General features: G+C 62.9%; 97 protein-coding genes and 1 tRNA gene (2 of these 98 running past the window's edge). 52 read left to right on the forward strand and 46 right to left on the reverse strand.

Annotated features, from left to right (window positions below; translation table 11 throughout):
- On the reverse strand, positions 1–987 hold the 5' portion of the coding sequence (locus M1P90_RS26385) for an adenylosuccinate synthase (RefSeq protein WP_483698584.1). The gene continues 306 nt to the left of window position 1, outside the view; only the first 987 of its 1,293 coding nucleotides appear in the window; it begins with the start codon at positions 985–987; its stop codon lies off the left edge, out of view.
- Between the two features lie 243 nt (positions 988–1,230).
- Between M1P90_RS26385 and M1P90_RS26390 the strand changes: the two genes are divergently transcribed.
- The 3 genes from M1P90_RS26390 to M1P90_RS26400 all read left to right on the forward strand — a co-directional run bounded on the left by M1P90_RS26390 (position 1,231) and on the right by M1P90_RS26400 (position 5,455).
- Entirely contained in the window at positions 1,231–3,366 is a 2,136-nt protein-coding gene (locus tag M1P90_RS26390) for an ATP-binding protein (RefSeq protein WP_483698585.1), read from the forward strand.
- Positions 3,367–3,383: 17 nt separating this feature from the next.
- Positions 3,384–4,013 (forward strand): YigZ family protein, encoded by a 630-nt coding sequence (locus M1P90_RS26395; RefSeq protein WP_483698586.1) that lies wholly within the window; start codon positions 3,384–3,386, stop codon positions 4,011–4,013.
- 188 nt (positions 4,014–4,201) lie between these two features.
- A complete protein-coding gene (locus tag M1P90_RS26400; RefSeq protein ID WP_483698587.1) occupies positions 4,202–5,455 on the forward strand; it encodes a peptidase MA family metallohydrolase in 1,254 nt (417 codons plus the stop codon).
- A 155-nt stretch (positions 5,456–5,610) separates the two neighbouring features.
- Here M1P90_RS26400 and nifS read toward each other — a convergent pair whose 3' ends face one another.
- From nifS to M1P90_RS26440, 8 genes are all read right to left on the reverse strand, one after another.
- The gene (gene nifS, locus M1P90_RS26405) at positions 5,611–6,789 is read right to left on the reverse strand and encodes a cysteine desulfurase NifS (protein ID WP_483698589.1); all 1,179 of its coding nucleotides are present in this window, start codon (positions 6,787–6,789) and stop codon (positions 5,611–5,613) included.
- Between the two features lie 134 nt (positions 6,790–6,923).
- A complete protein-coding gene (locus M1P90_RS26410; protein ID WP_483698590.1) occupies positions 6,924–8,012 on the reverse strand; it encodes an ABC transporter ATP-binding protein in 1,089 nt (362 codons plus the stop codon).
- Between the two features lie 52 nt (positions 8,013–8,064).
- Positions 8,065–9,096 carry an ABC transporter ATP-binding protein gene (locus tag M1P90_RS26415; protein ID WP_483698591.1) on the reverse strand — a complete coding sequence of 344 codons (1,032 nt, stop codon included), beginning with the start codon at positions 9,094–9,096 and terminating at the stop codon, positions 8,065–8,067.
- Positions 9,097–9,174: 78 nt separating this feature from the next.
- Positions 9,175–10,170, reverse strand: a complete 996-nt coding sequence (locus tag M1P90_RS26420; protein WP_483698592.1) for an ABC transporter permease — start codon at positions 10,168–10,170, stop codon at positions 9,175–9,177.
- A 78-nt stretch (positions 10,171–10,248) separates the two neighbouring features.
- Entirely contained in the window at positions 10,249–11,262 is a 1,014-nt protein-coding gene (locus M1P90_RS26425) for an ABC transporter permease (RefSeq protein WP_483698594.1), read from the reverse strand.
- 99 nt (positions 11,263–11,361) lie between these two features.
- Positions 11,362–13,173, reverse strand: a complete 1,812-nt coding sequence (locus M1P90_RS26430) for a peptide ABC transporter substrate-binding protein (RefSeq protein ID WP_483698595.1) — start codon at positions 13,171–13,173, stop codon at positions 11,362–11,364.
- A gap of 594 nt (positions 13,174–13,767) precedes the next feature.
- Entirely contained in the window at positions 13,768–15,006 is a 1,239-nt protein-coding gene (locus M1P90_RS26435; protein WP_483698597.1) for a hypothetical protein, read from the reverse strand.
- Positions 15,007–15,345: 339 nt separating this feature from the next.
- On the reverse strand, positions 15,346–16,758 hold the full coding sequence (locus M1P90_RS26440) for a UTP--glucose-1-phosphate uridylyltransferase (protein WP_483698598.1): 1,413 nt from the start codon (positions 16,756–16,758) through the stop codon (positions 15,346–15,348).
- Positions 16,759–16,972: 214 nt separating this feature from the next.
- Here M1P90_RS26440 and pdxR point away from each other — a divergent pair, with 214 nt between their 5' ends.
- The 10 genes from pdxR (at position 16,973) to M1P90_RS26490 (ending at position 25,459) form a co-directional block, all read left to right on the forward strand.
- Positions 16,973–18,448: a MocR-like pyridoxine biosynthesis transcription factor PdxR gene (pdxR, locus tag M1P90_RS26445; protein ID WP_483698600.1), complete on the forward strand. Its 1,476-nt coding sequence runs from the start codon at positions 16,973–16,975 to the stop codon at positions 18,446–18,448.
- Positions 18,449–18,534: 86 nt separating this feature from the next.
- Positions 18,535–19,320 (forward strand): PhzF family phenazine biosynthesis protein, encoded by a 786-nt coding sequence (locus M1P90_RS26450; protein WP_483698601.1) that lies wholly within the window; start codon positions 18,535–18,537, stop codon positions 19,318–19,320.
- 81 nt (positions 19,321–19,401) lie between these two features.
- Entirely contained in the window at positions 19,402–19,890 is a 489-nt protein-coding gene (locus M1P90_RS26455; protein WP_483704695.1) for an Lrp/AsnC family transcriptional regulator, read from the forward strand.
- Between the two features lie 23 nt (positions 19,891–19,913).
- Positions 19,914–20,177 (forward strand): hypothetical protein, encoded by a 264-nt coding sequence (locus M1P90_RS26460; RefSeq protein WP_483698602.1) that lies wholly within the window; start codon positions 19,914–19,916, stop codon positions 20,175–20,177.
- Positions 20,178–20,359: 182 nt separating this feature from the next.
- Positions 20,360–21,334, forward strand: a complete 975-nt coding sequence (locus tag M1P90_RS26465; protein WP_483698604.1) for a DMT family transporter — start codon at positions 20,360–20,362, stop codon at positions 21,332–21,334.
- Between the two features lie 175 nt (positions 21,335–21,509).
- Positions 21,510–22,211: an HAD family hydrolase gene (locus tag M1P90_RS26470; RefSeq protein ID WP_483698605.1), complete on the forward strand. Its 702-nt coding sequence runs from the start codon at positions 21,510–21,512 to the stop codon at positions 22,209–22,211.
- A gap of 156 nt (positions 22,212–22,367) precedes the next feature.
- Positions 22,368–23,432, forward strand: a complete 1,065-nt coding sequence (locus M1P90_RS26475) for a homoserine dehydrogenase (RefSeq protein WP_483698607.1) — start codon at positions 22,368–22,370, stop codon at positions 23,430–23,432.
- A gap of 1 nt (position 23,433) precedes the next feature.
- The gene (locus M1P90_RS26480; RefSeq protein WP_483698608.1) at positions 23,434–24,258 is read left to right on the forward strand and encodes an AraC family ligand binding domain-containing protein; all 825 of its coding nucleotides are present in this window, start codon (positions 23,434–23,436) and stop codon (positions 24,256–24,258) included.
- 272 nt (positions 24,259–24,530) lie between these two features.
- Positions 24,531–24,941, forward strand: a complete 411-nt coding sequence (locus M1P90_RS26485) for a DUF2000 family protein (RefSeq protein WP_483698609.1) — start codon at positions 24,531–24,533, stop codon at positions 24,939–24,941.
- A 152-nt stretch (positions 24,942–25,093) separates the two neighbouring features.
- Positions 25,094–25,459: a cupin domain-containing protein gene (locus tag M1P90_RS26490; protein ID WP_483698611.1), complete on the forward strand. Its 366-nt coding sequence runs from the start codon at positions 25,094–25,096 to the stop codon at positions 25,457–25,459.
- A 62-nt stretch (positions 25,460–25,521) separates the two neighbouring features.
- Here M1P90_RS26490 and M1P90_RS26495 read toward each other — a convergent pair whose 3' ends face one another.
- From M1P90_RS26495 to M1P90_RS26510, 4 genes are all read right to left on the reverse strand, one after another.
- The gene (locus tag M1P90_RS26495) at positions 25,522–25,983 is read right to left on the reverse strand and encodes a GNAT family N-acetyltransferase (RefSeq protein ID WP_483698612.1); all 462 of its coding nucleotides are present in this window, start codon (positions 25,981–25,983) and stop codon (positions 25,522–25,524) included.
- Positions 25,984–26,274: 291 nt separating this feature from the next.
- On the reverse strand, positions 26,275–26,673 hold the full coding sequence (locus M1P90_RS26500) for a VOC family protein (protein ID WP_483698613.1): 399 nt from the start codon (positions 26,671–26,673) through the stop codon (positions 26,275–26,277).
- A gap of 181 nt (positions 26,674–26,854) precedes the next feature.
- Entirely contained in the window at positions 26,855–27,247 is a 393-nt protein-coding gene (locus tag M1P90_RS26505; RefSeq protein ID WP_483698614.1) for a RidA family protein, read from the reverse strand.
- Positions 27,248–27,259: 12 nt separating this feature from the next.
- Positions 27,260–27,748 (reverse strand): DinB family protein, encoded by a 489-nt coding sequence (locus tag M1P90_RS26510; protein WP_483698615.1) that lies wholly within the window; start codon positions 27,746–27,748, stop codon positions 27,260–27,262.
- Between the two features lie 580 nt (positions 27,749–28,328).
- Here M1P90_RS26510 and M1P90_RS26515 point away from each other — a divergent pair.
- Positions 28,329–29,288: a threonine ammonia-lyase gene (locus M1P90_RS26515; protein WP_483698616.1), complete on the forward strand. Its 960-nt coding sequence runs from the start codon at positions 28,329–28,331 to the stop codon at positions 29,286–29,288.
- A gap of 153 nt (positions 29,289–29,441) precedes the next feature.
- On the opposite strand, the gene M1P90_RS26520 is transcribed toward M1P90_RS26515, so the two are convergent.
- The 5 genes from M1P90_RS26520 to M1P90_RS26540 all read right to left on the reverse strand — a co-directional run bounded on the left by M1P90_RS26520 (position 29,442) and on the right by M1P90_RS26540 (position 33,998).
- Positions 29,442–29,840, reverse strand: a complete 399-nt coding sequence (locus M1P90_RS26520; protein ID WP_483698617.1) for a VOC family protein — start codon at positions 29,838–29,840, stop codon at positions 29,442–29,444.
- Positions 29,841–30,027: 187 nt separating this feature from the next.
- Positions 30,028–31,278 carry an RNA polymerase sigma factor gene (locus M1P90_RS26525; protein WP_483698618.1) on the reverse strand — a complete coding sequence of 417 codons (1,251 nt, stop codon included), beginning with the start codon at positions 31,276–31,278 and terminating at the stop codon, positions 30,028–30,030.
- An 81-nt stretch (positions 31,279–31,359) separates the two neighbouring features.
- Positions 31,360–32,193 carry a hypothetical protein gene (locus M1P90_RS26530; RefSeq protein ID WP_483698619.1) on the reverse strand — a complete coding sequence of 278 codons (834 nt, stop codon included), beginning with the start codon at positions 32,191–32,193 and terminating at the stop codon, positions 31,360–31,362.
- Between the two features lie 117 nt (positions 32,194–32,310).
- On the reverse strand, positions 32,311–33,123 hold the full coding sequence (locus M1P90_RS26535) for an alpha/beta fold hydrolase (protein WP_483698621.1): 813 nt from the start codon (positions 33,121–33,123) through the stop codon (positions 32,311–32,313).
- A 374-nt stretch (positions 33,124–33,497) separates the two neighbouring features.
- The gene (locus M1P90_RS26540; RefSeq protein ID WP_483698622.1) at positions 33,498–33,998 is read right to left on the reverse strand and encodes a DinB family protein; all 501 of its coding nucleotides are present in this window, start codon (positions 33,996–33,998) and stop codon (positions 33,498–33,500) included.
- A 365-nt stretch (positions 33,999–34,363) separates the two neighbouring features.
- Here M1P90_RS26540 and M1P90_RS26545 point away from each other — a divergent pair, with 365 nt between their 5' ends.
- Together M1P90_RS26545 and M1P90_RS26550 are read left to right on the forward strand one after the other, a co-directional pair.
- The gene (locus M1P90_RS26545) at positions 34,364–34,732 is read left to right on the forward strand and encodes a hypothetical protein (protein WP_483698623.1); all 369 of its coding nucleotides are present in this window, start codon (positions 34,364–34,366) and stop codon (positions 34,730–34,732) included.
- Between the two features lie 120 nt (positions 34,733–34,852).
- Entirely contained in the window at positions 34,853–36,403 is a 1,551-nt protein-coding gene (locus tag M1P90_RS26550) for a type I restriction-modification system subunit M (protein WP_483698624.1), read from the forward strand.
- Positions 36,404–36,738: 335 nt separating this feature from the next.
- Here M1P90_RS26550 and M1P90_RS26555 read toward each other — a convergent pair whose 3' ends face one another.
- Positions 36,739–37,359, reverse strand: coding sequence for a hypothetical protein (locus M1P90_RS26555; RefSeq protein ID WP_483698625.1), 621 nt, complete (start codon positions 37,357–37,359; stop codon positions 36,739–36,741).
- Positions 37,360–37,529: 170 nt separating this feature from the next.
- On the opposite strand from M1P90_RS26555, the gene M1P90_RS26560 reads away from it, so the two are divergent.
- Positions 37,530–37,742: a hypothetical protein gene (locus M1P90_RS26560; RefSeq protein WP_483698626.1), complete on the forward strand. Its 213-nt coding sequence runs from the start codon at positions 37,530–37,532 to the stop codon at positions 37,740–37,742.
- On the forward strand, positions 37,739–39,052 hold the full coding sequence (locus M1P90_RS26565) for a restriction endonuclease subunit S (RefSeq protein WP_483698629.1): 1,314 nt from the start codon (positions 37,739–37,741) through the stop codon (positions 39,050–39,052). Before M1P90_RS26560 ends, M1P90_RS26565 begins: the two co-directional genes overlap by 4 nt.
- Before the next feature lie 246 nt (positions 39,053–39,298).
- Here M1P90_RS26565 and M1P90_RS26570 read toward each other — a convergent pair whose 3' ends face one another.
- Entirely contained in the window at positions 39,299–39,904 is a 606-nt protein-coding gene (locus M1P90_RS26570) for a hypothetical protein (protein WP_483698630.1), read from the reverse strand.
- 226 nt (positions 39,905–40,130) lie between these two features.
- Here M1P90_RS26570 and M1P90_RS26575 point away from each other — a divergent pair, with 226 nt between their 5' ends.
- Entirely contained in the window at positions 40,131–40,763 is a 633-nt protein-coding gene (locus tag M1P90_RS26575) for an REP-associated tyrosine transposase (RefSeq protein WP_483698631.1), read from the forward strand.
- A gap of 47 nt (positions 40,764–40,810) precedes the next feature.
- On the forward strand, positions 40,811–42,313 hold the full coding sequence (locus M1P90_RS26580; protein WP_483698632.1) for a hypothetical protein: 1,503 nt from the start codon (positions 40,811–40,813) through the stop codon (positions 42,311–42,313).
- On the opposite strand, the gene M1P90_RS26585 is transcribed toward M1P90_RS26580, so the two are convergent.
- Positions 42,310–42,537: a hypothetical protein gene (locus M1P90_RS26585; RefSeq protein ID WP_483698633.1), complete on the reverse strand. Its 228-nt coding sequence runs from the start codon at positions 42,535–42,537 to the stop codon at positions 42,310–42,312. The genes M1P90_RS26580 and M1P90_RS26585 overlap by 4 nt on opposite strands.
- 594 nt (positions 42,538–43,131) lie before the next feature.
- On the opposite strand from M1P90_RS26585, the gene M1P90_RS26590 reads away from it, so the two are divergent.
- From M1P90_RS26590 to M1P90_RS26605, 4 genes are read left to right on the forward strand one after another with little or no spacing between them, the layout of a single operon-like run.
- Positions 43,132–43,452 carry a nucleotidyltransferase family protein gene (locus M1P90_RS26590; protein ID WP_483698634.1) on the forward strand — a complete coding sequence of 107 codons (321 nt, stop codon included), beginning with the start codon at positions 43,132–43,134 and terminating at the stop codon, positions 43,450–43,452.
- On the forward strand, positions 43,449–43,811 hold the full coding sequence (locus M1P90_RS26595; RefSeq protein ID WP_483698635.1) for a HepT-like ribonuclease domain-containing protein: 363 nt from the start codon (positions 43,449–43,451) through the stop codon (positions 43,809–43,811). The genes M1P90_RS26590 and M1P90_RS26595 overlap by 4 nt, the downstream gene beginning before the upstream one ends.
- 10 nt (positions 43,812–43,821) lie before the next feature.
- Positions 43,822–47,022, forward strand: a complete 3,201-nt coding sequence (locus M1P90_RS26600) for a type I restriction endonuclease subunit R (protein ID WP_483698636.1) — start codon at positions 43,822–43,824, stop codon at positions 47,020–47,022.
- Positions 47,019–47,735 carry a M48 family metallopeptidase gene (locus M1P90_RS26605; protein WP_483698637.1) on the forward strand — a complete coding sequence of 239 codons (717 nt, stop codon included), beginning with the start codon at positions 47,019–47,021 and terminating at the stop codon, positions 47,733–47,735. The genes M1P90_RS26600 and M1P90_RS26605 overlap by 4 nt, the downstream gene beginning before the upstream one ends.
- A gap of 521 nt (positions 47,736–48,256) precedes the next feature.
- Here the strand turns inward: M1P90_RS26605 and gyrB are convergent.
- Both gyrB and M1P90_RS26615 read right to left on the reverse strand, forming a co-directional pair.
- Entirely contained in the window at positions 48,257–50,191 is a 1,935-nt protein-coding gene (gene gyrB, locus M1P90_RS26610; RefSeq protein WP_483698638.1) for a DNA topoisomerase (ATP-hydrolyzing) subunit B, read from the reverse strand.
- 147 nt (positions 50,192–50,338) lie between these two features.
- Complete coding sequence (locus M1P90_RS26615; RefSeq protein WP_483698639.1) at positions 50,339–51,355, reverse strand: hypothetical protein; 1,017 nt, start codon at positions 51,353–51,355, stop codon at positions 50,339–50,341.
- A gap of 392 nt (positions 51,356–51,747) precedes the next feature.
- Between M1P90_RS26615 and M1P90_RS26620 the strand changes: the two genes are divergently transcribed.
- The 3 genes from M1P90_RS26620 (at position 51,748) to M1P90_RS26630 (ending at position 57,057) form a co-directional block, all read left to right on the forward strand.
- Positions 51,748–52,443, forward strand: a complete 696-nt coding sequence (locus M1P90_RS26620; RefSeq protein ID WP_483698640.1) for a hypothetical protein — start codon at positions 51,748–51,750, stop codon at positions 52,441–52,443.
- Between the two features lie 100 nt (positions 52,444–52,543).
- On the forward strand, positions 52,544–55,312 hold the full coding sequence (locus M1P90_RS26625) for a CHASE3 domain-containing protein (RefSeq protein ID WP_483698641.1): 2,769 nt from the start codon (positions 52,544–52,546) through the stop codon (positions 55,310–55,312).
- A gap of 2 nt (positions 55,313–55,314) precedes the next feature.
- A complete protein-coding gene (locus M1P90_RS26630; protein WP_483698642.1) occupies positions 55,315–57,057 on the forward strand; it encodes an McrB family protein in 1,743 nt (580 codons plus the stop codon).
- 59 nt (positions 57,058–57,116) lie between these two features.
- Here the strand turns inward: M1P90_RS26630 and M1P90_RS26635 are convergent, their stop codons facing one another.
- Entirely contained in the window at positions 57,117–57,944 is an 828-nt protein-coding gene (locus M1P90_RS26635; RefSeq protein WP_483698643.1) for an STAS domain-containing protein, read from the reverse strand.
- 164 nt (positions 57,945–58,108) lie between these two features.
- Between M1P90_RS26635 and purB the strand changes: the two genes are divergently transcribed.
- Together purB and M1P90_RS26645 are read left to right on the forward strand one after the other, a co-directional pair.
- Complete coding sequence (purB, locus tag M1P90_RS26640; protein ID WP_483698644.1) at positions 58,109–59,482, forward strand: adenylosuccinate lyase; 1,374 nt, start codon at positions 58,109–58,111, stop codon at positions 59,480–59,482.
- 366 nt (positions 59,483–59,848) lie between these two features.
- A complete protein-coding gene (locus M1P90_RS26645) occupies positions 59,849–61,249 on the forward strand; it encodes a malic enzyme-like NAD(P)-binding protein (protein WP_483698645.1) in 1,401 nt (466 codons plus the stop codon).
- Positions 61,250–61,455: 206 nt separating this feature from the next.
- Here M1P90_RS26645 and M1P90_RS26650 read toward each other — a convergent pair whose 3' ends face one another.
- From M1P90_RS26650 to M1P90_RS26675, 6 genes are all read right to left on the reverse strand, one after another.
- The gene (locus tag M1P90_RS26650) at positions 61,456–63,057 is read right to left on the reverse strand and encodes an amino acid permease (protein WP_483698646.1); all 1,602 of its coding nucleotides are present in this window, start codon (positions 63,055–63,057) and stop codon (positions 61,456–61,458) included.
- A 17-nt stretch (positions 63,058–63,074) separates the two neighbouring features.
- The gene (locus tag M1P90_RS26655; RefSeq protein ID WP_483698647.1) at positions 63,075–64,556 is read right to left on the reverse strand and encodes an FGGY family carbohydrate kinase; all 1,482 of its coding nucleotides are present in this window, start codon (positions 64,554–64,556) and stop codon (positions 63,075–63,077) included.
- Between the two features lie 200 nt (positions 64,557–64,756).
- Positions 64,757–65,545: an FAD-dependent oxidoreductase gene (locus M1P90_RS26660; protein WP_483698648.1), complete on the reverse strand. Its 789-nt coding sequence runs from the start codon at positions 65,543–65,545 to the stop codon at positions 64,757–64,759.
- Between the two features lie 237 nt (positions 65,546–65,782).
- The gene (locus M1P90_RS26665) at positions 65,783–67,255 is read right to left on the reverse strand and encodes an FAD-dependent oxidoreductase (RefSeq protein WP_483698650.1); all 1,473 of its coding nucleotides are present in this window, start codon (positions 67,253–67,255) and stop codon (positions 65,783–65,785) included.
- Between the two features lie 39 nt (positions 67,256–67,294).
- A complete protein-coding gene (locus M1P90_RS26670) occupies positions 67,295–68,068 on the reverse strand; it encodes a glucose 1-dehydrogenase (protein WP_483698651.1) in 774 nt (257 codons plus the stop codon).
- Positions 68,069–68,184: 116 nt separating this feature from the next.
- A complete protein-coding gene (locus M1P90_RS26675; RefSeq protein WP_483698652.1) occupies positions 68,185–69,570 on the reverse strand; it encodes a glutamine synthetase family protein in 1,386 nt (461 codons plus the stop codon).
- A 329-nt stretch (positions 69,571–69,899) separates the two neighbouring features.
- Between M1P90_RS26675 and M1P90_RS26680 the strand changes: the two genes are divergently transcribed.
- Positions 69,900–72,149, forward strand: a complete 2,250-nt coding sequence (locus M1P90_RS26680; RefSeq protein ID WP_483698653.1) for a lamin tail domain-containing protein — start codon at positions 69,900–69,902, stop codon at positions 72,147–72,149.
- 176 nt (positions 72,150–72,325) lie between these two features.
- Complete coding sequence (locus M1P90_RS26685) at positions 72,326–72,940, forward strand: general stress protein (RefSeq protein ID WP_483698654.1); 615 nt, start codon at positions 72,326–72,328, stop codon at positions 72,938–72,940.
- Between the two features lie 169 nt (positions 72,941–73,109).
- On the opposite strand, the gene M1P90_RS26690 is transcribed toward M1P90_RS26685, so the two are convergent.
- Positions 73,110–75,449: an RNA-binding domain-containing protein gene (locus tag M1P90_RS26690; protein WP_483698655.1), complete on the reverse strand. Its 2,340-nt coding sequence runs from the start codon at positions 75,447–75,449 to the stop codon at positions 73,110–73,112.
- A gap of 366 nt (positions 75,450–75,815) precedes the next feature.
- Here M1P90_RS26690 and M1P90_RS26695 point away from each other — a divergent pair, with 366 nt between their 5' ends.
- Positions 75,816–76,151: a hypothetical protein gene (locus M1P90_RS26695; protein ID WP_483698656.1), complete on the forward strand. Its 336-nt coding sequence runs from the start codon at positions 75,816–75,818 to the stop codon at positions 76,149–76,151.
- Positions 76,152–76,283: 132 nt separating this feature from the next.
- Positions 76,284–76,360 (forward strand) — tRNA-Pro (locus tag M1P90_RS26700).
- 66 nt (positions 76,361–76,426) lie between these two features.
- On the opposite strand, the gene M1P90_RS26705 is transcribed toward M1P90_RS26700, so the two are convergent.
- Positions 76,427–76,561 carry a hypothetical protein gene (locus M1P90_RS26705; RefSeq protein ID WP_483698657.1) on the reverse strand — a complete coding sequence of 45 codons (135 nt, stop codon included), beginning with the start codon at positions 76,559–76,561 and terminating at the stop codon, positions 76,427–76,429.
- 112 nt (positions 76,562–76,673) lie between these two features.
- Positions 76,674–77,006 (reverse strand): hypothetical protein, encoded by a 333-nt coding sequence (locus tag M1P90_RS26710; protein WP_483698658.1) that lies wholly within the window; start codon positions 77,004–77,006, stop codon positions 76,674–76,676.
- On the opposite strand from M1P90_RS26710, the gene M1P90_RS26715 reads away from it, so the two are divergent.
- Entirely contained in the window at positions 77,005–77,391 is a 387-nt protein-coding gene (locus M1P90_RS26715) for a response regulator (protein ID WP_483698659.1), read from the forward strand. The genes M1P90_RS26710 and M1P90_RS26715 overlap by 2 nt on opposite strands.
- A gap of 163 nt (positions 77,392–77,554) precedes the next feature.
- Here M1P90_RS26715 and M1P90_RS26720 read toward each other — a convergent pair whose 3' ends face one another.
- Positions 77,555–79,018 (reverse strand): phosphotransferase family protein, encoded by a 1,464-nt coding sequence (locus M1P90_RS26720; RefSeq protein WP_483698661.1) that lies wholly within the window; start codon positions 79,016–79,018, stop codon positions 77,555–77,557.
- Between the two features lie 316 nt (positions 79,019–79,334).
- Here M1P90_RS26720 and M1P90_RS26725 point away from each other — a divergent pair, with 316 nt between their 5' ends.
- From M1P90_RS26725 to ndk, 6 genes are all read left to right on the forward strand, one after another.
- Entirely contained in the window at positions 79,335–79,688 is a 354-nt protein-coding gene (locus tag M1P90_RS26725; RefSeq protein ID WP_483698662.1) for a hypothetical protein, read from the forward strand.
- A 78-nt stretch (positions 79,689–79,766) separates the two neighbouring features.
- Positions 79,767–80,069: a hypothetical protein gene (locus tag M1P90_RS26730; protein WP_483698664.1), complete on the forward strand. Its 303-nt coding sequence runs from the start codon at positions 79,767–79,769 to the stop codon at positions 80,067–80,069.
- Complete coding sequence (locus M1P90_RS26735) at positions 80,047–80,421, forward strand: response regulator (protein ID WP_483698665.1); 375 nt, start codon at positions 80,047–80,049, stop codon at positions 80,419–80,421. Before M1P90_RS26730 ends, M1P90_RS26735 begins: the two co-directional genes overlap by 23 nt.
- A 432-nt stretch (positions 80,422–80,853) precedes the next feature.
- Positions 80,854–85,314, forward strand: coding sequence for a tetratricopeptide repeat protein (locus M1P90_RS26740; protein WP_483698666.1), 4,461 nt, complete (start codon positions 80,854–80,856; stop codon positions 85,312–85,314).
- Between the two features lie 31 nt (positions 85,315–85,345).
- The gene (locus M1P90_RS26745) at positions 85,346–85,693 is read left to right on the forward strand and encodes a roadblock/LC7 domain-containing protein (RefSeq protein WP_483698667.1); all 348 of its coding nucleotides are present in this window, start codon (positions 85,346–85,348) and stop codon (positions 85,691–85,693) included.
- A gap of 226 nt (positions 85,694–85,919) precedes the next feature.
- On the forward strand, positions 85,920–86,369 hold the full coding sequence (ndk, locus tag M1P90_RS26750) for a nucleoside-diphosphate kinase (protein WP_483698668.1): 450 nt from the start codon (positions 85,920–85,922) through the stop codon (positions 86,367–86,369).
- A gap of 118 nt (positions 86,370–86,487) precedes the next feature.
- Here the strand turns inward: ndk and M1P90_RS26755 are convergent, their stop codons facing one another.
- On the reverse strand, positions 86,488–88,332 hold the full coding sequence (locus tag M1P90_RS26755; RefSeq protein WP_483698669.1) for a DUF5667 domain-containing protein: 1,845 nt from the start codon (positions 88,330–88,332) through the stop codon (positions 86,488–86,490).
- A gap of 17 nt (positions 88,333–88,349) precedes the next feature.
- On the reverse strand, positions 88,350–89,009 hold the full coding sequence (locus M1P90_RS26760) for an RNA polymerase sigma factor (protein WP_483698670.1): 660 nt from the start codon (positions 89,007–89,009) through the stop codon (positions 88,350–88,352).
- Between the two features lie 413 nt (positions 89,010–89,422).
- Here M1P90_RS26760 and ychF point away from each other — a divergent pair, with 413 nt between their 5' ends.
- The 4 genes from ychF to M1P90_RS26780 all read left to right on the forward strand — a co-directional run bounded on the left by ychF (position 89,423) and on the right by M1P90_RS26780 (position 95,467).
- On the forward strand, positions 89,423–90,505 hold the full coding sequence (ychF, locus tag M1P90_RS26765; RefSeq protein WP_483698671.1) for a redox-regulated ATPase YchF: 1,083 nt from the start codon (positions 89,423–89,425) through the stop codon (positions 90,503–90,505).
- A 68-nt stretch (positions 90,506–90,573) separates the two neighbouring features.
- Positions 90,574–91,944 carry an FtsW/RodA/SpoVE family cell cycle protein gene (locus M1P90_RS26770; RefSeq protein ID WP_483698672.1) on the forward strand — a complete coding sequence of 457 codons (1,371 nt, stop codon included), beginning with the start codon at positions 90,574–90,576 and terminating at the stop codon, positions 91,942–91,944.
- A gap of 254 nt (positions 91,945–92,198) precedes the next feature.
- On the forward strand, positions 92,199–94,019 hold the full coding sequence (locus M1P90_RS26775; protein WP_483698673.1) for a DUF1800 domain-containing protein: 1,821 nt from the start codon (positions 92,199–92,201) through the stop codon (positions 94,017–94,019).
- Positions 94,020–94,111: 92 nt separating this feature from the next.
- Positions 94,112–95,467, forward strand: a complete 1,356-nt coding sequence (locus M1P90_RS26780; RefSeq protein ID WP_483698674.1) for a DUF1501 domain-containing protein — start codon at positions 94,112–94,114, stop codon at positions 95,465–95,467.
- 119 nt (positions 95,468–95,586) lie between these two features.
- On the opposite strand, the gene M1P90_RS26785 is transcribed toward M1P90_RS26780, so the two are convergent.
- Complete coding sequence (locus tag M1P90_RS26785) at positions 95,587–96,672, reverse strand: SdrD B-like domain-containing protein (RefSeq protein WP_483698675.1); 1,086 nt, start codon at positions 96,670–96,672, stop codon at positions 95,587–95,589.
- Positions 96,673–96,879: 207 nt separating this feature from the next.
- On the opposite strand from M1P90_RS26785, the gene M1P90_RS26790 reads away from it, so the two are divergent.
- The 3 genes from M1P90_RS26790 (at position 96,880) to M1P90_RS26800 (ending at position 100,154) form a co-directional block, all read left to right on the forward strand.
- Positions 96,880–97,914: a LacI family DNA-binding transcriptional regulator gene (locus M1P90_RS26790; protein ID WP_483698676.1), complete on the forward strand. Its 1,035-nt coding sequence runs from the start codon at positions 96,880–96,882 to the stop codon at positions 97,912–97,914.
- 326 nt (positions 97,915–98,240) lie between these two features.
- Positions 98,241–98,489, forward strand: a complete 249-nt coding sequence (locus M1P90_RS26795) for a hypothetical protein (RefSeq protein WP_483698677.1) — start codon at positions 98,241–98,243, stop codon at positions 98,487–98,489.
- A gap of 186 nt (positions 98,490–98,675) precedes the next feature.
- Positions 98,676–100,154: a serine hydrolase domain-containing protein gene (locus tag M1P90_RS26800; protein WP_483698678.1), complete on the forward strand. Its 1,479-nt coding sequence runs from the start codon at positions 98,676–98,678 to the stop codon at positions 100,152–100,154.
- A gap of 205 nt (positions 100,155–100,359) precedes the next feature.
- Here M1P90_RS26800 and M1P90_RS26805 read toward each other — a convergent pair whose 3' ends face one another.
- The 6 genes from M1P90_RS26805 to tyrS all read right to left on the reverse strand — a co-directional run bounded on the left by M1P90_RS26805 (position 100,360) and on the right by tyrS (position 107,036).
- Positions 100,360–101,493, reverse strand: coding sequence for a glucose-6-phosphate dehydrogenase assembly protein OpcA (locus M1P90_RS26805; protein ID WP_483698680.1), 1,134 nt, complete (start codon positions 101,491–101,493; stop codon positions 100,360–100,362).
- Entirely contained in the window at positions 101,490–102,554 is a 1,065-nt protein-coding gene (locus M1P90_RS26810; protein WP_483698681.1) for an MFS transporter, read from the reverse strand. Before M1P90_RS26810 ends, M1P90_RS26805 begins: the two co-directional genes overlap by 4 nt.
- A gap of 117 nt (positions 102,555–102,671) precedes the next feature.
- Positions 102,672–103,136: a hypothetical protein gene (locus M1P90_RS26815; RefSeq protein ID WP_483698682.1), complete on the reverse strand. Its 465-nt coding sequence runs from the start codon at positions 103,134–103,136 to the stop codon at positions 102,672–102,674.
- Between the two features lie 86 nt (positions 103,137–103,222).
- Positions 103,223–104,761, reverse strand: coding sequence for a glucose-6-phosphate dehydrogenase (zwf, locus tag M1P90_RS26820; RefSeq protein ID WP_483698683.1), 1,539 nt, complete (start codon positions 104,759–104,761; stop codon positions 103,223–103,225).
- Between the two features lie 243 nt (positions 104,762–105,004).
- Complete coding sequence (locus tag M1P90_RS26825; RefSeq protein WP_483698685.1) at positions 105,005–105,619, reverse strand: M48 metallopeptidase family protein; 615 nt, start codon at positions 105,617–105,619, stop codon at positions 105,005–105,007.
- 241 nt (positions 105,620–105,860) lie between these two features.
- Positions 105,861–107,036 (reverse strand): tyrosine--tRNA ligase, encoded by a 1,176-nt coding sequence (tyrS, locus tag M1P90_RS26830; protein WP_483698686.1) that lies wholly within the window; start codon positions 107,034–107,036, stop codon positions 105,861–105,863.
- Positions 107,037–107,458: 422 nt separating this feature from the next.
- On the opposite strand from tyrS, the gene M1P90_RS26835 reads away from it, so the two are divergent.
- Positions 107,459–107,992, forward strand: coding sequence for a class I SAM-dependent methyltransferase (locus tag M1P90_RS26835; protein ID WP_483698687.1), 534 nt, complete (start codon positions 107,459–107,461; stop codon positions 107,990–107,992).
- 315 nt (positions 107,993–108,307) lie between these two features.
- Positions 108,308–109,264: an FAD-dependent oxidoreductase gene (locus M1P90_RS26840; protein ID WP_483698688.1), complete on the forward strand. Its 957-nt coding sequence runs from the start codon at positions 108,308–108,310 to the stop codon at positions 109,262–109,264.
- A gap of 27 nt (positions 109,265–109,291) precedes the next feature.
- Here M1P90_RS26840 and M1P90_RS26845 read toward each other — a convergent pair whose 3' ends face one another.
- Complete coding sequence (locus M1P90_RS26845; RefSeq protein WP_483698689.1) at positions 109,292–109,696, reverse strand: response regulator; 405 nt, start codon at positions 109,694–109,696, stop codon at positions 109,292–109,294.
- Between the two features lie 341 nt (positions 109,697–110,037).
- Between M1P90_RS26845 and M1P90_RS26850 the strand changes: the two genes are divergently transcribed.
- Together M1P90_RS26850 and dcd are read left to right on the forward strand one after the other, a co-directional pair.
- Positions 110,038–110,454, forward strand: coding sequence for a hypothetical protein (locus M1P90_RS26850; protein WP_483698690.1), 417 nt, complete (start codon positions 110,038–110,040; stop codon positions 110,452–110,454).
- 69 nt (positions 110,455–110,523) lie between these two features.
- Complete coding sequence (dcd, locus tag M1P90_RS26855) at positions 110,524–111,078, forward strand: dCTP deaminase (RefSeq protein ID WP_483698691.1); 555 nt, start codon at positions 110,524–110,526, stop codon at positions 111,076–111,078.
- Between the two features lie 334 nt (positions 111,079–111,412).
- On the opposite strand, the gene M1P90_RS26860 is transcribed toward dcd, so the two are convergent.
- Both M1P90_RS26860 and M1P90_RS26865 read right to left on the reverse strand, forming a co-directional pair.
- The gene (locus M1P90_RS26860; protein WP_483698692.1) at positions 111,413–112,183 is read right to left on the reverse strand and encodes a hypothetical protein; all 771 of its coding nucleotides are present in this window, start codon (positions 112,181–112,183) and stop codon (positions 111,413–111,415) included.
- 85 nt (positions 112,184–112,268) lie between these two features.
- Positions 112,269–113,930: an ABC transporter substrate-binding protein gene (locus M1P90_RS26865; protein ID WP_483698693.1), complete on the reverse strand. Its 1,662-nt coding sequence runs from the start codon at positions 113,928–113,930 to the stop codon at positions 112,269–112,271.
- Positions 113,931–114,350: 420 nt separating this feature from the next.
- Here M1P90_RS26865 and M1P90_RS26870 point away from each other — a divergent pair, with 420 nt between their 5' ends.
- Positions 114,351–115,343, forward strand: partial view of a CehA/McbA family metallohydrolase gene (locus tag M1P90_RS26870; protein WP_483698695.1) — the 5' portion only. 45 nt of this gene lie beyond the right edge of the window; the window shows 993 of its 1,038 coding nt (coding positions 1–993); the start codon lies at positions 114,351–114,353; its stop codon lies off the right edge, out of view.

Consider the following 115,343-nt stretch of genomic DNA (forward strand, 5'->3'; position numbering starts at 1 on the left):
CATCGTGTCGATGCCGTTGACGCGCGCGGCATAGCGCGCCAGCACCGCGTCGAACCAGCCGACGCGCCGCAAGCGCCCGGTGGTGGTGCCAACCTCGGCCCAGGGCGTGCCAAGCTGGCGCAGCACATCGGCCTCGCTGCCCGAAACTTCGGTGGGGAACGGCCCTTCGCCCACGCGCGTGGCAAAGGCCTTGTACACGCCCACCACCGAGCTAAGGCGCGTGGGGCCAATGCCCGCGCCCTGGCACGCGCCCGCCGCGCCGGGCGGCGACGAGGTGACATATGGGTAGGTGCCGAAATCGAGATCGAGCAGTGCGCCCTGCGCGCCTTCCAGCAGAATCGGCACGTCTTTGTCGAGCGCGCGCTGCACAATCGGGTGCGTGTCGGTCACATGGTCGGCCAGCTTGCGCCCATAGTCGAGGTAGCGCAGGTAGATTTCGTGCAGCGAGAGCGGCGGCGCCTGGTAGAGCGCGGTGAGCATCTTGTTCTTGAAATCGAGCACCTGGCGCAGCCGGCTGAGCAGCGTTTCTTCGTGCAGCAGATCGCCCAGGCGAATGCCAATGCGCGCCATCTTATCGGCGTAGGCTGGCCCAATGCCACGCCCGGTCGTGCCGATCTTGTTGTCGCCGCGCAGCGTTTCGTCGCCGCGATCCTGGGTGATATGGTAGGGCATCACCACGTGGGCGCGCTCGCTGATAAACAGCTTGCTGATGCTGATGCCCTTGCTCTGGACATCGTTCAGCTCTTCCAGCAGCACCGCCGGGTCAATCACCACGCCATGCCCGATCACATTGACGGTGCCGGGGTCGAAAATGCCCGACGGCACGACGTGCAGCTTGAATGTGCCGTGGTCGTTCAGAACCGTGTGCCCGGCATTATTGCCGCCGCCATAGCGAATCACCAGGCGCGCGCGTTCGGCGAGCAGATCAACAATATGGCCTTTGCCTTCATCGCCCCACTGAGCGCCAATAACTGCAACAACAGGCATAGGTATGTCGCTTTCTTCTTCCGAGGGCTGGTGTGGCCGCGCCTGTGAGAGCCAGGCAGCGAGTATTATAGCGTATGTTCTGGCGCGATATTCACGCCATAGGTCCTGATTTGCGGCGTTGGCAGTTTGTCATCTTTCTGAGTTGACATCGCCCATGAACACGCTACAATAGCACCAGTAAGCGGCCTGGCCGCTCAGCCTCATTGGCAGTACCGAGCGCATTGGTATCGCCTGGAACCCTGGATGCTCACGTCGCCAGCTACAACTCAGGTGCCCTTGCAGCTGCTTGCCGCAGCCGCGCGGCTTCTGTCGAACGACGAGCCGCTTGCGGAGCGTGTTCGCCAGCTGTTTGCGCTGCTGCGTGAGGCGGTGCCGTTTCACGATGCGCGGCTGGTCTTCTGGCCGCAGAGCACCGACGCCAACGAGCCCGGCGAGCATATTCGCACCGAAGACGGCTGGCACGCCTACTGGATCGACGACCTGACCGATCTGGCTGTGCAGCGCGGCTCGCCAGTGCAGACGACCATTCCCTTCAAGCAGCTCCTCGACGACACCGATACCAGTTTGCCCGACGAAATCAGCTATTTTGGCACGCCAATTGTGTGGGGCGGGCAAACCTGGGGTGTGCTGGAACTGCGCGCCGCTGGCGCGAACGGCTTTTCGCCGGCCGAACAGGCATTTATAGCCGCACTCGCGCCCTTGCTCGCCTCGGCCATTGCCGTCGAGCAGCCAGAAAATGCCCTGCCCGTGCTGGCCGCCCGCGCCGACGAGCTGACCGGCGAGCAGGCTCACGAGATCACGGTGCTGCGGCACGAGCTGGAAGCGCCGCTTTCGCTCGGTTCCCTGCTGACGATGCTGCTGCGCCAGGCGCTCGATGCCACCGGGGCAGAGGCCGGCGCGATCAGCCTGGTTGATTCTGAGCGCGGCGAGCTGGTGGTGCAGGCGATTGAGGGCTACCCGCAAAATGTGCCGGCGCTCCATGGCGAGCCGCGCCGCCGCATCAGCTGGGAGCAGGGCGTGGTTGGGCGCGTAGCCCGCACCGGTCGCTCGCTGCTTTCGCGCGATGTCAACCGCGAGCCCGATTACCAGGCGGGCGGGCCGGCCATGCGCGCCGAGCTGGCTGTGCCGATTAGTGCCGGCGACCGGGTGCTGGCCGTGCTGGTGCTCAGCAGCCCGCGCACCGCCGCCTTTGGCGACAGTGAAGTGGCGTTTGTGCAGGCGCTGTGCGGCGTGGCCCCGCAGCCGCTGCGCCGCGCATTACGCTACCAGGAATTGCTCGAAACCAGCACCCAGCTCAACCAGGTTGTCACCAGCATGCCGATTGGCCTGGCGCTGCTGGATGTGCAGGGGCGCGTGCTGCGCCACAACCCGGCCTGGCGGCACCTGTGGGGCATCGAGGAAACGCACGACGACACGCCCTTCCATGTGCCCTGGGATCTGGTGGCGCTGGTGCTGGCGCGCCTGAACGACCCGATGGGCCTGAACGATTTCTGCGCCAGCGGGCAAAGCAACCCCACCGAAGTGCAAACCATTACGCTGCGTCTGCGCGACCCGCACCAGGAGCTGGATGTGCTTTCGGTGCCAACACGCGACAGCATGGGCCAGCTTACCGGGCGGCTCTGGCTGGTCAGCGATGTCACGCGCGAGCGCGAGTCGGATCGGCTGAAAAGCGAGTTTATCTCGGTGGTGTCGCACGAACTGCGCACGCCGCTCACGTCCATCCTCGGCTACACCGAGCTGCTGCTGGCGCGCGAGTTCGCCCCCGCCGAGCAGCGCGAGTTCGTCAAAACGGTGTATAACGAGGCCAACCACCTTTCGCAGATGGTGGAAGACATGCTTGGCATTTCGCGCCTGGAGGCCGGCACCGTCAAGCTCAACCAGTGGGTCGTCTCGGTGCGCCAGCTGATCAACGAAATGACCGCCCAGCTCAGCCACCACCTTTCCACGCGCCACCGCATGGTGATCGACATCCCCGACCAGCTTCCGCCAGCCTATATCGACCGCGACAAGATCAAGCAGGTGCTGTTCAACCTGCTGATCAATGCCGCGAAATACTCGCCGCGCGGTGGCGAAATTGGCCTGACCGTCACTGAAGCCGTCGAGCTGCCCGACGATCACCCAACCGGGCGTTTCCTGCTGGTGCGCGTGCGTGACCAGGGCATTGGCATCCCGGCCGAAGATCTGCCGCGCATCTGGGAGCGTTTCTACCGCGTCGATAACACCAACACGCGGCGCATCGGTGGCACTGGCCTGGGCCTGGCGATCACGAAGGCACTGGTCGAGCTGCACGGCGGGCGCATCTGGGCCGAAAGTGTGGTTGGCAAAGGCAGCACCTTCCTCTTCACGCTGCCAATCGCGACCGAGCTTCTTCGCCCATAATGCGGTAAAATGCCGCCATGAGCGAAGCATTCTATGTTCCAGCCGGCCCCGCCCGCAGCGAAATCCGCGTGCTCAACTCGCGCTTCGTTGCCAGCATCGCCCCCGCTGCCAGCGTCGACGCCGCGCGCGCATTTATCGCTTCCGTGCGCGCCGAAATGCCCGACGCCTCGCACCATGTCTATTCCTATGTGATTGGCCACGGCGCGACCACCACGCTTGGCACCACCGACGATGGCGAGCCGCCCGGCACGGCTGGCCGCCCAACGCTGGCGGTGCTGCGTGGCAGCGGCCTGGGCGACGTTGTGCTGGTGGTGACGCGCTATTTCGGCGGGACGCTGCTGGGCACGGGCGGGCTGGTGCGCGCCTATGGCGACGCGGCCAAAGCCGTGCTGGCAATCGCCCCGCGAGAGGAAAAGATCGAGCGCCGCGCCTTGCGCGTGCTGCTGCCCTACAGCGCCTACGAGCAAGCCCGCCGCCTGCTGGCCGCGCACGATGGTGCCGCCCTGGCCGAAGAATTCGCCGCCGATGTCACGCTGGATGTGCTGCTGCCAGCCGTGCAGTGCGCGCCATTCGTGGCCGCGCTCGAAACGCTCACGGCCGGGCAGGCGCTGGTTGAGGCGCTGGCCGAGCCCGGCGCGGCCGATTGAAATGAGTTGGGCCACAGAGAACATGGAGAGCACAGAGGACGAGGCTAAACTCAGGTTTTGGCTCAATTAATTTGAAATCCACTGTGGAATTACGCGCTACGCACTACGCTCTTTGCATCACCGCGCACTCTTTGTAGTCACTTGCAAATGCTCATTCCTCCTATCGCTCTAGCCAAGGAACCCTCGCTATGCCTCGTCCTTTTCGCTTTCTGATCCTGTTTTTCATACTCACGCTGGCCGCCTGCGCCAGCGGCACGCCCGCCGCCGCGCCCACCCAGCCCGCCGCCACGGTTGTTGCAACGGAACCCGCAGCCACGCCAGCGCAAACGCCCGCGCCACAGCCCACGGCAACGCCCGCGCCAACTGCTGCGCCCAGCGATGCCGAGATCAAGCGCAGCATTCAGGAAACGCTTGATCGCTTTGTCGAGGCATATAACGACAACCAGCCCGACCTGCTCGACCAGACAATCGACCAGACGAACGCGCCGTTTCGCCGCTTTGCGCGCTCGCAGTTCGATGAATTCCAGCAGTCGGCGCTGGCGCGCTATGGCATCGCCGCTCTGCGAGTTGAAAGCATCGCGCCGCGCGAGCATGGCTTTGTGCTGGCGCATCTCGCCACCAGTGGCAATTTCGCCGCCGACTGGCCGTTCCGCGAAGTTGGCGGGCGCTGGGTCATTTCCGAGCCATCGGTTGCGCAGCTTGGCGCGCCGCTGACGCTGGCGAGCGCGCACTTCACTTTCGACACCTACCCGTGGGCGAATGACGTGAACGACGCACTAATGCGCATGATGGAGCGGGCGCGCAGCAATGTGCTGGCCCGCCTGGGGCGCGCGCCTGAGCAGAAGGCGCAAGTGTTCATCAACCCAATCTATGGCCTGCACCCCTTCGAAAGCTCGTTCGCGCTGGCCTACTACCGGCCAATCACCGACACCGACACGATCACGATCTACGCGCCGCACTCCTTCGCGTTTGGCTACTACGACGCAAATGCCGGCTGGGAAGGCGAGCTTGAGAACGTGCTGACGCACGAGTACACGCATCTGGTGCAGCATCGCAGCTTCCCCGACGCATCGAATGTGAGCAGCTGGATGGAAGAAGGGCTGGCCGAGTTTGTGGCGGGCAACACCCACCCGAACGACCTGCGGGCGGCCGTGCGCGGCGGCACCATCATCCCGATCATCGACACGACGTCGCCGGCCTTCAAGCAGGATTTAGAGCATCTCAGCGCGCTGCGGCAGGATCGTGCGCTGGCCTATGGCTTTGCGTATGCCCTGGTGGCGTTTATTGTGGAAAAGCATGGTGGGCTGGATGGCTTCTGGGCGCTGGCCCGCGCCTACCAGAAAAGCCAGTCGCTCGAAAAGGCGGTGCAAGCGGCGTTCGGCACAAGCTACGCGCAGTTCGATCAGGAGTGGCGCGCGTGGCTGGAGCAGAAGTATGGGTAGGGCTTCAGTATGCAGGTATCAGCAGGGGACTCGGCCTGGGTGAGAAAATTAGTACGCACTACGCACTTGGGTTATAGTGCGTAGTGCGTGGCTGTGCTACCAACGTTTGCTAGCGACTGCCAGATGGGTCAGAAAACCATCCCCCATTTCCTTCGCTACGCCGCGTCGCGATAGGCCGGCGACACCGAGCGCAGGCGCTCGATCATGTCGGGCAGCGCCGCGATCACAGCGTCGATATCGGCGTCGGTGGTGTCTTTGCCGAGCGAAAAGCGCACCGAGCCGATTGCCTGCTCGTAGGGCAGGCCCAGCGCCGTCAGCACATGCGAGGCTTCGAGCGAGCCGCTGGTGCATGCCGAGCCGCTGGAGGCCGCGATGCCATGCTGATCGAGCAGCAGCAGCACGCTTTCGCCTTCCACATACTCGAAGGCAATATTGGCGTTATTCGGCAGGCGCTGCGTGGGGTGGCCATTCAGCGAGCTGAGCGGCACACGCTCCAAAATCCCGGCGATCAGCCGGTCGCGCAGGGCGGCAGAGTGGGCGGCATACTCGGCGCGGCGCGCTTCGGCCAGGCGCAGCGCGGTGGCAAGCCCAACGATGCCCGCCACATTCTCGGTGCCGGCGCGGCGGCGGCGTTCCTGCCCGCCACCATTGATCTGCGGCAGCAGCGGCGTGCCACGGCGCGCATACAGCACGCCCACGCCTTTCGGGCCATAGAACTTGTGCGCCGCCAGCGTCAGCAGGTCGACATTCAGGGCATCGACGGTGAGCGGCAGCGAGCCAGCCGCCTGCACCGCATCGGTGTGGAGCGGCACGCCACGCGCGCGGCACAGCGCCCCCAGCTCGGCCAGCGGCTGAATCGTGCCGATCTCGTTGTTCGCATACATCAGCGACACCAGCACGGTGTCGGGGCGCAGCGCGGCCTCAAGGTCGGCTGGGCGGATCAGGCCGTGCGAGTCGACCGGCAGGATCGTGACTTCAAAGCCAAACGCCTCGAGATACTCAAACGCATGCAGCACAGCGTGATGCTCGATCGCGCTGGTGATAATGTGCGTGCCACGGCCGGCCTGGCGTTGCGCCAGGGCCACGCCCTTGATCGCCAGGTTATCGGACTCCGAGCCGCCGCCGGTGAAAATAATCTCTTTGCGGTTCGCGCCCAGCACGCGCGCCACGCTGTCGCGGGCATCGTCGAGCGCCTCAAGCGCGGCGCGGCCAGCGCGATGAATGCTCGATGGATTGCCAAACTGCTCGGTAAAATACGGCAGCATCGCCGCAACAACCTGCGGGTCGGCGGGAGTTGTCGCCGCGTGATCGAGGTAGATCAGCCGCTCAGCCATAACCACTTCCTCTTTGGTGAAACGAACGCGGGCATTGTAACACCTCGCGCACACGAGCGCCAAAGCTCACAGGTGGCAACGAAAAGCGCGACCCCAATCGGCCGCGCTTCACAAGACAGGTTGCAGCGAGTGTCTTAGGCCGAGGCTTCCTGCGGCGCTTCCGGCACCTCGGTCACGGGCGGAGCAATCGCCTCCGCGCCACGGCCAGGCATCAGGCCAATCGATTCGCGCGCGCGCCAGCAGGCCGCGAAGTGTCCCCCGCCGTAATCCATAAACGGCGGCTCTTCGACCTTGCAGCGGTCGATCACGATTGGGCAGCGCGTGTGGAAGTGGCAGCCCGACGGCGGGTTGAGCGGGCTGGGTACATCGCCTTCGAGGATGATGCGCTTGCGGCGCTTCTCGACACGCGGGTCGGGGATGGGCACCGCCGACAGCAGCGCCTGGGTGTAGGGGTGCATTGGCATCGAGTAGAGCTTGCTGCCCTCGGCCAGCTCGACGACCTTGCCCAGGTACATCACCGCCACGCGGTCGCTGATGTGCTTCACCACCGAGAGGCCGTGCGCAATAAACAGGTAGGTCAGCCCCAGGCGATCCTGCAAATCTTCCAGCAGGTTAATCACCTGCGCCTGAATCGACACATCGAGCGCCGACACCGGCTCGTCGCACACCACAAACTCGGGCTCAACCGCGAGCGCGCGAGCGATACCAATGCGCTGGCGCTGGCCACCCGAGAACTCGTGCGGGTAGCGGTTGATGAAGTAGGGATTGAGGCCGACAAGCTGCAGCAGCTCCTGCACGCGCTCGCGCACGGCCTTGCCCTGGCGCAGGTTATGCACCTTGATCGGCTCGCCAATAATGTCGCCCACGGTCATACGCGGGTTGAGCGAGGCATACGGGTCCTGGAAGATCATCTGGACCTTGCGGCGCATGCGGCGCAGTTCCTCGCCCTTGAGCTTGACGAGATCCTGCCCTTGAAACACCACCGAGCCGGCGGTTGGGCGGTAGAGCTGCAGAATTGCGCGGCCCGTCGTCGACTTGCCACAGCCCGATTCGCCCACCAGGCCAAGCGTTTCGCCCTTCTTAATCGAAAAGCTCACGCCATCGACGGCCTTCACCGCGCCCACCTGGCGCTGAAAAACAATGCCCTTGGTCACCGGAAAGTGCATCTGCAGGTCGTTCACCTGAATCAAGTCTGGTGTCGCCCCGTTTGCTTGTGTCGTCATAACCAATCCTCTTAGCGCGTAGGCGCGTGCTCAGGGCCGCGCAATACTGTCCTTAACCGGCGATCTCGGTGACGGCCTCGGCATTCTCGTGTGCCGGGATGGGCGTCTCGAGGGTAATATCGAACAAGCACGCCGCGCGATGATCCGGCCCAACTGGGCGGAGCGGCGGGACGGTTTGGTCGCATTTGCCGGCCACAAAGTAATCGCAGCGCGGGCTGAACGGGCAGATCGCCGGCAGGTTGATAAGATCCGGCGGAAGACCGCGAATAGGCGTAAGTTTTCGGCCGTCCTGCTCATCGAGGCGCGGGATCGAGCGCAGCAGGCCGATTGTGTAGGGCATGCGCGGGTTCGCAAAAATCTCGCCCGTCGGCCCTTCCTCAACGATCCGGCCCGCATACATCACGGCCACGCGGTCGGCCATGCCGGCCACCACGCCCAGGTCGTGGGTGATGATAATCACGGCAGTGCCGGTTTCGTTCTTGAGGCGGTTGATCAGCTCAAGGATCTGCGCCTGGATCGTCACGTCGAGCGCGGTGGTTGGCTCGTCGGCAATCAGCAATTCGGGGTTGCACGAAAGGCCCATCGCGATCATCACGCGCTGGCGCATACCGCCCGAAAACTGGTGCGGGTAATCGTCGAGGCGGCGGGCTGCGCTAGGGATACCGACCATGCTCAGCAGTTCCACGGCGCGTTTGCGCGCTTCGTTGCCGGTGAGCTTCATGTGCAGCTCGAGCGACTCGGTGATCTGGCGGCCAATTGTCAGCACCGGGTTAAGCGAGGTCATTGGGTCCTGGAAGATCATCGCGATGCGATTGCCGCGCACGTGGCGCATTTCCTCTTCCGAGTAATCGAGCAGGTTGTCGCCATCAAAGAGGATTGAGCCACTGGCGATTTTACCGGGCGGAGTTGGGATCAGGCGCATGAGTGAAAGCGAGGTCACACTCTTGCCCGAGCCGCTTTCTCCCACGATCCCAAGCGTTTCGCCACGCTCAAGATGAAAGGAGACGTCGTTGACGGCATTCACAAGGCCATCTTGCGTCTTAAACTGCACCTTCAGGTTACGAACCTCGAGTAATGGCGGCATAGCAGCTTCCTTCGAATTAGCTCTTACAGAAGGTCCCATCGCTGCCGCAAGCGGGGCGGCGGCGAATAGCGGGTCAACTTAGTTCGCTTCGCGCGGGTCGAGCGCGTCGCGCAGACCGTCGCCAATAAACGTGAACGCCAGCGTAATCGACGCAATCGCAATGGCGGGCGCGATCAGCAGCCAGGGCTGCGCCGTGATGGCGGCCTTGCCGTCGAGGATCATATTACCCCAGCTCACCGGGAACAGCGAGTTGGGGTCGGTTGCCGGGCGCAGACCAATACCCAGGTATGAAAGCACGGCTTCAGCGATAATCGCGCCAGGAACGATGAACGCGCCCGAAATAATGATTGGGCCAAGCGAGTTGGGCAGCAGGTGCTTGAAGAGAATATTGTGCTGGCGCACACCAACTGCGCGCGCCGCCTCGATAAACTCTTTTTCTTTCAGCGAAAGCACCTGGCCGCGCACCAGGCGGGCCACGCCGACCCAGCCCACCAGCGAAAGCGCGCCAAACAAGATCAGGAAGCCATTCCAGAACTTGCCGATTGGTGTGTCTTTCAGGGCTGTCATCACGATAATAAAGAACAGAAACGCCGGGAAAGAATAGACGATCTCGGCGAAGCGCATCAGGAAGGCATCGACTGCGCCGCCGAAGAAGCCCGCAACCAGGCCGATCACCGTGCCAAGCAGCAAGGTAAAGGTCATCGGCACAAAGCCCACCACCAGCGACGTGCGCGTGCCATACACCAGGCGGCTCCATACATCGCGGCCTACCGCATCGGTGCCAAGCGGGTAAGTCCAGGTGCCGCTTTTCGCCGGCTGGTTCGGCGTTTCCACCCATGCCGCCTGAATATAGGTCTTGCCGGGGAAAATCTCGATCGGGTTGTGCGGCGCCAGCAGTGGCGCAATAATCGCCACAATGATCAGCAGGCAGATATACGACAGGGCCGCAACTGCTGCTTTGTTGCGCAGCAGGCGCCGCCGCGCATCGCTCCACAGGCTGCGTGGCGCGCGGGTGACAAATGCCTGCTCGACACTGTCGACGCTGGCGGCTGGTTTCGATATAGTCGTCGCCATCAAATCACCTCATCTACCCTTGGTTAACAGCCGGGCGCAGGGCACCGGCCGCGAAACTATTGCGCTGCCGTCGTTTGCCTAGCCCTGGCTGCGGATGCGTGGATCCAGCAGGCCGTAGCTCAGGTCGACAACAATATTGGCCATCACCACCAGCGTCGCGTAAATCAGCGTCGAACCCATAATCATCGAGTAATCGCGCTGGAAGATCGCGTCGACAAAGAAGCGACCGACGCCGGGGATGCTGAAGATCGACTCGGTGATCACCGCGCCGGTGATCAGGTCAACCAGCGCCGGGCCAAGCACCGTCACCACAGGGATGAGGGCATTGCGCAGAATATGGCGGACGATCACCATGCGCTCGTTCAGGCCCTTGGCGCGGGCGGTGCGAATGTAATCCTGGCGCTTGATCTCAAGCACGGTGCTGCGCGTAATGCGCGTAATAAACGACATGGTTGAAAGGCCGAGCACCAGGCCCGGCGCGATATAGGGCCGCCAGGTGTTCCAGTCGTTATTCGTGATCGAGATCCATTTCAGCGTGGTGCCAAACAGAATAATGACGAGCAGGCCAATCACAAACGTTGGTACCGACACGCCAATTGTGGCAAAGAAGAGGCTGATATAGTCGACAATTGAGTTCTGGCGCAGCGCCGCAATGATACCAAGCGGGATGCCAACCAGCACCGCGAAGGTCAGGGCGAACAGGCCCAGGCGCAGGGAATAGGGCCACTGCTTGAGGATAATATCCTGAACGCTCTTGCCGCGCTGGCGATACGAAGGGCCAAGATCGCCGCGAGCGGCATTAAACACATAGTTAAAAAATTGGCTGTCTAAATAGGCGCGGCCGATTGCCAGGGGGTTGCGCACGCCGCTTTCCCACAATTTGCTTGCTGCTGCCGGGTTGAAATACTGTGGTTTATCGAGGCCGAAGCGGGCATTCAAGGCTTTCAGCGTCGCCCCGTCGACCTGTTTCTTATCACCATCGCGGTCGAACGGCCCACCGGGGGCCTGATGCATCAAGAAGAATGACACCAGCGCCACAAAAAATAATACCGGGATGGCCCATAGCAGGCGGCGAATGATGAATGCCAGCATAACACGCTCCTCGGTCGTACGGGCGCATGCACCTACGTACGTTTCTTGTTCTATTGAACACTGGCGGCCCTCGAAAGGGCCGCCAGTGTCTGTCGTATCCTACTGGCCGAGCGTAACGCCCGCCAGGCCGGTGATCAGACCCGGCTCGTCCGAGTCCTGCGGCGTGAAGTCGAGACCCTTCACCCACGGCTTGATCAGGTAGATGTTCTTGGTGTTGCCGTAGATGACGATCGGCAGGGTCGAAATCACCTGCACCTGCGCTTGAGCGTACAGCTCGGTACGCTTGGCTGGGTCGAGCTCAATGTCGGCCTGGTCCATCAGCTCATCGGCCTTAGGATCTTTGTAGCTGATGTTCTTGGCGAACTCCGAGCGCGAGTGCCAGAAGATGCTGAGCCAGTTCTGCTGGTCGGGGTAGTCCGCGCACCAGCCGCCGCGCACCAGCTGCGGGAAGGTCTTAGGATCCTTGCGCAGTGCGGTTAGCGTGGTCGACTCGACCGGGTCGAGCACCAGGTCGACGTTCAGGTTCTTCTTGTACATCTGAACCAGGTATTCGCTGCGGGCCTGGTTGGCCGGGTTGTTGCTGCCGTAGGTCAGCTTAACCTCGGGGAAGCCAGCGCCATCGGGGAAGCCAGCCTCGCTCAGTGCGGCCTTGGCCTTCTCAACGTCGAAGTCGTAGCGGGTTTCCTTGTCGTCGTACCCAGGGTAACCCGGCGGGATCCACGTCAGGGTCTTGACAAAGGTGTCCTTGGTGACGTCGCGGATGAAGCCCTCGCGGTCGTAGGCGTAGGCGAATGCCTCGCGAACCTTGAAGTTATCAAACGGAGCGCGCGTCAGGTTGAATTCCCAGCCGAAGGTGCAGGCGCCGGCGTAGCTCTTGAACTCCGCGCCCATCGTCGCGTCGGCCTGGATCGTCGGAACGTCGTTCGCGTCCGGTATCATGACGTCGACTTCGTTGTTCTTGTAGGCCTGCAGCGCCACCGCCAGGTCTTCGATGTAGGTGTAGCGCACGCCAGCGATCTTGGGCTTGCCGGCCCAGTAGTTTTCGTTGGCCTTGTACTCGATCAGGTTGGCCGATTTGTCGATCTTGGTGATCTGGAAGGGGCCGTTGCCAATTTGCATGGCGGCATCTTCCCACCAGGTTTCGCTGCTCTCGAACGACGACTTCTTGGTTGGCCAGCCCACCCAGATGCCCATAATCGTCGGGAAATACGGCGTCGGCTGGGTCAGGGTGAACTTGATGGTCTTCTCGTCGGGCGTTGCAATGCCCAGCGCCTTCTGCAGGTCGGGCAGCTTGGCCTCGTCGGTCGGGATCTCGGTGCCAATGATATCCTCGGCGCCCTTGATCATGAAGTAGGTGCCCTGGTAGTCGCCAGGTGAGTGCGGGTCGAGCGAGTGGTAGATCGCCTCGGCGAAGTCCGTCGAGGTCAGCGGCGAGCCGTCGCTGTACTTCAGGCCATCGCGGAGCGTGAAGGTCCACTCGGTGCCGTCAGCATTGCTTTCCCACTTTTCGGCCGCGCCGGGAACCGTCTTGAGGTCTTTGTCGAAGCGGGTCAGGCCCTCATAGTTCAGGATCAGCACCGCGATCTCGTTCGAGAACGAGGATTTCTGCGGGTCGAGCTGATCCGGCCACACCGACTCAGCCATGCGCAGGTAGCCATCGGGATCGGGGCCACCGGTCGCGGCAGCAGCGGTCGGCGCCTCAGCCATTGCAGTTGGGGCCTCGGCAGCGGTCGGCGCCTCAGCAGCGGCGGCCGTGGGGGCCTCGGCAGCGGCGGCCGTGGGGGCCTCAGCAGCCGGGGCTGCTGTCGGGGCGGCAGCCGGCGTGCCACCACCACAGGCGGCAAGAATCGGCAAAACGAGGGCGAGCAGCAGCGCAACGACAAAGCTGCTCCGTAGGTTCATTCGCTTCATCTGAAGCAAGCTCCTTTCACAAGCGTCTGTTCAGAAAAACCGATCGGCCAGCTACGATCATATTGCCGGCACGATAGCTAGACCTCGGACGGGTGCCACCTCCTTTCGGAAAGACCTCCTTGGGTATGTGTTGTAACGACTGTAATCCGGTTTAGAACCGCGCTATGTGCTGTGTGAACGCCTAGTGCACCATGCGCGCCAACGGCGCCAGGTACCAGTACGATGCCGTCAGGTATGCGTGATCCCCAAGCGGCGCTGCAACCGAACGCCCGCGCCATGGCGCCTGGCGGCCGGCTGCGATTCGCAGGCAAAGCTGCGCAAACACGCGTTGAGGATTTGGCACTGGGTCGTTGGTGCGTCGCAAGGCATCGCGCAGCATATAGTCTAAGTCGTCGACTTCGCGATCCTGATGTGACATCATGTCAATCAAAGCACCCTGCGCTTCGACACAGCCATATTTGAAGAGGTCTCACTCCAGCGGTTCGCAAATGGTAACACGCTGTTTTCGGCTTGTCAAACCGCCAACACCAGTGTACTTCTCACTATGGCGCGCTGTGCTGATGAGCAAGGGTATGGCGTAGCGCACTGCATCATTTATGCCACGGCTTGCTGTGCAAAGGGCCGCGTGCCCGGCGTTTGCGCCCCAGCCCCACGAACGGGTTCCCGGCGAGCTTCTTCCTCGCGTGGCGCGCCGTCGCGCGCAAGCCGATCGAGGTAGTCGAGCAAATCGCGCCGCAGTTCTTCGTCGCCCGATGCGTTCAGCCGCCACAGCGTGCGCTGGATCACCTGCGCGTCGTAAGCGATTTCGGCATTGCGCTGCGGGTTTTCCGAGTCGAACAGGCCGCGCCCATCTTGGTCGAAGCTATTGGCGACAAAGATCGTCAGCTCGTCGAGCGTTTCTTTCATCAAAGCCTGCCCACTGCGCCAGAACAGCAAGGCAAGATCCGTCGAGTAGTGCAGCCGCGCCATGCGCTCTTCACCAAGCACACTCGCCAGCCGCGCACGCGCTTCTGCCAGGCTGTGAAGCGCTGAGCGCTGCCAGAGCCGCTGATATCCGGTGGGCGGTACGCCTGGCTCCGCAACGAGACGCAGCACTGGCCGGCAATCTTCGGGCGGCAGACGAAATTCGATCAGGCCAGCGTGCCGCAGCACATTGCGCCCAAGCGTTGTTCCGGCATCGTCGGCGTCGAGCACCGCAGTGATATAAACATTTGGGGGGATAACAGGCTGGCAATCGGGCGGGAAGCCCGGCAGCTTGAGCCACTTTGTGCCGTCCGGGGCAACCTGGAGCATATCGAAATAATACTCAAGGTCGGCTGGGTAGACGGCGTCAAAGCAGACCATATAGATTTTCCCGAGGTTGCTTGGGGCAGCAGCTTCCTGCAGCAATTCCAAAAAGCGCCACGAGCTGAACTGCTCCTGCATCGACTGGTAGTATTGATCTTGCCCGGTGCCACCGGCCCACAAGCCCGTTCGCGAGATTTGCAGATACTGCGAGCTATCGCGCCCAACCAGCGCTTCAGCAAACAGGCGGGCAAGTTCTTTCTTGCCTTGCCCGGCCGCGCCAGCCAGGATCACAAACGGGTTCGTTTTCAGCGCGACATAGTAGTTAACAATCAGCGCGCGGGGAAGCGCATAGCCAGCCCCACGAACAACCTCAAGAATATGGTTTAGTAGCTGTTGTTCCCCAAATGTGCTTGCCCGGGCATCGCGGCAGATTGCCCGTGCAAGTGGGCTATGGGCGCGCTCGTCTGCGGGCGGCGCTAACTTCCCGCGGCCAACATTGGCCAACCCACCGGCAGCATCGGCGGCGGTTCCCTGGAAGTTGTACAAGGTTGCTGTTCCTCTCCATTGTTCCGCGCATGTCGCCCGGTCAGCTTCGGCCGGGAGTGTGGCATGCAACGGCAATTGCACCCGGAGGTGCACGACGATTATCCGCTTGGATCTGAGTGAGGTAAGACCGCTTCACTATTATCACACAGGTTTTGCGGTCATGGTTCAATATCTTTACAATTTTAACACGACATCGGCGCATTTGATTCGGTGCGAATCGCAACGCGGGTGGAAAAAACGCAATTCGAGGATGGCAATGCCACCCTCGAATCCGCATTAGAATAAGCTATTCGTGTATTTCTTGCTGAGCAGGCCGGTACGAGCGGGCTGCGTAGCGGGCTAGCCCGCGCCCAGATCGCGCGCGCCGCTGAGGGTGGTGCCGGCGGGAACGTGGCCCTGCGCTGCACTGCGGTTGCGCACATGCACCGTTCCCTGACACACGACCCCTGCGCCAAAGGCCACATCGCCCTCGACCGTCAGGCGCGCGCATGCGCGCAGCGACGGCGGGCCAGCGGCAAAACGCGCCTCGAAGTCGTCGATCAGCTTGTAGAAGCGGCTGTCGAGCACAACAATCGTGGGCGCGATGTCGTTGGCCTGCACCAGCCGGAAGCCTTCGTCGAGCGCGTAGATATCGGAACGCAGGCGCAGCAGGTCGTCGCAGGTTTTCACCGGCATAAAGCGGTCGCGCCCGACGCGCAGCACGCGCGCGCCCGGGAACACGGCAATTGCCGCGCCCATGGCCGTTTCGAGCTGGAATACCCCTGGCGAGCGGCTATCCTTCGGGTCGAGCGTTTTGGCGTTGCGGATCATGGGCAGCTTGATGACGTTGTTGTTGGCGTCGAGCAGCGCCTTGAGCTGCGGCAGGTTCACCCAGATGCTGTTGGTGTTGAAGTAGGCGTGGCGCTTGATGTCCTGAAATGCTGGCAGATCGGCCTCGGGGCACTGCGCGACTTCACGCAGGATGAGCTGCCCATCCAGCCGTTGCGCAATATGCCCGCCCTTCTTGTCGGCCTCGGTGCGGTCGGCCACTTCCATCAGGAAGGGAACATTGTGCTCGGCCACGTAGCCCAGGATGCCCAGGTCGAGCGTCGCGCCCAGGTTGTCGACGTTGGAGATGAACAGGTATTCGTAGCCGTGCGCCAGCAGCGCGTCGAGCATGCCCGAGGTTGCCAGCGCAATATACACTTCGCCGTGGCCGGGCGGGCACCATTCGAGGTTGCGGTTGGCCGGCCAGTCGGCGGGGCCTAGCGTGCTTTGCAGCACTTTGGGCACTTTGTTCTGCATCAGCGAGAGCGGGATGGGGCCCTCAAGCGCGGGGTAGCGCGCCAGCACCGCGCGCGAGTCGGCGTCGGTGTTGAAGCTGTTCATCAGGATCAGCGGCACTGCCGTGCCATAGCGCGTGCCAAAACTTAGCGCCTGCTGCGCAATCACATCCAGAAAGGTCATGCCTTCGCGCGCGACCAGCAGCGACTTGGCGCGATCCAGGCCCATGCTCGTGCCCAGGCCGCCATTCAGCTTCAGCACGGCGGCGCGACCCAGCGCGGCATGCCCAGCCTCGGTGTAGGCGGCCACTTCTTCCACGCCCGCCACCGCCGACACCGGCATGATCGTGTCTTCCGGAATCATGCCGACGCTGCCGGAGGCCAGCACATCATAGTAGTAGTGGAAGTTATCAATCACAATCTGCGGCAGCCCTTCGGCGCGCATTCGTTCTTCAAAAGGAGCAAAATCAGCAGTGTTGTCGAGCGGCATAGTTCAATCCTTTTTTATAATTTTTGTGGCGCAGCGCGCCATGAAAATTATAGCATGGGGTCATGGCGCGCCAGATAACAAATGAATCATCCATATTGTCCTGCCGCATACGTCCCGATTTGTCTCTATGCAGGGCGAACAATCGCCCATACAATGATTTCAGTGAGACAATAGTGGTACAAGCCGGTACAATGCACATCAAGCCGAGGTCGCCATGCAGATCACGCTCAACCGAAACAGCCCGCAGCCGCTCTACACGCAGCTCGCGCAAGACATCCAGCGGCGCATTCGCTCGGGCGCACTGCCGCCGGGCGCGCGCCTGCCCACCGTGCGCGAGCTGGCCGTGCAGCTTGGCGTGACGCGCCTGACGGTGCATACCGCCTATAGCGAGCTGCAGTCGGGTGGTTGGGTTGAAGCGACGGTGGGCCGTGGCACATTTGTTTCTGCGCCGAGCGAGACAATTTCCGTGCAAACCGACTATGGCCGCGACCTGTCGACGCCGAGCATTCTGAACGACATGGTGCGCCTGGCGCGGCTGCCCGGCATGCGCTCGCTGGCAATGGCCGACGCCTCGCCCGACCTGTACCCCATGCGCGAGTTTGGCCGGGCGCTCGACGAGGCGCTGACCACGGGCGGCGCGGCCGTGCTGAGCTATACGCCATCGCAGGGCGACCCGCTGCTGCGCACAACGCTGGCCGACCTGCTGCGCGAGCGCGGGCTGAATGCTGCGCCCGACGAAATTGTGGTCACCTCGGGCGCGACGCAGGCCATGTCGCTGATTGGGCGCGCGCTGGCACGCCCCGGCGATACCGTGCTGGTCGAGCAGCCAACCTACCTGGGCCTGCTGAATGTGCTGAACGCGCAGCGGCTGTGCCCGATTGGCGTGCCGGTGGACGAAGACGGCATGCAGGTCGATGCGCTGGAGGCGCTGATAAAGGAACACCAGCCGCGCTTCATCTACACCATCCCGGCCTTCCAGAACCCCAGCGGCGTGTGCCTGAGCGCCGAGCGCCGCGCGCGCCTGCTTGAGCTGGCCGAGCGCTACCGCGTGCCGGTGGTGGAAGATGACATCTACAGCGCGCTGGTGTATGAAGGAAGTGCGCCGCCTACCATCAAGGCGAGCGACCGCACCGGGCAGGTGCTGATGATCAGCAGCTTCTCGAAGGCGCTGATCCCGGGCGTGCGGATCGGCTACATTGTCGCCGGGCCGCAATTTCTCGACCGGCTGGTGATGGCCAAGCAGGCCGACGATCTGTGCTCGCCGCCCTTGCTGCAGCGCGCACTGGCCCTGTTCATCCAGCATGGCTGGCTGGCCGCGCACCTGCGCCGCGCCATCCCGCGCTACCGCGAGCGCCGCGACGCGCTGCTCACGGCGATGGCGCGCTCATTCCCTTCGGGCATTCACTGGACGACGCCGCGTGGTGGGCTGTGCACCTGGGTGACGCTGCCGGCTGGCACGTCCGTCACCGACCTGTACCTCGCGGCAATTGAGCGCGGCGTGGGCTTCGCGCCGGGCGATGTCTTCTTTATCGACCCGCCAGCGCAGCCATTCATGCGCCTGTCGTTCAGCACCCTGCCGCCCGAGCTGATCACCGAGGCGGCGCAGATCCTCGGGCAGCTGATCAGCGTGCAAACCACGCGCCGCGCCTTTATGGTGCCGCCGCTGGCCGAGTGCGTACCGCTCGTATAAGCCAAACCGCGTCATTCGCATAGCGCCCCGCGCTGGCCCGCGTGCCCCGCGCTGGCGTCGCTGTGCCAAAAAAACAGGAGGAAGACATGCCAACTATCCCCATGTACCAGATCGACGCCTTCGCCGACCGCGTGTTTGCTGGCAACCCGGCAGCGGTATGCCCGCTGGAGGAATGGCTCGACGACGCGACCATGCAGGCGATTGCGGCCGAAAACAACCTGGCCGAAACGGCCTTTTTCGCACGCGAGGGCGACGACTACCGCATTCGCTGGTTCACGCCGGTGCTGGAAGTCGATCTGTGCGGCCACGCCACGCTGGCCTCGGCGTTTGTGCTCTTCACCGAGCTGGAGCCCGACCGCACCAGCGTGACGTTCGCGTCGCGCAGCGGCGGCCTGACGGTCACGCGCGATGGCGCGCGCCTGACGCTGGATTTCCCGGCCATCGCCACCGAGCCGTGCGCCGCCCCGCCGCTGCTGGCCGAAGGCTTGGGTGCCGAGCCGCTGGAAGTGCGCCGGGGCATGGATTACATGGTAGTGCTGGCGAACGAGGCGGCCGTGCGCGCAGTGCAGCCGCGCTTGGAATTGCTGGCCCAGCTCGACGCGCGCGGCGTGATTGTGACGGCACGCGGCGAAAGTGCCGATTTCGTCTCGCGCTTTTTCGGGCCGGCCGCCGGCATCCCCGAAGACCCCGTGACTGGCTCGGCGCACTGCGCGCTGGTGCCCTACTGGGCCGCGCAGCTTGGCAAAACCGAGCTGCATGCCCGCCAGATTTCGGCGCGTGGCGGCGAACTGTGGTGCACCGAGGCCGGCACGCGCGTGCTGATTGCGGGCCATGCCGTAAAATTCTTCCAGGGCGTAATAAAATTGTACTAAAATTACAACTTTTGGAGTATTGCTGAAATAAAAGAAGAATATTACAATCATCACTGTAATAAACGAACTTCTAAGTGAGTGATGATTGCGATGGAAGAACTCGACACGATTGACCTGCAGATCCTCGAACTGCTCCAGCGCGACGGCCGCATGTCGAACGCTGACCTGGCGCAGCAAGTTGGCCTGGCGCCGCCCACGGTGCTGCGGCGCGTCAAGCTGCTGGAAGAGCGCGGCTACATTCTTGGCTACGCGGCGATTGTCGACCCGATCCGCCTGGGCATCACCGTCACATCGTTCATTTTTGTCGAAACCAGCGCCGGCTGCGACCTGCTCGACACTGAAGAATTTCTGACTGGGCTGCCCGGCGTGCAGGAAGTCCACCGGACGATTGGCGAATGGTGCTTTATTGTGAAAGTACGCACCGCCACGCCGCAAACGCTTGAACAGCTGATCTACGTGCATCTGCGCAACCACCCGTCGGTGCGCCGCACGTTTACCCATCTGATTACGTCGTCACCGTTTGAAACAACCGCGCTGCCGCTGCCGGCAGTCGCTGAACGTGCGCTCTAGTTCGCACATTAGGAGGCTCCCCAATGACCACGATTACGCACACCTACGCCGAAGACAGCACGCTTGCCCTTCAGCCGCGCGCCCGCACCGGTGGCCCGCGCCGCCCGCGTGGCGAGCAGCCCAACAAGCAGGACTGGTTCGAGCGCTACACCGCGCAGACGACCTACGGCTCGCACATGCCGCTCGACATTCGCTTTAACTGGGATTGGCGCAACCCGCTGAACGTTATCCCGGCGTTTATGCTGATGCTGTTCATGATCACGATTGTTGGCCTTATGCTGGGCTAATCGCCCGCGCTTCAGCCTTGCCCTTATCGCTCGAAGCTCCAAAGCAACCCTTGCGCTGCTTTGGAGCTTCGGGCGTTTGTGGGCTCTCGCAGTAGTCAGAAGTCAGGCCACGCTGGCCACTGCGTAACTCGTGACAATAAGCCCAAAATAGCTTGCTGCCGCAGGCACCATAAAGGAAGCATATGAACCGCAACCCGCGCACCGGCTACATCCTCACCATCGTGGCCGCGATTGTCTGGGCCTCGACCAGCCCGGGCATCAAGTACCTGCTCGAAACACACCACGTGCCCGCGCTGGCAATCGCCTTCTGGCGCGACGCGATTATTGCAGTTTTCTGCTTTGCCGCAATTGCACTGGTGCGGCCAGCATTGCTGCGCGTGGGCCGGCGCGAGCTGCGCGGCCTGGCGGCGGTTGGCGCGATCTCGATTGGCGTGTACCATGCGCTGTGGGTGCTCTCGATCCTGCTGAACGGCGCGTCGGTGGCGGTGGTGATGATCTACACCTTCCCGACCTTTGTGACGCTGGGCGCGTGGCTGTTTTTTGGCGAACGCATCCGCTGGCCGCAGGTGCTGGCGCTGGCAATTGCCTTATTCGGCGCGGCGCTGCTGGTGCGCGCCTACGACCCGGCTGTGCTGCGGGTGAGCTGGCTCGGCACGCTGGTGGGCCTGTGCACCGGCCTGGCGCACGCCGGCTATGTGCTGTACAGCCAGCGCTCGGTGCAAAGCACCAGCCCGTGGACTTCGCTGGCCTACACGATGCTGTTTGGCGCGATTGTGCTGCTGGGCCTGTGGTTCGCCAGCAGCGCGCTTGGCTTCACCGACCCGGCGCAGACCGCGAATATTGTGCGGGCGGTTGGCAGCAGCGCCGCGCCGTGGCTCGTGCTGCTCATCCTGTCGCTCGGGCCGACGCTGGGCGGCTATGCGCTGTTCACCATCGCGCTGCGCTTTCTGCCGGGCCGCATCGCCAGCATTGTGGTGATGCTCGAAGCGCCAGTGTCGGTGCTGCTGGCGGTGGCGCTGCTGGGCGAGCGGCTGGAATGGCCGCAGATGCTGGGCATTGGCCTGATCCTGGGCGCGTCGGTGCTGCCGCGCCTGCTGGCCGCCGATGGCGCGACCAACGAGCAAGCCGAGGCGCGCGCTGCACTGGCGGATGCGTAGGCGCGTGCCGCGCGGGGATGGGGAATGGGAGACGGGGGATGGGGATGAGAATACCGCACATTTCGATTTAGCTGAGCCACAAAAGACAACGAGATTGGACTCGTACTCGGTGCTCTCTGTGTTCTCTGTGGCTCAAATCACTTGCAATCTGCTATAGAAGAGGAAAGGGATTGCTATGTCGCGCTTTGCGATGATCGCGTTTGACGCCGACGATACGCTCTGGCACAACGAGCGCCTGTACGCCGCCGCCCAAACGACCTTCCGCGACTTGCTGGCGCAGTACCACAGCCCGGAGTGGATCGACGAGCGGCTGTTCCAGACCGAGATGCGCAATTTGCAGCATTTCGGCTATGGCATCAAGGCCTTTGCGCTCTCGATGATCGAGACGGCGGTGGAACTGACCGAGGGGCGCATTGGCGGGAACGACATTCAAACACTGATTGATGCGGCGCGCACCATGCTCACCGCCGACGTTGAGCTGCTCGACGGCGTGCCCGCAACCCTTGACGCGCTGGCCGGCAGCTACGAGCTGATGGTGATCACCAAGGGCGATTTGCGCGACCAGGAAGTGAAGATCGAGCGCTCGGGCCTGGCGCGCTATTTCCGCCACGTCGAGATTGTGAGCGACAAGCACCGCGCCAACTACGAGATGTTGCTGCGCCGTCATGCAATCGCGCCCGAGCAGTTTCTGATGGTTGGCAATTCGCTGCGCTCCGACATTCTGCCAGTGCTGGAGCTGGGCGCGCACGCGGTCTACATCCCCTACCACCTGACCTGGGCGCACGAGGCCGCGAACGCTCCCGAGGCGCACCCCGGCTACTACGAGCTGGCGGGTATGGGCGAGCTTCCGGCCCTGCTGGCGCGGCTGGAAGGGTAGTCGAACGTAGTGAACCGAGCCACAGAGCGCACAGAGAACAGTACTCAGCGTTCTCTGTGCGCTCTGTGGCTCAATTTTCCCGGTTCTGGGTTCTCGGTTCTTTTTCCCCAGCGTGATACAATACGCCCATCTCGCGCACACATGAAGGAGCACCCCGTGACGATTGCACGCCAACGTTTGATCCTGGCCGGGCTGGGCAATGTCGGCCGCAGCCTGCTCGGCATTCTGCAATCGCAGGCCGCGCTGCTGCGTGACGAGTATGGGCTTGAATTTGCCGTGGTCGGCGCGACCGACTCCAGCGGCGCGATCAGCGACCCGAGCGGCCTCGACATTGCCGCGCTGCTGGCTGCCAAACAGGCCGGCCAGAAGGTTGCCAGCCTGCCGGGCGGGCAGCCGGGCGTGGATGCGACTGCGCTGGTGCGCGCGCTCGACGCCGAAATGCTGATGGAAGCAACGCCAGTGAACCTCAAGGACGGCCAGCCCGGCCTGGGCACTGCGCGCGCCGCACTGGAGCGCGGCATTTCGGTAGTGCTGGCGAACAAAGCCCCGCTGGCGCTGGCCTACCCCGAGCTGGCCGCCTGGAGCGATCTGGCTGCCGACGCAAGCGTGCCCGCTCCCGAGCCGCGTGGCGCGCTGCGCTTCAGCGCCTGCGTGGGCGGCGCGATGCCCAGCGTGAATATCGGCTGGCGCGACCTGGCCGGCGCGCGGATCGAGCGGATCGAGGCGGTGCTGAACGGCACCACGCAGGGCATTCTGCGTATGATGGAAGCGGGCACCAGCTACGCCGACGCCCTGGCCGAAATGCAGCGGCGCGGCCTGGCCGAAACCGACCCGACGCTGGATGTCGATGGCTGGGATGCCGCAAACAAGATCGTGATTCTGGCGAACGCCGTGCTGCTGCGCCCGACCACGCTGGCAGATGTGGACGTAACCGGCATCGCCAAGCTCAGCGCGGACGAGCTGCAGGCCGCCAGCGCAGAGGGCAAGCGGATTGTGCTGCTGTGCCTGGCCGAGCGCACCATGGGCGATTTCCGCCTGAGCGTGCGCCCAACCGCGCTGCCCGCCGACCACCCGCTGGCGCGCATGAGCGGCGACGAGATGGGGATTGTCTACCACACCGACATCGCAGGCCGCCTGAGCGTCACCACGCTGGAAACCAGCCCGGTGCCAACGGCCGCTGCCATGCTGCGCGACGCAATTGAAATCGCCCAGCGCCCGTAACATGCCGATGCCCCGCGCCACTGCCGAATGGAGCACCCTGCGCCACGACGCCGATTTGCGGCTGGATGCCTTGCAGGCGAAATTCACCACCTACGCATTTGCGCGCCACTGGCACGATTACTATGTGATTGGGCTGGTGGAAGCGGGCGCGCAGTCGTTCTGGTGCCGCAACACCACCTACACCACGCCGCCGGGCGGGCTCATCCTGCTCAACCCCGGCGACCCGCACACCGGCGAGGCGGCCATTCCCGCAGGCTTCACCTACCGTGCGCTCTACCCCACGCTCGATCACATGGCGCAGGCGATGGCCGAGTTTGGCCGCCCCGGCTGGCTGCCGCGCTTCCCGGCCCTGCGGATCGACGATGCCGGGCTGGCCGGGCAGGTGCGCGCCATGCAGGGCGCCATCGGCGCAGAAGCCGCACCAATCGAGCGCGAAAGCCGCTGGCTGGCGCTGCTCACCACCCTGGTGCAGCGCTACGGCAGCGACCGCCTGACCCTGCCGGCTGCCGGGGCCGAGCCGCGCGCGGTGGCGCGGGCGCGCGCCTATATCGAGGCGCACTACGCCGAGCGCGTGACACTGGCGGCGCTCGCTGCCGACGTGGGCCTGAGCCCTTTCCACCTTGTGCGCGTGTTTCGCCGCGCTGCCGGCGTACCCCCACACGTCTACCTCGACAGCGTGCGCATCCGCCATGCCCAGCACATGCTCGCCGCCGGCACGCCCCTGGCCGAAGTCGCCTACGCGACGGGATTCAGCAGCCAGAGTCACTTTACCAGCCGCTTCCGCCAGATCATTGGTGTGACGCCGGGCGCGTTTCGTGGCGGGTGAGCGCGGAACCGCAGAACCGCAGAACCGCAGAACCAAGCAGGCGGCAGTAGGCAGTAGGCACGGACTTACAACTTTCAAACTTGCACCCTTCCAACCTGCAACCCTTTGCGCCCTTCGCGTTCTTTGCGGTGAAGATTCCAGCCGTCCGTCGTCGTAACCTGCAACAGGCGCATGCAATACGCCCCGGTGGCAACCCACAAGCGCAAGATCGTGATAGACGCCCGGCCCGCGCCGCGCTATGCTTCCCTGTGCAGACAAGCCAGGAGGACCGAATGCGCTTTGACACAAAAATTGCCGTGGTGGTGCGCGCCGACCTGCCAACATGGCAGAAGCTGAATATGACCGCGTTTCTGGTGAGCGGCATCGCCGCCACGCAGGAAGGCATCATTGGCGAGCCATATGTCGACGGCTCGGGCACGCGCTACCTGCCGATGTTTCGCCAGCCGGTGCTGGTGTTCGCGGGCAGCGCCGAGCAGCTGCGCGAGGTCTATCGCCGCGCGCACGGACGCGAGCTGCCACTCGCCATTTTCACCGAGGAGCTATTTGCTACCGGGCACGACGAAGCCAACCGCGCGGCCGTGCGCGCCGTGCCAGCCGACGAGCTGCGGCTGGTTGGGCTGGCGATGCATGGCCCGCGCAACGCCGTCGATAAGGTCGTGAAGGGGCTGGCGCTGCACGAGTGAACAGCGCTCGTAGAGAACGAGATCGATCCACAGATGACGCAGATTACACAGATATGAGGTTTCTCATCTGCGTCATCTGTGTAATCTGTGGATGAATTTCGGGATTTTGAATTGAGGCTGACAGCCCTTTTCCCAAAGACAGGAGCAGACCTATGAGCTATTCAGCGATTAATTTGCAGCAGAAATTCGGCCTGTTCAGCGAGCAGTGGCAGCCGAAAGTCGTTGCTGAAATGAACGACTACCAGTTCAAAGTCGTCAAGCTCCAGGGCGAATTTGTCTGGCACGATCACCCCGACACCGACGAGACCTTTATCGTGGTGGAAGGGACGCTGCGGATCGATTTCCGTGATGGCGCTGTGCAGATTGCGGCGGGGGAGATGTTTGTGGTGCCGAAAGGCGTGGAGCACAAACCCTTTGCCGAGCAGGAAGTGAAGCTGCTGCTGATCGAGCCAACGGGCGTGTTGAACACCGGGCAAGCAGGCGGCGAGCGCACCGCCACCAATGACGTGCGGATTTAAGCACGCTCACAGAATTTCGAAACAAAACTCCGTGAACTCTGTGCGCTCTGTGGCTCGAACATCTACTCGTCGTTTTCGCTCAGCCGCTTGCTGTAGTAATAATCGGTCTCGCCGCGCGGGAAATCGGCCAGCGTGCCGTAGCGCTGGTAGCCCAGCTTTTCGTAGAAGCCGGGCGCCTGGTAGTTCGCGGTGCTCAGGCGGGCGAAATGGCAGCCGCGCGCCCGCGCCATGTCCTCGGCGCGCTGCATAAGCTGGCGCCCAATGCCCTGCCCGCGCGCGGCTTCGTCCACCCAGATCACGCTGATCTCAAGCCACTCGGGCACGGCATTGGTGCGCCCGATCAGCCCGCCCACCACCCCGCCCTGCGCATCGGCAGCATACACATGCAGCGGGGCGCGCGGCTGCGGCGGGTGCTTCCACAGCGGGCTGGCGTGCGGCTGGTTGAAGTCAATAAGCTTGTTTGTCACATAGTCTTCGCGCGCCTCGTCGGGCTCGTCGGAAAAGCTGTACTTCTTGTTTTCCATTCTTGTTCCTATTGGGAATCGCAGATCACCTGCCGGGAACGAGTGATCACCGCCCGTCAGTCGCAGATCACCTGCCGGGAACGGGAGATCACCGCCCGTCAGTGACAGATCACCTGCCGGGAACGGGAGATCACCGCCCGTCAGTCGCAGATCACCTGCCGGGAACGAGTGATCACCTGCCGGGAACGAGTGATCACCTGCCGGGAACGAGTGATCACCTGCCGGGAACGAGTGATCACCTGCCGGGAACGAGTGATCACCTGCCGGCATCTGCGAAATCTGTGGATATACTCATCCTTCCCGGAACTGCACCAGATCCCACAGGTTGCCATACAGGTCTTCGAACACTGCGACTGTGCCATAGTCGGCCTGTTTTGGCTCGCGCACGAAGCACACGCCGCGCGCCTGGTAGGCGCGGAAATCGCGCCAGAAATCGTCGGTTTGCAGGAACAGAAACACGCGCCCGCCGGTCTGGTTGCCAATGCGCGCTTCCTGCCCGGGCCCAACGCCGCGCGCCAGCAGCAAATGCGCGCCGGCGCTGCCGGGCGGGGCTACCACCACCCAGCGTTTGGCCTGCTCGGGCACGGGCCTGTCTTCCACCAGCGTGAAGCCCAGCGTGCCGATGTAAAAATCCAGCGCCTCGTCGTAATCGCGCACGACCAGCGCCACCAGCGCAATCGACTGTTTCATAGCGTGTGTTTCCGTATGCAGAACCAGCGAAGGGCGTATTGCTATACGCCCAGACAGAGAAAGGGCGTATTGCTATACGCCCAGACAGAGAACCAGGGACCCCAGAACCGAAACCTCCGTGCCTCTGTGCCTCCGTGGTGAACTACTCCGTCGTGGGTCGCTCAACCTGCCAACCTGCAACTCAAACTGCCGCGATCGCCTCGATCTCGATCAGCAGGTCGTCGCGCACCAGGCGGCGCACCTCAACGGCCGAGCTGGCGGGTGGCTGCTGCGTGTTGATGTAGCGGTCGCGCACGGTGCGCACGGCGGCGATCTGCGCAATGTCGGTCAGGAAGTAGGTGAGCTTGACGACCTGCGCGAAGCTCGCGCCGGCCGCCGCAAGCGCCGCCGCAATGTTCGCAAACACTTGCTCGGCCTGGGCGGCCATGTCGCCCGCGCCAACTAGCTGGCCGGCGGCGTCGAGGGCGATCTGGCCGGAAATATACAGCGCCCGCCCGGCCTGCACCTCAACCACATGCGAGTAGCCAAAGGGTTGCGGCAGCACAGCTGGGTTGAGAAAGCGCTTTTCAGTCATTCCACATTCCTTTCAAACACCTGGCGGCACCACGCGGCCCCACCAGCCACGCCACAGATCGAGCGCCACTTCGGCATCGAGCGGCAGGCCCGCCTGCGCAAGCGCCAGGCCGGCTTCGCCCCAGTGGTAGGCGTCGTGCGCAACAAGGTAAGCGAGAAACGAGGCCAGCGAGCCGGGGAAGCCCTGCACGCCCGTGCCGGCCTCGGCGCAGCGCGCAATCAGCGCGCCCACCGCCGCGCCCGAGCGCTCCAGCGCGGCGTGCAAGTCATCCGCGTTGGTGGCGCGCTCGGGCTGCTGCTCGAACCAGGGCCGGCCGGCGGCGAGATCGGGCGCGGTGTTCGCCACCCAGCGCAGCCGCAGGTCGTTGCAGTGCATGAACAGCTGGCGCACCTGCCGGCCATCGCGCCCAACCGGCACCGCCATTGCGCCGGCAGGCAGGCCGCCCAGCAGGCGCAGCCCGATCGCGCAGTGTGTCTGCCACAGCTCGGCCAGATCGTTCATGTCTGCCTTCCTTTTCGTGTTTGGGGCGCTGCCTGAACCGCAGAACCAAGAACCAAGAATCAGGCAGCGTAGCACGCCATTCTCTGTTTACAAAACATCCAGAATTGCTATAGTAGCACAGCATGCTTGCGGCCGTGCGGCACGGTTTACGGTCAGGCTGCGCGGGCGAGCCGCGCCTGCCCGGCCGTAAACGACCGGGCTACAGAATACGAAGCCCCCTGAAGCGGGCTTGAATCTGGTATATATCAAGCCCCGTGAACGGGGCGTCGCTCGGTAGCGCGGCGGCTTCAGCCCCGCGCGGTTCGCCCATTCCACCCGGCCGTGAACGACCGGGCTACGAAGCCGCGCCCGCTGAAGCGGGCTGTTGTGATTGTGATGTATCAAACCCTTGCGCAGCTCGCCCGCACAACCATCCCTCGGGCGGTTGGCGATGCTGCGCCGCGCCCGTATACTTATGCAACGTACAGGCGTATGCGATACGCCCCGGCTGCAACCTGCAACGTACAGGCGTATCGCATACGCCTCGGCAACGTACAGGCGTATCGCATACGCCTCGGCTGCAACACAGAAAGAAAACCCAATGCCTCTTTCCCTCGACGCGATCCAGGCCGCCCGCGCGCGCATTGCCGCGTATGTGCGCCACACGCCCCTCTTGCCCGCGCCCACGCTGCGCGGCGACATGCCTGCCAGCTTGCGCCTCAAGCTCGAAAACCTGCAAGTCTCTGGCTCGTTCAAGGCGCGCGGCGTCTTCAACACCCTGCTGCAACTCACCCCCGACGAACGGGCGCGTGGCGTGGTGACGGCGTCGGGCGGCAACCACGGCGCGGCGCTGGCCTATGGCGCGTGGCGGCTCGGCATCCCGGCCACGATCTTCCTCACCCGCCACGCCAGCGCCGACCGCGTCGCGCGCGTGCGGATGTGGGGGGCGGGCGTCGAGCAGCACGGCGACGTGTGGGACGACGCGCACGCGGCGGCGAGCGCGCACGCAGCCGCGAGTGGCGCGACCTACGTGCACCCCTTCGACGCCGAGCGCACCGTGGCGGGGCAGGGCTCGCTCGGCCTGGAGCTGCTGGACGACGTGCCCGAGATGGACTGTGTGCTGGTGGCGATTGGCGGCGGCGGCCTGATTGGCGGCCTGGCGATGGCAATAAAAGAAACGCGTCCCAGCGTGCGCGTGATCGGCGTGGAGCCGGAAGGCTCGGCTGCCATGCGCTTTGCGCTGGATCAGGGGCATGTTGCGCCGCTCGCGGAAGTTCGCACGGTTGCAGACACGCTTGCGCCGCGCGCGGTCAGCGAGCTGACGCTGAGCCTCGCGCAGCGCTACGTCGACGACGTCGTGACCATCAGCGACGCACAGATGCTCGCCGGTATGCGCTGGCTGTGGGCCGAGTGCAACCAGCTTGTCGAGCCAGCCGGCGCAGCGGTGATTGCCGCCCTGCAAAGTGGCGCGGTCGATGCGGGCGCGTTCCGCCACCCGGTCGCGCTGATCTGCGGGGGCAATGCGGCGGTGGAGAGCGTATTCACGGCCTATGGGGCGTAGGCCAGGGATAAAATCATCCACAGATTACACAGATGCCGCAGATTATGGTTGGCATAAGAACGCCATATCTGTGTAATCTGCGTAATCTGTGGATTGAATCTTCCTGCTAGTTACCGAGATACCGCATCTGAGTAATTAGTGGATTGAACCTTCCTACGCGCCCGGGAAGCCGCCCAGTGTCTTGAACAGCTCGACGATGTAGCCATCCGGCGCGGCGAGGTGCGCGCTGCGGCAAAACCACTCGGGGCGATCTTTCGGTTCGGCCAGCGGCGTTGCGCCACGCGCCACCAGCTCGGCGAACTTCGCGTCCACATCGTCGACCTTGAACACGATTGCGCCGCGCAAACGCGCTGGCGCGGGCGCATCCTGCCCCATTGCCTGCGCGAAATAGCTCGCGCTCAGCAGCTCCAGCCGCGCCGCGCCCGCCTCGAAGTAGGCGTATGTTTCGCCGCCTGCGTCGCGGAAAATCAGCGGCAGGCCCATGATTTCGTGCCAGAAGCGAAACGACGCCGCGAAATCGTGAACCAGCAGGCGAACATTATCGAAGTGCATTGTGTGCCCTTTCTGCTCTGTGCGGATGCCCTCAGCATAGCAGCAGAACGGGACACAATCGGTCCGCAATTACGGGGAGTTTAATGCAGTTCCAAGTAAGGTTTTCGGGCAGGGAGAAGCCTCGTTGCGCATTGCAATCCCTAACCCCCAACCCCTAAACCCTGCGCTGAAAGCGCATTAAGGAACGTCAGGCCGGCAGCGCAGCCAGTCGCCGCTGAAGAAAGCGGCGCTCGGGTTCCTGCTGAGCGAGCTTGAGCGCCTGCCCGTAGGCGGCGCGGGCCTCGGCGGTGCGGCCCAGGCGGCGGCACATGTCGGCGCGGGCAGCGTGGGCCAGGTGGTAGTCGCGCAAGTCGCCGCGCGCAAGGATGGCGTCGATCTGCGCCAGCCCGGCTTCCGGCCCGTCGCGCATCGCCAGCGCCACCGCCCGGTTCAGCTCGATGATTGGGGAAGGCGTGGCGCCCAGCAGCAGGTCGTACAGCGCCACGATCTCGTCCCAGTCGGTTGTGGCGACGGTGGGGGCATTTGCGTGCAGGGCGGCAATCGCGGCCTGCACGGTGTACGCGCCAAACTGCGGGGCCGCAAGCGCGCGCTCCACCAGGGCAGCGCCTTCGCTGATCTGCGCGCCATTCCACAGCCCGCGATCCTGTTCTTCCAGCGGGATGAGGTCGCCTTCGGGCGACGTGCGCGCCGCGCGCCGCGACTCGTGCAGCAGCATCAGCGCCAGCAGCCCCAGCACCTCGGCTTCGGGCAGCAGCGCGGCCAGCAGCCGGCCCAGGCGAATCGCCTCGCCTGAGAGATCGGGCCGCGTCAGCGCGTCGCCCGCCGAGGCGGCATAGCCCTCGTTGAACACCAGGTAGATCACGTGGAGGACGCTGGCGAGCCGGGCGGGCAGCTCTTCGCGCGCGGGCACCTGATAGGGAATTTTGGCGTCGCGGATTTTGGCTTTGGCGCGCACAATTCGCTGCGCCAGCGTTGGCGGCGTGGTCAGAAAGGCGCGGGCGATTTCTTCGGTGGTGAGCCCACACACCTCGCGCAGGGTCAGCGCCAGCCGCGCCTCGGGCGCGAGCGCCGGGTGGCAGCAGGTGAAGATCAGCCGCAGCCGATCATCTTCGATGCTGGCATCGTCGCCGCCCGTGTCGTGCGCGCCCTGCTCGATCTGCTCCGCAATCTCACCTAATGCCTTGTCGAAGCGGGCGCGGCGGCGCAGTGTGTCGATCGCCTTGAAGCGCCCAGCCGAAACCAGCCACGCGCGCGGGCTGGCCGGCACGCCCTCGCGCGGCCACTGCTCCAGCGCGGCGCGAAAGGCGTCGTGCAGCGCTTCTTCGGCCATGTCGAAATCGCCAAGCAGGCGAATCAGCGTCGCCAGCACGCGCCGCGACTCGTCGCGATACACCGCTTCCAGCGCCGCGTTGATCCGTTCCGAAGCAGGGTCGGCCATGCTTGCCTCTTGCGCAATGCCACGAGCCGACACTATACGCCAAGCGGTGCGATCTGTCGACTGCTATGCAGGAGTCAGGCATCAGGAGCAGTAGTGGCTGCGGAAATACAGCTTGCTAAAGCCGAGCCGGGCGAAATTGGCGTAGGCCGGGCTGCGCATCGCCGGGTCGGGCGCTTCGATGTCGGCGGCGAAGCTGCGCGCGCCAAGCGCAAGGCCTTCGCGCACCAGGGCCGCGCAAAGCTGCACATCCTGCGGGAACGATGGCGCCATAATCCCGGGCACGGGCGCCTCAACGCCAAGCCACGCGCGGCTGTCGGCGTCGATAAACATGCTGCGCACGGCTGCAATCTGCGCGCCCTGGCGCAAAAGGTAGTGGTGCCAGCCTGCGCGGTTCGCGAATGCCAGCAGCCACGGCGAGGTTGGCAGGCCGTAGCAGCCGTCGATAAAGGCGGCCCACTCTGCCGCCGTGTCGGACGTGACTTTCTCGACATAGTGGCCGGGCAGCGCAATATCATCCAGTAGCCCAAGCGGGCTGGCGTCGCGGTAGATGCGATCCCAGCCGCCCTGCACGCGCAAACCGCGCGCCGCAAACCATTCGGGCAGCTCGGCGGGCTGGCTGATTGGCGTGTGGTAGATTGTGCAGTGCGCAATGCCAGTCTCGCGGTAGCGCGCCAGCGCCGCGTCGAGCGCGGCTTCGGTGGCGGGCTGGGCCACGCCAAGATTTTTCACGCAGTTGAAGTGCACAAAGGGAATGCGCGGCGAGCGCGTCAGCGCCACGTCGCCAATGTGCAGCATTTCGAGCCCAAACTGGCGGGCGAAATCATTCGGCAGCGCAGAATACATGTCAATCCAGGCGTGCACCTCGCCCATTTCCACCTGCGCGGCTTCTTCTGGTGTTATTGTGGCATCATCCACAGCATTCTTCCTCCCAACAATTTCGCGGCTGCGCGTAGTGTGCGCAGAACCGGCTCGATGACCTGCCACAATCTATTGCGCGCCGCGCGGGCTGCATGGATGAGTGCCACAGTGCGTTTATGCCCGCGCGTCAACCTTCCTGAGGAAATCAAGCACGGCGCGGTTGAAGAGCGCGGGGCGCTGAAGCGGCGCGAAGTGGCTCACATCGGGCAGCAGCACGAATTCCGCGCCGGGGATGCTGCGTGCCAGGTACTCGGCGTGCTCGCGCTTGATGAATTCGTCGTGCTCGCTGAGCACAATTGTCACCGGCACATGGATGCGCGCCAGATCGGCGGCGCTGTAGTTTGGCTCCGTCTGCTGCATCTGGCCCACGGCGCTGGAAAAGGCCTCGAAGTCGTCGGGCGTGGGCGAAAGTGCGGCGTAATCCTTCACGTGGCGGCCAAAGCAGCGCTGGAGCGTCGGGCCGAACTCGATCTCCTTGGTGCCGCTCGGGTCCATGTTGCAGGCGAAAAAGAACACGCCGGCCGCACGCTCGGGGTGCTGGTCGGCCAGCACCAGCGCCGTGCATGCGCCATCGCTCCAGCCCACCAGGGCGGCCCGCGCAAGGCCCAGCTCGTCCATCACCGCCAGCACATCGCTCGCCATCAGCTCGTAGGAAAATGGCTGCGCGTCGCGGGTGCTGCGCCCGTGCCCGCGGCTGTCGATCACAATTGCGCGAAAGCCCTGCCCGGTGAGCGCGGGCACCTGGAAGCCCCAGTTGCCGCTGTGGCCAAGCCCGCCATGCAGCAGAACGACGGCCGGGCCATCGCCGTAGGCGGCGTACCAGATCCGCGCGCCGGCATGTTCGACATAGCCCTGCGTGTCGGTGGCGGGCAGCGGCGCGGCACCTTCGGCGGCAAACTGGGCGAGATCGTCGTCGCGAAATTCCATCGAAACATCTCCTTCTGGGTTGAATAGTATCCACAGATTACACAGATGCCACAGATTATGTAGGTGCTAAAGCGACATATGTGTAATCTGCATCAACAGGAATTACGTTTTTCGTAGTATGAAAGATTTTTGGTACAGCACCCATCATTTGTACGCTGTTAGATATTATATCTGTGTAATCAGCCTGGGTCGAATAGTAGCCACAGATTGCACAGATGCCACAGATTATGTAGGTGCTAAAGCGACATATGTGTAATCTGCATCAACAGAGATTGCGTTTTTCGTAGTATGAAAGATTTTTGGTACAGTACCCATCATTTATACGCTGTTAGATATCATATCTGCGTAATCTGCGTTATCTGTGGATTAAATTCTCACGCTCTGCGCGTGCCGGTTTGCTGCGCGAGCCAGGCCAGCAGCGCCGGCGTGTGCTCGGCATAGTGCTCGTAGGTGTTGTTGGCCAGCGCGCCGTCGATCGTATCGCCCAGCGTGGCGGTGAGCGCGCTCCCCTCCGCGAAATCTTCTTCGCGCAGCGCCGCAACTGCCGCCACCACCGCCCGAAACGACGCTTCCCAGGCGCGCAGCACTTCGCCGGCTGGCGTGGCGGCGTGTGCGGCTACTGCGGCCGCGTTGATTGCGTCGCTGCCGCTGATCGGGTGCTGGTAGCGTTCGCCGCGCCGCGCCGCCGCCAGCTCGTGGAGGGCAAACTGTTCGTGCGCAACGAAGTGCGCCACCACATCGCGCAGCGACCACGCGCCCTGCGCGCCCGGCGCGGCCATCTGCGCCTCGCTGAGCGGCGCAATCAGCTGCCGAAAGGCGTTGTAGCCGGCATGGAGGCGCGCAAGCAGCTCGCGCTTGCCGATTGCTGCGGCCATAGGCTTGCTCCCGCTGAAAGAAGTGTGCTGCAGCAAGACTAGCACAGTTGTGCGAGGGTGGCAAGGGCCGTGCGCTATGCGCGAAGGATCTGTGGTACCTGGCTGTTGATATGTGCGGGCAACTGGGCGCAGACGCGCGGCGAACGCAGATCGGCGGGGCACGGAAGCCATTGGCGCGCGCTGGTTTGCACCTGTCTGCGCCACACCTCGGGCATGCAGAACGAGCGGAAGTGTATGGCGGCGCGGCGCGGGCTGCGCGATAGGTCGGTATTCACCTGCTGGCCTGGCGCGCTTGTGTATCGGTGGGGCAGATTGAGCAAGGCGCGTGCTTCATGCAAGCTTGCCATGCGTGCGAAGCGATGTGGATGCCCGAAATCGAGTCATGCGGGCGCAAGAATGATCGTTGCGATCACACTATTGCGCCTTGTGTGCGCGAGAAGGATATTCGTGATCACAAGATTGCGTCTTGTGTGCGCAAGAAAGATATTCGTGATCACAAGATTGCGCCATGCGTGCGCAAGAAGGAAATTCGCGCACATAATACTATGCCGAGCGCACACAAGATTGCGCCCTGTGTGCGCGAGAAGGATATTCGTGATCACAAGATTGCGCCATGCGTGCGCGAGATCGAAAAGTGCAGGCGCAAAGCCGTAGCATGGCACTTTTGTTCTGCACCAAGCTGCGCCCACGTCGCCATAGGCTCCTGCCGATCAGTGCGTAACGCCGACGGTTGACACGTGGGCTGGGCGCTGCTACGATACCAGTAGCTCCTTGCCCACCATTGGCCCGGCACGCCCAGGCGCTAAGCACCTGGCATGCATCCGCGATCTTGCTGAATAGAACCTGGCCCACTCATGACAATTGCCCAATCCAACTTTCTCAACGACCAAAACCCCGGTGTGATCAACCAGGACGAAATCAACGCCGTGCTTTGGAAAGCCTGCGATACGTTTCGCGGCACGATCGACCCCTCCGAGTACAAGAACTACATCCTGGTTATGCTGTTTCTCAAATACATCAGCGATGTGTGGCGCGAGCATTACGCCTTGCTCAAACAGCAATATGGCGACGACGACCGGCGCATTCGCCGCCAGTTGCAGTACGAGCGCTTTGTGCTGCCCGACGGAAGCGATTATTACACGCTCTACAACCAGCGCAACGAGGCCAACGTCGGTGAGCTGATCAACATCGCGCTTGAGGCGATCGAGGAAGCGAACAAAGAGAAGCTGGAAGGCGTGTTTCGCAATATCGATTTCAACAGCGAAGCCGCGCTGGGCCGCACCAAACAGCGCAACGAACGTTTGAAGCACCTGCTGGAAGACTTTCACGACCCACGGCTGGATATGCGCCCGTCGCGGATCGGCGGGGCGGATGTGATCGGCGATGCGTATGAGTATCTGATCGACCGGTTCGCCAGCGACGCGGGCAAGAAGGCCGGTGAGTTCTATACGCCCGCCGGTGTGTCGCTGCTGCTGGCCCAGCTGCTCGACCCGCAGCCCGGCGAGCGCATGTGCGACCCGGCCTGTGGTTCCGGCTCGCTGCTGATCAAATGCGCGCAGCAGGTCGGCAGCAACGATTACGCGGTGTACGGTCAGGAAGCGAACGGCGCGACGTGGGCGCTGGCGATGATGAATATGTTCCTGCATAACATCAACGTCAGCCGCAACAACATAGCCTGGGGCGACACGCTGCGCGACCCGCACCTCGCCGTGGACAGCCGCACGCTCCAGCGTTTCAACGTGGTGGTGGCGAATCCGCCGTTCTCGCTCGACAAATGGGGTGGCGACAGCGCCGCCGCCGACCGTTTCGGGCGCTTTCATCGCGGCGTGCCGCCCACCAGTAAAGGCGACTACGCGTTTATCAGCCATATGATCGAAACGACCTATCTTGAGCCGACGCAGCACGGGCGCGTGGGCGTGATCGTGCCGCATGGCGTGTTGTTTCGCGGCGGCGCGGAAGGGCGCATTCGCCAGCAGCTGATCGATGAAAACCTGCTCGACGCGGTGATCGGCTTGCCGGAAAACTTATTCTTCGGCACCGGCATTCCGGCTGCCATTCTGCTGTTCCGGCGCGACCGCAGCGACAGCGATGTGCTGTTTATCGACGCGAGCCGCGACTACCGCGAAGGCACGGCGCGCAACTTCCTGCGCGACGAAGACCGCGCCAGGATTCTGGCGACCTATCGCGAGCGGCAGAGCGTGCCGCGCTACGCCCACCGCGCTACCCGCGACGAGATCGCTGGCAACGACTACAACCTGAACATCCCGCGCTATGTCGATACCTTCGAGGCCGAGGAACAGATCGACCTCCACGCCGTCAACGCCGAAATCGCAATGCTGCGCGCCGAACTTGGCGACCTCGAAGGGCAGATGCAGGCATATCTGAAAGAGTTGGGATTGGAATGAGTGATGCGAAGCTTCCAGGAAGCTCGAACTGGTAGGCGATTGAATGTGAAGAGCGTTCAGCTTCCAGGAAGCTGACGACGAAGTTGCGACGATGATACGATGCAAAGCTTCCTGGAAGCTCGAACTGGTAGATGATTAAATGTGGTACGCATCCAGCTTCCAGGAAGCTGGCGATGAAGATGCGCTGCAAAGCTTCCAGGAAGCTCGAACTGGTAGGTGATTGAAGGTGGCACGGCATCCAGCTTCCAAGAAGCTGGCGATGATGCTGGCGACGATGCGGCGTTGCGGAGCTTCCTGGAAGCTCGAACTGGTAGGCGGTTGAAGATGGTGTGCGTTCAGCTTCCAGGAAGCTGACGACGATGATGCGATGGGAGCTTCCTGGAAGCTCGAACTGGTACGCGATTGAACGTGGTAATGCATCCAGCTTCCAGGAAGCTGGCGACGATGATACGATGCGAAGCTTCCAGGAAGCTCGAACTGGTACGCGATTGAACGTGAGTGGCTTCAAGCTTCCAGGAAGCTGGCGACGATGATGCGATGAAGATGCGCTGCGAAGCTTCCTGGAAGCTCGAACTGGTACGCGATTGAACGTGAGTGGCTTCAAGCTTCCAGGAAGCTGGCGACGATGATGCGATGCGTAGCTTCCTGGAAGCTTGGGCTGGTACGCGATTGAATGTGGTACGCATCCAGCTTCCAGGAAGCTGGCGATGAAAATGCGTTGCGAAGCTTCCTGGAAGCTCGAACTGGTAGATGATTAAATGTGGTACGCATCCAGCTTCCAGGAAGCTGGCGATGACGCTGGCGACGATGATGCGTTGCGGAGCTTCCTGGAAGCTTGGGCTGGTACGCGATTGAATGTGGTACGCATCCAGCTTCCAGGAAGCTAGCGATGAAAATGCGTTGCGAAGCTTCCTGGAAGCTCGAACTGGTACGCGATTGAACGTGAGTGGCTTCAAGCTTCCAGGAAGCTGGCGACGATGATGCGATGCGTAGCTTCCTGGAAGCTTGGGCTGGTACGCGATTGAATGTGGTACGCATCCAGCTTCCAGGAAGCTAGCGACGACGGGCGACGATGATGCGTTGCAAAGCTTCCTGGAAGCTTGGGCTGGTACGCGATTGAGAGAAGATGGCATTCAGCTTCCAGGAAGCTGGCGATGAAGATGACGCTGCGGAGCTTCCTGGAAGCTCGAACTGGTACGCGATTGAACGTGAGTGGCTTCAAGCTTCCAGGAAGCTGGCGACGACGGGCGACGATGATGCGTTGCGAAGCTTCCTGGAAGCTTGGGCTGGTACGCGATTGAATGTGGTAGGCATCCAGCTTCCAGGAAGCTGGCAATGAATAACGCTGAAACGCAGCGCGCCCGAAGCGCAGATACAGGCGTATTTGAAGGAATTGGGGCTGGAATGAGCGATGCCTGGAAACAATATAGGTTCAGAGATATCCTTGCTGAAATCCAAAATGGTTTATATAAATCTGCGGAGTTTTATGGCCACGGAAAATCATTCATTCGGATGTACAATTTAAGTAGTACATCATGGAAGCTAAATACTGAATCGCTTGCTCAAGTATGCGCCGATGACAGCGAAGTTAACAGTTTTTCGTTAAAACGAAGCGATATCCTGATAAATCGAGTAAATAGTGTAGAATTACTCGGGAAAGTTGGCCTAGTTGATGAGACATTAGAGGGCTTGCTTTTTGAAAATATGCTGATTCGACTCCGATGTAGAGATCAAGTGCATCCACATTTCCTCGTGCAGTACATGCTCACAAGTAATTTCCGAAGGCAAGTGAGAAAGGCAGCAAAACGGGCAGGAGGCCAAGCGTCTATAAGTTCGGAAGATATTCGCAATTTCCGTGTTGATCTCCCACCCCTCGCCGAGCAGCGCAAGATCGCCGGCATCCTCGGCACGTGGGACGCAGCGATCGACCGCGCGGAACGCCTCGTCGCGGCGCTGAAGGCGCGGAAGAAGGCGCTGATGCAGCGGCTGCTGACGGGCGCGGTGCGGTTTCCGGGGTTCGGCGAACCTGGCACGAACGGCAGTCTGCCATATGGATGGCAAGAATTTCGACTTGATCAGATTTTCAAACGCGTTCAACGTCCTGCTTCTGAACCTGAACATGTCCTGAGCATCACGGCAAAAGTGGGCTTCGTCGATCAGGCTGCGAAATTTGGCCGGATCATTGCCGGGAAAACTCTCGAACGTTACACGCTCTTGCGGAAGGGTGAATTCGCTTATAACAAAGGCAATTCCGGTAGCTACCCACAAGGGTGCATTTATCGACTAGAAGAATTTGACGAGGGTGCGGTCCCAAATGTTTACTATTGCTTCACCCCTAAGCGAGCCGATGTCGATATCGATTTCTACAAATTCTATTTTGAGAGTGGGGCGCTCAACCGCCAACTAAGTCGCTTGATCAACAGCGGTGTCAGAAATGACGGGCTTCTCAATCTTTCTGCGGAAGAATTTTTTGGAGTAAAGGTTTTTATGCCCCCGCTCGTAGAACAGGCGAAAATCGCGAGTATGTTGACGTGTGCTGATAACGAAATTGGTGTTGCAAGTAAGAACTTGACCGCGCTACGAGCACAAAAACGCGGCCTGATGCAGCGGCTGCTGACCGGCGAGGTGCGCGTTGCGGTCGATGGGTGAGCGATGGGGAGCTTCCTGGAAGCTTGGGCTGGTACGCGATTGAATGTGAGAAGCATCCAGCTTCCAGGAAGCTGGCGATGACGCTGGCGACGATGGCGCTGGGGAGCTTCCTGGAAGCTGGGCTGGTAGGCGGTTGAATGTGAGAAGCGTTCAGCTTCCAGGAAGCTGGCGATGACGCTGGCGATGGGTGAGCGATGGGGAGCTTCCTGGAAGCTGGGCTGGTAGGTGATTGAAGGTGAGGAGCGCTCAGCTTCCTGGAAGCTGGGGACGATGGCGCTGGGGACGATGGCGCTGGGGAGCTTCCTGGAAGCTGGGCTGGTAGGTGATTGAAGGTGAGAAGCGTTCAGCTTCCAGGAAGCTGGCGACGATGACGCTGGCGATGGGTGAGCGATGGGGAGCTTCCTGGAAGCTGGGCTGGTAGGTGATTGAAGGTGAGAAGCGTTCAGCTTCCAGGAAGCTGGCGACGATGACGCTGGCGATGGGTGAGCGATGGGGAGCTTCCTGGAAGCTGGGCTGGTAGGCGATTGAATGCAGGTGACGTTCAGCTTCCAGGAAGCTGGCGACGATGACGCTGGCGACGATGGCGCTGGGGAGCTTCCTGGAAGCTGGGCTGGTAGGTGATTGAATGCAGGTGACGTTCAGCTTCCAGGAAGCTGGCGATGAAGCTGGCGACGATGATGCGACGATGATACGATGCAAAGCTTCCTGGAAGCTGGGCTGGTAGGCGATTGAATGCAGGTAGCATTCAGCTTCCAGGAAGCTGGCGATGAAGCTGGCGACGATGATGCGACGATGATACGATGCAAAGCTTCCTGGAAGCTGGGCTGGTAGGCGATTGAATGCAGGTAGCATTCAGCTTCCAGGAAACTGGCCATGAGAGGCGATGCAAAGCTTCCTGGAAGCTGGGCTGGTAGGCGGTTGAAGGTGAGAAGCGTTCAGCTTCCAGGAAGCTGGCGATGACGCTGGCGACGATGGCGCTGGGGAGCTTCCTGGAAGCTGGGCTGGTAGGTGATTGAAGGTGAGAAGCGTTCAGCTTCCTGGAAGCTGGCGACGATGGCGCTGGGGAGTGAGGTAGGCCATGGCACGGCGTGACATCTCGTTCGTCCACGGTGGTCTTTACCACATCTATAATCGTGGCGCTCGGCGCGTGTCGATCTTTCGCGAGGCGCGCAATTACGACTATGTCACGCGAGTAATGGTGCAGGTTGCTAAAGAATGCCAGCTTACAATTGTGGCATATTGTTTATTACCGAACCATTATCACTGGCTGGTGCAGCAAGATGGAGACATAGCGGCAGCTATGCTTCCCCGCCGCGTGTTTGGTAGCTATAGCCAGGCGTATAACCGAACCTATCGCGAAAGCGGCACGCTATTCCAAGGGCCATTTTCAGCACGTGCTGTTGACGCGGACGACTACATGCGCCACCTGTGTCGCTACATCCACGCAAATCCAGTGAGGCATGGAATTGTCGATTCACCGGGCGAGTGGCCGCACTCGGACTATAACGAGTGGATTTCGCCAAGTACAGATACCAGATTAGCGTTTGTACAATCGTGGTTTGGTTCGCCAGAGCAGTATGTGGAATTTGTTGCCGAGTATATTGACCATAGTGCGCGAATCAGCAGTGAATTGTTGCGCTTTGACATGGTTTCAGGCAGACCAAGCCAGCTTTACAGTCTTTCCCTGCCTGCTGACAGACAAACTCCCTAGTGGTATGGTTGAAGGGCCAACCACAACCAATCACTAGGGAGAACCCAATGGGTCGCACACATCCTAGCACGCCCGAGATGCGTGCACAATCCGCAGCGCTGCTGCTGGCACATCAAGGCGAGTATGGTATCGTGACACGCCTCAGCCGCATACATCACGTCTCGCGCCCGACCTTGTATGCTTGGCGCGAGCACGCCCGACGCGCCATCACGGCTGCCTTTTCGCCGCCGTCTGCTCACGCGCCTGCCCGCTCCAGCGCTCGCCACATTCTGACGCTGTGGATCGCGCATGCCTCTCAGCGTGGCATTCAAGCCGCGACCCAGGAATTGCTCGGACAGGGCCTCAGTTTGCCCACCATCGTCGCAGTCCTGCACCAGGCTCAGCAGCGCGCTCTGACCTGGATGCACACGCACCTTCCTTCTTCCACTCGCGCCTTGGCGCTCGACGAAATCTTTCCCGCTCACGGTCGAGCCGCCTATCTGAACGTGGTCGATGTGCACAGCGGCGCAGTTTGGGCCTCTGAAGGACCGCTGGCGGTCGATACCGAGAGTTGGACCTTGCTGTTGTGGAGCTTGCAGGAGCGTGGCCTGCGATGGGAGCGGGTTGTGATGGACGATGGCGCACCCATGCACAGTGCCTGCCAGCACGTCACGCCCGATGTGCTGGTGCAACTCGACCACTGGCATCTGTTCCAAGCCTGCTCGCTGGTGCAGGCTCGCCTGCAGCGCCGCCTGAGCCAGATGCACGCGCGTACAGCGGCAGTTGAGCGCCAAGCTGCCTGCCTCGAGCTTGGGACACGTCAGCGCGGTCGGCCGACCAAGCGCACGCTTGAGAGCCACAGCCAGGAATTGGCGGCAGCGACCGATGGTGTCGCTGCGCTGGCCTATTTGACCGACGAGTTGCATCGATTGCTGGCGGTGGTGGTGGTCGGGCGCAAGCGGTTGCTGAGCTTGGCCGAGCGGCAAGACGAACTGGACGCGCTGCTGAGCTTGTTGGACGAATTGGCAGAAAGCAGCGCGGGAGAGCAGCAGGCCGAACTGGGGCGCCTGGCGCGCCGCATTCGGAGGCAAATGCCAAAGCTGCTGAGTTTTGGTGCCCAGGTGCAGCAGGTGCAGCAGGAGCTGAGTGGAGTGCTGGCAGCCGAGCGGCAAGCGCTGCTGGGATGGGCTTGGCTGAGGCGGAAGGAATTGGCGTGGACCGATGCGGAGGTGATAGCGGCGGTGCCAGTGGACTGGCGTGCGGCGGCGCGAGTGCTGCTGACAGCCTGGCAGGAGGCGGTGCAGGTTTCGAGCGCGGTGGAGCGGTGGCATAGCATCCTGCGCCCACATCTGGCGGTGCGGCGAAGGCTGACAAACGGTATGCTGGCGTTGCTGGCAGTTTGGCACAACCATCGTGTGTTTACTCGTGGGAAGCATAAAGGTCAGAGCCCGCTGCATCTGAGCGGGATGCGCGATGCGCCGACTGACTGGCTGGTGGCATTAGGCTATCCACCAGCCAGCACGGAGCATTCACCAGCGCATCTGATGCCTGAGTGGACGCTGGCCGCCTAATCACAAACTGTAAAGTACCTACAAACCATGTCTTTGAGAAAGATTTGGAAGGATAACCTCGGTTGCAATGAAAACGCTGCGGAGTTTCCTGGAAGCTTGGGCTGGTAGGTGATTGAAGGTGAGAAGCGTTCAGCTTCCTGGAAGCTGGCGATGAAGCTGGCGACGAAGGCGCTGCGGAGTTTCCTGGAAGCTTGGGCTGGTAGGCGGTTGAAGGTGAGAAGCATTCAGCTTCCTGGAAGCTGGCGACGATGGCGCTGCGGAGCTTCCTGGAAGCTTGGGCTGGTAGGCGGTTGAAGGTGAGAAGCATTCAGCTTCCAGGAAGCTGGCGACGAAGGCGCTGGGGAGCTTCCTGGAAGCTGGGCTGGTAGGCGGTTGAAGGTGAGAAGCATTCAGCTTCCAGGAAGCTGGCGACGAAGGCGCTGGGGAGCTTCCTGGAAGCTTGGGCTGGTAGGCGGTTGAATGCAGGTGGCGTCCAGCTTCCAGGAAGCTGGCGATGATACCGCTGCGAAGCTTCCTGGAAGCTTAAGCTGGTAGGCGATTGAAGGTGAGAGGCGTTCAGCTTCCTGGAAGCTGGCGACGCTGGCGATGAATACCGCTGCGGAGCTTCCAGGAAGCTTAAGCTGGTAGGCGATTGAAGGTGAGAGGCGTTCAGCTTCCTGGAAGCTGGCAACGATGACGCGATGGTGAGGCGTTGCGGAGCTTCCTTACATTATCAATTCATACTATTATTGAAAGCAATCAGGTATAATCTGGGCAATCGTTACGCCTTCAGGAGCGGCTCAATTCGGCAAACGAAGGGAAGCACGAAAGGCGCCACCGTGACACTCGCCCCACAGCATACCCAGCTGCCAAGCTTCGATGCCGTTTGTGCAACGCTCGCCGCGCATCGCGCCGACCTCGCCAAGCGCTACCACCTGAGCGAGCTGGGCGTGTTCGGTTCGTTTGCGCGCGGCGAACAGCAGCCCGGCAGCGATATCGATGTGCTTGTGGATTTTGAAACGACACCAAGCCTTTTTGCGCTGATCGCGCTTGAAGATGAACTGCACAGCCTGCTTGGCCTTCCAGTCGATCTTGCTGTGAAAAGCGCGCTGCGCCCCCACGTTGGCGCGCATATCTTACGCGAGGTCGTGCCAGTATGAGTGCAGCGCGAACCTACCTCGATTATCTCGATGATATCCTGGGCGCCATCGACGATTGCTCTGCGTTTATTCAGGGCATGGACGAAGCGGCATTCCGCGCCGACCGCCGAACCGTCTATGCCGTTACGCGGGCGCTTGAAATCATAGGCGAAGCCACCAAACGCATTCCGCCCGATATCCAGGCGCGCTATCCGGATGTTCCCTGGCGCTTTATGGCTCGCCTGCGCGATCGCATCATTCATGGCTACGACACGGTTGACTCAGCCATTGTTTGGCAGACACTCACCACCGACATTCCGCCAACGCGCAGCTTGGTTCAGTATGCCATAGCACAGGAGCGGCGCGCAAGCCAGCCATAGCCGAGGTCGCATGCCATCGACGAACACCTACGCCGAAGAAATCAGCTCACAAATTCCCGCCGTTCAGCTTCTGATCGCGCTCGGCTGGCAGTATCTCACACCGGATGAGGCGGTGCGCCTGCGCGGCGGCAAAGAGTCGAACGTCGTGCTGACGGGCGTGCTCGAACCGTGGCTGCGCGACCACAACGACATCAGCTACAAAGGCCAGCGCCACGCCTTCAGCGACGCCAGCATCCGCGAAGCTGTCGAGCGGCTGGTCAACGAGCCACTGCAAAGCCTGATCGTCACCAATGAACGCTTGTACGAGCTGCTCACGCTCGGCACCAGCCTGACACAGACCATCAGCGGCGACCGCAAAAGCTATTCGCTCCACTACATCGACTGGCAGCACCCCGAACAGAACGTCTTCCACGTCACCGAAGAGTTTGTGGTCGAACGCCAGGGCAGCCACAGCACCCGCCGCCCCGACATTGTGCTGTTCGTCAACGGCATTCCCTTCGCCGTGATTGAATGCAAGCGCCCCGACCTCAACCTCGGTGGCGACAAGCCGGTGGTCGAAGCCATCAGCCAGATGATCCGCAACCAGAACAGCGACGAAATCCCGCACCTGTTCCTCACCACGCAGCTGCTGCTTGCGCTCAGCGGCAACGACGCGCTGTATGCCACCACCGGCACGAAAAAAGAGTTCTGGGCGGGCTGGCGCGAAGAAGGTGCAACCGACAACGCTGTTCACACATTGATCAACACGCCGCTCGCTGCGATCGTGCAGGATGCGCTGTATGGCTGGCGGCAGTATGGCCATCTTGCGCGCCAGTATTTTGCCACCCTCGGCGACCGCTTGCCAACCGAGCAAGACCGGTTGGTGTATGCGCTGCTGCGACCGGCGCGCCTGCTCGAACTGGCGTATCAGTACATCGTTTTCGACAATGGCATCAAGAAAATTGCCCGCTACCAGCAGTATTTCGCCATTCGCGCAACGATCAATCGGGTCGCGCACCTGAACGCGCAGGGCACGCGCACCGGCGGCGTGATCTGGCACACCACTGGCAGCGGCAAATCGCTCACAATGGTGATGCTGGCCAAAGCGTTGGCACTGCACCCCGCCATCAGCAACCCACGCATCGTGCTCGTCACCGACCGCGTCGACCTCGACGACCAGCTCTGGCGTACCTTCGACCATTGTGGAAAGCCGGTGGCGAAAGCCAATGACGGCAAACACCTGGTGCGGCTGGTGAAGAACAAGCTGAACGCGGGTGAAAAGCGGGTCGACATCATCACCACCGTGATCAACAAATTCGAGCAGGCCGCGCGCCAGAAGGTGACGGAGAAAGGCCACAACATCTTCGTGCTGGTGGACGAAAGCCACCGCAGCCAGTACGGCGCGATGCACGCCAAGATGCAGCAGGTCTTTCCGAATGCCTGCTTCATCGGCTTCACCGGCACGCCGCTTACGCGCGCCGAGAAATCCACCACCGAGAAGTTCGGCGGCTTTATTCACAAATATCCCATTCGCCAGGCGGTAGCCGATCATGCCGTCGTGCCGCTGCTGTACGAAGGGCGTATTGTCGAGCAGGATGTTGATAAGCAACAGCTTGAACTGTGGTTCGAGCGTGCCACGCGCTACCTGACCGACGAGCAAAAGGCCGATCTCAAGCGCAAAATGAGCCACAGCGAGGCGATCAATGCCACCGAGCAGCGCATCAGGGAAATAGCGTATAACATTGCCCTGCACTACCAGGAAACATGTAAGAACGATGGATGGAAAGGGCAGGTCGCCTGTGCATCCAAGCGTACTGCGCTGAAATACTGGCGCTATCTGCGCGAAAATGGCATCGACGCCGAGCTGGTGATCTCGCCGCCCGACACGCGCGAAGGCCACAGCGAAGTGGATGAAGAAGCGCCCGAAGTTCAGCGTTTCTGGAAACAGATGCTCGACCGCTTCGGCAGTGAGGACGCTTATAACAAAGAACTGATCAGCTCGTTTGCACGCCCCGACGGCACCGAAATCCTCGTTGTGGTCGACAAACTGCTGACTGGCTTCGACGAGCCGCGCAATCGCGTGCTGTATATCGACAAGCCGCTGAAAGAACACACGCTGCTCCAGGCGATTGCGCGCGTCAACCGCATCGCCGAGCACAAGGATAATGGCTATATCATCGACTATCGCGGCGTGCTGGGCGAGCTGAACGACGCAATGAACCTGTACGACGCGCTGGCCGAATACGACGCCGAAGACGTGGCCGGAACCCTCACCGATATCAGCGCCGAGATCGCGCGCCTGCCGCAGGTGCATTCCGATGTCTGGGCGATCTTCACCGGCATCGCCAACCAGCGCGACCGGGAAGCGTTGGAACGGCACCTGGAAGACGAAGACCGCCGCCAGCACTTCTACGAGGCGCTGACCGAGTTCGTGCGGGTGCTGAAAGTCGCGCTCTCGTCGGTTCAATTCTACGAAACCACGCCCGAATCCCGCGTCAACACCTACAAGAACGATCTGCGCTTCTTCCACCAGCTGCGCCAGTCGGTCAAAGTGCGCTACGCCGAAGCCATTGAATATGGCGACTACGAAGAAAAAGTTCGCAAGCTGATGGACGAGCATATTCGCGCCACCGGCACGAATGTCATCACGCAGCTGGTGAATGTGTTCGACGTCGACCAGTTCGATGCCGAAGTTGCGCGGCTCGACACGCCCACCGCCAAAGCCGACACCATTCTCAACCGGATGAAGCGCACCATCACCGAGCGCATGGACGAAGATCCGGCATTTTACCGCCGCTTCTCAGAGCTGATCGAGGAAACGATCAATGCCTATCGTCAGGGACGGATCGATCAGGTAGAATACATGCGCCGCGCCCAGGAAGCACTCGGCCAGATGCGCTTGGGCGAGCATCGCGGCCAGCCGGCACAGCTTGCGCGCTACCAGCACGCATCGGCGTACTACGGCGCGATTCATGAGCAGTTGGCGACATTTGGTCTGAGCGACGAGCGGATTGCCGATGTTGCCATTCAGCAGGAAGCCATCATTGAGCAGAACAAAGTGACTGATTGGGCCAGTAACCTCGATGTGCAGAAGAAGATCAAGCGCCAGCTCGACCATCATTTCTATGATCTCGAAAAGGAAGCTGGCGCGCAGTTCGATCTCGATCAGGTTGACGCAATGATTGATCAGCTTGTCGAGATTGCCAAAGCAAGGAATAGCCGCAATTCATGAGCGAGCAAACGTACCACGTACAGTACGGCGCGACGACCATCCACTACACCCTGACCTACGCCCATCGCAAAACACTGGCTATCAGCGTCGCCCCCGACCTCAGCGTGCTGGTGAGCGCGCCCGAGCACACCCCCCGCGACGATATCGAGGCGCGCATTCGCAAGCGCGCGCCGTGGATCTTGCGCCAGCAGCGCGAGTTAGAGCGCTACCTGCCACAACAGCCGCCGCGCCAGTTTGTAAGTGGTGAAACGCATCGCTACCTGGGGCGGCAGTACCGGCTGAAGGTGACCGAAGGGACCAATGAAGCGGTCAAGCTCGCACGCGGCTGGCTCCATGTCTGCACCGAGCGCCCAAAAGACACAGCGCATATCAAAGCACTGGTTGACGCGTGGTATATGCAGCAGGCCGAGCGTGTGTTTCATGAGCGGCTCCAGGCCATGCTGCCGCGCTTTGCGCATCTTGGCGTGGCCGAGCCAAAGGTGGTGATAAAATCTCTTGCGGCGCGGTGGGGGAGTTGCCACGGCAGCGGAACGATCACGCTCAACGTGCGGCTGATGCAGGTGCCGAAGCAATACATCGACTACGTCATTATTCACGAGCTGGCGCACCTGGTCGAGCACAACCACAGCAGTCGCTTCTACGCCCTGCTCAGTCGCGTCATGCCCGATTGGCCCGAGCGGAGACGGCAGTTAAATGAGGTGGCGTTGCCGTAAGCTTTCTGGAAGCTGGCGAGAAAGATGCACTGCGGAGCTTCCAGGAAGATCGGGCTGGTGAGCGGTTGAATGTGGTACGGCGTTCAGCTTCCAGGAAGCTGGCGAGGAAGATGCACTGCGGAGCTTCCAGGAAGCTCGGGCTGGTGAGCGGTTGAATGTGGTACGGCGTTCAGCTTCCAGGAAGCTGGCGAGGAAGATGCACTGCGGAGCTTCCAGGAAGCTCGGGCTGGTGAGCGGTTGAATGTGGTACGGCGTTCAGCTTCCAGGAAGCTGGCGAGGAAGATACACTGCGGAGCTTCCTGGAAGCTCGGGCTGGTAAGCGGTTGAATGTGGTACGGCGTTCAGCTTCCAGGAAGCTGGCGAGGAAGATACACTGCGGAGCTTCCAGGAAGCTCGGGCTGGTGAGCGGTTGAATGTGGTACGGCGTTCAGCTTCCAGGAAGCTGGCGATGGCAAACAAAACGGGCAGGATCGCCGATCCTGCCCGTTTCTGACTACTGATGCCTGACCCCTGACCCCCGCCTAAATATCCAGGTTCCGCACTTCCGAGGCGTGCGTCTGGATGAAGCGCTTGCGCGGCGGCACCATATCGCCCATCAGCATGGTGAAGGTCTCGTCGGCGGCCTGCGCGTCTTCCAGCGTCACCTGGCCCATCGTGCGGTTCAGCGGGTTCATCGTCGTTTCCCACAGCTGCTCGGGGTTCATCTCGCCCAGACCCTTGTAGCGCTGAATGTGTGCCCTGTCGCGCACTTCCTTGGCCAGTGTAGTCAGGTAGCTGTCGCGCTCGGCGTCGGAGTACACATACTTCAGCTCTTTGCCGTGCTTGATGCTGAACAGCGGCGGCTGCGCGATGTACAGGTGGCCGTTGGTGATGATCGGCCGCATATAGCGGAAGAAGAACGTCAGCAGCAGCGTGCGAATATGCGCGCCGTCCACGTCGGCGTCGGTCATGATCACAATGCGGTGATAGCGCAGCTTGGCCGGGTCGAACTGCTCGCCCACGCTCGCGCCAATCGCGGTGATCAGCGTGCGCACTTCATTGTTCGAAAGCATTTTGTCGAGGCGGCTTTTTTCGACGTTCAGGATCTTACCGCGCAGCGGCAGGATGGCCTGAAAGCGCCGGTCGCGGCCCTGCTTGGCGCTGCCACCGGCCGAGTCGCCCTCGACGATGTAGATCTCGCAGCGCGCCGGGTTGGTGTCCGAGCAGTCGGCCAGCTTGCCCGGCAGCGAGAAGCCTTCCATCGCGCTCTTGCGCGCCGTCTCGCGCACTTTCTGCACGGCCAGGCGCGTGCGCGCCGCCGAGATGGTTTTTTCGATGATGCGCTTGGCGTCGCCGGGGTTTTCTTCCAGCCAGGTGTTGAAGGCATCGCCAAACACCGACGACACCGCGCTGGTTGCCTCGGGACTCACCAGCTTCTCTTTGGTCTGCGAGCTGAACTGCGGGTCTTGCAGCTTGACGCTGATCACCGCCGTCAAACCCTCGCGCACGTCATCGCCGGTCAGGTTGGCTTCGTTTTCCTTCAGCAGGTTTTTGCTGCGGGCGTAGCTGTTCACCACGCGGGTCAGCGCGTTGCGGAAGCCCGTCAGGTGCGCGCCGCCGTCGGTGTTGTTGATGTTGTTGGCAAAGGTGTAGATCGAGTCAGTGTCATACGCTTCGGTGTACTGCAAGGCCACTTCCACCGCCACGCCATTCGAGTCGCGCTCGACATAGAAGGGCGTTTTGTGCAGCACGTTCTTCTCTTTGTTCAGGTGGCGCACGTAGGAGCGGATGCCGCCTTCAAAGTAGAAGTTCACCTCGTTGCCGTCGCGCTGGTCGGCGATATGGAAGCGCAGGCCTTTGGTCAGGTAGGCCATTTCGCGGAAGCGCTGCACCAGCGCGCGGAAGCTGTAGTCCAGCCCATCGCGGAAGATCGTCACGTCGGGCATGAAGTTCACGGCAGTGCCGCGCCCTTCCGTCTTTGCAACGGCCTTCACAGGGCCTTGCGGCTTGCCAGTCAGGTATTCCTGCCGCCAGACCTTGCCGCCGGTTTGCACTTCGATGTTCATCCAGGTCGACAGCGCGTTCACCACGCTCAGGCCCACGCCGTGCAAACCCGACGAAACTTTGTACGAGTCGGAGTCGAACTTGCCGCCGGCATGCAGCACGGTTGCGGCCAGCTCCAGGCCCGAAACCTTCTTGGTCGGGTGGATGTCGACCGGAATGCCACGGCCATTGTCGCGCACCGTCACCGAGCAGTCGGCATGAATAACGATGTCGATGCGGTCGGCATAGCCCGCCAGCGCCTCGTCCACCGAGTTATCGACGACCTCGCGGATCATGTGATGCAGGCCGTTTATATCGGTCGGGCCGATATACATGCCCGGCCGTTTGCGCACCGCCTCAAGGCCCTCGAGCACCTGAATGCGGCTTGCGGTATAGTCGTTGTTCTGGCTAGTTGCTTTTGTCTCTGTCGTCATGAATTTGTTCTCACTCTTGTTCTTGGGCAGAAGACAGGAGTCAGAAGTCAGAAATCAGAATAGCGCTGTTCTTAGTATTCAAAGCGAATACAAAGTGTTTCGCCGAACTATTCTGAATACTGACTCCTGAATACTGACTCCTGCTTTTCAATTTCTCGCCCGAAGCCCCTGTGGATTTGGCGCGCTCTGCCAGCGGCGCAGCCGCTCGCGGTAGAAAGCCATGCGCGCCGCCATCAGCCCGCTGCCGATATAGGCACTGCCGATAATCGCAATGGTCAGGCCGATGGTGGAGTTCACCAGCGCATGCCAGATCACGCCGCTGCCGAGGCGAATAAGGAGCGTGATCGCCAGAAAGCCCAACGTCGCCCACAGGTTGCGGCGCACAACGTTGAAGCTTGTATAGATAGCGCGAAGCGGCCCTAAGCCGCTGATGACGATGCCCTCGCGCATAAACCCAATGTAGATACTAACCCAGACCGCCAGCCAGTACAGTGCAAACGCCGCCAGCAAGCCAAGCGTCTGGTTCAGGTACAGCAGCAGGGTGATAAAGAACAGCATTGGCAGGCCAATCACCAGCGCGACGCCGAGGAGAATGCCCAGCGCGGCCAGCAGAAACAGCGCAATGCGTGGCGCGCGGCGCAGCCCCATCAGCGGCGATTGGTCGCGCCGCACGGTTGCACCAACCTGCCCAAAGAACACCGCGCTCAGCGCCAGCGCCACAGTGTTGATGACCAGAAAGGCCAGCAACGCGCCGCCGACACTGCCGATCTGAATAACGTCGCCCCGGGTGGTGTCGATCGGGCGCTGAACCTCGGCGGGCGTTGCGGGCAGTTCGCTGCTTGCGTCGGCGCCAACAACAAAGCGTTGCAGCGTTGGCACGTCGTTCAGCAGCGCGAGCTGCTCGCGCACATCTACGCCGCCCATCGCCAGCAAGCGGTCGTAGACCAGCTGGACATCTTCTTGCTGGGCCATGTCGGGCTGAAGGTCGCGCAGCAGATTGACTGTGCCCGTGATGAGCGGGCCAAGCGAGAGCTGCGGGCCAAACCAGAGAAACAGGTTCAGTGCGATGGGAATAAGTACGACCCACAGGCGGCGATTGATCGCGGCATAGCCTTCGCTGATCGAGTCAATCAGGGTCGCATTTTGAGGCTTCGTAACGGTCAACGCGTATCTCCTTCAACGTCTGTATTATACCACAGATTGCGCCGCTTTGGGATGGAATGCGAACAGGTGTTCGTTCATCGGTTGCAGGTTTGCAGGTTTTCAGGTTGCAAGTTTCCGGTTTTCAAGTTTGAAGGTTTTCAAGTTTGAAAGTTACCGCTGCGGGTTGCAAGTTTGCAGGTTGCAGGTCTGGGCGTATAGCAATACGCCCTTCGCGAGTCTGGGCGTATAGCAATACGCCCTTCGCGAGTCTGGGCGTATAGCAATACGCCCTTCGCGAGTCTGGGCGTATAGCAATACGCCCTTCAGCGGTTCTGCGCCCAACCCTGCGTCAACGAGCTATGGGTGTTATAATGCAATCCCAGAATGAAAAGTAAAAAAGGAATGTTTTGGCAATGCTCACCTATGAAAATTTTGTGGCTGTGCTGCTCACAGCAATTGAGCAAACCGAGCTGAATATTGCCTATACTCAAGAGCTTCTCGATACCCACGCACTAGGCCGCAGCCTCAGCATCACCTGCCTGCCCCGTGGCGTCGAAGACGACCGCGCGCCCGAAGAGCCGCCCCTGCGCGCCGTGATCGCGTTTCGCTGGTCGCCCGAGTTTACGGTCTTTTCCCTGCGCGGCGGCCCGCCCGGCGCCTTTGATGGTATTGTCGACGAGCGCATTCTGGCCAGCTCGGCGGGCGTAGGGCTGGAAATCGATGTCACCTATACCCTGCCGCTTGTAGCCGACCCGCTGAGCGACATCAGCTCCCTGCCGCAGATTGCCCACGCCGTGCACCAATTGTATGCAAATGCCGCACCACGCAGCGAAAACCCTGTGCGTGTCGACGTGGCGCTCTCGTTCGCGAACGGGCAGGGCCCGCGCGTCAAGGCGCTGACGATCCACCAGGTGTGGCCAATTGGCGATGCGCTGTTCGATGCCGACCTGCTGAACGATATTTTTGAAGACATGTGCCGCGAGCTGCGCGATGTGCTCGATGCGCTTGGCGAGGTGTATATTCAGGACGTGCGCGACGAACAATCGCCAGCTGCCGAGGTCGATGATCTGCTGGGCGAGCGCCGCTACCTGAAGCCGCCAACGGCGTGAGCGCCAGCCACCTGCGCGCCTGGCATGCAGTTGCAGTGTTGCCTGCGCACCTTTCCCCACCTGCGGCGAGCATTCCACAGCAAGATGCAAGAATGGGATTATGACCAAGCCAACTATCGATCAGGCCGAGTTTCGCCGCACGCTCAACAGCGCCTTCGCGCTTCCTCTCATTGCCCTGGTGCTGCTGGCGGCCGTGCTGCTCTGGCAGGTGAACGCCCTGCTCACCAGCACCCGGCTTGTTGATCATAGCGACCGTGTGCTGACTGATGTGACCGAGGCGCAGCGCCTGCTGATCGACCTTGAAACGGGCGTGCGCGGCTACCTGCTCACTGGCGACGACGATTTTCTCGGCCCGTATGTGGCCGCAAACACGCAGATCGATGGCGTGATCGATAGCCTTTCGAGCATGGTTTCCGATAACCCCGAGCAAACTGCGCGCCTTGAGCAGCTGCAGCCCACCTACCTCAAATGGCGCGATTATGCGACCCAGGTGCTGGCTTTGCGCCGCAGCAATGGCGATTACCTCAGCGTGGTGCGTACCCGCGATGGCAAAAACCTGATGGACCAGATGCGGGCAAACTTGGGCGCGTTTATTCTCACCGAAGAAGCGTTGCGCAACCAGCGCTCGGCAGCAGCGCAGCAGGCCGCCCGCGTGGTGATCTGGTCAAGCATTGGGCTGGCGCTGCTGGTTGGCCTGGGCCTGGCCCTGCTGACGCGCCGCCAGCTCAGCGCGCTTGCCCGCACCTATGGCCAGGCGCTCACTGCCGAGCAGGCCCGCGCCGATGAGGTGGGCGAGCAGCGCGAGCGATTGCGCGTCACGCTTGCCAGCATTGGCGATGCAGTGATGGTCGCCAGCCCCGATGGCAGGCTGACCTTCCTGAACGCAGTGGCCGAAAGCGTCACCGGCTGGGACAACGGCGACGCCGAAGGCCAGCATATGGATACCGTCTTCAATATCATCAATGAGCACACCCGCGCGCCCGCCGTCAACCCCTTCGAGCGGGTGGTGCGCGAAGGCGTGGTGGTGGGCCTGGCCAACCACACCCTGCTGATCCGCCGCGATGGCACCGAGGTGCCGATTGACGATAGCGCCGCGCCGATCAAGGATCGCGACGGGCGCGTGATCGGCGTGGTGCTGGTGTTCCGCGATATCAGCGAGCAGAAACACGCCGAGAATGCGCGCTTCGACCTGAGCCGCGAGATCGAAGCCCAGCGCACCCGCCTCAACAATGTCATCGCAAACGTGCCCGGCGTGGTCTGGGAGGCATGGGGCCAGCCCGACCAGTCCAGCCAGCGTATCGATTTCGTCAGCAATTATGTCGAAACGATGCTTGGCTACACCACCGAAGAATGGCTTTCCACGCCCAACTTCTGGCTGACAATTGTGCATCCCGACGACCGCGTCGACGCGGCTGCCCGCGCCACCGAAACCTTTCGCCGTGGCGAGCCAGGCGTGAATCGCTTCCGCTGGCTCACGCGCAGCGGCGAGGTGCTGTGGGTCGAGTCGCACTCGGTGGTGATGATGGGCGAAGACGGCCAGCCAATGGGCATGCGCGGCGTCACGCTCGACATCTCAGCGCGCATGCATGCCGAGCAGATGCGCGCCCGCGTGGTTGCGCAGCAGCGCTTTCTGCTCGACGCAAGCGCCCTGCTGGCGAGCTCGCTTGAGTATGAACAAATCTTCGAGCAGCTTGCGCGCTGGCTGGTGCCAAACATGGCCGATTGGTGCGCGGTTCATATTCTCGAACCGGATGAAACGGTGCGCCGCCTGACGATTGTGCATGTCGATCCGGCAAAAACCAAGCTGGCCCGCCAGCGCCCCGAGCGCTACTCGCTTCAGCCCGGCGGCCAGCATATTGTCGCGCAGGTGCTGCGTACAAACCAGGCCGAATTCTACCCAACAGTGCCCGACGACCTGCTGACCGAAACCGCGCGCGACGAGCAGCACCTTCAGCTTCTGCGCACGCTCGGCTTCACCTCGTATATGTGCGTGCCGATGACGGCGCGTGGCCGCACACTCGGCACGATCACGCTCGTCACCGCCGACTCGGGCCGCCATTTCGACGAAGCCGACCTTTCGCTGGCGCAGGAGCTCGGCGTGCGCGGCGCGCTGGCAATCGACAATGCGCGCCTGTTCCGCGAAACTCGCGACGCCGTGCGCGCCCGCGACCAGTTCCTTTCCATCGCGTCGCACGAGCTGAAAACGCCGATTACCTCGCTGATCGGCTACGCCGACCTGCTGCTGCGGCGCGCCCAGCGCGACGGCCAGATGCCCGAGCGCGATCAGCGCGCCGTGCGGATCATTGGCGACCAGGCCAGCCGCCTGAATCGCCTGATCGCCGCGCTGCTCGATCTTTCGCGCATCGAAACCGGCCAGCTCAGCATCGAGCGTGGCGAAGTCGCGCTTTCCGCGCTGGTCGACCGGCTGGTGCGCGAAACCCAGGCGACGCTGCAAACCCACCATCAGCTCGTGTGGGAGCTGCCCGACGAACCGCTGACCGTCAGTGGCGACGAGCTGCGCGTCGAGCAGGTGGTGCAAAACCTTATTCAGAACGCGATCAAATACAGCCCGGCCGGCGGCACCATCACCGTGCGGCTTGGCCGCGAAGGCGAGTGGGCGCGGCTGCTGGTGAGCGACGAAGGCATTGGCATCCCCGAGCAGGCGCTGCCGAACCTGTTCAAGCGCTTCTATCGCGCCCCCAACACCGAGGAACACCACATCAGCGGCATGGGCGTGGGCCTGTTTGTGGTGCGTGAAATTGTGCAGCTGCATGGTGGCGATATTCATGTGGAAAGCACCGAAGGAAAGGGCACGACGGTTACGCTCCTGCTGCCGCTGATGACGAGCGCCGAGCTGGGGCAGGCCTAACGATGGCCACGCCCACGCCAGAGTTCTCCGGCTTTCGGCCCGAATTGCTGGCCGCGCTCGACGTGCCGGGCGTGAACGAGCGCTGGAACGCCGTGCAGGAGCAATTGCACCCGGCCCTGCTGGCCCTGGCCGAAATGCTGCGCGCCGAGGGCCTGCGCCGTTTCCCACGCGCCTGGCCGCTCTATGAGCTGAGCTTCCGCAGCCTGCGCTTTGTGAATCGCGGCCCCAACCAGCGCGCCCCAATCGATGCCTACCACGTCGCCTTTGATCGGCCGCCGCGTGGCTGCGGCCTGCTGGTGGCGGTGAGCGGCGCCGAGCGCCAGATCGTCGTGGCGCTCCAGATCAGCGTGCGCCAGCGCAAGGACGACATGCGGCGCGTGTGGGAAGCCGGCCGCGCCCTGTGGCTGCCGCTGGTGCAGCAGGTGAGCGAGGTGCGCTTTGCCGAAGGGCGCGCGCGTGGCCGCGAAGCCCTGCCCGATGCCTCGGAAACCTGGATGGACCGCTACCTGGCCACGCGCGGATCGGCCTACCTGCTGGCTGGTTTCGCCTACAGCTGGGACGACGAGCGCATTGCACAGCCCGATTTCGCCCGCCAGATCATCGACGACGCGCTGGCGCTGTTCCCGCTCAACGAAGCGCTGATGGAGCAGGCCGAAGAGCTGGACCCGTTCGGCGCAGCGATGTTGCGCGAGCGCCGAGCGCCCTACGTGCCGCCCGCGCTGCCGCCAATCGAAACAATTGTCGAGCGCATCCACGCCCGCGGCTTCGCCATGGCCGACTCGCTGATCCGCGCCTACCATGTCGCGCTGCAAACCAAGCCGCTGGTCATCCTGCCCGGCATTTCTGGCACGGGCAAAACGCGCCTCACGCGCCTCTACGCCGACGCGGTGCTGCCCGCGCCCACGCCCAGCAACGACCACTACCTGCTGGTGGCAGTGCAGCCCGACTGGCATAACGCGCGCGATTTGCTGGGCTACTACAACGCCCTGACGAACAAGTTCCACCCCACGCCGTTTTTGCGCTTTCTGCTGCGCGCCGCCGCCGACCCGGCCATGCCCTATTTTGTCTGCCTGGATGAGCTGAACCTGGCGCGGCCCGAATACTACCTCGCGCCGCTGCTTTCCGCGCTCGAAACCGAAGATCACCTGATCGACCTGGGCATTCCGGCCGCCAGCGCCGAAGCCGTCACTGGCGAGCAGATCAGTAACCCCTTCCGCCTGCCGCTGAATGTGCGCCTGACCGGCACGGTGAATGTCGACGAAAGCACGCACACGCTTTCCGACAAACTGCTCGACCGCGCCAATGTCATCGAGCTGACCGACGTGGATCTGGCGGCGTTCCGGCAATCCTATCGCGAGCCGGTGGACGAAACAGCCTGGCAGACGATCAGCGCCGTGCATGCGATTTTGGCGCGCGCCGGCCAGCCCTTTGGCTACCGCACGATTGCCGAGATATTGCGCTATGTCGAGCAGGCGCGTGGCGTGCTGTCGCCCGCCCAGGCGCTCGACCAGCAGATCAAGCAAAAAATCCTGCCCAAGCTGCGCGGCGACGACACGCCGCGCCTGCGGCGCGCGCTGGTGGCGCTGATCGAACTGCTGTTGGGCCTGCCGCAATCGGCGTGGGGCAAGGCCGCCGCAATCGAGCCCGAAATGGTGAGCGCCGCGCCATTCCCCGAGTCGGCGGAAAAAGTGCGCCGCATGCTCGAACGCCTCGACGCCGACGGCTTCACCGATTTTTATGGCTAGCCGCAGAATCAAAAAGGCCGAAGCGAACGCGCTTCGGCCTTGCTGAGAGATTTACTTGCCTAGCTGCGCGGCGCGATTGCCAGCCCCTGCATTGCCAGCGCGTACTCGATACCCGACTGAAGGTTTGCGCGCGTCGCCATGCCCGTCAGGTCGGCCCCAAGCTGCACCAGCGTTTGCGCGATCTCGGCGCTGATGCCCACCAGAATGATCTGCGCGCCCAGCAGCCGCGCCGCCCGCGCCGCCATCAGCAGGTAGTTCGCCACATTCGTATCCACCATCGGCACGCCAGTGATATCGATAATCACAACATCGGCCTGCTGCTGGCTGATGCCGCTGAGCAGCGTTTCCATCACCTGCCCGGCGCGGTGCGCGTTGAACGCGCCCACCAGCGGCAGCGCCAGAATGCCGTGGTAGAGCGGCATGATTGGTGTCGAAAGCTCGCGGATGTGCGCGTCCTGCTGGCTGATAATCTTTTCGCGCACGTTGGCGAACATCTGCGAAAGCAGGATCATGCTGTTGTGGGCGACCGAATAGCTCTTGCGCAGCCACCGATTATACAGCGCATGGTCGTCGCCAGTTTGCTCGGCCGCAAAGGTATTCAGCATTTCGAGGCTGAGAAACACTGCGTAAAACATATCGTCGACTTTGGCACCCGCTTCGGCGCGCGCCGGCGTCACCATCCGCCAGTAATCGTCGAAGAAATGTGGTTCGTCGAGCAGAATATCGTTAATAAATGCCGTGAGCGCGCCGGTTGTCATGCGCAGCAGCGCTTCTTTTGGAATGCCGGCGTAGGTATCGAGCTGGCGCTCGTGAATATGGTCGGCCAGCTCGGCGGCAAAGGTTGGCAGGTATTCAGTAACTGTGGCTACCAGCGTCTGCTGATCCATTCGGAACGTCCTCGGTTTGATGCTATTGTTATTTGCGCAAATGGCGCATCAAGTATTATAGTGGAATCACTGCCTGCTATACATATGCGTAAGTGATCGAATATCTTGCAATATGCAAGAATATTGCGACAGAATGCACAACTATCAGAGGAGAAGCCTGAATCGTGGATCAACTCACCACTCTTTCGCCACTGGATGGGCGCTACCGCCCCGACGTGGCTGCGCTTGAGGCGTATTTCAGCGAAGCGGCGCTGTTTCGTTACCGCGCCCGTATCGAGATCGAATACCTGATTTTCCTCACCAAGGCCCGCGACGTGACTTTTGTGCCCAAGCTCGAAGCGCAGGCTGCGACCGAGCTGCGCGGCCTGTACCGCTCGTTCCGCGCCGAAGACGCCGAGGCGATCGCCGCATGGGATCGCAAGGTCAACCACGATGTCAAGGCGGTGGAGTACTGGCTGCGCGAGCAGATGGACAAGCTCGGGCTGGGCGCGTGGAAAGAAGCCGTGCATTTCGCGCTGACTTCGGAAGATGTGAACAACCTGGCCTACGCGCTGATGCTGCGCGAGGCGCGCGATCTGGTCATTCTGCCGGCGCTGAATGAGCTGGGCGCGCAGCTCTATGCGCTCGCCGTCGAGCAATCGGAAACGGCGATGCTGGCGCGCACCCACGGCCAGCCAGCCACGCCCACCACGCTTGGCAAGGAGATCGCCGTGTTTGTGGCGCGGCTGCGGCGGGCGCATGTGGCCCTGGCGCAGGTGCAGCTCACTGGCAAGCTGAATGGCGCAACCGGCACGCTGGCCGCCCACGCCGTCGCGCTGCCCGATGTCGACTGGCTGGCGTTCAGCCGCGCCTTTGTGCGCTTTCTCGACCTTGAGCCGGTGCAGCTCACTACGCAGATCGAGCCGCACGACTCAATCGCCGAGCTGTGCGATGCGCTCAAGCGCCTCAATACGCTGCTGATCGACCTGTGCCAGGATGTGTGGCGCTACATTGGCGAAGGCTACATGGTGCAGGCGCCCAAGGCCGGCGAGGTCGGCTCTTCGACTATGCCGCACAAGGTCAACCCGATCGATTTCGAGAATGCTGAGGGCAACCTGGGTTTGGCGAACGCGCTGCTGGAGTTTTTCAGCCGCAAGCTGCCGATCTCGCGCATGCAGCGCGACCTTTCCGACAGCACGGTGCTGCGCAACCTGGGTGTGGCGTTCGGGCACAGCCTGTTCGCCTACCGCCGCGCGCTCAAGGGCCTGGGCAAACTCGGCGTCGACCAGGGGCGTATGCAGGCCGACCTTGCGGCCCACCCCGAGGTGCTGGCCGAGGCGGTGCAGACCATCCTGCGCCGCGAAGGCTACCCCGAGCCGTATGAGGTGCTGAAAAGGCTCACGCGCGGGCGGGCGCTCACGCTCGACGGGCTGCGCGATTTTGTCGACACGCTCGACGTACCCGACGCGGTGAAGGACGAACTGCGCGCCCTGACGCCCGAAGGCTACACTGGCCTGGCGGGAAAGCTGGCGCGCACGCTGGTCAAGCGGGCCGGCTAGCGCGCGTAGTAGGACTCCGGGCCTACTTCGAATATCACCCAGGTACCGCCCGCAAGGGTGGTCTGTTGGCCTATTTCGCCCGCCCGCGCAATATGATACAGTTCCTGCAACGCCCCGGTCTGAGGCAGCGCGGTCACCACCAGCACGTGATGGTCGGCCACGCACCTCTAGCCGGGGCTTTTGCGTGTAGAGCACTGCACCTAGTGCCACAAAGACTCGAAGGCTCGAAGGTAAAACACTTTGAGTCTTCGAGTCTTTGTGGCAATCTGCCGGTATTTCTGACTCCTGACTTCTGACACCTGCGCATTTGGTGCTATGATCGGGCCACACGACGCCAGGAATCGATCACCGAAGAGAGGAGATGCCATGATTGCATATACCATGACGCTGCGCTGCCGAATTGCGAACCGCACTGGCATGCTGGGCCGCCTGACGACCGTGATTGGCGAGCACGGCGGCGACATTGGCGCGATCGACATTGTGCGCGCCGAGCGCGACGTGATGATTCGCGACGTTTCGGTGCGCGTGCAGGACGACGCGCACGGCCAGCGGCTGATCGACGCGATCAACCAGCTGCCCGGCGTGGAGGTGCTGCAATCGAGCGACCGCGTGTTTCTGGCGCACCTGGGCGGCAAGCTCGCCATCCAGAGCCGGGTTCCGCTCAAAACCCGCGACGACCTTTCGATGGTGTATACGCCCGGCGTGGCACGCGTGTGCCAGCGCATTGCCGCCGAGCCCGAGGCCGCGCACAGCCTGACAATCAAGCGCAACAGTCTGGCGGTGGTGACCGACGGCAGCGCGGTGCTGGGGCTGGGCAACCTGGGCGCGGCGGCGGCGCTGCCCGTGATGGAAGGTAAGGCGATTCTGTTCAAGGAGCTGGCCGACATCGACGCCTACCCGATCTGTTTGCAAAGCCAGGACGCCGACACGATCGTCGCGACGGTCGAGCAGATTGCGCCGGTGTTTGGCGCGATAAACCTGGAGGATATTGCCGCGCCAAAATGCTTCAGCGTCGAAGATCGGCTGCGCGCCAGCCTCGACATCCCGGTGATGCACGACGACCAGCATGGCACGGCGGTGGTGGCGCTGGCGGCGCTGCGCAACGCCCTGCGCATTGTTGGCAAGCGTTTGGAAGACGTGCGCGTGGTGGTGAATGGCGTGGGCGCGGCTGGCACCGCGATTATTCTCAACCTGCTGGCGGCAGGCGTGGGCGACGTGCTCGCGTGCGACCTGCGCGGCATCCTGCGGCGCGACGATGTGGCTGCGCTTCCGCCCATGCAGCGCCGCGTGGCCGAATCGACCAACCGTGAGCTGCGTGCTGGTGGGCTTGCCGACGCGCTGGAAGGCGCAGACGCCTTGGTTGGCGTGTCGACCGGCAATATTCTTTCGTCGGCAATGGTGCGCCGCATGGCCACCGACCCGATTGTCTTCGCACTCGCCAACCCCATCCCCGAAGGCGACCCCGACGAGCTGCGCGATGTGGCGCGCATCATGGCGACCGGGCGCTCGGATTATCCCAACCAGATCAACAACGTGCTGAGCTTCCCTGGCATTTTTCGCGGCGCGCTCGATGCGCGGGCACGCGCAATCACGCCGGGTATGCGGCTGGCTGCCGCCGAGGCACTCGCAGCGGTGATCGCGCCCGACGAGCTGAACGAGGACTATATCATCCCAAGCGTGTTCAACCGTGCGGTGGTGCCAGCAATTGCGGGCGCGGTGGCGCACGCCGCTGCCGAGGAAGGCGTGGCGCGGCGCGAACCAGTGTAGGAAATAAAAATCCACAGATTACACAGATTTCTTCATTCCAGTGCCTAATACAGTGGCGGCCAATGAAGGTCGTCCGAAGAATTTACCACCAAGACACGAAGACACCAAGATCTTCAGAATACTGTCGATCTTGGTGCCTTGGTGGTTATTTACAAGGAACTGATAATCTGCGGCATCTGCGTAATCTGTGGATGATTTTGCTCTGCCTACGGCGCGGTGGCGCGCTGTGCGGTTGCAGCCGCCTCCTGCTCGCGCAGGCGCTCCTCAATCGCGGCGATCTCGGCCTGGCGCGCCAGAATTTTCTCGCCGGTGGGCGGGCCTTCGAAGCGGCGGCGCTCAAAGGCGAACCAGATCACCACCATCACTACGGCCAGCGCCACGCCCACGTACAGCACCTTCTCGTTCGGCGGCTGGAAGCCGACCCACGCGAGGATCAGGCCACCTGCGATTGCCAGCACCGCCATCGGGCGCGACAGAATGCCCAGGTTGAACGGGCCTTTGTGCGTCCAGGTGCGGCCCTCGGCCAGCAGGCCCGCCGCAATTGGCATGACATACGAGAGGTACAGGAACACTGCGCAGCCAGCCGCCAAAACGCCAAACGCTGGCGCGTAGAGCGTGCCGATCACCGTCAGCGCCGCGCCAACCCAGATCGCCACCACGGGCGTGCGATACACTGTGCTGACGGTCTTGAGCGCGTTCGAGCCGGGCAGGCCGCCATCGCGCGCGAAGGCGTAGGTCATGCGCGAAAGCGAGGTCAGGCCAGCCAGCGCGCACAGGTAGTTCGAGAAGACGATGCCGATGCTGATCAGGCCGCGCAGCAGGCTTGGCATCGCCGAGTTGCCAAACAGCCAGTAGAACACGCCGCCGCCCTGCGCCGCGCCTTCGTCGAGGCTTGGCATTGCCAGCACCAGCGCGCACACCATAATGTAGCCAAACAGCGCCGACCAGAACACCGCCTGGATCATGCCACGCGGCACAATTCGCGCCGCGTCGCGTGTTTCTTCCGAGGTGTGCGCCGAGGCGTCGAAGCCGGTGATGGTGTAGCACACCAGCAGCAAGCCCAGCAGAAACGCCTTGAACATGCTCTCGGTGGCTGGCCACACGCCCGCGCCCGGTTCGCCGGTGTAGTTCTTGAAGGTGAACAGCCGGCTGAAGTCGAGGCTCGGCGCGAAGGCCAGCAGCGCAATCGTCAGGATGATCGCCGTGGCAAAGATCAGGTAGCCGCTGAAGTCGGTCAGCATCGTCGTCACGCGGATGCCGAAGTGATTGAACAGCGCCTGTGTGATGACGATCAGCGTGACGACCAGAAACTGCGGGATGTTGAAGGTGGTGCCCAGCATGTCGACATTGCCGACTTGCGTGAGGTCAATGCCAAACATCGGCCCGAGGATCAGGCCGTTCAGCAGGAAGTACAGGCCCACGTCCACCGACGCCACCACGAAGACCAAACCCAGCAGGTTGTACCAGGCCGTCGCCCAGCCCCAGCCCTTGCCGCCCAGGATCGAACCCCAGTGGTACAGGCCCCCCGCAGTCGGGTAGGCCGAGGCGATCTGCGCCATTGAAAGCGCGACGATCAGCGCAAAAAGCGCGCCAACCGGCCAGCCGATACCGATGGCGCCGCCGCCAGCAGCGTTGAAACCCGTCTGGAATGAGGTGAGCCCGCCCGCCACGATGCAGATGATCGCGAATGAGATCGCGAAGTTCGAGAAGCCGCTCATGCGCCGCAGCAATTCCTGGGCATAGCCCATATTGTGCAGCTCGTGTACGTCTGCGTCGTGCTCGTGCGACGCGCTGTGATTGGGTGCCATGCGGAAATCCTCCTGTGTTACCGGTCAGGTCCAATCGCGTACATGTCCATTGCCAGTGCGACTGCACGTTGCCAGCGTGCGCGCCGTGCCGCCCGTGTCTCTGCGGTACTTTGTGGCGTGTAAACCTCCGCTGCCCGCCACGACGCGGCGATCGCGTCAAGGGGAACGCCGTGGGCGTGGTGGCGGGCCATATGGGCTACTCCCGAGGCGGTGGCCTCGACTTCGGCGGCGACCTGTACCTCTGCGCCGAGGCTGTCGGCCAGGGATTGCATCAGAAAGCGGTTGCGCGCCGGCCCGCCATCCACCCGCAGCGCGGCGAGCGGCAGGCCCGCGTCGCTCTGCATGGCTTCGGCTACATCGGCGACGCGCTGGGCCAGCCCCTCAAGCGTGGCGCGCGCCAGCTCGGCACGCCCGCTGCCGCGGCTCAGCCCGAAGATGGTGCCGCGCGCCTCGGGCTGCCAGAAGGGCGCGGCCAGGCCGGCCAGCGCGGGAATATACAGCGGCGTCGTCGCCGGGTCGGCCGATTGCGCCAGCGCGTCGCTTTCGGCGGCGGTGGCGACAATGCCCATCTCGTCGCGCAGCCACTCCACCGCCGCGCCAGCCACAAACACGCCGCCGTCGAGCGCATAGTGCGTGAGCGCGGGCGTTTGCCAGGCCACCGTGCCCAGCAGGCCGTGGCTGCTGTGCGCAGGCGCGCTGCCGCTGTTCATCAGCAGAAACGCGCCGGTGCCAAAGGTGCATTTGGCGCTGCCGGGCGCCAGGCAGCCCTGCCCGAACAGCGCGGCCTGCTGATCGCACAAGAGCGCATGGAGGGTGAGCGCCCGCCCGCCAATAGTAATCTCACCCGCGTCCCCAGCAGAAGGTACGACATCGGGCAGGATCGCGCGCGGCACATCGAACAGGGCCAGCAGCTCGTCGTCCCACCGCAGCGTGGCAGTGTTGTACAGCAGCGTGCGCGCGGCCGTGCTGGGGTCGGTGCGGTGCAGCCGCCCGCCGCTGAGCCGCCACATGATCCAGGTATCGACCGTGCCGAAGCGCAATTCGCCAGCCGCCGCGCGCCGCGCCAGCGCGGGCTGGTCGCGCAGCACCTGCGCCAGCTTGCTGGCCGAAAAGTAGGGGTCGAGCAGCAGGCCAGTGCGTGAGCGCACCAGCGCGCCATGCCCTGCTTCCTCAAGCTCGGCGCAGATCGCCGCGCCACGCTTGTCCTGCCAGCTAATCGCGGGCGTGAGCGGCGCGCCGCTGCTGGCATCCCACAGCAGAAACGTCTCGCCCTGGTTGTCCAGCCCGGCGACGGTGGCGGGGTAGTCGGCCAGCAGCGGCGCGCAGGCATCCTCGACCGAGCGCAGAATGTCGAGCGGGTCCTGCTCGATCTGCGTTTCGCCCGTTACGGTCGTGTGCACCGGCGCGCTGTTCGTGGCCAGCACGCGCCCGGCGCGATCCATAATCAGCGCCTTGGTCTGGCTGGTGCCCTGGTCGATGCCGAGAATGTACTCAGTCACATTCCACCTGTATCGCCCGCGTGAAGACAAGGAGACAACGAGACACGGGAAGCCTTAAACGCCCCAGCCGAAGTATGCGTAATGTTTTGCCACGAAGACTCGAAGGCACGAAGGAGAAAAGAGACTTTGAGTCTTGGTACCTTGGTGGCAAACTGTTGGGCAGGTGTTGAAAAGATGCACTACCTGCCGTGGCCCTTGTCTCATCGGTCTGCCGTCGTATTGCTCAATATCCAGGTCGCCGCTGCCCGCCCGGCTTGCGCGCCATGCAGGGCTGCCTCGGCAAGGCTGCTTTCGCCCGCTGCCGCCCCGCCCGCAACGAACACGCCCAGCAGCGCGGCCAGCCCCGCCAGCGGCGGCGCGAGCCAGGGCTCCTGCGGCGTCGCCAGCACCAGCGTGTCGCATGGCAGCGCGCTGCCGCCGGGGAGCGCCACGCCCGCAATGCGCGGCCAGCCCTCGATGCGCGCCACGCCCGCAACCTGCGCGACAATCTCAGCGCCGGCCTGCGCCAGCAGCTGCGCGGTTTGCGCGGCCCAGCGCCCGCCACCCGCCACTACGATGCGTCGTCCGGGTGGCACGCCTGCTACCGTCAGCAGTTCCAGCGCGGCGCGGGCCGTGAACACGCCAGCCGGGCGCGTGCCCGGAATCGCCAGGTTGCCGCGTGTCCTTTCGCGCCCGCCAGTGGCCAGCACCAGCGCGCCAGCGCGCACGATTCGCAATCCACCCGGCCCCAGCAGCTCCAGCGCCAGCGCGCCTTCCGCATGGACCGCGCCGCGCAGCGCCGTGCCGTAGCACGCTTCGGCGTTTGCAGGAAGCGCGGGCGTGTCAAAGGGCAAACCCATCGCTGCCAGTGCGCCGCCCGGCCCGGCCGCCATGTCGGCCAGCAGCACGCGCGCGCCCGCTTCGGCGGCGGCCAGCGCGGCAGCGCAGCCGGCCGGGCCTGCGCCAACCACGGCGACATCAAATTGGGCGGCTGGCGCGGCGTGCTTCACGGCTGGCCTATAAGGATTGTTGCAAGTTTGCAGGTTTGAAGGTTGCAGGTTGTGCAACTCAACATTTTGTGCTAAGCCAAAAGATTCACCACAGAGACACAGAGGTTTTGCGGGATCTTGGTTTGGGCGTATAGCAATACGCCCTTCGCTGGCTCTGTGCTTCTCGCTTCCTGCCTCCCGCCTACTGCTTTCTGCGTAATCTGTGGATTACTTCTCTTCGCCTGATCTGTGGATTGCTTAACCCACGATGATTTCCGAGCCGGCGACGTGCTTCCGCACACGCGCGATGCTGCCGCCGCTTGCCTCGGCCAGCAGCTGCGCGAGCGACGCGATGCACAAGCTACCCTGGCATGGCCCGGCCATGGTCCACAAGCGGCGCTTTAGCGCGTCGAAGGTGCGGGCGGGCACGGGGCCGTGCATGGCGGCGCGAACTTCGCCGGCGCTCACCTGTGAGCATTGGCAGACGATCTGGCCGTAGCCCGGGTCGCGCGCAAGCAGCGCGGCAATCGCGTCCGCGCCAGCGGTGGCGACGCGCGGCGCAGGCGTGCGCCCCGGCAGCGGCGTGCTGCGCGGCACGAGCGCCAGCCCCTGCGCGGCCAGCAGCTCGGCCACATACGCGCCAATCGCAGGCGAGGCCGACAAGCCGGTTGAGCGGATCCCCGCGACATGCAGCAGGCGCGGGCAGCCCTGCGCCGGGCGAATGATATAGTCGGGTTCGCTGCCGACCGAGCGCACGCCCGCGTACTGCGTGATTGGCGCGCTGCGGGCCAGCGACGGCACCAGCCGCTGCGCCCCTCGCCACACCGCTTCCAGTCCCGCGTCACTGGTCGCCCAATCGCTGGGGTCGCCGGTGTCTTCGGCGGTGGGGCCAAGCAGCAGGTTGCCATGCGCCGCCGGGGTGATCAGCATGCCCTTGGTGGTGGGCGACGGCGTTGGCAGCAGGATGGTATCAATTGGCGGCGCGCTGGCCGGGTCGATCACGACGAGCTGGCCTTTGCGCGGCGCGATGGTGAACGAGTCGTCGCCAACCATGCGCGCAATATCGGCGGCGGCCAGCCCGGCAGCATTGACGACATAGCGCGCCCGGATGCGGCGGCGGCTGGTTTCCACCAGCAGGGCATTGTCTTCGGCACGAATCGCCGCCACTGCCTCGTCGAGCAGGATGTGCGCGCCAGCCAGGGCGGCCACCTCGGCGTAGGCCAGCGTCAGCCCAAACGAATCGACAGCTGCCTCGCCGGGGATGCGCAGCGCGCCCTGTGTGGCGGGATGGATGTATGGATACTGCGTGTGTACGGCGTTCGCGTTCAGTCGCTCGGTGGCGATGCCATTGGCGGCGGCTTTTTTTTCATACGCATCCAGCTGCACCATGTCGGCGGCGCTGAGCGCGAGCATCAGTGCACCGCACGGCCGCCTGCCGACGCCTAGCGCATCACAGAGCTGCGCGAAACTGCTGTGCGCCGCCGTCACCAGCCGCGCCTCCAGCGAGCCGGGCGGCGCGTCGAAGCCGGTGTGCGCGATGGCGGTGTTGGCGCGGCTGATGCCCTGCCCGACATCGGGCGCGGCCTCGCAGAGCGCCAGCCGCAGGTTGTAGTGCGCGAGCGCCCACAGGGCCGCGCAGCCCACCACGCCGCCACCAACCACCAGCACATCATATGTCGGGATGTCGTCGGGCATGGCCGAAACCCCGCGCGCCGGGTAGGGGCGAAGCATTGGTCGTCTGCACAAGTGCAGACGACCAATGCTTCGCCCCTACTCCGGCGTTACATACGCCGCCGTGATGCCGCCATCGACCGTAAACGTCGCGCCGGTGACGTAGGACGATTCGTCCGACGCGAGGAAGAGCGCGGCGCTGGCGATTTCGCGCGCCTCGCCAAAGCGCCCAATCGGGATGTGCACCAGCCGGCGCTGCTTTTTCTCCTCGGTGTTGAGGAACTTCATCAGCAGCTCGGTGCGCAGTGGCCCCGGGCAGAGCGCGTTGACGCGGATGTTTTCGCGGGCGTGGATCACCGCCAGCTCGCGGGTCATCGCCAGCACGCCGCCCTTGCTGGCGGTATAGGCGATCTGGGGCGTAGCCGCGCCAAGCAGCGCCACAAACGACGCCACGTTGATAATCGAGCCACCGCCAGCGCGGCGCAGCGCCGGGATGCCATATTTGCAGCCCAGGAACACGCCCTTGAGGTTGATGTTCATGGTCAGGTCCCACACCGACTCCTCGGTAGTGATGGCATTGTCGTCGTCGCTGTGCATGATGCCGGCGTTGTTGAACAGCACATTCAGCTTGCCGAACTGCTCCTCGGCGGCGCGCACCATGCCCTCGGCGTCGGCGGCCTTCGACACGTCGGCGCGCACATAGGCTGCCCGCCCGCCCGCGCCCGTGATCTCTTCCACCACGGCCTGCCCGGCCGCGTCGTTCACATCGGCCACCATAATCGCGGCGCCCTCGCCGGCCCACAGCAATGCCGCCTCGCGGCCAATCCCCGAGCCCGCGCCCGTGATCAGGGCCACTTTGTCGTGTAGTCGCATACAAACTCCATTTACGATTGAAGATTTACGATTTACGGTTGCTTTTGCACTATTGAGGCATTGCTGCTTGCAATAGCGTCAAATCGGAAATCCAAAATCGCAAATCGTAAATCGCTTTAGGCTCGTTCAAAGAAGCGCGCGCGCTCCCAGCTTGTTACCACTTCGTCGAACTTGCGCTGCTCGGTGCGGATGAAGTGCAGGTAGTGCTCGGCCACATCTTCGCCAAAGGCCTGGCGCGCAAAGTCGCTGCGCTCGAACTCGCCAATCGCCTCGTACAGGGTCGTTGGCACGCGCGGCAGGCTCTGCGCGGCGTACACGTCGCCCTGGAAGATTGCGGGCGGCTCGACCTTGTTGGCGATGCCATCCAGCCCGGCCGCGATAGCGGCGGCGTAGGCGATGTAGGGGTTGGTGTCTGCGCCGGGCAGGCGGCACTCGACGCGCAGCGATTTGCCCTTGCCCACCACGCGAAAGCCGGCGGTGCGGTTGTCGTAGCTCCACGCAATGCCGGTTGGCGCCCACGAGCGCGACTGGTAGCGCTTGTATGAGGCGACGTAGGGGGCGTAGCAGGCCGAAAGCTCGCGCGCGCGCTGCATCCAGCCGCCCAGGAAGTGGCGAAAGGTGTCGTTGCTGGTGATCTTGCCCACCAGCGGCGTGTCGCCCTTGAAGGCCGACTCCTCGCCGTCCCACAGGCTCATGTGGATGTGGCAGCTCGAGCCGGTGTGGCGCTCGTCCCACTTCGCCATGAAGGTGATCGCGCGGTTCTGCTGCCACGCGATCTCTTTGGCGGCGTGCTTGTAGAGGATGTTGCGGTCGCACTGCTCCAGCGCGTCGCAGAACTGCAGGTTGATTTCCTGCTGGCCCAGGCCGGCCTCGCCCTTGCTGAACTCAATCGGCACGCCGCTGTTGTCGAGGTGGCGGCGAATTGCACCCACCAGCTCGTCTTCCTTGGTGCCCTGGAGGATGTGGTAGTCCTCGTTGTAGTCGCCAATTGGCCGCAGGTCGTGGTAGTTCTTGGCCTTGGCGCTGTCAAAAGTTTCGTTGAACAGGTACAGCTCGATCTCCGAGCCGCCCATCACGGTGAAGCCCATCTCCTTGGCGCGGGCGAGCTGGCGCTGCAACATGCGGCGCGGCGCGACTTCGACGATCTCTTCTTCCTGCGTGTACAGGTCGCACAGCACAATTGCCGTTTTCGGCAGCCAGCTCGCGAAGCGCAGCGTCGAAAGGTCGGGCACGCAGTGGAAGTCGCCGTAGCCAGTTTCCCAGCTTGTGTACTTATAGCCGGGGATTACATCCATTTCCATGTCGCAGGCCAGCAGGTAGTCGCAGGCGTGCATGCCGTCGTCGGCCACATGATCCATAAAGAAGTGGCCGGTGATGCGCTTGCCCATCAGGCGGCCATACATGTCGGGGAAAACAGTCAGCACCGTCTCGATCTCGCCGCGCTCGATCAGCTCGCCGAGCTGCGCGCGGGTCAGCATGCCGGGGACAGCGCCATGAGCCATACGTCACCTCGTCGTCATAGGTCGCGGGTACGGAACAATCAGTCGGCGGATCAGCGCTGCCGCACAATTGCGAGCGGGACTGGCGCGTTGCCAACTACGGAAATGGTTTGAACTCACACCTAATCGGGGACGCGCCTATTCTAGGCGAAGCGCTTGCGGGCGTCAACATTGTGGCAAAAGGCACGAGTGCCGCTCGTAGTTAGCGATATTGTCATCTGCCCAGCGCGACGCAACTTTTGGCACATGCGGGCTGTTTGTGTATATGTGGAAGAGGAACACGCTTCGCAGCGAGCACGAGAAACAATCTTTTTGCGCAAAAAGGAAACAGCATGTACCGAAAATCTCTGGGAATTGTGTCGGCGCTGGCCGTGGTGATGACGCTGCTGGTGGCCGCCCCGGCGGGCGCGCACACCGTGAGTGTGAACGACACCACGCGCACCGACTGGTTTGGCAAAGGCCCTTCGGGCGCGAACGTCGGCGCGATTGTGCGCGACGCCTCTGGCCGTGGCGAATATGTCTGGACCGACGCAAAAGGCGATCAGCGCGAGGCCAGCCCAATTGGCGCGACTGGCGAAATTACCCGCGAGGCCGATCTGACGCGCTTCAGCGTGACGGCCGACGCCACCAATCTGTATTTTCAAACCAAAGTTGAGCATTATTCCGGCATCAAGAACGACCCGGCGCTGCAGGTGATGATCGCAATCGATCGCAACCACAGCGGCGGCGAAACGGCCCTGCCCGATGGCGCAAGCACAAATGTCGCCAGCGCGGCCGCCTGGGAATATGTGGTCGAATCGCGCTTCACCAAAGGCACCGGCGGATCGGGCCAGTATTTTGTGAACGCCCAGCCGTGGGTCTACTCCACGCCGACGGTGACGCAAACGGTTGGCGCGGGCCAGCTGGTGAGCGCCAGCGCGGCCGGCGGCAGCTATGCCGAGATCGCAGTGCCCTGGAGCGCGATTGGCGGCAAGCCCGCCTCGCCGCAGGACTACCTGCGCTTCACAGTCGCCACCTTCTACAGCGACCACCGCGCCCCCAGCGATCTTAGCTCCAGGGCGATTGACACGCTTAGCCCGACCAGCGCCACCGCTGAGCTGAGCGACGGCACGATCAACAGCTACGTCGACCTGCACTTCAACGCCAGCGCCGAAATCTTCGCGCCACTGCTGATCTCGGAGTTCCTGCCCGACCCGATCAACAGCAGCGACCCCGATGGCGAGTGGATCGAGATCTATAACCCGAACAGCTTCAACATCAGCCTGGACGGCTACAAGCTGGGCGACCAGGCCTACCGTGGCGGCTCGCAGGGCATGCTCTTCCTGCCGGCCACGCAAACCATCACCGCCAACACCACGCTGGTGGTTGCCAACAACGTGCCGAAGTTCAAGCTGGCCTTCCCAAGCGTGCCGGCATCGCAGATCATCGAAATGAAGACGCTGACGCACTACACCGACTGGGGCACCGGCAATGTGACGCTGCAGAACAAGAACGACGGCCTGCCCTTCAAGGAAAGCATTGCGCTGCTCGACCCGAACGACACCATCGTCGATCTCGTGCAGTACGCCTACAAGACGGCCACCGGCCCGACCGGCCTCGATCCCGATGTCAAGCCGATCCTGCTCAGCGGCCCGAACGTCGAGCCGAACGCAAGCTATGATCGCTGCCCCTCGGGCACCGACACCAACGATGGCGGGCTCGACTTCTTTGTGCGCACCAGCGGCCAGACACCGGGCGTGGCCTGCACCACTGTGCCGGGCGTCGATCTGCGCATTTCGAAGGAAGGGCCCGAGAGCGTGGGCCTGAACGAGCTGCCCAAAACTATTCAGTACGTCATTCCCTTTGTCAACGCGGGCGCGAACCCGGCCACTAACATTGTGATCACCGACACGCTGCCCGCCGAGCTGACGTTTGTCAGCCAGAGCGCAACTCCGGGCGTGGTGTTCGCCGGGCAGAATGGCCGCACCCTGACCTGGAACCTGGCCGCGCTGGCCTCGCAAGGCGGCGGCTCGATCACCGTCAACGCGACCGTGAAAGCCGGGCAGACCAGCGGCACCGAGATCACCAACAGCGCCGGCATCAGCAGCACGCCTGCCGAGGCCGATACCACGCTGCACAACAACATCGCCACCCAGACCATGCTGGTGACGGCGGTGGAAGCCGACCTGACGGTGTTCACCAACTGGCCGCAGGCCAGCGGCACGCTGCCAGGCGGCAATGCCAGCTTCACGATCTTCTACCAGAACCTGGGCGGCGACGACGCCACCGACATTACCATCGTCGATACGTTGCCGCAGGGCGTGAGCTTTGTGAGCGCCGATGTGCAGCCGCTGAGCGTGGTGGGGAATGTGGTGACCTGGCACGTCGACTCGCTCGCATCGGGCCAGCTCGGCGTAATCACCCTGAACGTCAAGCTGGCGAGTAAGGTCAAGGCCAAGGCGCAGCTGCAGAACTTCATCGAGATCGCCAGCAACCCGGCCGACTACAGTGGCGCTGGCGCGCGCCCCAACACTGAGAGCGCGACGGCAACGGTTGGCAACATGCAGCTTTTCATTCCAATGGCGCGCATCTTCCGGCCATAATCGCATCTCAATAGGTTGCAGCGCAAGCTGTTCGCAAACGAGCTTCGTGGGCACAACCCGCGAAGCTCGTTTGTTTTGCCCGGCGCAAGCTGCGCGGCATAGCTCTTGCTCGAAGCTTCACTCTACGTCCGAGCGCGGCACGGCCTGCCGCTGGCGCTGAAGAGAGGGAATCGATCATGACCGAGCACAATAAACAAACGCCACTTGCCGAAGGCGAGAACCGCTACGAAGTGAGCGACCGCATTCTGAAAACCGACGACCCGGGCGTTGGCCCGCACGGCATTGCGCCAAATCTGAGCGCGCAGGTAGTCATTGGCGTTTTCGACGGCACTGCCACCGCCCAGTCGGCGGTGAGCGCCCTGGAAGCAAGCGGCTACCCGCGTGAGGATATTTCGCTGGTGATGCAGGAGCGCGGCAGCGCGCCCGAGCTTGGCGCAGAAGAAACGCAGGCGGATAAGGGTATTGCCACGGGTGTGGGCGCAGGCGCGGTGCTGGGCGGCATTGCTGGCCTGGCGGCGCTGGCCATTCCCGGCGTTGGCCCGCTGCTGGCGGCTGGCCCGCTGGCCGCGCTGCTTGGCGCAGTGAGTGGCGCGGCGCTGGGCGGCCTGATCGGCTCGTTTACGGGCTTGGGCATCCCCACCGAAGCCGCCAAGGAGTACGAAGCGGCCGTGCGTGAAGGCGGCGTGGTGGTGGCTGCCAAGGCCGCCAACGCCGACGACGAGAAGCGCATCACCAGCGTGCTGCAGCAGCACGGCCCACGCACGGTGCACAGCTACACGCAGGCGTTGTAATACGAGAATTGCGAGAATAAGCGCACCCTTCGATACGCGCTTTGCGCTACTCAGGATGCGCCGGTACAGTAATTCTCGATAATCCATCGGATAGTGCAGCCCAAAACAAAGGACGAATGGCAATCGTGTGTCGCCATTCGTCCTTTCTTGTTGGTGTTGCTGCGCCGGGCTACAGTTCGCCAAACTCCTCGAGCAGCTCGCGCCACTCGCCGGCAAGTTCGTCGCGGCGCGCGGCGTAGTACACATGATCCACGCCATTCTCGTCACGGTAGACCAGATCGACCTGGCTGCGCATGGGCCGCATGTAGCCAACATTGCCCCACCAGCGCACCTTCTCCTGATCGAGCGGCGCATCCTGCACGGCCATGCGCGCCGCATACTGGCGCACCGTGCCGTCTTCGATGTCTTGCAGGCGCCAGGGCGCGTTGCTGACCTCGCCAGTGCGCAGGTTGCGGAACACAAAGCGCATCTCGCCATCTTCGTCGTTCGACATGCTCACGACTTCGATGCCAGTGCGCGGGCGCTGCACGCGAATGAGGTTCAGCCACGCCTCGGTGAGCTTGTCGCGCGGCACCGATGGAAATTCCTGCGTGCCGCTCCCTTCCTTGTCCTTCATTGCCAGGTCGAAGCGTGGGCCGTCTTCGGCTTCCTGTATCTGCCACAGGCCGCCGCGCCCGCGCCAGCGATAGCGCCGCTCGCCCCAGTCGAGCTCGCTTTCGGGCGAAGGCAGCTCGCCATTCATAAGGTCGGGCGGGAAGGGCGGGTCGTCGCGGAAGGCGCGCGGCTCCTGCTCGATCGCATCGCCGTCGCGCTCGCTGAGCAGGGCCTGCCAGCCCTCGCCCAGGCCCCAGTCGGAAACGCCAAAAAACACATGATCGATCACGCCATTAGGGTCGCGATGCACCAGATCGTACTTGGTGCGGTTGCCCTGGCGGTAGGCACGCCACAGCCCCAGCCGGCCGCGCCATTTCACCTGGCTCTGGATGTCGATCCGGCCGTCGCGCAAATCTTCGTAGCGGCTGATCGCATACGACCACAGGCCCTGCGCGCGCTCGCGGGTGACGCCAGCCGTGGTACGCAGGTCGCGCACTTCGTACAGCCACGAGCCAGCGCGCTTCTGCGCCGACACAATCTCCACGCCGCTGCGCGGCAGATCGAGATCCTGCCCATTGTCGAGCGGCGACGACGCGCCCTCGGCAATGGCGCGCCGGCACAGCTGAATGATCTCGCCGCGGTCGGCCACTGCCGTCTCGTTGCCGCGGCGCACATACAGCACGCCATCGCGGCTCATGTAAGGCGGCGTTTCGGGTGCGCGCACTTCCATACGGATCAGGTCGCGCCCTTCGTAGTTCATTAGCTCCATGGTGATGTAGGGCTGCGGCACGATCTGCTCTTGCACCTGGCGGCGCAGCAATTCGCTGGCCTGCTCGGGATGGGGTACGCCCACCACGCCAGCGCCCTGTTCTTCGATACCCACAATCACCACGCCGCCACCCATATTCGCCAATGCCAGCACATCGCGCCAGATCGTGTCGAGCGATTCGGGCGAGTTGCCGCGCAGCACCTGCCGCTCGCTGGATTGGCCGGCGCGCATGGTATCGACTTCCCACTGCTTCTGGTCGCGCTTGGGCACGCGCACCCGGTCGAACTCACTCGACGCCAGCAGGGTTTTCAGTGCGGCAAAGGTGTTGGTTGGCATCTGCAGTTCGACATAGCGATCGCCGATGCCGTGCTTGTGCCAGGCATTGCCATCGCCGGCCGTGGTGCGGCGCAGGCGGTGCGCATCCGAACCCTGGATGCAGAACATACGCCGCTCGTAGTGTTCGGTTTTGCCGTTGTAGAAACCGGGCGAGGTGAACTTCTCGTGATCGGTGTAGAAGTTGACGAACTCGAGCGCGTGGAGCGACGGGTGCTGCGTAGCGGCGATGCGCGCCTGCCCGCTGGTGCCCATGCGCAGCGTTTCGGTGATCACGCCATTTGGGCCGTTGGCGTGGGCTGCAATAACCATGCCGCCAGCGCGCGTAATAATCTCGTAGGCATCGGTGACGTGGCGGGTATCGGGCACCGAGCACGCGCCATTCTTGAGCAGATCGGGCGGCACGCCAAGCTGCAGCAGCGTCGCCTCGATCAGGCTGATCGGCCGGTCGGGCGCGAACAGCGCAAGAATATGAGCGCCAAAGTGCGAGGTAAACTCGAAGCCGGGCAGCACAGTGATCTTATTGAGCAGGCGAAGATATTCTTGCAAACGCCCTTGCTCGTCTTCCGTCAGGCGCTGGGCGCGTTCCAGCGTTTGCAGGAAGTCGATCTCCTGGCGCATCTTTTCGTAGCCGTGGACACTATTGTGATCGGTAAAAGCAATTATTTCGAGTTCGCGGCGTTCGGCCTCTTGTAGAATTTCAAGGTAGCTAACAGCTGGCTCTGCATAATCTTCCGAAGCAGGTGTGTGAATATGTAAATCGGCGCGAATCCAACGATATCCTTCACGGACAGCATGTCCATTGGTCGTCATACATTGTTACTCCAACACGCGCAATATGCCAATTTTTTTTACTGCGTGCGCTAATGGTAAGTGCCGCGCACACAGTTTCTCTTTTCTTCGATTTTGTAGCGCCCCCCGCGCGGACTGCAAAGCAACTCACCTCCTTGTGACGCACTCGATGTCGTGCGAAATGGTGCGGGCGGTGGGCGAAAAAACCAGCGCGATTTCTTTTTACACGATGGATCTGTATGATACTCGAAAGCGAGCGTTCTGGCAATTGTTTGGCTATGTGGTATCATCTCGCCACCGGCGCGAATTTGCCGCATACCTTGCTCGCGATGCCGGCGTGGGCAGTGGCACAATGGCCATAGAATTGCCTGGAATGAGGGTACCCAGATGAGCCAGGAACCAGAACAGATCGGCGATCTGATTTATGCATTTAACCCCGACTACCCCTACCCTTTCCCCGTTGCACAGCCGCCGCACTACTGGATGAGCGAGCAAAGTGGCAAGCTCGCCGAAGCAGTGGAACACTATTTTAATGGTGAAGTGCTTAGACCCGCCGCGCTCGATGTGATCCGCCAGTATCTGCGGCAGTATATCGAGCGTGCCGTGATGACAGGCGAGGCCAACCGAAACGTTTTGCTCACCCGCGCCCTGGCGCTGCGCACAACGCGCGAGATCGAGCGTTTTGCCGATGAATTGTCCGAACTGGGCGTCGAGCCCTTCTAGTGAAGAAAACGCTCATTGCGTGCTCGTAGATACGTAGTGTAGTAGAATTGCTGGGAGTGGAGGAGAAAAGGCGCGCCGAAGTGTCCCCTGGTTGACAGGAGTGCCATCACCGGCTACAATGTCGCGCATCGTCGGGGCGTAGCGCAGTCTGGTAGCGCACCTGAATGGGGTTCAGGAGGTCGCTGGTTCGAATCCAGTCGCCCCGACCAGCTAAATACTGGCAAACACAAGGCCGAGCTGCCTGCGCAGCCCGGCCTTGTGCATGCTGGCGGGGGCTAAAGCACGAAAAAAGCCGCGCCAGCTGGTACATCGGAACCGGAGCGAATGCCAAAAAAGGCGAGTGCGACGACGCAAAGGATAACGCCAACTGCAATCAGGGCGAGCCGCATTTGCTGGGGGTTGTCGAACATCAAAGGGCCTTTCATAAGGGTTGTAAAAGGGGATGCATTTCTGGCCGACAACGCCATTGCGGGCTTGGGCATTGGGCTGCACGTATGCTACCTGGGTCAGATTAATCGGCGATTAAGAAGGGAAGGCTTTTGCAGTTACCTGGTCCTGGCACACTTGCAGTATGTGATATAGTAGCGGTGTGCACGCGCCAACGCCATCCAGCACATTTTCCTCCTGCATCATTGCATCTTCGCTAGCGTTGGGCGCGAATACCCCACCATAGATCGCGTGTAACGACTCATTGCGTGCTGATATCTCGCATTTCTTTTGTTGCGAACCGTAACGTATCAGCTCTGATGTTGCAGTCTTTAGCCTGAGGCTTTGCCCTTGCTTCATCGCCCGCCACGCAATGGCACAGGCTTTGTTGCGGGCACGCTTCATGGCACCATGACGTGGGGGTTGCATGAGCAGCATCTTGCTTGTCGAAGACGATCCGATGCAGCGCGACCTGATTAGCCGCATTTTGCAGCGATCAGGGTATGAAGTATGGCTGGCGCTCGATGGAATGGAGGCGGTGAGCCTGGCCTCGGCGCGCTACCCCGACATTATTTTGATGGATGCGCTGTTGCCAGTAATGAATGGCCTCGACGCAACGCGCCAGCTCAAAAAACAGTCGAACACCATGCATATTCCGGTGATCATGCTGACTGCCTATGTGCTGATCGATGCGCTGGTGGCAAAAACGTATGGTTGCGATGATTTCGAGCTGAAACCCATCAATTTTTCGACATTGCTGGCGAAAATTGCGCGGCTTTCGCGCCCAACGCTAGCCACCGAGCTCAGTGCCTGATGGCGTTTTGTTCGCAACGGCGCTACTCTCTGCTGTGGCGGCAATTCACCAAACTTCTTTGCGATGCTGCGCAACGAAATCGCGCCGTGATGCTGCTGCAGAAACAGCACCACGGCGCGCAACCTGTTCATTCTATTTTCCTCTGAAACATGCGGGAACCAGCTTACCGGGCAGGCGCTGGTGAGAAGAGCGCCTGCGCTTGGGCCAGCGCGCCACTGATGCGCCCCGGCTTCAGCTTCTGCCAGCTGCGCAGCACCCGCCGCAGCATACTCACGCTCCGATACAGCGCCACCCGCTCCTCCAGGTGCTGCGCCGCCCCCCCCGCGTAGCCTGCGGCCGCGCAGTAACGCTGCATAAAGCGTGCGGTCAGGTCGGCAAACAAGGCATTGGTTTCTTCAACCGTGCGCTTGGATTTCTGCCCGCCGACCGTTAGGTAGGTAATAAACTGCGCAATATCGAGCGCCGGCTCGGCCTGGCACACCGAGTCGAAGTCGATCAGGCCGCAGGATGTGCCATCGAACAAAATCTGCCCGGCGGTGAAATCGCCATGATTGAAGCACAGGGGCAGTGCATCTGTGCTTGCGGCGTGCTGGCTCAGCAGGGCGTGCCATTCGGCCAGCGTGGCACACAGCTCGGGTGAGAAAGGCTGCATCGCGGCGATTGTCGCGCCCAGGCGGCCCAGCTCGTCGTCGAGCGAGCGGCGCGGCCCGATCGCGCTGCCCGAGCGGTGGAGCGCGGCGGCCAGCCCGGCGGCGGCTTCGATCGTGTCTTCCAGGCTCAGTGCCGCGCCGGGCGCTGGTTTGTCGCGCAGGCGCGCCTTCAGCAGGTCGCCCACAATATCCTTGCCGGGCAGATTCTCGAGCAGCGAAAGCCTGAGATCAGGCAGCCAGGCCAGCACACGCGGCACGCCAAAGCGCATGCCGGTGCCCCCATTCCGGCCAAGCTCGGCCAGCATGCTGCTTACCGCCTCGGCCAGCGCGCCGCTGCCATCGCCCGTGAGCTTGCCATACACCAGCACGTCGCCATCCGCGCCGCCCAACCGGTAGCGCAGGGTGCAGCGACGCTGGCGGCCATAGTCAACCAGCTCGGACTGGCAGCTTGCGGGCCTGTATGGAGCGACCAGCGGTGCCAGGCGCGCGCGCATGCCAGCCCCATCGGCGGCACCGAGTAGCTCGGGCAGCTCGCCATCGAGCGGGTAGGCGAACAGCACCATCGCCAGCTCGGGCAGGTGAGCAGCCGGGTGCGCGCACCATTGGAGCTCGGGGCGTTCGGCAGCCTGCGCAGCCAGCGGGGCCAGGTGCTGCGCAAAAAAAGCCGCGCTTGCATCTGCATTGGCGAAAAGCTGCGCGCTGACCAGCGCCGACATTGCCGCTGCGCCTTCGATGGTGAGGATGTAGCGCGCCACGCAGCCTTCGCCCGGCGTGTAGGTGCCTTGCTCAAGCTCGCAGCCGGTGATTGTGTAGCCGGGCTGTGCACCAAAAGCGTTCTGCACATGCACGAGCATTGCCGCTTCATCAAATGCCGCCACAATGCCGGGCAGGGCCTGCCGAAGCGCAGGGCTCGCCAATGGATCGTAGGCGTGCTCGGCCAGCGCCGGAATTGCCGGCATCAGGGCGTGTGGATTCATGATGATCCCTTTCGTTGGTCTTTGCTTTACTGCGATGCTGCGGATCATCATTTCAAACAAAGGCACATCGGGTATGTACTTGTGGGTTGGGCAGTGCGTCAAGAGTATCATGGCGCAGTGCCATTCGCAAGCATTCCAATGCCATTGCGCCTAAAGTTTACCTTAATTTTTGGCTGCCAGGCGCTTTTCTCGGTGCCCTCAACCTCGATACTGATTTTATGTCATTACTAGCCGTACCAGTACTGCGCGCTGAGACGTTTTCCAGATACCACCCGCATGGCACTGTTCGGAAAAGAGAAGAAGGAGGCACCTCATGTTGACCAATGGTGTGATCAACCCGTGGAAGGCCGTTGCCAGCCTGCCGCCGCTGCTGTACGGCACGCTGCTTTTTATGAAGTTGCCGAACGCAGGCCTTGTGCTCACGACACTAGTGATAGTGCTGCTCACGGCCTTATGGTTCATTTCCTACCAGGACTATTCATTATGGGCGGCAATGCCCTCGCTGGTGGGCGGCGCGCTGCTGTTAATATGCATTGCAGCATTGCTGGGCGGCGTTTCCAGCACAAGTTTTGTGCCGATTTCGCGTGAAACGATCGAGCTGTGGTTTGTGTGCGGGCTTGCGCTGGGGTATGTGGGTTGGGGTGTTTATGAATCGCGGCGTACAATGTGAGATTCGCATAGATGTAGTACAATATGCGTCCTGCAAAACGCGGGATGCCATGGTTGCGGGTGTGGTGCAGCACAAACGGTGCTGTGCCGCACCCGTTTTGCCGCTTGGGCAATCGTTCCGCTGCTGGAACCGGCATTGCGTCTGACTCATACATTGTCGCTCGTCAATGTGACTTTCTGTGCAAATCATCGTCATATCCTGGTAGAAACGCTTGTTCACAATCCGTGCGCCTTGTTTCTGCGCATAACACCGCTTGCCATTCTTTGGCAGGCAGTGCGCCTGGGCCACCACTTGCAGCGCCTGGTTGCTGCTGCACCGCTATTTTCGCTGAGAAACGACATTGTTCTGGAGCGCGACAATGCCAACAATTCTTGTGGTTGAAGACGAGATCATGAACCGCGATATGCTTGCACGCCGACTCGCCTGGGAGGGCTACACCGTTGCAATTGCGGCCAGCGGCGAAGGCGCGCTGAGCGCGGTGCGCGAGGAAACGCCAAACTTGATCCTTATGGATCTTGGCTTACCTGGGATGAGCGGTTGGGAAGCAGCACGCATCCTGAAGGCCGATCCTGCCACTGCACACATCCCGATCATCGCGCTGTCGGCATTCGCCTTTGCCGAAGATCGGACGCGCGCGCTTGAGGCGGGCTGCGATGATTTTGAAATCAAACCTATTTTGTTTAAGCGCCTGCTGCTTAAAATTGATCAGCTTTTGCTCGGAAGATTGCAATAGCATAATAGTTTACACTGAATTTTCAATAATTACGCAATTCCCAGGCTCATGAAACTTGCCTAACTTCTTGCCCAAGGGATACCCCCCCGCATCCTGATGCGAAGTATGCTCATTGCCACAGGCGTTTCGTCCTGGCTGCGCTGCGATTATTGTTTATTTGCACGCGCAGGGCATTGGGTGCAGCTTGGCGCCTGCCACAGCCGCGTGATGGGTTGCGCCGCCATTTTTTCCGTGCTACAATCGCTGCCACGCGCCCCGTTGCGCCCACTCAATGCGCCTCCCTCTTGCAATGCCTTGTGGCTTGGGATATAATACTGTTCAGCTTTATACATTATAGAGCGCTATTTTGCCTTCGGAACGTACTAGCACCCTTCCATTCGTAAAAGATTACACTTCTAGTCATCACGCTGACTCACCAGCGGGAGGATCGACATGGCAAGCATGAGCCTGCAAGCGGCCTACGATCAAGCTCGGCAGTCGCTCGAAAGCAACGACACCGACCGCGCGATTGGTCTGGCGCAGCATATTCTCGATCAGCAGCCCGATAATCTCGAAGCGTATCGCATTCTTGGCGAGGCGTACCTTGCGAATCGGCAGCTCGATCGCGCACAGGAGTCGTTTGAGCGCGTGCTGCGCTCTGACCCTGAAAATATCCCGGCCCACGTTGGGCTTGGCATTACGTCCGAGCGCCAGGGGCAGCTTGAGCGCGCTATTGCCGAGTTCGAGCAGGCACTGGAAATCAAGCCCGACATGACCGAAATTCGCAGCCAGCTGCTGCGGCTGTATGCTGATGGCTGGGGCAGTGAAAATGCCCAACTGCGCCTGAGCCGCGCCGGCCTGGCGCGTTTGTATGCCAAAGGCCATATGTTGCCACAGGCGATCTCGGAATTTCGCCAGGTGATTGCCGACAGCCCCCAGCGATTCGATGCCAAGGTTGCGCTGGCCGAAACGCTCTGGCGCGATGGCCAGGACGACGAGGCGATCGACCTGTGCCGCGAGATCGTTGCCGAGCGGCCCGAGTCGCTCAAGGCGAACCTGCTGCTTGGCTACCTGCTCAAGTCGTCGGGTCAGCCCGAGGGCGAGCGCTACTGGGATGCCGCCAGGCGCATGGACCCATACCAGGGCGTTGCCAGCGTGCTGTTCGACCCGCTGCCGGAAGAAGCCAGCGAGGAACCCACAATTGAGGAGTGGGACGAAGCCGCCTGGCGCAGCCGCCGCGCCGCCGAGCAACAGGAAACCATTGCCGCCACCCGCCCGATGGAAGCGGTGACGCCAGCCGGCACAGCAACCGAATCGGCAGGCCTGTCCTCGTCGTGGCTCGATCAGCTTACCGCTTCTTCGTCGGGCGCGCTGCCCGAAAGCGCACCGTCGGCCAACCCCAGCCCCGAAATGGACGATTTCCTGGCGAGTTTGCTGGCCTTCGACTCGCCGGCAGCGCCCGCCGAAACGCCTGCGGCAGAACCCGCGACTTCTGCCGACGATGCAGATATGTCGCCCTTCTCGCTGGCGGATCTGGGCCTGTCGGACGATGAAATTAGCGGGCTGAACGACTTGGGCGGCACAGGGGCCGAAGCGCCTGCTGCGCCGGCCACGCCCGCGCCTGCCGACGATGCCGATATGACGCCGTTCTCACTGGCGGATCTGGGCTTGTCGGATGACGAGGTTAGCGGGCTGAACGACCTGGGCGGCACAGGGGCGGAAGCGCCAGCCGCGCCAGCCACGCCCGCGCCTTCTGCCGACGATGCGGATATGACGCCGTTCTCACTGGCGGATCTGGGCCTGTCGGACGATGAGATTAGCGGGCTGAACGACCTGGGCGGCACAGGGGCGGAAGCCCCCGCGCCACCGGCCACGCCCGAACCCACACCTTCTGCCAGCGAACCCGATATGACGCCATTCTCGTTTGCAGACCTGGGCCTGTCGGACGATGAGATTGCTGGCCTGGGCGAGCTCGGCGGCACAACGCCTGCGCCAGCACCTGCTGAGCCGGCGCCTGCCGACGACGACATGGGTCTGACGCCATTCTCGCTTTCGGAGTTGGGCCTTTCCGACGAAGAAATTGCCGGCCTGGAAAGCCTGCAGTCGCCGCCCAGGGAAGCCGCGCCAAGCGCGCCTGCTGCCAGCACCGACGACCTGCCCGCCGATCTGCAGCCCTTCTCAATGGACGAAATCGATCTCGACAATGCTGCGGACGATCAGGGTGTTGGCGGTCTGCCACCTTCCCTGCAGCCGTTTTCGCTGGACGATCCAGCCCCGCCAGCACCGCGCAGTTCGCTGTTCAGCGAACCCGATGCGCAAGATGCGGCAGGTGGTGATTTCGACGACGACACGGCCAGCGAGACACGCGGCTACAGCTGGCAGGAAGCGTCGCAGAAATCGGAGCCGGGCTTTATCAAATCGCTTTCGAATGAGCAGCCCAACGCCGACCAGTCGATCTTCTCGAAGCTGAAGCAGAAATACGACACTAACGAACCGCCCGCGCCGCTGCCTGTCCCGGATGTCTCGCTCGAGCCCGACGAGCACTTGGGCCTGTTCTCGCTGGACGATGTTTCGCTGCGCGATGATGATGAACTTGCCGGAACGCCAGCAGCGGCACCAACACCTGAGCCTGCGCCCGAAATCGAGAACCTGCAGGATGCGCTGAGCGCCGGGCAGGTGCAGCCATTCTCGCTGGCCGATCTGGGCTTGTCGCCCGAAGAGATCGCCGCGCTGGAAGGCACGAGCAGCCCTGCCGCCGAAACGCCCGCACCGGAAGCACCCATTGCCGAAGCGCCCGCATCCGAGATCGAAGACCTGGGTGAAGCGCTGACCAGCGGGCAGGTGCAGCCATTCTCGCTGGCCGATTTGGGCTTGTCGCCCGAAGAGATCGCCGCGCTGGAAGGCACGAGCAGCCCTGCCGCCGAAACGCCTGCACCGGAAGCACCCATTGCCGAGGCGCCCGCGACCGAGATCGAAGACCTGGGCGAAGCGCTGACCAGCGGGCAGGTGCAGCCATTCTCGCTGGCCGATTTGGGCTTGTCGCCCGAAGAGATCGCCGCGCTGGAGGGCACCACCAGTTCTGCTGCCGAAGCGCCTGCACCGGAAGCACCCATTGCTGAGGCGCCCGCGACCGAGATCGAAGATCTGGGTGAAGCGCTGACCAGCGGGCAGGTGCAGCCGTTCTCACTGGCTGATTTGGGCTTGTCGCCCGAAGAGATCGCCGCGCTGGAAGGCACGAGCAGCCCTGCCGCCGAGGCGCCTGCGCCCGCGCCCGAGATCGAAGACCTGGGCGAAGCGCTGACCAGCGGGCAGGTGCAGCCGTTCTCACTGGCGGATTTGGGCTTGTCACCCGAAGAGATCGCCGCGCTGGAAGGCACGAGCAGCCCTGCCACCGAAGCACCAGCCATCGAATTGCCGACCAGCGAGCCGGAGCCTGCCGCCGATGACTTTGCGGTCGAGCCGCTTTCGTTCACCGATATTGATGAAACGCCACCCCAGAGCGCCGACGACAGCATGATCGTCAGCGATCTGACGCCATTCTCACTTGCCGATCTGGGTCTTTCTGAAGAAGAGATCAGCGCGCTGGGCATTGGCGAGAACGAAGACGACCCGGGCGAAGTCACGCTTGGGCTGACCGAAGAAGATATGGCGGGCCTCGATGGCGGCGACCTGAACTGGTCGGAGCCTGAGCGCAACGAACCTGAGCCGGCCGCCCCTGCCCCGCCCAGCGCCGACGCGCCGATGATGGTGACGAGCGGCGACCTGGTGCTGGATCGGCTGATCGCGCTGGGCCGCCAGCAGGGCTATATCGATATTGCTGACATCATTGCCAATGTGGAAGATCCTGAAGCCGAGGCCGAGCGCATTGAAGAAATTGGGATGCGGCTGCACGAGGCGCAGATCGAGATCCGCGATGGCGATGAAATTATCGATATGGACGCTGAGTATGAGGAAGAAGACTATGCGCAGCCAGAAATGAATGCGCCAGCCGAGCCGCGCGCAACCTACCCGCGCGATCTCGACCTTGTTTCGGACGATTTCGATGTTCCGGTGGGCGGTGCTGCGCCGCAGCCCGAGCCGCCTGCCAGCGACGAGCCGGATATGACGCCATTCTCGCTGGCCGACCTGGGCCTTTCCGACGAGGAAATAGCCGCGCTGGGCCTGGGCGGCGCGCAGCCGGCTGCCCCTGAGCCTGTGGCCGAAGAAACGCCTGCCAGCGACGAGCCCAACCTGGCGCCGTTCTCGCTCTCGGAGCTTGGGCTTTCCGACGACGAAATCAGCTCGCTTGGGCCGAGTGGCGCGCAGCCGGCCGCTCCCGAACCCGAGCCCGCCGAAGCACCAGCGAGCGACGAGCCGGATATGACGCCATTCTCGCTGGCCGATTTGGGGCTTTCCGACGATGAAATCAGCTCGTTTGGGCTGGGCGATGCCGCGGCCGAAGCTCCCGCAGAACCGGTGCAAGAAGCGCCTGCCACGCCACCTGCGCCCGAGCCAGTAGCGCCCGCCGCGCCTGAGCCGGTAGCGCAGCCCGCGCCAGTTGCTCAAGCTCCCGCCGCGCCATCTTCGGCGCCAGCGAGCGGCGTGCCAACCGGCAACGACGTGCTGGATGCCTTCCTGCGCCAGCTCGACGCCGACCCAGGCAATGATGTGCTGCGCATCTCGGTTGCGCGGGTGATCGGGCAGCTTGGCATGGCAGAGCTGGCCCTGAAGCAGTATCGCTACCTGATCAAGAACAGCAGCATGCTCGACCAGATTGTCGGTGAGCTGCAGGATATGATTGCCTATAACGATGATAGTGCGCTCCTGACGGGCCTGCATCGCGCGCTTGGCGATGCCTATACCAAGCAGGGCCGCCTGCGCGAAGCTGTTGATGCGTATAGCTGGACACTTGGCGGGCCACGTGGCACACGCTAGCTAATACCCTACCAAAGGAAAGGCTAAAGTCATGAGGCGGATCGTCGAAGACCTGATTCGGGTCGAGGGTGTCATAGGCAGTTTGCTGGTAGGGAAAGATGGCCTGGTGGTTGCCAGCACGCTGATGGATGAAGAAGATGCCGAAATTCTGGGCGCAATGTCGGCCGCTGTGTTTGGCGAGATCGACAAGGCAACCAAGCGTATTGGCGTGGGCATGCTGATGGATACAATCATTGACGCAGAGCAGGGCTCGATCCTGATGCTGGAAGCGCGCGAGCTTATTCTGGTGGTGATCACCCAGCGCACCATCAACCTGGGCTTGGTGAAGATGGAAATGCGCCGCGCCGCCAAGCGCATTGGCGAAGCTGTGCCGATCTAGCAGGCGCATACGACACGTTTTGTAGCAGCCCGGTGGCGCGCACATTGCGTGATGCCGGGCTTCTGCATGCGCTGCGGGGCTTGCTGGGAGGAAGCTGCGCCACAACTGTCGGGCGGAGCTTCTGTGGTAGTATATATTTGGTCTGCGTAGTGTCAATACGCTTTTCGCCAAGGCATTGCTGCCGCGAAAGCGCCATGAGTGGTTCGAAAGGAGAACCTGAAGCGATATGGAACGTTCACTGATTATTCTCAAGCCCGACGCCGTACAGCGCGGCCTGATCGGCCCGATCCTGACGCGGCTGGAGCAGCGCGGCCTGAAGCTGGTCGGTCTGAAGCTGATGCGCATCGACGACGCGCTGGCACGCCGCCACTATGGCGTGCACGAGGGCAAGCCCTTCTTCGCCGGCCTGGTTGAGTACATCACCTCTGGCCCGGTGGTCGTTGCGGTTGTGACGGGCAAGAACGTGATTGCAACTGTGCGCAACACCGTTGGCGCAACTAACCCTTCGCAGGCGGCCCCCGGCACGATCCGCGGCGACTACGCGGTTGAGATCGGGCGCAACCTGATCCACGCTTCGGACTCGCCGGAGAATGGCGAGAATGAGGTTGCGCTGTTCTTCAACCCGAGCGAGCTGGTTGAAATGGAGCGCAGCGCGGATCGCTGGATTTACGAGTAGTTCGAACCTGTTTTGTCGTACACAGCGAGGCCGGATTTAGATTTTCTAAATCCGGCCTCGCTGTGTACGGCGTTTATGGCTGAAGTATGTGATTGGTTTGGCCTGCGCGCCTGTTGCCCTAGTTTGCTCCCGGCGTTGCGGTGTCGGTGGGGGCCGGGTTCGCAGCAGGTGTGCTTGTATCAATCTGCGGGCCGGCCGGCGGGTTGGTTGGCGTGCTTGTGCCATCCGCCGTAGATGGCGCTGTCGCCGCTGGGGTTGGCAGCGGCGTTGGCGTATCAGTCGGTGTTTCGGTCGGCACGTCGGTGGGCGTGTCGGTTGGCACGTCGGTGGGCGTGTCGGTTGGCACGTCGGTGGGCGTGTCGGTTGGCACGTCGGTGGGCGTGTCGGTTGGCACGTCGGTGGGCGTGTCGGTTGGCACGTCGGTGGGCGTGTCGGTTGGCGTAATCGTCGGCGGTGTGCGCGTGGCCCGCGACGTTGGCGGCACCGTTGGTGGCGGCGGCTCGCTCGGCACCTCGGTGACGGGCACAGCCGTGGCTGTTGGAATTGGCTCGACCGATGGCTCGACCGTTGGTTCAACCGACGGCACGGCGGTGCTATTGGGCGGCGTGTCGGTTGGCACCGGGCTTGGCGGCAGGGTCGGCGGCAGCGCGGTAGCCGGGTCGGGCGTTGCGCTGGCAATCGGCGCGCTGGTTGCGCCAATCGGCACGCTGGTTGCACGAATCGGGCTGGGCTGCGCGGTTGCGGCCGCCGGGCTGGTTGGCACAGGCGTGGCCGTCGCGTTCAGGGCCGGGCTGCCAGCGGTTGGCGCGCTGCTCGGCTGGGGCTTGTTGCCGCTCCCGCCCGACGAACCGCCAGTGCTGGTTGCTGTGCTGGGTACGGGCGAGTCGGTTGGCTGCTCGGCCATTGTTGGTGGCGCAGTTGGGATCTCGCTGACAAGTTGATCAGCGCGCACTGCCACCTGGCTCAGCTCGGGCTGGCTTTCAGGCAGCAGCGGAGCCGCCTGCTGCACCGCCAGCTTGGTTTTGTCCAGCAGGGTGCGCAGCTCGGGCCGAACATCGGTGGCGGTGGTTTGTGGGTTGCTGGTAAGCGCTTGCTGGGCGCTGCTCAGCAGGCTATTCAGCGTTTCGCTGATCAGCGACGAGTTCACGTCTTCGGGCTGCTTTTGCACCAGCGTGTTGAACTCATCGAGACGCCGGTTGGCATACTCCAGCAGCATCTGGCTGCGCTGGCCCGGGTCGGCCACCAGCGCGAGCGAAATGTCTTCCTTGGTGCGCTTCCAGGAATACAGCGTGTCGCCGGGCAGGCTTTGCGCCGACACCGAGTCGACTGCGCCCATGGTGATGGCAACCACCACCACGGCGGCAGCGGCGCGCTGGGCGGTGAGCTTGCGGATGGCGGCGCGGCGGCGCTGGCGGGCGTAGCGCGGGGCCATCTGCTCGGCGATTGCCATAAACTCGTGGCGGCCAGTGGGCAGCCATGCCTGCATTTCGGCTGGCAGCGGTGTGCTGGCCTCGGCCTGGATGCGCGCGCCTAACCGCAGCAGCGGCTCAAGCGCAGCGGCGTGGGCCGGGTGCTCGGCAAGCGCAGCCGCGAACGGCTCGCCCTGGCGGGCGCGGGCGAGTGTAAGATCAAGAACGTCGTCGAATTGATGCTGAGCCTGCGCGGCTGCTCGAACGCGCTGGGAAGTTGTCTGCGGCTTCGCATATTTTGGGGCCATCTGGGCGGCAATGGCGGCAAAATCGAGGGCGCCAGTCGCAAGCCAATCGTCCATCTCCGCAGGCAGCGGAGCGGACGCCTGAGCGTAGAGCAGATCGCTGGCGCGCAGCAGTGGTTCAAGTGCAGCAGCATGCTGGGGGTAGGCGCTGAGGCATTCCTCAATGCTGGCCCCGCCCTGGAGCTGCACAAGAGCCTGATCGAGAATTTCAGGCAGGCCCTCGGATTGGCTGCGTTCCGTAATCTGCATATGCAGAAGTTCCTAAGCTAGCGACGATCGGAATTCGTAAGATCGTCTGCTCCCACCGCTCGCGAACGGAGCGGTTCGTCCCAGCCACCCCATTGGTCAGTCCCGGCATCAATGGCAGCCAGGCTTTCCTGTTCCTTCACCATAATTTGCTGGAGCGACAGCAGGGCCCGGTGTTGCAATGCTTTCACCGCCCCTTCGGTGCGGCCGATTGCGGTTGCAATTTCGCCGTTGGTCATATCCGCAAAGAACTTCAGCGTTAATACCTGCTGCTGATCCTGCGTCAACTGACTGATGGCCTGTTGTAACGATACGCGGTCGTAGATCGATAGGACATCGTCTTGGCCGCGTGGATCGACAAGCTCGATATTTTCGTCCAGAGGCGTCGAGATGGCGCGCTTGCGGCGGGCCTGCCCGATCAGAACATTATTGGCGATAGTATAGAGCCAGCCGAGAAACGATTTTTCGCCCCGGTACTCGAACCCGCCAATGCCCTTGATCACCCGGACAAAAACTTCTTGTGTAAGATCCTGAGCCCCTTCTTGATCGCGCACTCGCACGTACAGGTAGCGGAGAATCAGGCTGGCGTACCGTGCGTACAGGTCGCCAAATGCCCCCGCGTCGCCGCGTTGTGCTTGCGCAATGATCTTTGGTAGCTCCAGCTCCAGTTCACTAACCATTATTACTCTCGGCGTCAGTGTGCGTGGCTGGCTGCAGTGTCGCCGTGTAATATAGGTTGCTTACCTATACTAATGCCACGACTCGGCAAGAAGTTACGCACCCATGACGACTAAAGATAAAACTTCGTTAAACTCGTTGTGTGTCAGTACTACTACCATTATAGCTGAACGGTGCTCCAAACGTAAGGGCCGCCAGGGTTAAGATCATATTACATAGTTGTGAGCAGAACCTGAGAATTGTTTGCCAAAGCGTTGCGGGCGGTTGTGGTGCTTCTTTAGCACGACACGCGCCATGTATTCTGCTAGAAAGAACGACTCAACTGTGCGGTTTCGCATAGTTGCGCGAATGCACGCCGCCGGGTATACTGCGGCCTGATGCATAGTACAGGCATTGTGCCTGTTTGGGGATCGGGATGAAAATAGCAATTATTGGCCTGCCTAATAGTGGCAAAACGACTGTCTTTAATGCGCTGACACGCGGCACCGCCGAAACCACGGCCTATGCCTCGGGCCAGCTTGAGCCAAATGTCGCCACCGTGAAGGTGCCCGACGAGCGCCTGACGGTGCTGGCGCAGATGTTCAAGCCCAAGAAGAATACGCCCGCCGATGTGCAGTATGTCGATGTGGGCGGCATCAGCGGCGGCGCGCGCCAGAGCGGCGGCCTGCCACCGGCAATGCTGAACTTCATTGGCGGGGCCGACGCGCTGCTGCATGTGGCGCGCGCCTTCGAGGACGACGATGTGGCGCACCCCGAGGGCTCGGTGAACCTGGCCCGCGATATCGAGACGCTCGACCTGGAGCTGGCTTTTTCCGACATGGCAATCATCGAGCGGCGGCTGGCGAAGCTGAACGGCGAGATTGCCAAGATGTCGACCAAGGACCGCGAGCTGCGCATTGCCGAGCGCGACCTGCTGGTGAAATTGCAGGAAGCGCTGGAGTCGGGCCTGCCAGTGCGCGATGTCGAGCTGAGCGCCGAGGAAGCGCAGGTGCTGCGCGGCTACCAGTTCCTTACCGCCAAGCCCATGCTGCTGGTGGTGAACATTGGCGAAAGCCAGATCAAGAACCCGCCGACCTTCCCCTATGAACACAAGAACAGCGACATGGTCGCGCTGGCCGGCAAGATCGAAGCCGAGCTGGCCCAGCTCGACGACGACGACGCGCAGGCGTTTATGGAAGACCTGGGCATCACCGCCGCCGCGCGCGACCGCGTGATTGCTTCGTCGTACACGCTGCTGGGCCTGATGAGCTTCCTGACGGCCGGCCCCGACGAGGTGCGCGCCTGGACGATCCGGCGCAACACGCCCGCCGTGGAGGCCGCCGGCGCGATCCATTCCGACATCCAGCGCGGCTTTATTCGCGCCGAAATTGTCGCCTACGACGACCTGATTCGCGCCGGCGGCATGCCTGAGGCCAAGAAACAGGGCACCGTGCGCATGGAAGGCAAAACCTACATCGTCAAAGACGGCGATGTCTGCCACTTTCTGTTCAATGTCTAGCTCAGTAAGCAGTGGGCAGTTTGCAGGCTCTTTTCTGCGAACTGCCGGCTGCGAACTGCCTACTGCCTATGCTACGCTACCCTCGCAACTTACGCGGCATCGAGCTGCAGCTGCTGGTGACGGTGCTGCTGTTCTTTGCGGCCGGCTACATGCTGGTGGTGAGCGTCACGCGCACGCAAGAGTTCATTCCCACCGTGCGCGGCGTGGTCGACATTCTGTGGCCCTCGGTGCTGCCCTTCCTCTTGTTCCTGGGCATCTCCGTGGGCATGAGCCTGCGCACGCCCAAGGCCGACCAACTGCTGCTGCCGCTGGTGGCGCTGCTGGCGGGCATGGGCCTGATGATCACCGCGCGGCTTGAGCCCAGCCTGGCGGCGGTGGACTCGGTTGCCTACACGGGCGTGGACGCCAAGCAGTCGCTGTGGGTAACGATTGGCGTGGTGGTGCTGAGCATCATTCTGTTTGTGCCGTGGGATCAGCTGTTTCGCCAGTATTTCCGCACCTCGCTGATGGACTGGCTCGACCATCACCGCTATGCCTGGCTGACGATTGGCGTGGGCCTGATTATAGCGACCTTTGTGTTCGGCAGCGACCCGAACGGCAGCGGTGTGCGCGCCTGGTTCAACCTGGGCTTGTTTAGCTTCCAGCCTTCCGAGCTGCTGAAAATCATTCTGGTGATATTCCTGGCTTCCTACCTGAACGAACACCGCGAAGTGGTGTCGCAGGGCTACCAGTTTGGCCCGCTGACGCTGCCGCCGCTGCCCTACCTGATGCCTTTGGTGGGCATGTGGGGCATGGCCATGGGTTTGATCATTTTCCAGCGCGACCTGGGCGCGGCGCTCCTGCTGTTCAGCGTGTTTCTGGCGATGCTGTATGTGGCGACAAGCAATGGCTGGTATGTGCTGGCCGGTCTGAGCGCCTTTGGCGTCGGCTCGTATGTCCTGTTCAATGTCGTTTCGATTGTCAAAACGCGCGTGAACATCTGGCTCGATCCGTGGGCGACGGCGCAGGGCACTGGCTACCAGATCGTGCAGGCGATCTATGCGCTGGCCTCGGGCGGCGTGTTTGGCAGCGGGCTGGGGCGCGGCTTCCCCACAGTGGTGCCAGCCGCCCACACCGACTTCATTTTCACTGCTATTGGTGAAGAAATGGGCCTGGCCGGCACGCTGGCGCTGCTGGTGGCCTACCTGCTGCTGATTTTTCGTGGCTTCCACATTGCGATGCAGGTGCCGAGCCGCTTCCGTGGCTTTGAGCAGCTCATGGCCGTGGGCCTGACGACCATTCTGGCGATGCAGACGTTTATTATCGTCGGCGGCAACCTGCGCCTCATCCCGCTCACCGGCATTACACTGCCGTTTGTGTCGTATGGCGGCTCGTCCATCCTCATGAACTTCCTGATCATCGGCCTGCTCTTGCGCGTTTCCGCCGGCCCCGAGCGCTAGGCACCGCGCCGATTCTCACAAGATTGTTACCTGCGCGCGGGCCGAAATTTGCCGCGCAAATGAATAAAGCGTGAACGCCAGCTGCATCGCGGATGGCGTTTTTCTGCGCCCCAATGCGCTCACGCAATGAAAAAATCCCACGACCGGTCATCGTTAGCCGGGCCGCGCCCTAGTACTCTGGTTCTATTGCCACCCTTGCGACCTCCCCCTAGACTGCTTTTGACGTTGTTTTAACCGAGGGAGGAGCAGGGAGGATGGCCCTAACACGACGACATTTTCTTGCCACGACCACGGCCCTGGGTGCGGCTGGCGCTGTCGCCACGTTTGGCGGTGCAACGGCGGGCGCACTGGCTGCCCCGCCACTTCTTGCCGCCACCCCGGCAAGCGCAACGCTGCCGCCCGCCGCCGTGATCGCGCTCAACCGCATGGGTTTTGGCCCGCGCGCCGGCGATGTGGCCGCCTTCAATGCGCTGGGCAGCACCGACGCCGCCCGCCTGCAGGCCTACCTTGAGCAGCAGCTCAACCCCGCCGCCATCGACGACAGCCTGTGCGACGCGAAAATCGCCAATGCGCGCCTGAAGATCCAGTACGACGCGCACACCGACGCCGACCCGACCAAAAGCTACCCGGCGCGCAACGAAGCCGTGCCGCTCGGCACACTTGGGCAGGGCATTGCGGCGCTGTGGCCACGCGCGCGCGGCGCTGCGCCCTACCAGGCCTGGGCCGAGCGCATGCGCCCGTTCGAGGAAGTGCGCGTGGCGACCTGGCTGCGCGCCGTGCATAGCAAGCGCCAGCTGGCCGAAGTGCTGGCCGACTTCTGGCACAATCATTTCAATGTCAACGTCAACTCCGACTCGGCCATCGCCGCGACTTTTCCGCTCTACGACCGCATCATTCGCACGCACAGCATGGGCAACTTCCGCACGTTTCTGGAAGAAATCGCCAAGAGCGTGGGGATGATGTACTACCTCGACAACGTCAGCAACAAGGCGGGCGGCGGCGAGGGCGGCAACGAAAACTATGCCCGCGAGCTGTTCGAACTGCACACGCTTGGCTCGGACAACTACCTGAAGTTCTACGACGATCGCGGCAGCGTTGGGACGATCACCTACAACGGCAAGACCTACGTGCGCGGCTACATCGACCGCGATGTGTACGAGGCGGCGCGCTGCCTGAGCGGCTGGACGCTGAACAACGGCCAGTGGGAACACCCCACGCCCAACGACGGCACGTTTCTGTTCTACAACGACTGGCACGACAACGCGCTGAAAATCGTGCTGGGCGTGCAGTTCCCCTACAACCAGGGCATGGCCGACGCACGGCATCTGTTCGACCTGCTGTGCAGCCACCCCGGCACGGCCCGCCACCTGTGCGCCAAGCTGTGCCGCCGCCTGGTGAGCGACACGCCTTCGACTGAGCTGGTTGAGGCGGCGACGGCGACATGGATGGCGAATATCAGCGCGCCCGACCAGATCAAGCGGGTGCTGCGCACCATCGTGCTTTCCGATGAGTTTCGCAGCACCTGGGGCCAGAAGCTCAAGCGCCCGTTTGAGCTGATTGTCTCGTACCTGCGCGGGATTGGCGCGGAGCTGCCGGTGGATGAGCTGCTGGCCGACCCAAACGCGGGCGACTACTGGTCGTCGCTGCTGTGGAGCTTTGGCGCGGCCGGCCAGCGCCTGTTCGAGTGGCCCACGCCCACCGGCCACCCCGACACGACCGACTACTGGGCGAATACCAACGGCATGCTGCGGCGCTGGAACCTGCCCTACACGCTGCGCCAGCCGTGGGGCGGCAACGTGGCAGTGAACATTCGCGCGCAGACCGACGCAGCCGTGCCGGGCGGCAGCTGCACCGCGATCGTCGATTACTGGATCGGTCGCCTGTGCGGCTACAGCCTGCCCGCCGCCAGGCGCAGCGCGCTGATCAACTTCCTGGCACAAACCGCGCAGGGCGGCGACCCGAACCAGCCGCCCAAGCCAATGAACGGCGAGCCAAACACTGCCGCGCTGATTACCGAGCGGCTTGAGGCGACCGTGCAGCTGCTGGTGATCACGCCGGAATATCAGTTGCGCTAGCCGAGTGCTGAGTGTTGAATGATGAGTGTTGAATAACGCAGGCTGATTTCTGAAGCCTCGCTGCTGAAACCTGCGTAAGAAGGAGCATAATCGTGGCATCACGACGGCAGTTTCTGGTGGGCTGTAGCGCGGCAATTGCGTCGATGGCGGGCGGGCGCGTGGGCAACCTGGTGTTTGCCGGCCCGCACGCCACCGGCACGGCAGCCGCCAACGATCATATTCTGGTGACGGTGTTTCTGCGCGGCGGCTGCGACGGCCTGAGCCTGGTCGCGCCCTACGACAACCCGATCTACATCGCCAAGCGCGGCGACCCGACTAAAGGCGGCATTGCGGTGAGCGGCGCGCTCCCAATCAACCCAAAAAACGCCAGCTTCGACAGCAATGTGGGCCTGCACCCCAATGCCGCGCCGCTCAAGGAGCTGTACGACGGCGGGCACCTGGCGATTGTGCACGCCTGCGGCCTCGACAACGACACGCGCAGCCACTTCGACGCCATGGACTATATCGAGCGCGGCACGCCCGACAACAAAAACATGTCGAGCGGCTGGCTGGCGCGCCACCTCCAGTGTGTCGAGCCCGACGGCACGCTGCCAACGCTGGCGGCTGCGCCCGCCACGCCGGTTTCGCTGCTGGGCGAGCCCGACGCCGTCGCAACCACCGACCCGGGCAGCTACAGCCTGAGTGGCTCGTGGTTCTATACCAACAACAACGACGCGCGCTACCACAACGCCATGCTCAACACCGCCAGCGGCTTCTACACCGGCAGCGACCCGCTGCATGCCGCCGGCAAGCGCACCATCGAAACCATCCGCGCGCTGGCCGGCACCGCCGACTATACGCCCACGACGACCTACCCAAGCGGCAGCTTTGGCGACTCGCTCCAGACGGTCGCGCAAATGATCAAGCTGAATGTGGGACTGCGCGTGGCGACGGTGGATTTTGGCGGCTGGGACCACCACGAAAGCGAGGGCGTGAACGACACTTGGGGGCCGTTCTACCAGCTTTCGGCGGCGCTCTCGCAGGGGCTGAACGCCTTTTACAACGACCTGGCCGCCTTCCAGAGCAAGCTCACCGTGGTGGTGATGAGCGAATTTGGCCGCCGCCTGGGCAAAAACCTGAGCAACGGCACCGACCACGGCCACGGCAATGTGATGCTGGTGCTGGGCGGGCAGGTGAACGGCGGCAAGGTTTACGGTGCGTGGCCGGGATTGCAGGATGAAAACCTCGATCAGCACGCGGATTTGAAGATCACCACCGACTTTCGCAAGGTGCTGAGCGAGATAGTGGTGCGCCAGCTTGGTAATGGTCAGATCGGCACGGTGTTCCCCGGCATCACCCCGCAAATCTATGCCACTAATAATCGGCTGGGCATTGTGAATGGCAGCGACCTGCCGGTTGACTATTCGTCGGCGCTGAATCCGGTGTACATTCCAATGGCGCGGCGCTAAGAGAAGGATTCCAGATGACGCAGATACTGCCTTCCTGAGCGAAATACACGCTGTGCCATTTCGCGTGGCACCCCAGCGCAGGCCGAAACTCAGTTTCGGCCTGCGCTGTTGTTGGCTTGCTAGCGCCGCGCCTGCGGGATGTACACGCGTGGTGACAGTGGGCTGGCGCCGGTAAGTGTGGCGGTGGGCGTGCGAGTGGCAGTGGCTGTGGGCGTGCGAGTGGCAGTGGCTGTGGGCGTGCGGGTTGCAGTGGCTGTGGGCGTGGCCGGCACGTGGATCAGGCCAGCATCCTTGCTGGAGATGCTGATGACATTCGAGGCAAGCGTGAAAACGTCGGTAAAGCCAAAATCGATGCCGCTGGCGTTGATATCGCTATCGGCAAGGTCGGAACCGCCCACGTCTTTGGGCGCGAAACCGGCGCCGCCTGGCAGAAGCACGCGCACCCGGTAATCGCCGGGCACGGGCGCGATGAGCGAGTAATTGCCGTTTGCGTTTGTGGTTGCACTATCGATGAGATCATTCTTGGCGCTATTCCAGAGCTGCACGGTAATGCCGTTCAGGCCAGGCTCGCCAGCATCCTGCACGCCATTGGCGTTGGTGTCGTTCCACACAAAGTTGCCAATGTTGATGGGGGTTGGCGTGCGGGTTGGCGTGGGCGGCCGATACACGACAATGCCCGCGTCGATGCTGGAGATGCTAATGACGTTCGACGCAATCGTATAGATGTCGGTAAAGCCAAGATCGGTGCCGGCAGGGTTGATATCGCTGTCGGTGAGGTCGGAGCTGCCGGCGTCTTTCGGCGAAAAATGATCGTTCGAATGGGGCAGCAGCACGCGAATGCGAAACTGGCCCGGCCCGGCCGATTGCAGTGTGTAGTTGCCGTTGAAGTTGGTGGTAGTGCTTGCGATGAATTGCGTTTTTGCGCCGTTCCAAAGCTGTACCTGTACGCCGGCCAGCCCAGGCTCGCCAGCATCCTGCACGCCGTCGGCGTCGCGATCATCCCACACCAGGTTGCCGAAGTTGACCGGCGTGGGCGTGCGCGTGGGTGTGCGCGTTGGCGTGGCAGTTTGAAGTGGAACAAAAGTAACCAGGCTGGGCAGGGATGCGTCGATGCGGCGCGGGATGGGGCTGGCTTCGGAAGCTGCCCAAACAAGCGCCATGCTGGCGGCGGCGAGCGCTGTGGGTGAGAAGAGTGGGTTGCGCATGTGCATTGGTGGCGCGATCTATAGCTTTGCTGCCAACATCGCGCAATAGAGCCAACGCGGCGGGTTTTGCGCTGGCGGCCAGAATAAAGATGCAGGCACATGCATCATAGCACGCCGGGCAAGGCCATAGCCATACGCGCTACGATTGTGTATCGTGTACCGGGCCTGGCGGCGGGCTCGTGTTATAATGGCGCGACAGGAGCAAGCATGGCAAAAGTCACTATTTCCCAGATCGCGAAAGAAGCGGGCGTTTCGAAGACGGCGGTGTCGTTTGCGTTTAACGACCCGACGCAGCTCGCGCCTGCGACGGTGCGCCACATCCGCGAGATCGCTGAGCGCCTGGGCTACACGCCCGACCCGATTGCGCGCAGCATGACCACGCGGCGCACGAATGCGCTGGGCTTGCTGCTGCCACAAGACATTGCGACCGCGCTGGCGAACCCGTTCTACGCGCAGTTTATTCGCGGGATGGGGCATGTGTGCGGGCGCGTGGGCCTGACGCTGATGCTGGTGCCGCCGCTGTGGGGCTCGATGATGAAGGCTATTCCGCACGCCACCGTCGATGGCTTTGTGGTGGTGGGCCTGGAAGTCGACCGCGGCGAAATTCAGCTGATGCGGCGGCGCGACGTGCCGTTTGTGATGGTTGATAGCGAAGCGCCCGCCGACGTGCTGAGCGTGAATGTCGACGACCGCAGCGGCGCGCAGATGGCGATGGAGCATGTGCTTGCGCGCGGCCACCGCCAGATCGCGATTGTGGCGATTGAGTCGGGCAAGGGCGGGCATACCGAGGAATACACCGGCACGCTGGCCGCGCGCCTGGGCGGCTACCGCGCCGCGCTTGATGCCTATGGCCTCGCGCTCGACGGCCCGCAGGTGCAGCTGATCGAAGCGCCAACCAGCTGGGCGGGCGGGCGCGCCGCCTTTGCGCAGCTGTGGGATGGCCCGCAGCGCCCAACCGCTATTGTGGCAATGAGCGACATTATTGCGATTGGCGCGATGGAAGCCGCGATCGAGCAAAATCTGCAATTGCCACGCGACCTGTCGGTGGTGGGCTTCGACGACCTGCCCGACGCGCACTATATGCGCCCGGGGCTGACCACGGTGCGCCAGCCGGTAGAGGAAAAGGGCGTGCTGGCCGCCGAGGTGCTGGTGGCCGCGCTGCAACGCGAGCACGCGCTCGATCACCACATCCTGCCGTGCGAGCTGGTGGTGCGCCAGTCGGTGGCCGACCTGGCGGGGTAGAAGAATACCGATCTCGCCACAAAGACTCGAAGATACGAAGGTAATAGGGTGAGATGGATTTTTTGTGCAACGTTTGTCTCGCGCTACGCCCGGCCGTAAACGACCGGGCTACATTGACAAAGCCCGCTGAAGCGGGCTCTCTATGCACCACATCCAAGCCCGCTTCAGCGGGCGTCGCTTGGTAGCGTGGTGGCTTCAGCCCCGCGCCGCAGACAGATCCCTCACACCCAAGGCAACATAAAAAACGTTGAGTCTTCGTGTCTTTGTGGCAAACTATCGGCTTTTTGCAGCTATACGGGCAGCGAGAAGTCTAGAAAGAGACGGCGATGATCATTCTTGGCGCATTGATTGTGTTGGGCGCGGCGCTGGCCTTTCTGGTGGTGGGCGCGCTGGCGCTGTTTGGCGGCGCGAATGCGACACAGGCACAGGTGGTGCCCGGCTTCCGGCCGGACCGCCCCGGCCCGGCTGAGCGCGCGCTGACGCTGCTGAGCGTGTGGGGGCCGGTGGCGCTGATTGCGCTGCTGTGCCTGCTGGCGGCGATCAAGATGCTGCAAATGGCGATCGCTGCCTTCTAAGCCTTTGGGTGGCAGGAACAGTCCACAGATTACGCAGATTACGCAGACAGAGCAATTGTGCGTGAACGTGTGCCTTTGCTCATTGATTGCCTCACGATCCTTTCGTCCTTCATCTTTGGTCCTTCGTCTCTCAGTCCTTCGTCCCTTCCTCCTCCCCATATTCCACACTGGTAGAAAGAAGCAACCATGAGCCCATCATCCCGCCTGCCGCGCGCGACGCCCGAGTCGCAGGGCGTTGACTCGGCTGCGATTGCGCACTGGCTGCGCGCCGCCGACGAACGAATTCGCCTGCACCACAGCTTTCTGCTGCTGCGGCACGGCCACGTCATTGCCGAAGGAAGCTGGCAGCCCTACGAGCCGGCCGCGCCGCACGTGCTATTTTCGCTTTCGAAAAGCTTCACATCCAGCGCGGTGGGCATGGCCGTGGCCGAAGGCCTGCTCAGCGTCGACGACCCGGTGACGCGCTTTTTCCCCGAGCTGCTGCCCGCCGACGTGAGCGAAAATCTGGCGGCAATGCGCGTGCACCACCTGCTGAGCATGACCACCGGCCACGATTTCGATACAACCTGGGAGATGGTGCAATCGCCCGATGGCGACTGGGCGCGCAAATTCCTCTCGTTCCCGGTGGCGCGCGAGCCGGGCACGTTCTTCCTGTACAACACGGGCGCGACGTATATGCTTTCGGCGATTGTGCAGCGCCTGACTGGCCAGAAGCTGATCGACTATCTGGGGCCGCGCCTGTTTGCGCCGCTGGGCATGGAAGGCATGGGCTGGATGGAAGACCCGCAGGGCGTCAACACTGGCGGCTGGGGCATGAGCGCGCGCGTCGAGGATATTGCCTGCTTTGGGCAGCTGTACCTGCAGCGCGGCGCGTGGCGTGGCCAGCAGCTGATCGACGCGGGGTGGGTGGAACAGGCCACGCGCAAGCAAACCTACTCGGGCGACGAGGGCAATGCGGGCGTGAGCGACTGGGAGCAGGGCTATGGCTACCAGTTCTGGCGCTGCCACCACAACGCCTATCGCGGCGATGGCGCGTTCGGGCAGTATTGCGTGGTCATACCCGAGCACGATGTCGTGATTGCGATCACGTCGGGCCTGGGCGATATGCAGGAGCCGCTGAACTTGATCTGGGAGCATTTGCTGCCAGCGTTTGGTTCCGCGCCGATGCCAGAAAACCCGGCGGCGCAGGCCGCGTTGGCCGATGTCGTGGGCGGGCTGGTGGCGCCGCTGCCGGCAGGGGAAAGTATTTCGCCACTGGAGCGCGCGCTCGATGGGAAGGTATTTACGCTTGCGCCGCACCCGACTGGCGTTGAGGCACTCGGTTTTGCGTTTGCGCCCGGCTACTGCACGCTGACGGTGCGCAAAGAAGGGGTTGATTACCCGGTTGAGCTGGGGCGTGGCGTGTGGCGGCCCGGCACAACCGGCGCGACGGCGGCGTTTTTCCCCGGCACGCCAATGATGAATGCGGCGACGTTTCCGAAAGAGAGTGCGGCGGCGGCGTGGAGCGCGCCCGATACGCTGCTGCTCGATGTGCGGCACTATGCCCTGCCGCTGCACTATACGCTAAGCTGCCAGTTTGCGGGCGACAGCGTGGTGGCGCAATTAACCCCAGGCCAGCGCTTTGGCGAAGAAACGATTGCGCCGCTGGAGGGAACGAGCGCGTGATCGCGTGGGACTGAAGCCGCCGCGTTTACCGCCAAGAGCCAAATGAATGAGCCACAGAGAACACCGAGATCACTGAGCAGTAAAACCAAACTCAGTGCGCTCTGTGCGCTTTGTGGCTCAACTGATCTGGCCTTTGCAATAGGAGCGCGTGATCGCGTGGAGCGTGGGCGCTGCGGGGCATGAGCCGAGGCGCAGCGCACGCGCGCTACCTCCCTTTTCCCAACATTTCCGCCGCAATCGCCGCCGACTCGGCAAAGGTCTGGTCGTGGCCGAGCAGGCGCAGCTCTTCGCCCAGCAGGTCGGCTTCGCTCTGGCGCTCCAGGCGCACGCGGCGCTCCAGCGCGGGGATGCCGCTCACCTCGGCGCGGGCGACTGCGCAGTTCGGCACGACGTCGCGGGCGACGCTGAAGGTGGCCCGCGGGGCATCCAGCCGCAACGCCGCCAGCCGGTCGAGCGCGTCGTCCTTGGGCGCGGCCGGGCGCAGGGTGGCCAGCACCGCACCGCCATCGGGGCGGCGCAGGCGCACGCTCGAGGCGTCGCCATCGTCGAGCAGCGGAGTTGCGACGCGCCAGCCGAGCCGCGCCGCCAGCCAGCCCACCAGCAGCAGCGCCTGGCTGCGGTCGCTGCCGCTGGCCTGCGCCTCGTAGTCGATCGTGACGCCGGTGATTTCGGCGAGGTGCGCGACCTGGGCGGGCGCGTCGAAGAACTGGGCGGTCAGCTCGCGCCAGGGCGTCAGCCGGCTCCACGACAGGTCGCTGATGTGCATGCCGCCGGCCAGCAGCTCCGCCATTTTGGAGAGCCCGGCCTCGGGCGCGTCGAAGGTTGCGCTATCCACCACCACGCGGTTGATCATGTCGCCAAACTTGGCGAAGCGCGGGTCGTCGAATGGCTCGCCCGCGATCCACCACAGCATCACCGGCACGTCGGGCACCAGCAGCGGCAGCAGGGTGTAGGGCACGCGGTCAAGCGCGGGGCCGTGCGCCTCGATGGTGATCTGCTCGCCGCAGACGCGCGGGCGGCCGTGCGCCGGTAGAGTGCAGTGCGCCTGCACCCAGGCTTCCAGCGTATCGCCGGGGGCGTGCGGCATGGCGTTGATGACGATGGCGCGGTGCGGGTGGCGCAGCGTCAGGCGCGCGGCAGTTTCGGTGGCGCGCTCAGATTCGGCCCCGCCACGCGTGACGATCACGAGATTGAGCACGCGGGTGCGTGTGACGCTGTGGCGCTGGTCGGCCTGCTGGTCGGTTTCCTGTTTCCACAGGGCGTTCAGCTCGCGCTCGATTGCGCGTATGTCAATGGCGGAACGCTCGCTGAGCGGCGCGGGAGATGCGGGTGTGGTCATAGCTGCCTCGCTTGCGATACGGAAGTTTCCGGCCGGCGGGATGCTGCGCGCCGCCCGAGCGCCCACCACACGGCCAGCGCCGCGGCCAGCAGCGTGCCAGCCGCCACCGTGGGTGAACTCGGAATCGCGCCAAATCCGCCAAGCTGTGGCAAGCCGCCGACGGCTACGGCCAGGCCGAGCACCAGCCCCGTGGCAGTAGCGGGCCGGCCCGGCAGGAGGCGCGCAGCCACCGCAATGCCCACCGGCGTAGCCGATTGGAGCAGCGCCGCGCCAGCCAGCAGCGCAACAGTGTGATCCTTGCCCAGCGCCAGCAAAGGCGCGGCAGCCAGCAGCGCCAGCGTGGCCCAGCGGCGCCAGCCCAGCCAGTCGGCCAGCGCGCCGCCCGCGATTTTGCCGAGCGCTGCCGCCACAGCCATCGCAATCAGCAGATCCCAGCGGCCAGCAAACACCAGCTGCAGGCTGCTCCATACTGCCGAGCGCAACGCAATGCCGGCCAGCAGCGCCAGCATCACCAGGTCGTGTGGCTCGAAGGTTGGCGCGGCGTGGGCTGCTTCGGCGGGCGGGGTGGCGGGCAGCCAGGCAATCGCGCCAGCCAGCGCGGCCAGCAGCGCCAGCGCCGGCCCGGTGGCAGCGATGCCAGCTGCAGCCAGCGCGCCACCCACGGCCAAGCCGACAACGCCCGGCGCGGCAAAGACGCCCGGTCCGCTGGCGCGGCCCTGTGTCGCCGCCAGCGCCAGCGCGCCCCCACCCACGTGAAAGGCGGCCGATCCCAACCCGGCCAGCAGCGCGGCGCCCTGCGGCCACGGCCCGGCCAGCAGCAGCGCGGCAGCCAGCAGCGCCAGCCCGGCCAGCGCCGCGCCACGCGGGCGTTCCAGCCGGTCGGCAACCATGCCGGCGAACGGCTGCGCGCCAAAGGCCAGAATGTTGTAAAGCAGCACCAGCAGCGCCACCTGCGCCAGCGGCATGCGCGGTGCAAAGCCGCCCAGCAGCAAGCCAGCCGCGCCGTCGGCGGCGCCGTGCGCCAGGCCCAGGGTAAGCGGAAGCGCGATGCGTCGGTTCATACAGCACCTAACGGCGGAGGACGAAAGACGAAGGACCAAGGACGAATGACGACGGACGACCGACCAAGAACTGGTTGTCAGCGGTCGGTTGTCGGTTGTCGCGTTCGCGCTTCTGCCCTACGTAAAATTCCAGATCCACACAATGCCGCCCACTGCCAACAGCACATACGACACGACATTGGCGGCGATCACCGCATCCCAGGTGAGCCGCGCAGGCAATTTGCGGTAGTAGAACAGGAAAATGCCCTCAATAAGAATCGACGCGATGCCAGCAAGCACAAACCCCAGCAGCGGCGAAACCGCAAAGCCGCACTGTTCGGCGCGCTGTGCGCCATCGGCGCTCACCTGCACGGTGCAGCTATACAGGGTGTTATAGAACAGGAATGCCCCGATCACGCCAATGACTGTGGAGACGATATTCGCCAGCGCCGAGTCGCGCAGGGCCAGGCCAATCGAGCCCCACTTCATCAGCCACATCACCACGCCTTCGACCAGGATGATTGGAAACAAAATGAACAGGCCGGCGATTAGCCCGCCGAACGCGATAATCGGGCCAACCGCCACGTCGCCAAGAACTCCCATAACAGACTCCCACTCCCTCTGCGAAACAGACTACACTCCGGGCACATCGTTCGGCAATCGCATCTCCCACGGCCACGCCCGCGCGGCTACAGCCGCCGCCACGCGCGCCATTCCTTGCCAAGCAATGCGTCAGCCGCCTTTGGCCCCCATGTGCCGGCATCGTAATTCGGGAACGCGGGCGGGGCCGTTTGCGCCCAGCCCTGGTGAATTGGCGTGATCAGCGACCACGAGGCTTCGACTTCGTCGCTGCGCGTGAACAGGGTTGAATCGCCCAGCATGGCGTCGAGCAGCAGGCGCTCGTAGGCCTCGGGCGACTCCACGCCAAACGCGGCGTTGTAGCGGAAGTCCATCGTCACCGGGCGGATCTGGTTGACCTGCCCGGGTACTTTCGAGTCGAAGCGCAGCGTGATGCCTTCGTCGGGCTGCACTTGCATGGCCAGCACATTCGGCTCGATATCGCTGAGCGGCCCGCTGTCGAACAACATCAGCGGCGCGGAGCGGAACTGAATGGCGATCTCGCTGACGCGCTTGGGCAGGCGCTTGCCAGTGCGCAGCAGAAAGGGCACGCCGGCCCAGCGCCAGTTGTCGATATAGAACTGCAGCGCCACGTAGGTTTCGGTGTTGGAATCGGGCGCGACGCCTTCTTCCTGCCGGTAGCCCGGCACTGCCTGCCCGCCCGCCGTGCCGGGGCCATACTGCCCGCGCACGGTAAACTGCTCAACCTGCTCGGGCGCGATTGGGCGGATGGCGCGCAGCACTTTCACCTTTTCGTCGCGCACGGCGTCGGCGCGGTAGCCGATTGGCGGCTCCATGGCGGTGAGTGTGAGCAGCTGCATCAGGTGGTTCTGCACCATGTCGCGCATCGCGCCGGCATGCTCGTAGTAGCCACCGCGCCCTTCCAGACCCACCGTTTCGGCCACGGTGATCTGGACATGATCGACATAACGACGGTCCCACAGTGGCTCGAAAATGCCGTTAGCAAAGCGGAACACCAGGATGTTCTGTACGGTCTCCTTGCCCAGGTAGTGGTCGATGCGATAGACCTGCGCCTCGCCGAAGACTTTATGCACCTCGGCGTTGAGCGCGCGGGCGCTGCCCAGGTCGCGGCCAAACGGCTTCTCGATGATGATGCGCGTCCAGCCTTCGCCGGGCGAGCGCGCCAGCCCGGCCGCGCCAAGCTGCTGAATGATCGTGGCGTAGGATTCGGGCGGCGTTGAGAGGTAGAACAGGCGGTTGCCGCTCGCGCCGCGCTGTTCGTCCAGCTCGCGCAGGCGCTCGGCGAGGTGCTGGTAGCCGGCCGGGTCGTCAAATGACGATTGCACATAGCTCACGCCCTGGGCGAAGCTATCCCACAGCGCCGGCTCGATGCCGCTGCGCGAAAATTCTTTGGCGTCGTTCAGCAGCGAGTCGCGGAAAAAGTCGTCGCTCCAGTCGCGCCGGGCGAAGCCCACCACGCTGAAGCCGGGCGGCAACAGCCGTTCGCGCTGGAGGTTGTAGAGCGCGGGCACCAGTTTGCGGTGCGTCAGGTCGCCGGTCGCGCCAAAAATCACGACGGTGCAGGGCTCGGGCGTGCGCTGCATGCGCAGGCCGGCGCGCAGTGGGTTGGAAGTGGCGGTTTCGCTCATAGGAAAGATGCGCTCCTACATTATTCACCACAGGGGCGCGGCGAGAATGATGGCATGGTTGTGTTCATGCTCATCTCGGTGCGCGCAGTGCCTCTGTAAAATAAATTTCTTTGCGCTCAGCTTCCAGGAAGCTCAGGCCAGTTTTGCATCAAGCTCCTTGCCACATTAGCTTCCTGGAATCTTGCCCGTTGTATACAAAAAACGTATTTTCAAGAGCACGCAGTGCCTCTGCGGTTCCAATATTTACTCGGCGCTGCCCCCATCGTCGTCGAGGTAGGCGTGTGCGCGTGTCAGCAATGCCCGCTCGACCGGCGGCAGCGTTTCCCAGTGGTGGCCCAGCCAGCTCACGCCGGCCAGAAAGGCGTCGGCGCGGTCGACATTCGGCTCGACCTGCCGCAGCAGCCGCCAGAAGCCCGGCCCGTGATCGAGATGAAAGACATGAGTCAGCTCGTGCGCGACCACGGCTTCCAGCACCCAGCGCGGCATGGCGCGCAGCGCGGCGTTGAGGCGGATGGTGCGCGTGGCCGCGCTGTAGCTGCCCCAGCGCGCCTGCTGCGTCGTCACAAACTGCACGGCATCGACGTTCGGGCGCTTTGGGAAGCGCTCGGCCACGTGCCGCGCCAGTGCCAGCGCATCGTCCTCGGCATTGATCTCGCGGGCGCGCACGCGCCGCACCAGCCGCCGCGCCAGGTCGGGAATGACCTGATCGAGCGTGGCCTGGGGCGTGTGCAGGGGCGCGCTCACGGCGAGGGTGGTGCCGCGCAGCCGGGCATTGATGTTCTTCACGCGCTTGCGCTCGATCACCAGGGAGAGGATGACGCCATCGATCGTGATTGTGGCCGGCGGGGTTTCTGACATGGCCGTATTATACTCGATTGGCCGGAGGAAAGGAGACGTTTTACCACGGAGACACGGAGGCACGGAGAAGTTAGAAGGTTTGCAGGTTGCAGGTTAGAAGGTTAGCGAGGGACGAGAGACAAAGGACGAAAGACGAAGGGCAAACGACCACCAGCGCGACATTCGTCGTTCGTCGGTGGTCGTTCGTCGTCCCAGCAGGGGTGTATTGCAATGCGCCCTGCTGGGACGCGCCGCAGGCGCCTTACCGCACGCGCACGAACTTGCGGCGGCCAACCTGCACCACCACCGGCTCGCCAGGGCTGAGCGCCATGTCGTAGCCGCCAACCTTTTCGCCGGCCACGCGCACGCCGCCGCCATCGATCAGGCGGCGCGCTTCGCTCTTGCTGGCGGCCAGCCCGCTGGCGATCATCACGTCCACAATATTTGTCGGCGCGGCGAGCACATGCTCGGGCATGTCCTCGGGAATCTCGCGCTCGCGGAAGCGCTTGATCCACTCGGCCTCGGCGGCGGGCGCGTCGGCTGGGCTGTGGAACTGCGCGACGATCTCGCGCGCCAGCCGCATCTTGAAGTCCATCGGGTTGGCGCTGCCGCTGGTAATTGCCTGCCGGATGGCGGCGACCTCTTCCAGCTCCACGTCGGTCAGCACCTCGAAGTAGAGCGGCAGCACGTCGTCGCTCATCGAGAGCACTTTGCTGTACATCTCGAACGGCGGCATCAGGATGTCGACCGTGTTGTTGAAGCTCTTGCCCATTTTGCGGCCGTCGGTGCCGGGGATGAGCGGCACCAGGAAAATATCCTGCGGCACCATGCCCGCCTGAGCCATCAGCTCGCGGCCGGCCAGGTTGTTGAACTTCTGGTCGGTGCCGCCAAACTCGACATCGGGCGTCACCATTACCGAGTCGTAGCCCTGCAGCATCGGGTACATCAGCTCAAGAATGGTCAGCCGCCCGCCTTCTTCGTAGCGCTTGCGGAAGGTTTCGTGCTGCAGCATCTGCGCCAGCGTGAAGCTGCCCGCCAGCTTCAGCGCCTTGCCCAGGTCGAAGGTGCCGAACCACTCGCTCTGAAAGCGCACCTCGGTGCGGTCGCGGTCGACGACCTTGAAAAACTGCTGCATGTACGTCTCGGCGTTCGAGCGCACAACCTCGGCGGTGAGCGGCGGGCGCGTCTCGTCGCGGCCACTTGGGTCGCCAATCTGCGCCGTCCAGTCGCCAACGATCAGCACAACCTGGTGGCCCATTTCCTGAAATTTGCGCAGCTTGCGCAGCCCAACCGCGTGGCCAATATGCATATCGGGCTTGGTCGGGTCGAAGCCCTGCTTGAGCCGCAGCGGGCGGTCGCCGGCCAGCTTGCGCCGCAGGTCGGCCTCGATCAGCACCTCGGCCACGCCGCGCGTCAGCAATTCGTCAATTGTGTTCATAGCGCGATTCCTTCTTCGTTCGGGTCGGCAGGCATAAAAAAACGTGGACCTCTGTCCACGTCGGTTCACGATCATTCGCGCAGCTAAGCGTGGAGCACAGGCCGATCACCCCAATGCGGGGTAATAATACTCCACTGTGTTGTGCGCGCTGCTTGTCATTGCGGTTGCTCCCCTAAGCGCGCCGATCGTAGCACGCGCCCCCGGCCTTGTCAAGCGCGACTTTCGGCGGGTCAGGGCCATATCAACGGTGGAACCAGAACGCGATCTATCCACAGATTTCGCAGATTCCACAGATATGAGATCGCCAATCTGCGTCATCTGCATAATCTGCGGATGAATTTTGGAACGTTGACATGATCTGTCGGTGTAGCGGGCGGCGCTTCTCGGGTACAATACGCGCGGCAGGCAGAAGCGAGGGAACTGTGGAACGCAGCGAAATGAAAGAGCTGATCCGCGCTGGTGTGGGCGCGGCGGGTGGCACCTGGGCCGAACTAGGTGCGGGCACAGGGAATTTCACATGGGCGCTGGCCGAGCTGCTGGGCGCGGATGGCACCGTCTACGCAATCGACCGCGACGACAAAGCAATTGATCGGCAGCGCGCGCTGCTGGCGGCCAGCGCTGCGCCAGCATACATCATTCCGCGCCAGGCCGACATCACGCGCCGTCTGGACTTGCCTGCGCTCGATGGCGTGCTGATGGCGAATGTGCTGCATTTCCTGCGTGACCAGCCGGCGGCGCTGCTGCTGGCGGCGAGTTACCTGCGCCCCGGCGGGCATGTCGTGCTGGTCGAGTACGACCTCGATGCGCCGCTGCGCTACGTTCCCTTTCCCGTGCCATTTGCGCGCTTTGCCGTGCTGGCCGCACAGGCCGGGCTGGAAGATGCTACGCAGATCGGCCGGCGCGTCTCACCTTCCTCGGGCGTGGCGATGTATGCCGCGCTGGCGCGCCGTGCGTAGTAGATATTGTAGGAGCGAAGCTCATCTTCACCCGGAGCAGGAATTTTACCACGGAGGCACGGAGACACGGAGTTTCAGGTTGCAGGTTTGCAGGTTGCTGGTTGCAGCCTCAACCCCAAAACCCCATACCCAAAACCCTATGCGGTTGCAGGTTTCCGTCACCTTCTAGGTCTTCGTGCCTTCGTGCCTTCGTGGTTTGGCCCATTCTCACCACTTCGTGTCTTTATGGTATTTCCAAAACAGCATCTGTGTAATCTGCGAAATCTGTGGATATATTTTCATGACCTCGTGGTCATTACAAACAGGAGAATCGCTGTGGAAACAGTTGTGATCGTTGGCGCGGGCGTGTCGGGCCTGTCGTGCGGCATTCGCCTGCTCGAAGCGGGCTACCACGCCGAGATCTGGGCGCGCGACCTGCCCGAGCGCACGACATCCAGCGTCGCGGCGGCGGTGTGGTACCCCTACAAAGCCTACCCGGAAGACCTGGTGGTGAGCTGGTCGGGCGCGACCTACAGCGAATTGATGGCACTGCGCGCCGACCCCGCCACCGGCATTCTGGTGCGCACCGGCTACGAAATCTTCCCGTGGGCGGTGGACGAGCCGTGGTGGCGGGCTGCCGTGCCGGGCTACCGGCGCATCAGCGCGGCCGAGCTGCCAGCCGGCTATGTCGATGGCTATGTCTTCGACGCGCCGGTGATCGAGATGCCGATATACCTGGGCTACTTGCAGCGCCGCTTCGAGCAGCTTGGCGGGCGCATCAGCGTGCGCACGCTGGCAAGCCTGAACGAGGCGCTGGCCGAGCACGCAACCGTGGTGAACTGTAGTGGCCTGGGCGCGCGCGAGCTGGCCGCCGATTCTTCGGTGTTCCCGATTCGCGGGCAGGTTGTGCGCGTGGCCCAGCCCGGCATCGAGCGCTTTGTGCTGGACGATTACGGGCCTGCTGGCGTGGCCTACATCGTGCCGCGCAGCACCGACTGCATCCTGGGCGGCACCGCCGACGATGGCGCAACCGAGCTTGCGCCCGACATGAGCACGGCGGAAGGGATTTTCGGGCGCTGCCTCGCGCTGGACGAGCGTTTGCGCGGCGCGACGGTTCTGGAGCACAAAGTGGGCTTGCGGCCGGGCCGGCCAACCGTGCGCCTGGAACGCGAAACGCCCGCCGAGGGGCAGGCAGTGGTGCACAACTATGGGCATGGTGGCGCGGGAATTACGCTTTCGTGGGGCTGCGCGGATGAGGTAGTGCGCCTGGTGGCGCAAGCGCGGCCGGCCTAGGCTCGCGCTGCAAAGGTGAGGAAGCTGCTACTCTTTGGTGCGCTCTTTCTTTGAGCCTGCCAGCGCCTGGGCCAGCATCTCGAGCAGCTTCTCCAGCTCAAACGGCTTTTCCAGCCACAGAATACCCTTGCTCGTCAGCGAAGCCTCGACTTCCTGCACCTGCCGCGTCGCCGCCGAGCACAGGATGAGCGGAATCGCGCGCGTCGCCGGGTCGAGGTAGAGCATGTCGAGCAGCGACCAGCCCGCCGGCATGTTATCGAACAGCAGGTCGCACACCACCACGTCGGGCTGGCTTTCCTTGATCTGCTCGAATGCGCCCTGATGCTTGGCAATCGTCGTCACCTCATAGCCTTCTTCGCTCAGGAAATCGGCCAGCAGGTTCAGAAAATCGCGGTGGTCGTTGACAACGGTCACACGTTTCGGTGTTGTCATGGGCAGCCTCGTTTGTTACGGCGGAGCTTCGAACCGCCATTGTAACGCGCTGTATCATATTATGCAAGCCGCATTGGAATGCCATAAACTGGCCTTTCTCGCCGCAACGACCCGCTGGCACCGCCATCGATTGCTTCGGAATCGGAAAATTCGCGCTTTCAGGAAAATGCAAAGAATTTCTGTAAAAAACGTGGCACTATTTGTGCAATAGGGATTGCAGAGATTTTCGGCAGAAGGAGGAAGGCGTGTTTTTACAATCAACGGCGATAAAGCGCGCTGCACCACTCCTCGTTAGTAGCGCGACAAGCGTGTACATCGTTTTGCGCGCGCGAAAGCTCAGCATGGCCGACCCATCGACCAGCAACCTGCTGCAGTTTGTGGGTGATCAGCCAGATCTCATTACTGTGCTGATAGGAATGCCAGTGTATTGGTACGTGGTGCATCGCCGCAATCAACTTGAACAACCGATGGATAGTGGCGTGATGCGCGGCAAGCGGGCGCAGCGTGTTCACTCGCTGCGGCAGGCGTTTTCGGCGCTGCTGCTCGGCACCGAGCTGCTGGCCCGCCGCGCCGACCATGCTAACCAGCCCGATCTGGCGCGCTTAGCGCGCCGGCTCAGCCGGGTGGTGCGGCAGGGAATCACCGACCTGCGCGCGCTGGGTGAGCCCTACCCGCCCGATTTGGAACGCATCTATGCCGCACAGCATCGCGCGCACAACGATGGCACGAACGGGCTGAACCAGGCTTATTTGCAGTAGTACCACAGGGCTGTGGGCCAGTGATGGTATAATCAGCGCTCCGATACCACACTACCGGAGGAGCCGAGCGTGACCATCAAATCCGACCGCTGGATTCGCCGAATGGCGCTTGAGCATGGCATGATCGAGCCGTTCGTCGAAAGCCAGGTGCGCCAGGGAGTGATCTCCTATGGCCTGTCTTCTTACGGCTACGACATGCGGATCGCAAATGAGTTCAAGGTCTTTACAAACGTGTATAACACGCTTGTCGACCCGAAACATTTCGATCCGCGTTCGTTTGTCGACATGACTGGCGACTACTGCGACATCCCGCCAAACTCGTTTGCGCTGGCGCGCACCGTCGAGTATTTCCGCATTCCCCGCAATGTGCTGGCGATCTGCCTCGGCAAATCGACCTACGCGCGCTGCGGGATTATTGTGAACACGACGCCCTTCGAACCCGGCTGGCGCGGCTATGTCACCATCGAGCTTTCCAACAGCACGCCGCTGCCCGCGCGCATTTACGCAAACGAGGGCATCGGGCAGGCGCTGTTCTTCGAAAGCGACGAAGATTGCGAAACGTCGTACGACGACAAGCAGGGCAAGTATCTCGATCAGGTTGGCGTCGTTCCGCCGCGTTTGTAGTGCGCGGGCGCTTGCCTTTCATTCGGCCAGAATGAACGAGCCACAGAGCGCACCGAGAGCACTGAGCAGGTAACTCCACGCTCAGTATTCTGGAAAATACGTTATTTCACACAACGGGCAAGCTTCCAGGAAGCTTATCTGAGTATCGGGTTGAAAGAAAACTGGCTTGAGCTTCCTGGCAGCTGAGTACAGGGAAAGTTATTTTCCAGAGTGCTCGGTGCGCTCTGTGGCTCAACTGATCAGCTTGTTGCTCTGAATTATGGTTGAAAAAAGCACGGCGCAGCCCGAACATTTTCTGTTCACGCTGCGCCGTGCTTTTTCGTAGCCCCGCCGCCTACCCCAGCGTTTCGATCCTGATTTCGGCAAGCTCAAGCCACTGCCCGGGCGCGTCGCTCAGGCCCCAGCCAAAGCGCCCGCGCGGCGTCGCCACCATCCACTGATTGTCGAGCCACGCCACAAAGCCCAGCGGCCCGCGTGGCGTGCAGTTGGTTTCCAGCACCGTCGTGCCATCAATCGCAAAGCGCGCGCCATCGCTGCGCCACTCAAGCGTGTAGCTGCGCCACGCCTCGGTTGGCGGCGCAACCGGCATTTCGGCAATGCGCAGGTCGCGCTGCACACGCGGCCACACGCGCCGCTGCAGCCCCGCCGACTGGTTGGCGAGCGTGACGGGCAGCGCCAGCGGCGCCCAGCGCAGCGCCCGCGCCGTGGTCGTGTCGATCGTGGCGGCCTTCCAGCCGTGGCCGGGCACGCCCAGCGCCAGCGGCATATCGCTCGGCGGCGCGGCGTGGAAGAACCAGATCGCGGCGGGGAGGGCTGGGCTACCGCCCAGCGGCGAAAACGGATTGTTCCAGAAACCAAAACCCGCCGTGCCAAGCAGCGGCCCCGAGGCACGCGCCCGCACTGTCATGCGCAGTGGCGGCCGCCACGGGAAATCGCGGCGCGGCAGGCCGGCATAATCGTCGATCTGCGCGTCGGCGTAGCGCGCCTGCCGCGCGCCGGCCAGCACGAGCCGCAGCCCGCCCGCGCCAAGCACAAGCTGCCCGCCGCCCGTCTGCGTTACACGCCAGCGCGGGTTCAGGCGCGGGCGAAAGCGTTCTTCGAGCATAGCAAAAAGGTTTGAGTGCTGAGTGTTGAATTTTGAGTTTTCCGATCTTCATTCAACACTCAAAACTCAGCATTCAACACTCGCGTCAGCGCCCGCCCGTCGTCACCAGCGTAAAGCGCACAATCCGGTCCTGCGCCAGCTCGGATTCGACCAGGCTGTTCGGGAACTTCGGGTCGAGCGTGGCAACCAGCAGGCGGTTCGGGTCGATGCCCTGCTGCGCCAGGAACTGCTGCACGCTAAAGGCGCGATCCTGTGCGAACGAGCGTATCTCTTCCTCGGTGAAGCGACCTTCCGGGCCGGGCCAGGCCGCGCTGCCCTCGATCTTCAGGTACAGGCGCGAAGAGCGCAGCACCGGCAGCACCTGCGCAGTCAGGTCGTTGGATGCCTGCTCGGTCAGGCGCGTGCTTTCGGGCTGGAAGTCGATCTTTTCCAGCGGCAGCTTCACCACGGCATCGGCGTTTTGCTGCTCTTCCGCCGAAAGCTGCGGCAGATCGACTTTCGCGGTGAGCAGGAAGGAATTGTTCACCGGCGGCTGCGTCGAGAACAGCGCGCTGTCGCGCGCCGAGCCAAGCGCAAAGCGGGTATCGACCAGCTGGTTCAGGTCGGTCTGTGGCGGCGTTTGCCCGGCCCGCGCCCACACGCCCTGCGCTTCGCTCAGGCGGCTCGTGAGCAGCTGCGGGCGCTGGAAGGCGATCTGGTTGGCGTTCAGCGTCGCCTGCGCCAGCTTCTCCAGCCCGGCCGCCAGGTCGCCCGGCTGCGCCACATACGACCAGTCGCCGTGCCCCCAGCCGATCAGCGCCTGCTCGGCGGCGGCGGGCGTGTCGGTCATTTCCTTCAGCGCCTCGAACCACGAGTCGTGAAACGCCTGCACCGCCTCGGCCTTGTTTTCGATGGCGGGGCGGCTCGAGATCAGCACGTCGAGAATGGCGCGCAGCTTGTCGGAGGCGATCAGCACCGCGCCGCCAGCCTGCTCGGCGTCCAGCACATCGGGCTCCCAGGCCGAAACCGCGTCGGCCTGACCGTCGACATACACCTTCACCGCGCTGGCAACATCGGGCTGCGGCACAAGGGTTACATCCTGCGGGCCAAGGCCAGCCAGGCTCAGCGCGTAGTAGAGGAAATATTCGCCAACGCTGCCCTCGCTATACGCGATGCGCTTGCCCTTCAAATCGTTGATCGTCGTGATTTCGGGCTTGGCCACCAGCTTGTCGGCACCCGCGCTCTCGTCGATCACGGTCGTGATCGCGCCAATCGAGGGGTCGGACTGGCGGGCAAAGCCGTCGAGCGTGGTGGCGAGCACATCCCACTCGCCGCTCTTGAGGTTGGCCCAGCGCTGTTCTTCCGGCACGTCGTTCTGCCCATCCAGGCCGAACGGCACTAGCTTCAGGTCGTAGCCGCGCTTTTTCAGCAAACCCTCGACCTCGACCAGAATGCCGGGGTAGTAGGTTGGGAAGGCATCGAAGGCGAACGTGACCGTGCCTTTGCTGGCCGCGTCGGCGGCGACCGTGGGCGCGGGCGCGTTGGGCGCTGCAGTCGGCGCTGCGCTGGCTGCCGTGGCTGCGGGCGCGTTCGGCGCGGCTGTTGCACCACTGCCGGCTGCGGTTGGCGCGGGCTGGCCGCCAGCCGGGGTAGACGTGGCGATCACAATAATGGGCGCTTGCGTGGGTGTGGCCTGGCTCAGCGGGTTGCACGCGGCCAGGGCCAGCAGCACAATCAGCGCCAGCGGGAGAATTCGCGCGATGCGCATGGGATGCTCCTTCGTGGCAGGTGCGCCGCCCAACCAAAGCGCGGGCGGCGGCGAGGAATCTGCTGCAGGTATTGTACCAGCATCGCGCCGCGCCTGAACGATGCTGCTGCGCGTGCATGGCTAGGCTCACACGAATAGCCACAGAAGGCACCGAGAGCACAGAGAAGAATGCTCAAACTCAGTGTGCTCAGTGCTCTCTGTGGCTCGGGCCTGGCGCGTAGAACGGAAGCCGCCGCAAGCCGTGGGGCTGAAGCCCTCGGCTGCACCTGCAAAGGCCGCCTACGCGGCCTGGCAGAGCCTGCGAAGGCAGGCTTTGCTGCAATCTAGCCTGCTGCTTTAGCGGCTGGTCATGGGCGAAGCCGCCGCAAGCCGGTGTGGTATACTTGCGCCACCAGCAACACACAGCAAGGAAGCAGCGCAATGCACTATTCTCCTGGCGCACTGCATATGCATACAACCTACTCCGACGGCTCGGGCTCGGTGGAAGACCTCGTGCGCGCGGCGCGCGGCGCGGGCCTGGAGTGGATCATTCTGACCGACCACGATACCCTTGGCGGCAAGCACTACGAAGGCTGGCACGACGGCGTGCTGCTCGTTGTCGACCACGAGATCACACCCGACCGCAACCACTTTCTGGCGCTGAATGTCGACGAAGTAGTTGACAACACGCTCGCGCCGCAGGATTTTGTCGATGCGGTGTATGCGCGCGGCGGTTTTGGCATTATTGCCCACCCCGACGAGCGCGTGAAAAACGACTTCAAGGACATCTACCGCTGGGACGACTGGGCGGTCGATGGCCCGCGCGAGCGCGACGGCCGGCCGGTTGGCATCGAGCTGTGGAACCACCTGAGCGAATGGGGCGAGCACCTGACGCGGCGCAACAAAGAGCTGATGTACTTCTTCCCGCACCTCGCGCTGCATGGCCCAACCAGCGACACGCTGGCGTGGTGGGATCGGCTGAACATGGCCGGCAAGCGCACCTTTGGCGTGGGCGGCATCGACGTGCACGCGATCAAGCGCAAAGCGCCGTGGGGCGAGATCGAGGTCTTCCCCTACCAGTGGACCTTTGGCACGCTGACGAACTACCTGCTGCTCGACGCGCCGCTTCCCACCGACGTCTCTGCTGCCATGAATCAGGTGTACGGCGCGCTGGCCGCCGGTCGCTCATATTTCCTGAACCGGCGCGACGGCGCATGCCCGGCGCTCGGTTTCTACGCCGAACAGGGCGGCCAGCGCTGCGAGATCGGCTCGACCCCGCGCCTGCGCGATGGCGCGCTCACGATTAGCGCCGACGTGGGCAGCGCCGCCGACCTGCGCCTGATTGGCAACGGGCGGCTGGCCGCGCGCAGCAATCGCGCCTTCCGCTACGACGTGCGCGAGCCGGGCGTGTACCGCCTGGAAGCCTCGCGCAAG

Source organism: Kouleothrix sp. 19917 (genome assembly GCF_057073505.1).

What these genes read in the sequence shown, in the direction of transcription:
- M1P90_RS26570 (WP_483698630.1), bottom strand. Translation starts at nt 39,904, where the DNA reads ATGCTACCTGCATTCAATCGCCTACCAGCCCAGCTTCCAGGAAGCTTT.
- M1P90_RS26710 (WP_483698658.1), bottom strand. Translation starts at nt 77,006, where the DNA reads ATGCAACCCCCACGTCATGGTGCCATGAAGCGTGCCCGCAACAAAGCC.
- M1P90_RS26715 (WP_483698659.1), top strand. Translation starts at nt 77,005, where the DNA reads ATGAGCAGCATCTTGCTTGTCGAAGACGATCCGATGCAGCGCGACCTG.
- M1P90_RS26745 (WP_483698667.1), top strand. Translation starts at nt 85,346, where the DNA reads ATGAGGCGGATCGTCGAAGACCTGATTCGGGTCGAGGGTGTCATAGGC.
- M1P90_RS26465 (WP_483698604.1), top strand. Translation starts at nt 20,360, where the DNA reads ATGAACCGCAACCCGCGCACCGGCTACATCCTCACCATCGTGGCCGCG.
- M1P90_RS26510 (WP_483698615.1), bottom strand. Translation starts at nt 27,748, where the DNA reads ATGAACGATCTGGCCGAGCTGTGGCAGACACACTGCGCGATCGGGCTG.
- M1P90_RS26470 (WP_483698605.1), top strand. Translation starts at nt 21,510, where the DNA reads ATGTCGCGCTTTGCGATGATCGCGTTTGACGCCGACGATACGCTCTGG.
- M1P90_RS26395 (WP_483698586.1), top strand. Translation starts at nt 3,384, where the DNA reads ATGAGCGAAGCATTCTATGTTCCAGCCGGCCCCGCCCGCAGCGAAATC.
- M1P90_RS26400 (WP_483698587.1), top strand. Translation starts at nt 4,202, where the DNA reads ATGCCTCGTCCTTTTCGCTTTCTGATCCTGTTTTTCATACTCACGCTG.
- M1P90_RS26815 (WP_483698682.1), bottom strand. Translation starts at nt 103,136, where the DNA reads ATGGGAGTTCTTGGCGACGTGGCGGTTGGCCCGATTATCGCGTTCGGC.
- M1P90_RS26495 (WP_483698612.1), bottom strand. Translation starts at nt 25,983, where the DNA reads ATGGAAAACAAGAAGTACAGCTTTTCCGACGAGCCCGACGAGGCGCGC.
- M1P90_RS26460 (WP_483698602.1), top strand. Translation starts at nt 19,914, where the DNA reads ATGACCACGATTACGCACACCTACGCCGAAGACAGCACGCTTGCCCTT.
- M1P90_RS26390 (WP_483698585.1), top strand. Translation starts at nt 1,231, where the DNA reads ATGCTCACGTCGCCAGCTACAACTCAGGTGCCCTTGCAGCTGCTTGCC.
- gyrB (WP_483698638.1), bottom strand. Translation starts at nt 50,191, where the DNA reads ATGACGACAGAGACAAAAGCAACTAGCCAGAACAACGACTATACCGCA.
- zwf (WP_483698683.1), bottom strand. Translation starts at nt 104,761, where the DNA reads ATGAGCGAAACCGCCACTTCCAACCCACTGCGCGCCGGCCTGCGCATG.
- M1P90_RS26440 (WP_483698598.1), bottom strand. Translation starts at nt 16,758, where the DNA reads ATGCCGCTCGACAACACTGCTGATTTTGCTCCTTTTGAAGAACGAATG.
- M1P90_RS26450 (WP_483698601.1), top strand. Translation starts at nt 18,535, where the DNA reads ATGCCAACTATCCCCATGTACCAGATCGACGCCTTCGCCGACCGCGTG.
- M1P90_RS26560 (WP_483698626.1), top strand. Translation starts at nt 37,530, where the DNA reads ATGGCATTCAGCTTCCAGGAAGCTGGCGATGAAGATGACGCTGCGGAG.
- M1P90_RS26550 (WP_483698624.1), top strand. Translation starts at nt 34,853, where the DNA reads ATGACAATTGCCCAATCCAACTTTCTCAACGACCAAAACCCCGGTGTG.
- M1P90_RS26755 (WP_483698669.1), bottom strand. Translation starts at nt 88,332, where the DNA reads ATGCAGATTACGGAACGCAGCCAATCCGAGGGCCTGCCTGAAATTCTC.
- M1P90_RS26690 (WP_483698655.1), bottom strand. Translation starts at nt 75,449, where the DNA reads ATGACGACCAATGGACATGCTGTCCGTGAAGGATATCGTTGGATTCGC.
- M1P90_RS26585 (WP_483698633.1), bottom strand. Translation starts at nt 42,537, where the DNA reads ATGCTTCTCACCTTCAACCGCCTACCAGCCCAAGCTTCCAGGAAACTC.
- M1P90_RS26645 (WP_483698645.1), top strand. Translation starts at nt 59,849, where the DNA reads ATGATTGCATATACCATGACGCTGCGCTGCCGAATTGCGAACCGCACT.
- M1P90_RS26485 (WP_483698609.1), top strand. Translation starts at nt 24,531, where the DNA reads ATGCGCTTTGACACAAAAATTGCCGTGGTGGTGCGCGCCGACCTGCCA.
- M1P90_RS26860 (WP_483698692.1), bottom strand. Translation starts at nt 112,183, where the DNA reads ATGCTCGAAGAACGCTTTCGCCCGCGCCTGAACCCGCGCTGGCGTGTA.
- M1P90_RS26635 (WP_483698643.1), bottom strand. Translation starts at nt 57,944, where the DNA reads ATGGATCAGCAGACGCTGGTAGCCACAGTTACTGAATACCTGCCAACC.
- M1P90_RS26490 (WP_483698611.1), top strand. Translation starts at nt 25,094, where the DNA reads ATGAGCTATTCAGCGATTAATTTGCAGCAGAAATTCGGCCTGTTCAGC.
- M1P90_RS26630 (WP_483698642.1), top strand. Translation starts at nt 55,315, where the DNA reads ATGGCCACGCCCACGCCAGAGTTCTCCGGCTTTCGGCCCGAATTGCTG.
- M1P90_RS26410 (WP_483698590.1), bottom strand. Translation starts at nt 8,012, where the DNA reads ATGACGACACAAGCAAACGGGGCGACACCAGACTTGATTCAGGTGAAC.
- M1P90_RS26620 (WP_483698640.1), top strand. Translation starts at nt 51,748, where the DNA reads ATGCTCACCTATGAAAATTTTGTGGCTGTGCTGCTCACAGCAATTGAG.
- M1P90_RS26650 (WP_483698646.1), bottom strand. Translation starts at nt 63,057, where the DNA reads ATGGCACCCAATCACAGCGCGTCGCACGAGCACGACGCAGACGTACAC.
- M1P90_RS26605 (WP_483698637.1), top strand. Translation starts at nt 47,019, where the DNA reads ATGAGCGAGCAAACGTACCACGTACAGTACGGCGCGACGACCATCCAC.
- M1P90_RS26505 (WP_483698614.1), bottom strand. Translation starts at nt 27,247, where the DNA reads ATGACTGAAAAGCGCTTTCTCAACCCAGCTGTGCTGCCGCAACCCTTT.
- M1P90_RS26845 (WP_483698689.1), bottom strand. Translation starts at nt 109,696, where the DNA reads ATGACAACACCGAAACGTGTGACCGTTGTCAACGACCACCGCGATTTT.
- M1P90_RS26575 (WP_483698631.1), top strand. Translation starts at nt 40,131, where the DNA reads ATGGCACGGCGTGACATCTCGTTCGTCCACGGTGGTCTTTACCACATC.
- M1P90_RS26805 (WP_483698680.1), bottom strand. Translation starts at nt 101,493, where the DNA reads ATGACCACACCCGCATCTCCCGCGCCGCTCAGCGAGCGTTCCGCCATT.
- M1P90_RS26790 (WP_483698676.1), top strand. Translation starts at nt 96,880, where the DNA reads ATGGCAAAAGTCACTATTTCCCAGATCGCGAAAGAAGCGGGCGTTTCG.
- M1P90_RS26500 (WP_483698613.1), bottom strand. Translation starts at nt 26,673, where the DNA reads ATGAAACAGTCGATTGCGCTGGTGGCGCTGGTCGTGCGCGATTACGAC.
- tyrS (WP_483698686.1), bottom strand. Translation starts at nt 107,036, where the DNA reads ATGAACACAATTGACGAATTGCTGACGCGCGGCGTGGCCGAGGTGCTG.
- M1P90_RS26740 (WP_483698666.1), top strand. Translation starts at nt 80,854, where the DNA reads ATGGCAAGCATGAGCCTGCAAGCGGCCTACGATCAAGCTCGGCAGTCG.
- M1P90_RS26810 (WP_483698681.1), bottom strand. Translation starts at nt 102,554, where the DNA reads ATGAACCGACGCATCGCGCTTCCGCTTACCCTGGGCCTGGCGCACGGC.
- M1P90_RS26760 (WP_483698670.1), bottom strand. Translation starts at nt 89,009, where the DNA reads ATGGTTAGTGAACTGGAGCTGGAGCTACCAAAGATCATTGCGCAAGCA.
- M1P90_RS26720 (WP_483698661.1), bottom strand. Translation starts at nt 79,018, where the DNA reads ATGAATCCACACGCCCTGATGCCGGCAATTCCGGCGCTGGCCGAGCAC.
- pdxR (WP_483698600.1), top strand. Translation starts at nt 16,973, where the DNA reads ATGCAGATCACGCTCAACCGAAACAGCCCGCAGCCGCTCTACACGCAG.
- M1P90_RS26430 (WP_483698595.1), bottom strand. Translation starts at nt 13,173, where the DNA reads ATGAAGCGAATGAACCTACGGAGCAGCTTTGTCGTTGCGCTGCTGCTC.
- M1P90_RS26825 (WP_483698685.1), bottom strand. Translation starts at nt 105,619, where the DNA reads ATGTCAGAAACCCCGCCGGCCACAATCACGATCGATGGCGTCATCCTC.
- M1P90_RS26850 (WP_483698690.1), top strand. Translation starts at nt 110,038, where the DNA reads ATGGCCGACCCATCGACCAGCAACCTGCTGCAGTTTGTGGGTGATCAG.
- M1P90_RS26665 (WP_483698650.1), bottom strand. Translation starts at nt 67,255, where the DNA reads ATGCTTCGCCCCTACCCGGCGCGCGGGGTTTCGGCCATGCCCGACGAC.
- M1P90_RS26695 (WP_483698656.1), top strand. Translation starts at nt 75,816, where the DNA reads ATGAGCCAGGAACCAGAACAGATCGGCGATCTGATTTATGCATTTAAC.
- M1P90_RS26595 (WP_483698635.1), top strand. Translation starts at nt 43,449, where the DNA reads ATGAGTGCAGCGCGAACCTACCTCGATTATCTCGATGATATCCTGGGC.
- M1P90_RS26545 (WP_483698623.1), top strand. Translation starts at nt 34,364, where the DNA reads ATGCCCGAAATCGAGTCATGCGGGCGCAAGAATGATCGTTGCGATCAC.
- M1P90_RS26600 (WP_483698636.1), top strand. Translation starts at nt 43,822, where the DNA reads ATGCCATCGACGAACACCTACGCCGAAGAAATCAGCTCACAAATTCCC.
- M1P90_RS26540 (WP_483698622.1), bottom strand. Translation starts at nt 33,998, where the DNA reads ATGGCCGCAGCAATCGGCAAGCGCGAGCTGCTTGCGCGCCTCCATGCC.
- M1P90_RS26580 (WP_483698632.1), top strand. Translation starts at nt 40,811, where the DNA reads ATGGGTCGCACACATCCTAGCACGCCCGAGATGCGTGCACAATCCGCA.
- M1P90_RS26625 (WP_483698641.1), top strand. Translation starts at nt 52,544, where the DNA reads ATGACCAAGCCAACTATCGATCAGGCCGAGTTTCGCCGCACGCTCAAC.
- nifS (WP_483698589.1), bottom strand. Translation starts at nt 6,789, where the DNA reads ATGGCTGAGCGGCTGATCTACCTCGATCACGCGGCGACAACTCCCGCC.
- M1P90_RS26415 (WP_483698591.1), bottom strand. Translation starts at nt 9,096, where the DNA reads ATGCCGCCATTACTCGAGGTTCGTAACCTGAAGGTGCAGTTTAAGACG.
- M1P90_RS26520 (WP_483698617.1), bottom strand. Translation starts at nt 29,840, where the DNA reads ATGCACTTCGATAATGTTCGCCTGCTGGTTCACGATTTCGCGGCGTCG.
- M1P90_RS26425 (WP_483698594.1), bottom strand. Translation starts at nt 11,262, where the DNA reads ATGCTGGCATTCATCATTCGCCGCCTGCTATGGGCCATCCCGGTATTA.
- M1P90_RS26865 (WP_483698693.1), bottom strand. Translation starts at nt 113,930, where the DNA reads ATGCGCATCGCGCGAATTCTCCCGCTGGCGCTGATTGTGCTGCTGGCC.
- M1P90_RS26735 (WP_483698665.1), top strand. Translation starts at nt 80,047, where the DNA reads ATGCCAACAATTCTTGTGGTTGAAGACGAGATCATGAACCGCGATATG.
- M1P90_RS26775 (WP_483698673.1), top strand. Translation starts at nt 92,199, where the DNA reads ATGGCCCTAACACGACGACATTTTCTTGCCACGACCACGGCCCTGGGT.
- M1P90_RS26565 (WP_483698629.1), top strand. Translation starts at nt 37,739, where the DNA reads ATGAATAACGCTGAAACGCAGCGCGCCCGAAGCGCAGATACAGGCGTA.
- M1P90_RS26420 (WP_483698592.1), bottom strand. Translation starts at nt 10,170, where the DNA reads ATGGCGACGACTATATCGAAACCAGCCGCCAGCGTCGACAGTGTCGAG.
- ndk (WP_483698668.1), top strand. Translation starts at nt 85,920, where the DNA reads ATGGAACGTTCACTGATTATTCTCAAGCCCGACGCCGTACAGCGCGGC.
- M1P90_RS26685 (WP_483698654.1), top strand. Translation starts at nt 72,326, where the DNA reads ATGACCGAGCACAATAAACAAACGCCACTTGCCGAAGGCGAGAACCGC.
- M1P90_RS26525 (WP_483698618.1), bottom strand. Translation starts at nt 31,278, where the DNA reads ATGGCCGACCCTGCTTCGGAACGGATCAACGCGGCGCTGGAAGCGGTG.
- M1P90_RS26680 (WP_483698653.1), top strand. Translation starts at nt 69,900, where the DNA reads ATGTACCGAAAATCTCTGGGAATTGTGTCGGCGCTGGCCGTGGTGATG.
- M1P90_RS26785 (WP_483698675.1), bottom strand. Translation starts at nt 96,672, where the DNA reads ATGCGCAACCCACTCTTCTCACCCACAGCGCTCGCCGCCGCCAGCATG.
- M1P90_RS26455 (WP_483704695.1), top strand. Translation starts at nt 19,402, where the DNA reads ATGATTGCGATGGAAGAACTCGACACGATTGACCTGCAGATCCTCGAA.
- M1P90_RS26675 (WP_483698652.1), bottom strand. Translation starts at nt 69,570, where the DNA reads ATGGCTCATGGCGCTGTCCCCGGCATGCTGACCCGCGCGCAGCTCGGC.
- M1P90_RS26480 (WP_483698608.1), top strand. Translation starts at nt 23,434, where the DNA reads ATGCCGATGCCCCGCGCCACTGCCGAATGGAGCACCCTGCGCCACGAC.
- M1P90_RS26800 (WP_483698678.1), top strand. Translation starts at nt 98,676, where the DNA reads ATGAGCCCATCATCCCGCCTGCCGCGCGCGACGCCCGAGTCGCAGGGC.
- M1P90_RS26535 (WP_483698621.1), bottom strand. Translation starts at nt 33,123, where the DNA reads ATGGAATTTCGCGACGACGATCTCGCCCAGTTTGCCGCCGAAGGTGCC.
- M1P90_RS26670 (WP_483698651.1), bottom strand. Translation starts at nt 68,068, where the DNA reads ATGCGACTACACGACAAAGTGGCCCTGATCACGGGCGCGGGCTCGGGG.
- M1P90_RS26705 (WP_483698657.1), bottom strand. Translation starts at nt 76,561, where the DNA reads ATGTTCGACAACCCCCAGCAAATGCGGCTCGCCCTGATTGCAGTTGGC.
- ychF (WP_483698671.1), top strand. Translation starts at nt 89,423, where the DNA reads ATGAAAATAGCAATTATTGGCCTGCCTAATAGTGGCAAAACGACTGTC.
- M1P90_RS26795 (WP_483698677.1), top strand. Translation starts at nt 98,241, where the DNA reads ATGATCATTCTTGGCGCATTGATTGTGTTGGGCGCGGCGCTGGCCTTT.
- M1P90_RS26515 (WP_483698616.1), top strand. Translation starts at nt 28,329, where the DNA reads ATGCCTCTTTCCCTCGACGCGATCCAGGCCGCCCGCGCGCGCATTGCC.
- M1P90_RS26770 (WP_483698672.1), top strand. Translation starts at nt 90,574, where the DNA reads ATGCTACGCTACCCTCGCAACTTACGCGGCATCGAGCTGCAGCTGCTG.